This window comes from Mesorhizobium sp. B2-4-7, from assembly GCF_006442685.1.
In the GTDB taxonomy this organism is placed as follows: Bacteria; Pseudomonadota; Alphaproteobacteria; order Rhizobiales; family Rhizobiaceae; genus Mesorhizobium.
Genome location: NZ_VFVH01000003.1, coordinates 428,518 through 541,980, shown reverse-complemented (window position 1 = coordinate 541,980; position 113,463 = coordinate 428,518). Strand labels below are relative to the sequence as shown.

The following is a 113,463-nucleotide window of genomic DNA, read 5'->3' as shown; positions in this document are numbered from 1 at the left end:
AGGCCCTGCCCTATTTCGACAGGCTTGACTATGTGGCGCCGATGAATCAGGAGCACGCCTTCTGCCTGGCGGCGGAGAAGCTGCTCGGGATCTCGGTTCCACAGCGCGGCCAGCTCATTCGCGTGCTGTATTGCGAGATCGGCCGGCTGCTGTCCCATCTGCTCAATGTCACCACGCAGGCGATGGATATCGGCGCCCTCACGCCGCCGCTCTGGGGTTTCGCCGAACGCGAGAAACTGATGGTGTTTTATGAACGGGCATCGGGCGCCCGCATGCATGCCAACTATTTCAGGATCGGCGGCGTACATCAGGATCTTCCCCCGGACCTGTTGGACGATATCTGGGATTTCTGCGATCCGTTCCTCAAGGTCTGCGACAATCTCGAAGAACTGCTCACCGAAAACCGCATATTCAAGCAGCGCAATGTCGACGTCGGCGTCATCGGTCTCGACGATGCCTGGGCTTGGGGATTTTCGGGCGTAATGGTGCGTGGGTCGGGCGCGGCATGGGATTTGCGCAAGGCGCAGCCTTACGAATGCTACCCGCAGATGGATTTCGATATTCCCATCGGCAAGAACGGCGACTGCTATGACCGCTACCTCGTACGAATGGAGGAGATGCGCCAGTCGGTCCGGATCATGAGGCAATGTCTTGACAAGCTACGGTCGCCGCAAGGCCAAGGACCGGTCGCAATTCCCAACCGGAAGATCACGCCGCCACGCCGCGCGGAGATGAAACGCTCCATGGAAGCGACCATTCACCATTTCAAGCTTTACACGGAAGGCCATCACGTGCCCGAGGGCGAGGTCTATGCCGCCGTCGAGGCGCCGAAAGGCGAGTTCGGCGTCTATCTGGTTTCGGATGGGGGCAATGTTCCTTACCGGTGCAAGATTCGCGCGCCGTCCTTCGCACATCTGCAGGCGATGGACTATCTGTCCCGGGGGCACATGATCGCCGACGTCTCGGCGATCATCGGCTCCCTCGACATCGTCTTTGGAGAGATCGATCGCTGAACCGCCGTCGCCGCCCGCGGGACGCGGGCAGCGCTCTCGCAATGTCATCGATGGTCAGTGTGCCGTCTGCGAATGCGCGCCGCCTGCCTGTGAGATGCCGTTCAGCGCTTCGCCGGCTCGTGCTGCCTCGCCGTTTTTCGTGAGATCGCCAAGCGAGATGATGCCAACCAGCCGTTTTTCACGGCTGATCACCGGCAGCCGTCTAACCTGAAGGTCCCCCATCTGCTGGAGCACGTCCTCGATCTCCTCGTCGTCGTAACAGTACCTGATCTCGGCACTCATCACTTCGCGTATCCGCGTATCCGGGCCCCTACCCTGGGCGACGCCACGGACGGCGATGTCGCGATCAGTGATCATTCCGACCAGCCGGTCGTCCTCGCCTACGGGCAGAGCGCCGGCATCGAGGCTGGCCATGGCGGCGGCGGCCTCCCGCAGGGTCTGGTCCGGACTGGCGACCTGAACGCCTTGCGTCATGCAGTTGCCAACTTTCATGATGTTCTCCTTTGGTTGAATCGCCCCTTGCCGTTGCTGCGATGGAAACACGATGGGGGGACAATGGCGCCGGCCCAAGACGTTCCATTGCCACGGGATCGGGATCTCATGCGTCGCACGTTCAGACGACGCGGCTCCCGGCATGCATCGGCGATTCTTCGTTCTCGTCGGGATTGGGCAGAGGCGTCTCGTCCGGGAGTTGTTCCGGATCAGGCTCCTCGATCGGTTCGGGCTTCCAGGTCGGCGCCGGCATCGGCACGTCGCGATTGGGATCTGGTTTTCCTGGGTTTGGCATCGGGATCACCTCCCTTCATTCGGGACGCAACTCCTGGCCGGCGTCATTTGTTCCATCGCCAATTCGCGGTCGCCTCCGGCCTTGCCGCCACGGATCGAGACGGCGCGCTGCCGATCGGATCCGCCGGTCGACTTCAGCCCCGTCTTTCGGAACCGGACGGTTTTCCAATCCGTTGTCTCGGCATCGATCGAGGAGAAAGACGATGGCTGGTGACGAGAGAATTTCCGGCAGCAACTTGCCCCAAGTCGCGGTCGACAGTGAACAGGTCCGGCAACTGGTGGCGACAGCCGATCTGCCGTCCAATCAGGCACGCGAGCTCGTGCGCCGTCACGGCAACGATCCGCACAAGCTCGAAGAACTGGCAAAATCGATCAAAGCGGTAAGCTGACCGTCAGGACGGCGTCCCGACTCCGTCAGATTTCAAGCAAGGCATAGGGTCGGCCGGTCGGTTTGGAAACGTGCATGGCGACGTTGTAGACCCTCGCCCCGCCGGGCGTGCGGCCCTCATAGCTTCCCCGATGCGCATGGCCGTGCACGACAGCACTGACCTGGAACCGGTCGATCGTTTCCGCCAGCCGCGACGAGCCCAGAAACGGAAATATCTCCAGGGGTTCGCCGGCGATGGTCTCGACGATCGGAGCGTAGTGCAAAATGACAAGCGTGCGTTTTGCGCGAACCTGGCGCATCGCGTTCTCAAGCCGCATGGCCTCGCTGACGCTCTCGGCGACCATCGACTTGATGGCCGGCTCGCCGAAGGAGCCGAGCATGCGTGAACCGAACCCCCCGACGAACCCTTTCACGCCGACAAAACCGACCTCCTCTATTTCGGTCGTCTGCCCGTCGAGGAGATGGACGCCCGCTTGACGCAAGATTTCCGCGACGTCCTCGACCGCACCGGATTCATAATCGTGGTTGCCGAGCACGCCGACCACCGGGATAGAGCAGGCGCGCAGGTCTTCGGCGAGGATCTCGGCTTCGCGGGGCTTGCCCAGATTGGTCAGATCGCCTGGAAGAACGAGGATATCGGCCTCGCGCGACATTTCGCCGAAGAGATCGCGATACGATGTCTGGGCGTCCTCCTTCACATGCAGGTCGCCAACGGCCGCCACCTTGATCGTGGCGGTGCCCTCCATCGCCGGAGCGTCTTCGGTCCGTTCAGCCATCACGAAATTCTCCTGTACCGCCGACGCCGGCGAAGCCCCATTCCTTGACGTCGATTTCGTAATCGGTCTGCGAAAGCAGGCGCCCGCGGCAGATCTTCATTCTGGGGGAAGGCAATTGGCGCTGCTTGGCAAGGCGGTCGAGCAGTTCGTCAAGCAGCCATGTGGGGATGCGGTCGCGCTCGCTCGGATAGATCCATCTGAAACTGAGAATCTGCATCAGCAGCACTTCCCAGTGGACTTCCAGGTAGGAGAGCAGCCTGTGCCAGTCGATCTGGTCCTGCGCCTTGAGGATCGTATGGGCGATGTCCGCCCCGTCATGACGCCCTCGGTCCTGGATGAAGCATTTGGACCATATGAGCTCGGTCGGGCCGACGATCCTCACTCGGCTTCCCAGCAGTTCGGTTTGGCGGGCATGCTCCATCCACTGGTCGCTCACGGGCATCGTTCCATTCGCCGAGGCGAATATGATGTCGAAGAAATGCGTGCCCTTGAAGACCTTCCCAAGCCACCGGTCGTCCTCGATCTCGACCGCGTAGCCGAGCTGCTTGAAATGGGCCAGGATGCGCGAGAAGTCGCCTGCCTTGCAGAAGATATCGAGATCCTTGGTCTGACGGATGACGCCGGTGTAGGCGCTTACCGCATAGGTTCCGGCGACAAGGAAAGGAATGTCGGTGGCGGCGAGTTCGCGAATGGCTTCGGTATAGAACACCTCCGCCTCGGCGTTCTTGAGCGTCGGGGCGGCCTTTGCGTCGATCGCGGGAAGGGATGCCGGAACAGTTCCCGGCAACGGATCGTTGATCATGGCACGCATGGCTCCCACACTTCGGCCACCGATTGATCGCCCGCGTTGTTAACAGCGGGAACCCTGCCTGGTTCCGCCATGGTCGCGTCGCGGTCTGAAGGAAATCGGGCGCGACGGGCAAAATTGCCCGCGGAGTCCTGGGTTTCAATATGATTGCATGGGCCGTTTCCCTGCATGGAACCATCGCCATTGGGCATCGTTAGCCCGAACAGCCGAAGCTGCCTTCGGGCGATCGGGGTGTCTGGTTTCAAGCGCAGACGATATCCAGGATGTATGTTCTTGCCCTAGCGACAGACTATGACGGCACGCTCGCCGAAGACGGGGTCGTCTCCGATGCGACCTATGCTGCGCTCGAACGGCTGAAGCAGACGGGCCGCAAGCTGATCATGGTGACCGGCCGCGAGCTTGCCGATCTCGAGCGGGTCTTTCCGGCACTCGACATCTTCGATAGGGTGGTCGCCGAAAACGGCGCGTTGATCTATACGCCCGCTTCGAAGAAGGAGCGGCTTTTGGCGCCGGCGCCCCCGGCTGAATTCGTCGACCGGCTGAAGCGTCGCGGGGTCGCGCCCCTGTCGGTCGGACGCTGCGTCGTGGCCACCTGGGAACCACAGGAAGCCGCCGTGCTGTCGGAGATCAAGGAGCTTGGACTTGAGCTCGAGATCATCTTCAACAAGGGCGCGGTGATGGTGCTGCCAAGCGGGGTCAACAAGGCCACCGGCCTTGCCTGCGCACTCGAGGAATTGGGGTTTTCCGCCCACAACGTCGTCGGTGTCGGCGATGCCGAGAACGACCATGCATTCCTGCGCGCCGTCGGCTTCGGCGTCGCCGTAGCCAACGCATTGCCGACCGTTAAGGAGACGGCGGATTTCGTCACAGCCAGCCCTCGAGGTGCCGGCGTGGTGGAACTGATCGAACAGCTCATATCGCGCGATGCCGGCTTCGTGGAGACGGCTCGCCAACATGTGGAAGTGGGAACCGACATATCGGGCGCGCAGGTGCACCTTTCACCGCATGGCGGCGGCGTGCTGCTGGCCGGCACATCCGGAATCGGCAAATCCACGCTTGCCACCGCGTTGACCGAGCGCTTTGTCGAGAAGGGTTTTCAGTTTTGCGTTCTCGACCCCGAAGGCGACTATCAGGAACTCGAGAATGTGGTGGTGGTTGGCGACGCCAAGACCCCGCCGATCTCGCGTGAGGTCTTCGATCTTCTGTCCAAGCCAACCAACAATGTCGCTGTCAACATGCTGGGGCTGAAGACCGCCGAACGGCCCGGCAATTTTGCCAAGCTGCTGCCGGACATGGCCAGCATTCGCGCGCGCACCGGCCGACCGCATTGGCTGATCATCGATGAGGCGCATCATCTCTTGCCCCAGGCCCGTGACGGCGCGTCTTTCGCGCTGCCCAAGAGCCTCCCCGCGACCATCCTGATCACCGTGCACCCCGATCTGGTTTCGCGCGACGTCCTGGCTGGCGTCGAAACCGTCCTGGCGCTTGGACCGGAAGCCGACAAGATCGTCGCAAGCTTCTGTGCCGCCACCGGCATCGACGTCCCCGACGGCGCCGTGCCGCCGCCAAAGGACGAAGTCCTGTTTTGGAAACGATCATCGGGCGAGCCGATCAGGACGGTCAAGGTCGAACGGCCCCGCCAGGTTCGCAAGCGGCACATGCGCAAATATGCCGAGGGCGACCTTGGCGACAACAGCTTCTATTTCCGGGGGCCGGACGGAGCGCTTAACCTGAAAGCGCAGAACCTGATGATGTTCCTTCACATCGCAGAAGGCATCGACGATCGCACCTGGGAACATCACCTGCGCGCCGGCGACTATTCGAAATGGTTCCGCAGCAAGATCAAGGACAAGACCCTCGCCGACGAGGTGGCGGACATAGAAACGGATACCGGCACGGACATGCAGGAGAGCCGCGCGGCCATCGCCGAGGCCATTGGCCGCCGTTACACTGCTCCCGCGGACTGACCTTGAGCCGGGGTAGACACAAGCCCATCCCGATTCCTCGGGATGGGCCTCTCTCATGTCATGATACGGAGCGAGCGTCAGCGCGCCTGGCTGAAATGCCTAGCGGTTTTTGTGGCTCTGTTGGCCCGCTTTTACATGTTGTTCGTGCGAGCCGCCCCGCATGTTGGAGCCGTCGCCCTGTTGCCGCTCATTGTTGCCTGCGGCCTGTTGCTGCTGGCGGTTCTTGTTTTCCGTGTTCTTGTGGCTCTGCTGGCCCGCCTTCACATGTTGCTCGTGGCTACCACCTTGATTGGGCATGGTAATTCTCCTTTCAATCCAACTTCGAGACGACGGTCGTCTCCCCCGGAGAATGCAGATTTCGGCGCCGACGTTCCCTCACGTAATATTTCGTGACATCCTGCCAAAGGGACGAAGGCGGACCGAGCTTGATGCCGACCGGCGGGAGAGCGACATGCCTGAAGCAGCGATCATCACCCCGAGGGTGTGACGCGCCACACTGTGTTTCCGACATCGTCCGCGATCAGCAGCGCTCCGGTTTTGTCGATGGCAACGCCGACCGGCCGACCACGCGCCTCCTCCTGGTCGTTGAGGAAACCTGTGACGACGTCTTGAGCCATGCCACTCGGACGGCCACCGCTGAATGGCACGAAGACGACTTTGTAGCCATTCAGCCCGGGACGGTCCCAGCTGCCGTGCTCGCCGACAAAGGCGCCGCCTCGATATGTCTGCGGCAGGCTGGTTCCGGTGTAGAAGGCCATGCCCAACGGTGCCACATGCGAGCTCAGCGCATAGTCGGGAACGATCGCCTTGGCGACCAGATCGGGGCGCTGCGGCATTACCCGGGGATCGACATGCTGGCCGTAATAGCTGTACGGCCAGCCGTAGAAGCCGCCATCCTTCACCGATGTCATGTAGTCCGGCACCAGATTTGGCCCAAGTTCATCGCGCTCGTTGACGACGGTCCAGAGTGCTCCGGTCTGCGGCTCGAAGCTCAAGCCGTTCGGATTGCGCAATCCGCTGGCAAAAATGCGCGATCGTCCGGTGGCCCTGTCCACCTGCCAGATCGCGGCACGATCCTTTTCCGCGCCGATGCCATTTTCGGTGATGTTGCTGTTCGAACCGACGCCGACATAGAGCAACGAACCGTCCGGGCTGGCGACGAGGCTTTTGGTCCAATGATGATCGATCGGACCGCCCGGCAATTCCGTCAACCTGACACCCGGCGCGGTGATCTTGGTGTCGCCTGGTTTGTAGGGGTAGCGCATGATCGCGTCGGTGTTGGCAACATAGAGGTCGTTTCCCACCAGGGCGACGCCGAAGGGCGAATTCAGGTGATCGAGGAACACATCCCGGACGTCAGGCACGCCGTCGCCATTGCTGTCACGCAGCAAGGTGATGCGGTTGCTCGGTCCCGTATCGCCGCCCGAGGTGACAAGCGATTCGATCAGGCCCATCACAATGTCCTTCGGCCGTTTGGCTGGCGGTTCCGGCGGGGCCTTCGATTCGACGACCAGCACATCGCCGTTCGGCAGGATGTAGAGCGAGCGCGGATGCTGAAGCCCGGTCGCCAGCGCATGGATCTGCAGGCCCTGCGCTACCGTCGGCGTTTCGTCCTTCTTCCAACCGACGACGGATGCAAGATGCATCGGCGGGAACAGATATTGCTTTATCTCCGGCAAATTCGGGTTGGGGCCGATCTGAGTGCTTGGGTCGGCGGCGTCGTCGCTGCAGCCGGCAGTGCCGAGCGTGGCAAAGCAAAGGAACGCAAGCCCTGTACCATAAGCGCGTCGCTTGCCGGATCGATCAAACGGTTTCATCGGCCACTCCCACGTGGTGGCGGTAGACAAGGGCCCAGCCCAGCCAGCCGGTAAATATCAGGATGAGTACCACCAGTGCCGACAGGATCAGGCCTGTCGGCAGGACCGAGGTCCAGGCATCACGGGTATGTATGAGCATGTTGAAGAAGGAGAGTATGACCGCCAGCGCATTGCCCAGCATGTGCAGCCACGCCGTTTTATGTGCGCGCACCCGGCGATCGCCCAGGAAGTCGGTGAAGCCGGCAATGGCGGCCAGCACGCCGACGATCACCCCGACCGTCAGCAGCCAGGCGGAGAAATTCGCCCACATCATCTCCGCCGTCCGCCAGTAGTTCAGGTCCGTCAGCAATGCGCCGACGAAGCAGGCGATGGGAATGGGCACGAGCATCGGATGGATGGGATGGCCGGCGATGCTGGCCGTGGAAGCCGGATTCTCCCTTGCCATGAGGAAGTCCTTCCATATCAACTCTTGGTTGGCCCATAAACAATCCCCAAGGCCGGAGGTTCCTGCCTGATGGTCCCGGCGGGTCGCCGCGGACCGAGTTCAGCGGTCAGATCGGCACGGTCGCCAGCACCTGGCGGGCGATGATCAATTCTTCGTTAGTGGCGATTGCGTAAACATCGACCGCGCTGCCCTCGCCGGTGATCCGCCCTTTTCCCGACCGGTTTGCATTCGCGTCGAGCAACACGTCCAGCCATCGCAGGCGCTCGCAAACCGCTTCACGGATCTGCCAGGAATGCTCTCCGATCCCTCCCGTGAACACCAGCGCCTCGATACCCTGGAGCGTGGCTCCCATCGCCGCGATCTCGCGGGCGATCCGAAACGTGAAGAGATCGATCGCCTCCGCCGCACGAGGATCCTTGCTGCCAAGCAAGGTCCGCACATCTGCCGACACTCCCGAAACGCCGAGCAGGCCGGACTTGTGATAGAGCAAGGTCTCCAACTCTTTCACGGACATGCCGCGCGCCTGCTGAAGGTAGAGAAGCACGCCGGGGTCGATGGCGCCCGGCCGCGTGGCCATCATCAACCCGTCAAGCGCGGTGAACCCCATGGTGGTGTCGAGACTTCTGCCTTCGCGCATGGCGCACAGGCTGCATCCGCTGCCGAGATGCGCGACCACGCAACGCTTGCCCCGGAGTCCGGGCGAAAGCGCCTGCAGCTGGCCTGCGACGAATTCGTAGGAAAGGCCGTGGAAGCCGTAACGGCGGATCCCGCTTTCCTCGAACTCGCGCGGCAGCGCATAGCGGTTGACGGGCGGCTCCAGCGTGCGGTGAAAGGCGGTGTCGAAGCAACCGATCTGGGGTAGGCCGGGCAGCAGTTTGGAGATCGCACGAACCGGCGCCAGGCCGGCCGGCTGGTGGAGCGGTGCCATCGGCGTCAGCGCGTCGAGCGCCTCGACGATCTCGCCGGTCAGCAGGACCGGAGTCGAAAACCGCTTGCCACCATGGACGATGCGATGGCCGACCGCGCTCAGCGGAGCCTGCGCAAGATGCGGATCGAGGACATCGAACAAGTCCCGCAGGAGAACCTCTACGGGCGGGCTTGCGGGCTTGACGGCGCGTTTGAAGATGGATTTGCCCGACGCGTCCTTGGCGACGAGGCTTGGCTCGTCATCCAAGTCTTCGAACGCACCGCTCACCGTGAGCACCGGCCCCTCCTGTGATCCGGCTTCGAACAGGCCGAACTTCAGGCTGGACGAGCCCGCATTGAGGGCGAGTATTGCGCTGGTCACGAGCGGCACTCCCCGGCGGGCACAGCCTTAACCATCCGCCGCGCCCGCTTTGTCGCGCCAGGCCCAGTTCCGGATCTCGGGCATGTCCTCGCCATGTTCGCGAACATAGCGCGTGTGCTCGTTCAGGCCGTCGGCAAATCGGGCCCTCGCATCGGCTGCCCTGGCGCTCAGCCCCGGCACCCGGTCGATCGCCTCGATGGCTAGGTGAAAACGGTCCAGTTCGTTGAGCACCGCCATGTCGAAGGGCGTGGTCGTCGTGCCCTCTTCTTTGTAGCCGCGAACGTGGAAGTTGTCGTGATTGGCCCGTTTGTAGGTCAGCCGGTGAATGAGATAGGGATAGCCGTGGTAGGCGAAGACCACCGGTCTGCCGGTCGTGAACAGCCTGTCGAATTCCGCGTCCGCCAGGCCGTGGGGGTGCTGCTCCTTGGGTTGCAGCGCCATCAGGTCCATTACGTTGACGACGCGTATGGCGAGATCCGGTATCGCCCGGCGAAGAAGGTCGACAGCCGCGAGCGTCTCCAGCGTCGGCACGTCTCCCGCGCAGGCCATCACCACGTCGGGATCCTCCCCTCCACGCTCGGTTCCCGCCCAATCCCAGATCCCGATGCCGGCCTCGCAATGACGTATGGCGTCGTCCATCGGCAGCCACTGGGAAGCCGGCTGCTTGCCGGCAACGATCACGTTGACCCGATTGTAGGTTCGCAGGCAGTGATCCGTGACCCAGAGCAGCGTATTGGCATCCGGCGGGAAGTAGATGCGCACGATGTCCGCCTTCTTGTTGGCGACGAGATCGACGAAGCCGGGATCCTGATGGCTGAAGCCATTGTGGTCCTGCCTCCACACATGGGAGGTCAACAGATAGTTGAGCGACGCGATTGGCCGCCGCCAGGCAAGTTCGCGCGAGACCTTCAGCCATTTGGCGTGCTGGTTGAACATGGAATCGACTATGTGGATGAACGCCTCGTAGCATGAGAAGAGGCCGTGCCGGCCGGTCAGCAGGTATCCTTCCAGCCAGCCTTGGCAAAGATGTTCGCTCAGCACCTCCATGACGCGGCCGTCGCGCCCCAGATGCTCGTCATAAGGCTCGATCTTTTCCATCCAGACGCGCTCGGTCGCGTCGAACACGGCGTCCAGCCTGTTTGACGATGTCTCGTCCGGTCCCATGAGCCTGAAATTGCGGGCATCGGCATTCAGCCGTATGACCTCCTCGATGAACGCTCCCATGAGCTTCGTCGCCTCGGCCCTTGCGCCGCCGGGTTTCGGGACCGCGACCCGGAAGTGGCGGAAATCCGGCAATCGCAACTCCTGCTTGAGCATCCCTCCATTGGCATGTGGATTGCTGCCCATGCGCCGCTCGCCGTCCGGCGCCAGGGCCTGTAGCTCGTTTCGAAACCTGCCCGCTTCATCGAAAAGCGTCTCGGGCCGATAGCCGCGCATCCAATTTTCCAGAGCTGCGAGATGGCCTGCATCGTTTCGCGGGTCGGTGATCGGCACCTGGTGCGCGCGCCAGAAACCCTCGACCTTCTTGCCATCCAGCTCGTTCGGGCCGGTCCAGCCCTTCGGGCTTCTCAGCACGATCATCGGCCAGCGGGGCCGATGATCCACTCTGCCGGTCTCGCGCGCTTCCTTCTGGATTTCATCGATCCGATCGAAGACAGTATCGAGCGTTTCGGCCATCAGCCGGTGCATCGCCCGCGGTTCGTCGCCTTCGACGAAAAAAGGTTCATAGCCATATCCAGCCAGCAAGCTTCGCAACTCCTGCGCGTCGATCCGGGCGAGCACCGTCGGATTCGCGATCTTGTAGCCGTTGAGATGAAGGATCGGCAGGACAGCGCCGTCATGGACCGGATTGAGGAATTTGTTCGAATGCCAGGAGGCTGCCAGCGCCCCCGTTTCCGCCTCGCCGTCGCCGATCACGCAGGCCACGACGAGGTCCGGGTTGTCAAACGCGGCGCCATAGGCGTGAGCCAGCGCATAGCCGAGTTCGCCGCCCTCATGGATCGACCCCGGCGTTTCCGCGGCGGCATGGCTCGGGATGCCGCCCGGAAAGGAGAATTGGCGAAAGAGCTTGCGCAGCCCATCCTCGTCGCGACTGACCTCGGGATAGATTTCGCTGTAGGTCCCTTCGAGATAGGTATTGGCGACCATCCCCGGTCCACCATGGCCTGGGCCGCAAATGTAGATCACGTCGGCATCACGCTGCCTGATGATGCGATTGAGATGGACGTAGATGAAATTCAGCCCGGGCGTGGTCCCCCAGTGGCCAAGCAGGCGAGGTTTGATGTGCTCCGGCCGCAACGGCTCCTTCAGCAGCGGATTGTCGATCAGATAGATCTGTCCGACCGACAGAAAATTCGCCGCCCGCCAATAACGGTCGATGAGATCGAGCTCTCCTTGTTCAGGCCGGCTACGCATTGCCCGCACGAGTTTCTCCTTGGCAAAGCTGGTTGAAATACGATGCGTGCCGCCCGCATTGAATAATCCGACAGCGAAGTCGAGGTTCCCATCAAATGCGAGCCGCCCCACGCAGCCGGCCGGGGAAATCTTGCCTCAGCCGCGGATTTCACCATCTAAAGGCGATGCCATCGCCCCGATCCAGCAATCCCACGGACCCTCGCCAGGACGACCTCTTTGGTGCGCCCGACAGCTTACCGGAAGGATTTCGTTACCGGCCCGAACTGATCACGCCGGCGCAGGAAGCTGAACTGGTGCGGGAGCTCGAGAGCCTGTCCTTCCAGCCATTCGATTTCCACGGCTATCTCGCCAATAGGCGCGTGGCAGGCTTCGGCCTGCGCTACGACTATGAGCGGCGCCAGGTGATGGAGGCGCCGCCCATACCAGGTTTCTTGCTGCCCTTGAGGGACAAGGTAGCCGGCTTTGCCGGCCTGCCTGCCGCCGATTTCGTGCAGGTCCTGATCAACGAATATCGGCCGGGCGCCGGCATCGGATGGCATCGCGACAAGCCGCACTTCGGCATTGTCGCCGGAGTGTCGCTGTTGGCTGCTTGCAGTTTCCGCCTGCGCCGCAGGAACGGTGCGAAATGGGACCGCGAAACCGTCACGGTCGAGCCGAGATCCGCATATCTGATGGCGGGCGCCTCCCGGACCGAGTGGGAGCACAGCATACCGCCGATGAAAGAGCATCGCTATTCGATCACGTTGCGGACGCTCCGGCCGTTGTGATCGTCGGACAGCGACTGCGACAGCCGGTGCAGCATCTCGCGTGAACTGCCGAAGCGAAGAAATTTCGGCCCGGCATGAAACTTTCCCTGCCACCGATGGTTTTGCCGACGGGTTTTGCGGGTGAGCGATTCGATTGAGGAGGCGGCGATGAGCGCTACCGGACTCGAGATTTTCGACAAGACCACCCAAACCACCAACGTCTGGCTGGACGAGATCATGGCCGACCACGGACAGGATCGCCAGTTCGCTTGGCACCTGCTCGGCGTCGTCCTGCGCACCGTCAGGGACCGGCTGCCGGTCGACATGGCTTCGCATCTTGGAGCGCAGTTGCCGCTGCTCGTGCGCGGCACCTACTATGAGCAGTTCGAGCCGTCACGCATGCCGCAAAAGAGCCGTTCCCTGGAAGAGTTTCTCGGCCCCGTCGAGCAGGGCATGGACGATACGCGTCCCGTCGACCCGAAAGCTGCGGTTCAATCGGTCTTCAAAGTCCTCTTTCATCATATCGACCCCGGCCAGATCAGAAAGATCCGCGCCTCGCTGCCTGCGGACGTACGGCAGCTCTGTCCCGATCCCGATACGAAACACTGAACCTCCTCTCGGTTCGAGAGGCCGGCGTGCTCAATAAAGGAAATCCGCCATGCCCAATGCCGCCGAAATCCTCGTCGACACGCTGATCAACTGGAAAGTGGAGGTCGTCTTCGGCCTGCCGGGCGACGGCATAAACGGCATCATGGAGGCGTTGCGCACCCGTCAGGACCGCATCCGGTTCGTCCAGGTCAGGCACGAGGAATCTGCCGCCTTCATGGCGTGCGCCTATGCCAAATGGACCGGCAGGTTGGGCGTCTGCCTGGCCACCTCGGGACCGGGGGGCACACACCTCCTTACCGGCCTCTATGACGCCAAGCTCGACCAGGCTCCCGTGCTTGCCATCACCGGCATGCAGTTCCACGACCTTATCGAGACTTTTACGCAGCAGGACGTCGACCTGACCCGCGCCTTCAACGACGTCGCGATCTTCAACGCGCAGGTCTCCGATGCCGCCCACATGGAAAACCTGGCGGGTCTCGCCTGCCGCTCGGCTCTTGCCCGGCGCGGCGTCGCCCATCTGTCGATTGCCAGCGATGTACAGGAAAACGAGTTGCCCGAGGCGGACCGCTCGAAGCGAAACCGGCCCTCCCACACCCCCGATCGATGGTTCGAAGGCAGCCGGCTTCCGGCTGCCGACCAGCTCGACCAGGCGGTTGAGATTCTCAATGCGGCGAAAAAAGTCGCTATCCTGGCCGGGCGCGGCGCACTCGGCGCACGCGAAGAACTCGAACGCGCGTCGGACCTGCTGGCGGCGCCCGTCGCCAAGGCGCTGCTCGGCAAAGCCGTGCTCCCTGATGACCATCCGAATACGACTGGCGGCATCGGCATTCTCGGCACCCGCGCCTCGCAGGATGCGCTGAGCGAATGCGACGCCCTGCTGATTGTCGGATCGACGTTCCCCTACATCGAATACTATCCCGAACCCGGCAAGGCGCGCGGCGTCCAGATCGACCGTGACGCGCAGAGGATCGGCCTGCGCTACCCCGTCGAGGCAGGGCTCGTAGGCGATGCCGCCGACACCTTGCGTCTTCTCAACGAACGCCTCGAGCGCAAGAGCGACCGCTCCTTCCTGGAAAAGGCGCGGCAGGAAATGACCCGCTGGCGCGATGCAATGGCATTATCCGAAGCCAAGCCGGATGTGCCGCTGAAGCCGCAACTCGTGGTCAAGGCATTCGGCAGGCGTATGCCCGAGAACGCGATCCTGGCAGCCGATTCAGGACAGAATACCGAGATGGCTGCCAGGCACATCGACATGAAGGCCGGACAGGCATTCGGGGTTTCTGGAGCGCTCGCCTCTATGGCCTGCGGCCTTCCCTATGCGATTGCCGCCGGCATTGCCTTTCCGGGGCGGCCTATCTTCACAGTGGTTGGCGATGGTGGGCTTGCCATGCAACTCGGCGAATTCTCGACCGCGGTACGGCACGGCATTCCCCTCAAGGTCCTCGTGCTCAAGAACGGCATGCTGAACCAGATCGCCTGGGAGCAGATGATGTTCCTTGGCAATCCGCAATTCGGCTGCGAGCTGCAGCCCATCGATTTCGCCATGGCCGCCGAGGCCATGGGCGGCATCGGCTACAGCGTCTCGCGGCCGGAAGAGGTCGAGGGCGTGCTTGAGGCGGCCTTCGCCACGCAGGGACCGGTGATCATCGAGGCCGTCGTGGACGCCTATGAGCCAATGATGCCGCCCAGGATGCCGCCAGATTATGCGAGGAATTTCCGCAAGGCGCTGCCGGACACGCCTGGACACGACCAGATCGAGGACAATGTCGGCGAGGAACCGCTGAAGTCCATGATGAGCGAAGTTTCCGAGGAAGCGTAGGCACAGCCGATCTCGCCCCACGTCCGCGACGGATGGCGACGTGCGCGGCGACACTGCATAGGGATACTTCTGCCGAGTCCGTGCGATCGGTATCGGCGCCCCGACCATCGCGGAAGTCTCGGGCCATGTACCGCTTCGGGGCAGATCCTGCTGTTGCAAGAGTGAAAGGGTCGTGCGGCAGAACTACCGCAAGCCACTGTTCTTGCATGGCAACTTAGCATCAAAAAATTTTTGGGACCCCTCTTGAAGAGATTTCTGGCCGTTCCCAGATCGTTTCGCGTCGAGGCTTCGGCTCGATGAAAAAGGCGTCGCGACACCTGCGGCGTCCCATGTTGCTTTTCGGAGGATATGGATATGAGAAGCGTGGATTTTGCACCCCTTTACCGCACGACGGTCGGCTTCGACCGTCTTTTCGACATGCTCGACAGCAGCATTCGCTCGGACTGGCCTCCCTACAACATTGAAAAGAAGAATGAGAACAATTACCGCATCACCATGGCGGTAGCAGGCTACGACCTGGACGAGCTCGAACTCGTGCAGAACGGCGCCGAACTGTGCGTTACCGGACGCAAGAAGCCAGATCCAGAACAGCGGCAAGTTCTCCACCAAGGCCTTGCGATAGGTAATTTCAGACAGGCCTTCAGGCTGGCCGACCACGTAAGGGTGAAGGCTGCGACGCTGAACTGCGGTTTGCTCGCCATCGAGCTCGTGCGTGAGGTGCCCGAAGAACTCAAGCCGCGTCGCATCGAGATTGGCGTCCGCGACCCTGAAAATACAACGAAGTCGATAAGCCAGGATGTGTCGCGCAAGGCGGCATAGAATGTCGCAACAACCTGCGGTCCGCGTCCCGGCAACGCCGGGAAGCCAAGATTGCGGAGAACGGAGATGACAAGCGAAGCTGATATCTTTCTTCAAGCCGGCACAAGAAAACCGACCCGCATCGACGTCTCGCCGGTGCCGAAAAACCCCGGCGACGTTCTCAACTGCTCAACCATGAGCCTTGAGGCGAAGCGTGCCTTGCTTGCCTCATGGGCCTCGGACGCGCATGCGGTTGACGACGCTCCGTCGCTGCGCAGGCTGGATGACGGCTCGGTCATGAATATGGATGAGATCCTTCGCGCGCTGAAGGCACTGGATGAGCGCGAGCAAGGGCATCCGCCGCACAGGGCGGCGTCTCGGTCCCAGCGGCGTTCTTTCGGCCGCTTCCGTCGAGGGAGTTGGTCCCGCTGGATCGCGGGCACCCGAGGTGAAGACGATGATGACGATCCACCTCCGAGCCCGGTCTGCGCGGCGATCCCGCCGAGGGCAGGCGGTGGCGGGGCATTTTCCCTGCCGGAACCTGAAGCAGCCTAGAGCAATCCCGGGAAAAGCGCATACCGCTTTTTCCCTGGAGATTACGTAGAAACAAACAGTTAGAGCAGTTCGGCGTCTCGTGAAACGATGAACTGCCCCAATGAAGGGGTTGGGGCCAACCCCTCAAAAGCATCCAGCCAATGGAGGAAGTTCATGAATGACAAAATGTTCGAGCAGCCTGTTCTGGTGAAGAACGGGGATTTCATGATCGAGGAAGTAGCGTGCCTCGAAGATGCATTCGAGTTTCTGCAGAATTGGCCCCGGAACCGCAGAGGCCCGATTTTCGAAACCGCCCTGCGCGCGTGTCAACGCGCCTATGACGGCCATGTCCCAGCCTCGCTGGCACGCGATGCTTTTGCCGGCTTTGCGCGCTCGGCCAGGATCCTTGAAGACGTCTCGACCTCCATACCCTGGATGGCGGGGATCAAGACGGGCAGAGGCGGCATTTCCGCCTGAGGAGAACGTTCGCCGAACCTTCGGTTTCAAGTATGTCAGGTTCCGAGCAAAGTCATGGAGAGCGCCTAATTCCGTAGGTCGTGCCGCCGGCAGGGCGCGGTGACCGGTGCTAACGCCGGTCACCATGCTTGGCGGTGCCGGTCAGCGGAACATCGAGCCGCCATCAACGTCGAGCGCCGCGCCATAGACGAAGCTCGCGGCGTCCGAGCAAAGAAATAGGATCGCGGCGGCCATGTCGTCGGGCCGGCCCATGCGGCGCATCGGCAAATTGGCCGCGATGCGGTCCTTGAGAGCCTGGTCGATATGGGAATGCATCGGCGAATCGGTCGGCCCCGGATTGAGGGCGTTGATGCGCACCTTCTTTCCCGCCAATTCGCGCGCAACCGACTTCACCAGCGACAGCGTGCCGGCCTTGGACGCCGCATAGGCGGTGTCGGCGATGAGCCCGCCGCCGCCATGCACACCGGCGTCGGAGGCCACGCACACGATATTCCCCCCGCCGGCATTGCCTTGCATGCGCTGCACCGCCCCCTGGACGGTGAAGAAGGTGCCCAGTAGATTGACGCCGAGGACGCGCTGCCAGTGCGCCCAATCCTGCTCCGCGATTCTCTTGGCAGTAATGATCGCCGCGCAGGTCACGACGTTGTCGAGCCGCGCCAGCTTGGCGTCGCAATAGTCGAACATGCGCGCGATGCTGTCGGGGTCGCCCATGTCGGCCACCACCTTGTGCGGTGGTGTCCCGGCCGTTCCGCTCAATTCGTCATGGCGCTTCGCCAACCCCTCGGTATCGCGGTCGCACATCACGACCTCGGCGCCCTTGGAGAGAAAGGCACGGGCGGTCTCGAAACCCATGCCGCTCGCGGCACCGGTCACCAGCACGGTCTTGCCAGCAAAACTGTCCTGGGCAAACGTCGCATAGGGGCCCATCATGATGTCTCCGTGAACAGTAAGGGTTGGCCGGCGGTAAGGTTGGCGAGGCGTGTTCAGGCCTTCAGGTGCAGCGTCACGAGCACGCTGCACTCCGCGCCGCTGTCGAAACGCGCCGCGACGCGCAGCCAGTTGCCAAAATGGCTAAGCCGCGCCATTGCCATGCCGTCGCGCTCGGCCGGCATGACAAACTCGGTGCCTTCGCGCAGCCAGTGCATTCCATCCGGCGAGATCTCGATCCACGCCGTTGCCGCAGGGCCGACAGGTTGCTTCAACGCGCGCACGAAGAAGATCGCCTCGCGCGCCCATCCTGCCTCGTAAGGCTCGCTGGCGGCCTCGCCGCGCCAGCGCTCGTTGCGCGAGACGACCGCGGTGATGTTCTCGGGCAGCATCAGAAGTCTCCGGAAATGCAGATGGAATCGACATAGAGGAAGGCCCGTTTGGCAACGTCGGTTTCAGCGAAGAGGCCGAAATTGAGCATGCACCACAGGTTCTTCATCGCCGGAATGCGGATCGAATCGAATCCCGAGAGATCGAAGCTGCGATCGTTGCAGCGCAGCCCGAGCGCCGTCATCGATTCCAGATCGAAATCGAAGCACAGATAAGTCCAGTTCACCTTGGTGGGGATCTCGTTGTAGCACAGGCGCTGCGATCCGCCGGGAAGGTCGAGCCATCCCTCCGGCGACAGGTGATAGTGGCTGATCGTCTTGTCGTCGCTGCCGATCGGGATGATCTTCTCGGTCTCGCGCTTGTATTGCCATTTTTGCAAGTGCTGGCCGTCGAGCGCGTTCAAAAAGCGCAGATGCGGCATGACCCGATCGCTGTTGCCATCCTGGTCTCCGCCCTGCAGGTCGAACAGGAAGCCGACGGAGCGCACATCGGTTTCGGACAGCTTCAGCGCATTAGCTTCGGGCTTGAAGGTGAAATACATTTCGAAGCGGATCGGTCCGCGCTTCCTGAATGTGTGGCGTTTGATGGCGACGTTGCGGGCTCCCGGCGCGGGACGTGTCGCAACCTTCAACGCATAGGATGAATCCATCCCCCCGTGTGAGCCGGCGTCCCAGTGCGCGAGCGTCGACAGCATGGCGCTGGTATGTTGCGCGTAGCCCGGCAGCATGGTGTCCAGATCGTCCTCATAGTTGCCGACAAGCTGCGACCAGCCGCAATGGCCGCGCGCGAAATCGTCGAACGACAATATCCGCGGCAGCGGGTCGAAGCGGCTGAGCGCGGGGTCCGCGCGCAACAACGCCAGCCGCATCGCCTCGGCGAGGTCAGCGCCCTGGTTTGGAACCTGGTTCTTCATCTCGGCCTCATCCGGCTTTCAGTTTCTTGACGGCGTCCCAGTCGATCTCTATGCCGAGCCCCGGTTTCTGCGGGACGTCCAGCGTGCCGTTCTTCTGCCTGACGCAACCGGGCGCGAGATCGGCCAGACTGGTCTTGAACGGGCTGGCGTCGCACTCGCACTCCATGACGCCGAAATTCGGCATCGCGGCTGCCAGATGGACGCTTGCGGTCTCGCAGACGATGCCCGACATGCCGATATGCGGCGCGTAGCGGACATCATGCGCCGCGGCGTAGTCGGCCATGCGACGCGTCTCGGAGATGCCGCCCGCGCGCGCCACGTCGGGCTGCAGCACGGACAACGTCCGGTTGGCGATCAGGCGCTGCGCCTGGTCCAACGTGAAATTGCTCTCGCCCGCGGCCAGCGGCACGTCGCAGCGCCGGCGCAGTTCCTCATAACCCTGCTCGTTTTCCGGTTGCAGCGGCTCCTCGAACCAGAAATAGCCGTTTGCCGAAAGCGCACGACCTACCTCGACCGCCTCGTCCAGATTGTAGGCCCAGTTCGCATCGACGCAGAGCCCGATCGCATCGCCGGCGCGCTTGCGGATGCGCTCGATCCGTTTGCAGGCTTCGCGCACGGGCCGCGCCATCTTAACCTTGATGCGCGTAAAGCCCTCGCCGAGATAACGATCGAGTTCAGCGTCGGCGGCATCGTCGTCGACCCAGTTGACCGCGGCGGCATAGACGTCGATGCGGTCGCGTCCGACACCGCCGAGAAGCTTCGCGATCGGCTGTCCGGTCGCCTTGCCCAATATATCCCATAGCGCGATGTCCACGCCGGCGATGGCCTCGATCAGCACGCCGCCCGCCCTGCCCGAAAGCGCGCGGCGCATGGACTGCCATAGGGCGCCGATGTTGCGCGCGTCCTGGCCGAGCAGGCGCGGCTTGAGCGAGCTTTCGATCAGCTCGACATAAGCCTTGGGCGAGAACCGCGCCAGGGTTTCGCCTACGCCGACAATGCCCTCGCTCGTGCGCACTTCGACCAGGACCAGCGAGACCTTTTCATAGACGCCCCAGGACGTGACCGTGGGCCGGGGCAATGTCTGGCTGAGGGGATGGGCAATCACCTCGGCAATCTTCAGCGGCCCCGCCGCGATTGGATCGCTCACGTGCATCGGCTCCAGATTTCTCCCTTGGTCCTCTCGCACCGCCTTCATAGCTTTCACTTGTAAACTTAGCAACCAAAAAACTTAGTTGCTATGTTTGGGAAAACCGTGCTAGTGAGCTCGGAAAGGATTCCGAATGCCCCTGGACGAAGCACGCAAGCCGATTTTCTCCGCGAAACTCGCGAGCCCTTCCCGCCTCGCGGACGGCGTCTCGGATGCGATCGCCGCGGCGTTGTTCGACGGACGCATCGCGCCTGGCGAAGCGCTGCCGCCTGAAGGCGAGATCGCCCGGGAATTCGGCGTCTCCAAGCCCATCGCACGCGAGGCGCTGCGCCAGTTGACCAGCGCCGGCCTCGTTTCGACCCAGCAAGGAAAAGTTGCCCGCGCCAAGGCACTCAGCGGCGAGCCGATGGAGCGCATCTACGCCTATGCGGTCCGTTCGAGCCTGACGCGGCTTCAGGAAGCCAACGAGATGCGCCGCGTCATCGAGGTTGGCATAGCCAGGCTGGCCGCCGAGCGCCGCGATCCGCGCGGCCTGGAAATGATGCGCCAGGCCGTGCTCGACATGCACGCCGGCATCGGGAGGCCTGGCGATTTCACGCAAGCCGACATTCTGTTCCACCTCGGCCTCGCGACGGCCACGGGCAACTCCATGATCCGTATTCAGATGGAAGGGATGCGGTCTGTCCAACGCGAGGTTTCGGAACTGTTCTCCCAGCGCTCCAACCGCACGGAAACGGATTGGCGGGCCACCGTCGAACGGCACCAGGCGATCTACGACGCGATCATGGCGGGCGACACCGATCTCGCGGACCGGCGCATTCACGAGCATTTCGACGCGGCCGACATCGCCTCGTTCGAGGTGGCCGGCAAGCTCGGGGAGCCGTCGCCGTGAGCAAGGACCGTTTTTCCCTTGCCGGACGGCGGGCGCTGGTGACCGGCGCCAGCTCCGGCATCGGGCGCGCGGTTGCGATCGCCCTGGCGCAGCATGGCGCCAGCGTCGCGCTGCATCACTTCGGTGACGCCGCCGGCGCGCGCGAAACGGCTGCCGCTATCGGCCCGGGCACCGCGGTTCTCGAGGCCGATTTCACCGATAGCAAGTCAATGTCGGCCTTTACCGATGAAGCCGCCGGCGCCGGGCCCATCGACATCCTCGTCTCGAACGGCGCGATCGAGCGGCGCCGTGCATGGAGCGAGATCGACGAAGCGCATATCCAGGCCCATGTGGCGGCAAACTTCACGGCCCTGCTTACCCTGGCCACGCGGCTCGTTCCCGCCATGGCCAAGCGCGGATGGGGACGCGTGGTCGCGACCGGCAGCGTGATGGCGAGGCGTCCGCGCGCGGAAACGATCGTCTATGCCTCGCTGAAGGCGGCGCAACTTACGGCGGTGCGCGCCCTGGCGCGCGAGGTTGCGCCGCATGGCGTCACCATGAATGTGGTATCGCCCGGCGCGATCGAGACGGAGGCAACGGCCGAGCGCTACCGGGACGCCGCCTTCCGCCAAGCGGTCGCCGCGAAGATTCCCGCCGGCCGCCACGGCCAGGCCGACGACCTCGTCGGCGCCTTCGTTTTTCTGTGCAGCGACGCCGCCGGCTACATTACCGGGGCTGACCTGCCCGTTGACGGCGGTTGGACGATCGGCGACGCGCCCGGCGCGCTGCCGGGGACAACGGCATGACAAGTCGCCGCCGCCTGCCGGCCCGTTCGTTGCGCGCCCGCAGTTGTTGATTGGACCATCGGCGTTTCGGGAGGAAACCATGAAGACCGCAATCAAGCTTGCACTATCGACCTTGGCGCTGTGCGCCCTGTCGGCGCACTCGCTGGCCCAGGAACTCCGAGTGACCGTGTGGACGGGCAGCGAGGCCCACCTCAAGATGCTGAACGGCATCGCCCAGGGCTTCATCGCCAAGCATCCGGGCGTCACGGTGAAATTCGAGACCGTTCCGGTCGCCGACTACACGCAGAAGCTCACTTTCCAGGTCGCCGGGGGCAACGCCCCCGACATCGCCTGGATGATGGAGGATGCCGCACCCGCCTTCGAGAACGCCGGGCTGCTGATGGACATCGGCCCGACGCTCAAGGCGACCGAGGGATACAATTTCGACGATTTCTCCCAGCCCGCCATGGCGCTCTGGCAGAAGGACGGCAAGGTCTACGGCGTGCCCTTCTCCACCTCGCCTTTCCTGATCTACTACAACAAGGACATGTTCGACAAAGCAGGTGTCGAATATCCCAACCAGTTCGCCGCGAAGGGCGAGTGGAACATGCAGAAATTCCAGGAGGTCGCCAAGAAGATCACCGAGGCCAATCCCGGCAAATGGGGCTTCGAATTCAAGGATGGCGAAGGTTACGCATCGCGTATGACGCACGCCTTGCTGCCGCCCGTGCGCGCTTACGGCGGCGATCTGTGGGCCGACGGCCAGTGCGGCCTCGACAAGCCTGAAGCGGTGGCTGCCATCAAGCAGCTCCATGATATGGTGTTCAAGGACAGGTCGATCGTGCCGCCGGGAGAGCAGGGCGACTACTTCTCCGGCAATTCGGCGATGACCGTGAACCAGATCTCGCGAGCCTCGAAGATGCCCGAGGCAGGCTTCAAATGGGGCATCGCCCCCTTGCCTTCGGGACCCGCCGGCGAAGCTCCGGTCATCGGCCAGGCCGCGCTGACAGTCTTTGCGTCCGGCAAGAACAAGGAGCTTGCCGCGCAACTGGTGGCCGACATGACCAGCAAGGACAATGTGGCTGTCATGGCCCAGTTCTTTCCGCCGGCCCGCAAGAGCGTCCTGGAGAGCGACGCCTTCGTCAACTCCAACAAGCTGATCCCGCCCGAGCAGATGAAAAGCGTCGCCGCAGCGATCGTCAACGGCCGCGTTCACCCTTCGCATGAGCATGTGCCGCAGATATTCGCCGCGATGGCGCCGCGCGTCGACGCGCTGTGGCGGGCCGACGCCAATGTCGAAGAGGCGCTGAAGGGCGTCTGCGCCGCCATTCAGCCATTGCTCTGACAGGATTTCGGTTCATGGCCGGCATGGCATCCCGGGACAATGCGGCGCGCCCTGCCAGCGCGCCGTGGCTGAGCTTGAAGGCCAGGGAGATGCTGGAGGCATGGCTGTTCGTCAGCCCGACCTTGATCGGCTTCCTGGTCTTCTTCCTTGGGCCGCTGGTCGCCATCTTCTATTATTCGACGACCGAGTGGAACCTGCTCAGCCAGCAGGCGGCCTTCGTCGGGCTTCGCAATTTCCAGAATGCGCTGCTGGAGAACCCCGACTTCTGGCATGTCGTGCGCAATTCCGTAGTCTTCGCGCTGGGGCTCGTTCCCCTGAACATGGCGTTGGCGCTCTCCCTCGCGCTGGCGCTTTCGCGGCCGTTCTTCGGCGTCGTCTTCTTTCGCACGGTCTTTTTTGCGCCGGTGGTCACATCGGCGATCGCCTGGGCCATCGTCTGGAAATTCATGCTGCAGGGCGAAGGCGGCGCCGTGAACCAGATGCTCGCCTGGATCGGCATCGATGGCCCGAACTGGTTGCGCGAGCCCAACTGGGCGATGGCGGCCGTCATCGTCACCCGCGTCATCAAGATGGTCGGGCTCAACATGATCCTCTACATCGCGGCGCTCCAGTCGATACCGCGCGACTACGAGGAGGCAGCCGCGCTGGAAGGTGCCTCGCGCTGGCAGATCTTTCGCATGATCACCTGGCCGCTGCTCGCGCCGACGACGCTGGTCATCATGGTTCTGACGACGATCGGCTCGTTCAAGGTGTTCGACCACATCTACCAGATGACCGGCGGCGGCCCGGAAAACGGCACCCTGGTGCTGGCCTTCTACATCTATCAGCAAGGCTTCAAATTCTTCAACGTCGGCTACGCGGCCGCGCTGGCCCTGATCATGTTCGTCATCGTGATGGCGCTCACCCTCGTGCAGGTGATGTTGCGGCGGAAGGAGATGGAGTGACCCAGCGCCGGACCGAGATTCTCTATCGCATCTGCTGGACCATGGCGCTGCTACTTTTGGCCGTGCCCTTCGTGTTCCCGTTCCTGTGGATGATTTCCGGCGGCTTCAAGAGCACCACCGAAATCTTCGGCGCGCCGACCTTGATTCCCCGCGTCTGGCGCTTCGAGAACTTCGCGGAAGTGTTCACCTATCAGCCCTTCGCGCGGCAGTATTTCAACTCGCTCTATATCGCCGCGACGGCGACGGTGCTGACCCTGTTCATTGCCTCGCTCGCGGGCTACGCGCTGGCGCGCATCCGCTTTGCCGGCGCCGGGCTGTTGATGCTGTTCCTGGTGATGGCGCTGATGGTGCCGGAAGAGGTCACCATCATCCCTAACTTCTTCCTGATCCGCGCCATGGGCCTGATCGACACGCACTGGCCGCTCATCCTTCTGCCGGTCTTCGGCCCGCAGGGCGTGGTGGCGACCTTCCTGATGCGTCAGTTCTTCCTGGCGCTACCCAGGGAACTCGAAGAAGCCGGCAAGATGGATGGCCTGTCGCGGTTCGGCGTCTGGTTGAAGATCGCCCTGCCCATGGCGCGGCCGGCGCTCGCCGCGGTTGCGATCATCACCTTTCTGCATTCGTGGAACCTCTTCCTCGAGCCGCTGATCTTCCTCAGTTCGCTCGAAAAGTTCACGTTGCCGCTGGCGCTATCCAACTTCAACGACAGCTACGGCCTGCCCTTGTGGAATCTGCAATTGGCGGCGACCAGCCTGGCCGTGGTTCCCATTCTCATCATCTATCTGATCGCCCAGCGCCAGATCATCGAGAGCTTCGCCCTCTCCGGCGTCAAGGGATAAGGGGAGTCATGACAAAGCTTCTGCTCAAGGACATCCGCAAGCGGTTCGGAACGGTCGAGGTCATCCGTGGCGTCGATCTCGAGATCGAGGATGGCGAGTTCGTCGTCTTCGTCGGCCCGTCGGGATGCGGGAAGTCGACGCTCTTGCGGCTGATCTCCGGCCTCGAGCATCTCAGCGAGGGCGAACTCCACATTGGCGGCCGTCTGGTCAATGAGGTTCCGGCCGCCAGGCGCGGCGTGGCCATGGTGTTCCAGTCCTACGCGCTCTACCCTCACCTGACCGTCCGCGACAATATGGGCTTCGGCCTCAAGGTCCGCAAAGTGCCGGCCGGCGAGCGAGCCCGGCGCGTCTCGGAGGCCGCCGCGACGCTGAAGCTCGAGCCGTTGCTCGACCGTTTCCCGCGTCAGCTGTCGGGCGGGCAGCGCCAGCGCGTGGCCATCGGCCGCGCCATCGTCGCCAATCCCGACGTCTTCCTTTTCGACGAGCCGCTTTCGAACCTCGACGCCGAACTGCGTGTGCACATGCGCTCCGAGATCGCCGCGCTCCACCAGCGCCTGTCGACGACGATGATCTACGTGACGCACGATCAGATCGAGGCCATGACGCTTGCCGACAAGATCGTGGTGTTGCGCGACGGAAGGATCGAACAGGTCGGCTCACCGCGCGAGCTCTACGACAGCCCCCGAACCATTTTCGTCGCCCAGTTCATCGGCAGCCCGAAGATGAACATCCTGCCGCTCGCCGATGGGCGGCCAATCACCCACGGGGCGTCCGTGCCTGCGGCGGCCGTCTCGATCGGCGTTCGGCCCGAGCACCTGTCGCTGGCCCAGCCCTCGTCCGCCACGCTGCGCGGCAAGGTAAAGCTTGCCGAATACACTGGCGCCGTCACGCTCATCCACGTGGAATTGGACGCGGGCCAGACTTGTCTTGTCATCCACAATCAAGGAACGGCGCCCGAGATCGGCGCCGAGATCGGCCTGGACGCAGCCCCCGCGCACCTGCATTTCTTCGACGGCGAAGGGCGCGCGGTCTGACGCGATCATGAATGGCCGCCAGCGCGTAGCCGGCGTGCGGACGCGATAACCCGCGGAAGCATGGGAACGCGGCGAATGACCGGCCGCATTGCCTTCTGTATCCGCTCGCTGGATAGTTCCGGCCATGCTGCAGAGCCTGGCGACTCACTGGCCTCAAATCCTGGCGATCATCTCGGTGGTGATCGCGAGCGTTGGCATTGCCCATGCCGTCATGACCAAGGAGGACGTCCGGGCCGCCACCGGCTGGGTCGGCGTGATGGTGCTGTCGCCGATCCTGGGGGTGCTGATCTATGCCGTGGCCGGCATCAACCGCATCCGTCGCGCCTCGATCAGCGCACAGCGCTCGCTTGCCGGCGATCTGGCGTCCGCCAGGCACGATCGCGACATTGCCGCCGAGGAGGCCCTGATCATCGAACGATACGGGCCGCGCTTCATCGGCCTCAGGACGCTGGGCGACAGGGTCGCGCGGCGCGCGCTTCATCCGGGAAACGCCATCACGGTCCTGGAAACAGGCGACGAAGCCTATACCGCGATGTGCGCGGCCATCGACGGCGCCGAACGCAGCGTCCTGCTCGAAACCTATATTTTCGACAATGACCCCGTCGGCCTGCTCTTCGTGGAATCCCTTGCCCGGGCCGTCCGGCGGGGCGTCAGCGTGCGCGTGTTGATCGACGCCGTGGGCGCCCGCTATTCCGTACCCAGCATATTGGGCCACCTGCGCGGCGCCGACGTCACCGCCGGGCTCTTCAACGGCAACATCGTCATGGGCCTGCACCTGCCCTATGCCAATCTGAGGACCCACCGGAAGATCCTGGTGGTCGACGGCACGGTTGCCTTTACCGGCGGCATGAACATTCGCAAGGGTTTTTCCGCCGAGTTTGCCGGTTCCAACAGTTCCAGGGACACGCATTTTCGCGTGACCGGTCCAGTGGTAGCCGACCTCTTTTCGGTTGCCGCCGAAGATTGGCGTTTCGCCAGCAACGAGGCGCTGAAGGGCGATGCCTGGCGAATTGCCCCGCTGTCGCCGGCGCCCGCCACGCCCATGCTGGTGCGGGCCGTTGCCTCCGGCCCGGACGCCAGCGTCGAGACCAATCACAAGCTGCTGATCGGCGCCTTCTCCGTTGCGCGCAAATCGATCCGCCTCATGTCGCCCTATTTCCTGCCGGACCGCGAACTGATCAGCGCTCTGACGACCGCGGCAAGACGCGGTGTCGAAATCGATATCGTGGTGCCGGCGGTGAACAATCTTTTCCTTGTCGACCGTGCGATGACGGCGCAATTCGACCAGGTTCTGAAGCACTATTGCCGCGTCTGGCGCACGGAAGGACCTTTCGACCATTCGAAGCTGCTTTCGATCGATGGCGCATGGGCCTATGTCGGGTCTTCCAACCTGGACGCCAGGTCGCTACGGCTCAATTTCGAGATCGACCTGGAGGTACTCGACGCCGGCTTCGCCAGCGAGGTCGAAAAGCGGATCGCGGCGGCGATCGAGACGGCCGTCCCTGTCACGCTGGAAGCATTGCGGGCGCGGCCATTCGTCATCCGTCTGTTCGATCGCATCCTGTGGCTGGGCTCGCCCTATCTTTAACAAAAGGACGTGTTTGCCAGATAGCTTGAAATCGATGATGGAACAGATGCCGAAAGGTTCTATTTTTTGAGGTGCATGGTGCAAGCAGCAGGAATGGCGGGCAAACGATGCGGGTGAACGGGCGCAGCCTGCCGGCAAGCATGCTTTTGTCCATTCGCGACAAGCGGATGCGGAAGGCCAATGCCACGTCGACAAACAAGGCGGACGCCACCGGAACGCTGGTCGCCTCCTACAATGTCCACAAATGCATCGGCGTCGACCGCAAGTTCGATCCCGACCGCACCAGCCGCGTCATCCGCGAGATCGACCCGGATGTCATCGCCCTGCAGGAAGCGGACAATCGTTTCGGCGACCGGACCGGACTTCTCGACCTGTCCCGGCTCGAACTGGAAACCGGCCTGGTGCCGGTGCCGATTTCGGCAACCGGCAAGGGCCATGGCTGGCACGGCAACGTCTTGCTTTTCAAAAAGGGTGTCGTGCGCGACGTGCATCAGATCAGGCTTCCCGGGCTGGAACCGCGTGGCGCTCTGGTGGCGGAAATCGACCTCGACGGAAGCCAGTCCCTGCGCGTCATCGCGGCGCATTTGGGCCTGCTGCGCCGTTCGCGGTCGCAGCAGGCACAGGTCGTCCTGGATATCATGAACAGCCCCGACGAGAAGCCGACGCTGCTGCTCGGCGACCTCAACGAATGGCGCCTCGGAAACCGCTCCGCGCTGAACACGCTGCATCTGACGTTTGGACCGTTGCCGCCGGCTGTTCCCACCTTCCCCTCGAATCTGCCACTGCTGGCGCTCGACCGCATCATGGCCAACCGGCACGGAATGATCGCGGCCGTCGAAGCGCATGACACGCCGTTGTCGCGGGTCGCCTCCGACCATCTGCCGCTGACCGCCTTTGTCCGCCTGTAGCCACGCGCCGATAACGCCTTGATGTCGACCGCGTTGGAAAGCGTGTAGGGCGGTATCGGAACGGCGGCTCCTTTTGCGAGTTGATATGGCTTGGACAACAGGAGGACGAGACATGAGAAGCTTTTTCCTGGCCTCGATGATGGCGTTGGCCGCTTCGGCTTCCGTCATTGCGCCGACGCAGGCCGCGAGCGTCACCATCCAGTCCGGCGACGAGCCCCAGTATTCGCCCGACGACGACTATGACAATGGCGAGGTCGTCGTGCGCCGCCATCACGATCGCCAGCGTTATATCGACAATCGCTATAACGACGACGAGGACAGCGATGTTCGTTACAGCGACCGCGAATACCGCCGCTACCATCGTCACCACCGCTGCCACATCGAGTTGGTGAAACACTGGCGCCACCATCACAGGGTGATCGAAGAGGTTCGTGTCTGCACCTGACCCGAGGATCGCTGAAGTGCATCTGCGTGGCCTGATTGCAATGCGGTAAGCTGCGGCCACGCCCCTTCCGCTGCACTGGCTATGCCGCATTGCACAATTCCGCGACCTTGCCCACAATGCGGGGCATGGTCCTATCCTCCCTAGCCGTCCTGGTGATCGACGAAAACCGTATCCGCGCCTCGATCATCGAGGCGGGACTGCGCGAGGCCGGCCATCAGCGGGTGACCGTCGTCCATGACGTGGCGGGCATTGCGCGCCGCATCGCCGAGATCGAACCCGACGTCATTGTCATCGACCTCGAAAATCCCAACCGCGACATGCTGGAGAACATGTTCCAGCTGTCGCGCGCGGTGAAGCGCCCGATCGCCATGTTCGTCGACCGTTCCGACCAGGCCTCTATCGAGGCCGCGGTCGATGCCGGCGTGTCCGCCTATGTCGTCGATGGCCTCAGGCAGGAACGCGTGAAGCCGATCCTCGACATGGCCGTCAGCCGCTTCAACGCCTTTTCGCGCATGGCACGCGAACTGGAGGAAGCGCGCAGCGAACTCGAGAACCGCAAGGTCATCGACCGCGCCAAGGGGATATTGATGAAATCGCGGGGTCTGAGCGAAGACGCGGCCTACACGCTGCTGCGCAAGACGGCGATGAACCAGAACCGCAAGATCAGCGACATCGCCCATAGCCTGGTGACGACAGCCGGGCTGCTCGGGCCGCTGGAGGATGAATGAGCATGACAGCTGCGCATCAGATCACCGCCGGCTTCATGCCCCTGTTCGACAGCGCCGTGCTGGTCGCGGCCGGCGAAATGGGCTTTGCCGCGCGCGAAGGCGTCGATCTCGTCCTCCACCGCGAAACCTCCTGGGCCAACATCCGCGACCGCATCGCCATTGGCCATTTCGACCTTGCCCATATGCTTGGGCCGATGCCGCTCGCCTGCAACCTCGGGCTCACGCCGCTGGCATCCGAGACGATCGTGCCCTTTTCGCTCGGCCTCGGCGGCAATTGCGTCACCATCTCCAACGCCGTCTGGGAAGGCATGGCGGCGCACGGCGCCGTATCGGATCTCGATCCGGCCCGCGCCGGCGCGGCGCTCGGCGCGTTTATCCGCGAACGCGCGGCGGCCGGCCGCGACCCGCTGCGCTTCGCCGTCGTGCATCCGCATTCCGGGCACAATTACGAACTGCGCTACTGGCTCGCCGCCTGCGGCATCGACCCCGACGGCGAGATCGAGATTGTTATCGTGCCCCCGCCCTTCATGGCCGACGCGCTGGCCGCCGGCCGCATCGACGGCTATTGCGTCGGCGAGCCCTGGAACAGTGCGTCCGTCGCGGCCGGCACCGGCCATATCGTCACCGTCAAGGCGCTTTTGTGGCGCAACAGTCCCGAAAAGGTAATCGGCGCGCGCAAGGCTTGGGCCGAAGCGCAGCCGGAGGCGCTGGCGGCGCTGCTCAGGGCATTGCACCACTCCGCCCGCTGGTGCCAGGACCCGGCCAATCGAGGCGAACTGGCGGCATTGATGGCGCAGCCAGGCTTCCTTGGCCAGTCCGCTGAAATCCAGATGCCGGTCCTGACCGGACATCTCCGCCTCGGCAGCGGCGCCGAGCGGAACGTCGAGGACTTCTTCGTTCCCTTCGACAAGGCGGCGAACTTTCCCTGGAAGAGCCATGCGCTGTGGTTCTACACCCAGATGGTGCGCTGGGGCGATATCGCGCACACGCCTGAAAACCTCGCCATCGCCCGCGACTGCTACCGGCCCGACCTCTATCGGGCGGCGCTGAAGCCGCTCGGCGTGGCGCTGCCGGGCGCCAATGCCAAGGTCGAGGGGGCGTTGAAGATCGCAACGCCCGTCGGCTCGGCCGGGGCAAGCCTGGTGCTCGGCCCCGACGGTTTCTTCGACGGCCGCATCTTCGATCCGGACCAGATCGACGCTTATATCGGGGCGCAGCGGCCAGGGTGATCATTTCCGCGCCATTCTTGTGCATTGCACAAAATTTATGCGGACTGATCGCATAGCTGACCAATGTTTGGCCTTGTCACCTGGTGGCCGGATCTGCCCGTGAATCGGCTATTCAGCTGAATTCATTCGAAATTCCTTTCTAAGGCGAGACTGGCACGGTTCCTGCATTGAAATAACCGGACCCTTAGTGGGTCACGGAACAGGCGTCCAATGGCGGGCGCCCACAGGCAAAGCTGCCGCTCAGGTCAAGACGCGATCCGGATTCTCGGACGCGAAGACCTGGCCGGCGGCTTTTTTGTTTGGCCGAACACGCAATCGACGGTGCTGGTCCCAGGCAGCGCCCAACCGGAGACGACGATGACGAAACGGATCGGAACTGGAACAACCCTCAAGGATTTCACGCGCCGCGATTTTGTCGCCAGCAGCGCGCTGGCGGCGGCGCTGTTCGTCGCAGCGAAGATGCTGTTCCCGGTTGGCGCCGTGGCCGAGGGCAAAGGTGCCCAAGTGAACGCGCCAAGCTCGCCGCGCTGATGCCGCGCCGCTGACCATCGATCAAGAAAACACGCGCGGTGCTTCTCCATCGCAAACCGGAGCCTGACATGACCGCAATCCTCCCAGCCGCGCCCAGCCAGGACAATGCCCCCCGGCAGGCGCTCCTGATGTCCACCATCGCGTTCACAGTCTGCTTTGCGGTGTGGACGATCTTTTCCATCATCGGCGTGCGCATAAAGCAGGAACTTGGGCTGAACGAGACGGAGTTCGGCCTGCTCGTCGGCACGCCGATCCTCACCGGCTCCCTCGTGCGCATGGTGCTCGGCGTCTGGACCGACCGCTATGGCGGACGGCTGGTTTACACCGCCACCATGCTCGCTGCGGCGGTAGCGACCTTCCTGCTCGGTTTTGCGCACACTTACGGACAGATGCTGATCGCTGCACTCGGCGTCGGGCTTGCCGGCGGCTCCTTCGCCGTTGGCGTCGCCTATGTCTCGCGCTTCTTCCCGGCGGGCAGGCAGGGCACGGCGCTCGGCATCTTCGGTGTCGGCAATGTCGGCGCCGCTGTCACCAAATTCCTGGCGCCTTTCGTGCTTCTCGCCTGGGGCTGGCAATCGGTCGCGCTGATCTGGGCGGCAGCACTCGTCATCATGGCCGCCATCTTCTGGTTCACGACCGGCGACGATCCCGTGATTCGCGAGCGCCGCGCCGGCAAGACCACGCCTGCGAGGAGCTTCTGGCAGGAATTCGCGCCGCTGAAGAACCCGCAGGTCTGGCGCTTCGCCTTCTATTACTTCTTCTCCTTCGGTGCGTTCGTGGCGCTGTCGCTGTGGCTGCCGCGCTACCTGATCGGCGTTTACGGCTTCGGGCTGGCGACCGCCGGCATGATCGGCGCGGCTTATTCGATTCCCGCGAGCATCTTCCGCGCCTATGGCGGAGTGCTTTCCGACCGCGTCGGCGCTCGTACCGTACTCTACTGGACCTTCTCCGTTTGTGCCGTCGCGACCTTGGTGCTGTCTCTCCCCTCGGCAGACTATGTGGTGCGCGGCATCAGCGGGCCGATCGCCTTCCATTTCGAGATCGGCCCGCTCGCCTTCATCGCCGTCGCCTGCGTGCTCGGCTTCTTCATGAGCCTCGGCAAGGCCGCCGTCTACAAACATATCCCGGCTTACTATCCGCAGAGCGTCGGGGCCGTTGGCGGCGTCGTGGGCATGATCGGCGGCCTTGGCGGCTTCATCCTGCCGATCGCCTTTGGCGCGCTGAACGATCTCACCGGCGTCTGGTCGAGTTGCTTCATGCTGCTCTTCGTCCTCGTCGTCGCCTGCTTTGCCTGGATGCATGTCAGCGTCAGGCGGATGGGGCGGGCCGCATCAACCAAGGCGTCGACCCTTTCCTATGCTGCAGAGTGACACCGGAGCGGATTAGGAACATGACCCAAAAACTCGTCATCATCGGCAACGGCATGGCCCCTGGGCGCATGCTGGAGCACCTGCTGGAACAGGCGCCGGACCGCTACAGCGTCACCATCTTCAACGCCGAACCGCGCGTCAATTACGACCGCATCATGCTGTCGCCGGTCCTCTCGGGCGAGAAGGCCTACGAAGAAATCATCATCCATGGCGACGGCTGGTACATCGCCAACAACATCACCCTCTACAAGGGCCACAAGATCGTCGCCATCGACCGCGCAGCGAAGACCGTCACGTCGGACCACGGCGTCACCGAACCCTACGATAAGCTCGTCATCGCCACCGGCTCGGTGCCGTTCATCATCCCGGTGCCCGGCCACAACCTGCCCGGCGTTCTCACCTATCGCGACCTCGACGACGTCCAGGCGATGATGCTCGCGGCCCAGTCGCGCGCCAAGGCTGTGGTCATCGGCGGCGGACTGCTCGGACTGGAAGCAGCAGCGGGCCTCAACGCGCAAGGCATGGACGTCACCGTGCTGCATGTCATGCCGACGCTGATGGAGCGCCAGCTCGATCCGGCGGCAGGCTATCTGTTACAGCGCGCCGTCGAGCAGCGCGGGATCAAGGTTGTCACCAAGGCCAATACAAAGGCGATCACGGGCAACGGCAAGGTCGAGCAGGTCGAACTCGTCGACGGCACCGTCATCCCCGCGACGCTGGTGGTGATGGCCGTCGGTATCCGGCCGAACGCAGCGCTGGCGAAGGAGGCGGGCATCGCCGTCAACAGAGGCATCGTCGTCGATGCCGGCATGCGCAGCAACGACCCGGACATCTACGCGCTCGGCGAATGCGCCGAGGTCAACGGCCAGATCTATGGGCTGGTCACCCCCCTATACGAGATGGCCCGCGTCGCCGCCCGCCAGCTCGCCGCCGACGAGGCGGTCGGTTTTGTCCACATGGACACGCCGACCAAGCTCAAGGTCACCGGCATCGACCTGTTCTCGCTCGGCGACTTCGCAGAGGGCGAGGACCGCCAGGAGATCGTGCTGCGCGACGCGGCGGCCGGCGTCTACAAGCGCCTCGTGCTCAAGGACGACCGCATCATCGGCACCGTGCTCTACGGCGAGACCGCGGACGGCGCCTGGTTCAACGACCTCAAGAAGAAGCAAACAGACATATCGCAAATGCGCGATACGTTGATCTTCGGCCAGTCCTACCAGGGGGGTACCCCACTGGACCCTATGGCGGCCGTTGCAGCCTTGCCGGATGATGCGGAAATCTGCGGCTGCAACGGCGTCTGCAAGGGCAAGATCACGGGCGCGATCGCGGCCAAGGGGCTGACTTCGCTCGACGACGTGCGCGCGCACACCAAGGCGTCGGCCTCCTGCGGCTCCTGCACCGGGCTGGTCGAAAAACTGATGGTGCTGACCATCGGCGACAAGTACAACCCGGCCGCCGTACAGCCCATGTGCTCCTGCACGACGCTCGGCCATGACGAGGTGCGCCGGCTGATCAAGGCCAAGGCGCTGAAGACCATTCCCGCGATCATGCAGGAACTGGAATGGAAAACCTCCTGCGGCTGCGCCAAATGCCGGCCGGCACTCAACTATTATCTCGTCTGCGACTGGCCGGACGAATACGCGGACGACTACCAGTCACGCTTCATCAACGAGCGCGTCCACGCCAACATCCAGAAGGACGGCACCTATTCGGTGGTGCCGCGCATGTGGGGCGGCGTCACCAATGCCGCCGAACTGCGCGCCATCGCCGATGTCGTCGATAAGTTCGATATCCCGATGGTCAAGGTCACCGGCGGCCAGCGCATCGACATGCTGGGCATCCGCAGGGAAGACCTGCCGGCGGTGTGGGCCGATCTCGGCCAGGCCGGCTTCGTCTCCGGCCACGCCTATGCCAAAGGCCTGCGCACGGTGAAGACCTGCGTCGGTTCCGACTGGTGCCGCTTCGGCACGCAGGATTCCACCGGCCTCGGCATCCGCATCGAGAAATTCATGTGGGGCTCGTGGACGCCGGCCAAGGTCAAGATGGCGGTGTCGGGTTGTCCGAGGAACTGCGCCGAGGCGACCTGCAAAGACGTCGGCGTCATCTGCGTCGACAGTGGCTACGAGATCCACTTCGCGGGTGCGGCAGGCCTCGACATCAAGGGCACCGAAGTGCTTGGCCTGGTCAAGACCGAGGACGAAGCGCTGGAGCATATCGTGGCGCTGACGCAGATGTACCGCGAGCAGGCCCGCTATCTCGAACGCATCTACAAATGGGCCAAGCGCGTCGGCATCGCCGAGATCAAGCGCCAGATCATGAACGATGGCGACAAGCGCAAGGCCTTCTACGACCGCTTCGTCTTTTCCCAGAAATTCGCCCAGGTCGATCCGTGGTCGGAACGCGTGTCAGGCAAGGACAAGCACGAGTTCCGGCCGATGGCCTCGGTCGGGTTCGCGGAGGCGGCGGAGTGATGGAGATGTTCGCGCGAGCCACCCCCCTCTGTCCTGCCGGCCATCTCCCCCTCAAGGGGGGAGATTGGATGCCACAACGGCCTTTGCCAATCGCCAACTTCGCAGAACGGACGCCATCAGCAAAACTGCCGATCTCCCCCCTCGAGGGGGAGATGTCCGGCAGGACAGAGGGGGGCGCCTGGGCGCATTCGTATCAAGTAAAGGCGACCCAATGACCTGGACACCGATCGGCTCCCTGTCCGACATCCCCCGCCGGGGCGCGCGCTGTGTTGCCACGCCGCAGGGCAAGATCGCTATCTTCCGCACCGCCGAGGACCAGGTCTTCGCCATCGACGATCATTGCCCGCACAGAGGCGGGCCGCTGAGCCAGGGCATCGTGCATGGCGCGGCGGTCACCTGCCCCCTGCACAGTTGGGTCATCTCGCTGGAGACCGGCAAGGCGCTCGGCGCCGACGAGGGCGCGGTGCGCACCATTCCGGTGAAGATCGAGGGCGAGCGTTTGTTCATCGCGCTCGAAGCGCTGGCAAGCCGCGCGGCCTGACCCATGCAGATTGGCGAAGCACGCGAGGTGAGGACCACTTGCCCCTATTGCGGGGTAGGCTGCGGCGTGCTGGCGAAGGTCGCCGCGGACGGGCAGGTGTCGGTCCGCGGCGACCCCGATCATCCCGCGAATTTCGGCCGGCTCTGCTCCAAGGGCTCTGCTCTTGCCGAGACCATAGGTCTTGACGGCAGGCTGCTCCATCCTGAGATCCACGGCCGCCGCGCCTCCTGGGACGAGGCACTCGATCTTGTCGCGTCGACCTTCTCGCAAACCATTGCCGAACATGGGCCGAATGCGGTCGCCTTATATGTCTCCGGCCAGTTGCTGACCGAGGACTATTATCTCGCCAACAAATTGATGAAGGGGTTCATCGGCTCGGCCAATATCGACACCAATTCGCGCCTCTGCATGGCCTCCTCGGTCGCCGGCCATCGCCGCGCCTTCGGCTCCGACACGGTGCCCGGAACCTACGAGGATCTGGAGCTTGCCGATCTCATCGTGCTGGTCGGCTCGAATCTCGCCTGGTGCCATCCCGTGCTCTACCAGCGCATAGCTGCCGCGCGTGAGAAGCGCTCGGAGATGAAAATCGTGCTGGTGGACCCGCGCCGCACCATGACATCCGATATCGCCGACATGCACCTGGCGATCGCGCCCGATGGCGACGTCGCCCTGTTCACCGGCCTGCTCGCTTGGCTCGGCCAGCACAATGCGCTCGACCGCGCCTACATCACGGCGCACACGACCGGCTTCGGACAAGCCCTTTTCGCCGCCTCGGCACTCGACCTTGCCGGCATCGCTGCCGCCACGGGCCTGAGCGAGGACGAGCTCGCCCGCTTCTACGGCCTGTTCGCCGCGACCGCCAAGACCGTCACGGTCTATAGCCAAGGCGTCAACCAGTCGTCGTCCGGCACCGACAAGGTCAACGCCATCATCAACTGCCACCTCGCCACCGGTCGCATCGGCAGGCCCGGCGCCGGGCCGTTCTCGGTCACCGGCCAGCCCAACGCCATGGGCGGACGCGAGGTCGGCGGCATGGCCAACATGCTGGCCGCGCATATGGAGATTGAAAATTCGGGGCATCGCGAACGCGTGAAGCGCTTCTGGAATGCACCTGACATCGCGCAAAAGCCCGGCCTGAAAGCGGTCGACATGTTCCGGGCGGTCGCCGACGGGCGGATCAAGGCGCTGTGGATCCTCGCCACCAATCCTGTCGATTCGATGCCCGATGCCGACGCCGTCGAAGCAGCGATCAAGGCCTGCCCGTTTGTGGTGGTGTCGGACGTGCAGGCCGACACAGACACGGTGCGCCATGCCCATGTCCGGCTGCCGGCCACCGCCTGGGGCGAGAAGGACGGCACCGTCACCAATTCCGAGCGTCGCATCTCACGCCAGTGCCCGTTCCTGGCGGCACCTGGCGAGGCGCGGCCGGATTGGTGGATCATTGCGGAAGTGGCGCGGCGGATGGGTTTTGGCGAAGCGTTCGCGCATGCATCCCCGGCGGAGGTTTTTGGCGAACACGCGGCGCTGTCGGGATTTGAAAACGACGGTGGGCGCGATTTCGATATTGGGATTTATGCCGGCCTCAATGGGGAGGAATACGACGCGCTGGCGCCTTTTCAATGGCCAGCACCGAGCCCAGGCGCCCCCCTCTGGCCTGCCGGCCATCTCCCCCTCAAGCGGGGAGATTGGATGCCACGACGGCCTTCGCCAATCGCCGATATCTCAGGACGAGCGCCGTCGACAAAACTGCCGATCTCCCCCCTAGAGGGGGAGATGTCCGGCAGGACAGAGGGGGGCGCCTGGGCTCGACATCTCTCGGAGGGGAACGTTCAAGCTGAGCCCCAACCGGAGAACGATAAAGCAGGGCCACCGAACACCCGCTTCTTCGCCGACGGCAATTTCTACACGCCCGACCGCAAGGCGCGCTTCATCGCCGTCCGCCCTGTCACGGAAACCCGCACGGACGAGAAATTCCCCCTCATCCTCAACACCGGCCGTGTCCGCGACCATTGGCACACCATGACACGCACCGGCAAAAGCCCGCGTCTGTCGCAGCACATCGCCGAACCCTTCGTCGAGATTCATCCCGACGACGCCGCGCGATACGGCATCGGCGACGCCGACATCGCGCGCGTTTCCAGCCCGCGCGGCGCCGTGCTCGTGCGCGCGCTGGTCACGTCCCGCCAGCGCCGGGGCAGCATCTTCGCGCCGATGCACTGGACGGACCAGTTCACCGCCAAGGGCCGGCTCGACACGCTCACCGCACCACTCACCGACCCGGTTTCCGGCCAGCCGGCACTGAAGCACGTCGCGGTGCACATCGAGAAATTCGCCGCGATGGCGTTCGGCTTCGCCGTGACCCGACAAAGGCCCGAAGCGGTCGCCGGCGACTATTGGGCCGTGGCCCGCTGCAGGGATGGCTGGCGGGTCGAGCTCGCCTTTGCAGACGACAAAATCGACTGGACGACTTTTGCCCAATCCCTGTTCGGCGCCTCGACCGATGCCGAAATACTCGCCTATCACGACCGCGATGCCGGCCAGCATCGCATCGCCGCCTTCGATGGCGTACAGCTCGCGGGCGCCCTGTTCGTCGCTCCCGGCCCGGTCGCCGTGTCGCGCGGATGGGCAACGCAGCAGCTCGAAGAGGCCCATGCCAGCCAACGCGAGCGCTTCCGCATCGTCGCCGGCCGCGCCGGTGCCGAACGGCCCGATGCCGGCGCGACCGTCTGCTCCTGTTTCAACGTCGGGATCAACCAGATCACGGCGGCGGTGGCTTCCGGCTGCACGAACGTGGAAGCCATCGGCGCCGCGCTGAAGGCAGGCACCAATTGCGGCTCCTGCCGCTCTGAGATCCGCGCCATCATCCAGGCACATCGCGTTCAGGCGGCCGAGTAGGCGGCAGAACCCGCCATCGGCGGCCTCCCGATGCGTATGCGCCGGCGGACCCCGCGTCAGCCCATCATAGCCGGGCGGCAGGACGACACCTGGGGCGTAGCTGCGGTTGTCCAGATCGCTAAGCGCGCCGTACTTGCCGCCGTGTGGGTTGCCGCCGACGTCTCGCCGCCATCATTGGCTACAGAACTGGACTTTAGTCCGAGCTGTCTCATCTGGACACAAAAGCGCAAGGCTGAAAATGTCTTAATGCATGTCGCCCAAAAGTAACCTCGGTTTTGGGAGGACGACATGCACGAAAAAAGCCAAAAGCGCGTCGCATGAATCCGCTTCGACGCGACCCGCTCTTGGAGCGCAGTAAGCTTGGCCAACCAGAAGGAGGCGGATGCTGGACATCGAGGACATAGCCGCTCATCCGGATCTGCACCGCCACGTCCAGGAGCAGTCGCTGGCGCTGATCCACATCTACGAAGCCAGCCCGCGGCTTGCTTCCATATTCGCCACGCAGCAGCGCTGGCTGATGGGCCATGTCGGCCTTGCCATGCATTTCAGGCGCGACCCGGGCGACCGTCGCACCGCGTTGACGGTGTCGCGCTTCATCGAGTTCGTGCATCAGCACAAGGTCGCCAGCCGCAACACCGCCGACGCTTTCATCAAGGAGATGCTGAATTACCGCATCGCCGAATACGTCGCGGGCGGAGACGGGCGCACCCACCCGTTGCAGCCGACAGCGGACACGGTGCGGACATTCACCGGATGGGTGCACGCACATCTACGGACCCTTGACCGACTCGACGGCGCGGACCGGCTGGCGAGATACCTGGAGCGGCCCGATATGCTCGCCGCCCTGCAGCCCCTCGTGGCCGACGGCCTGCTTTCGTCCAAACCGGTGCGCGAACCCAACCAGACCTTTTCCCTGTTCATCTGGCTCAACAATGGCGGCATCGTCATGGATCGGCTCATGTCCGGCATCGACCCCGACCATGCCGGCCTAGATCGGATTCCGACCAGCGTGGTCTCGGTGGCGGAATTCGCCAGTTGGCTCAAACTGTCGCGCACCCACCTCGCCCGAAAACTACGCGATGCCGAGGCGCTCGGCAGCATCGGCTGGCTGGGCCAGCGCGGCAATTCCGTGATGTGGGTCTCGCACCGCTTCTTTCAGGAATACATGACCGTCCAGGCCGCCAAGCTGGCCATCGTGGATGCCGCCTTCGCAGCATGCTTTTCCACCGACCACTGAGAGACTCGCCGCTGCCCAGGCTATGAAGGCGGTCCGTGCCGCTGTGTATCCTTTGAAACAAAAAAACCGCCTCGGCGGCGGGACGTCAGCACCATACGAAGAATGACAGCATAACTGCCCTCAGCAGTGAACCTCAGGCCGCAGAACGGCCCGGGTGCGCAAGGTCACCCGAGCCGGAACCCGCAATGTCACTCGATGTCGAAGGAGACACCCTGGGCGAGCGGCAGCGCCTTGGAATAGTTCACCGTGTTGGTGGCGCGGCGCATATAGGCTTTCCACGCATCGGAGCCGCTCTCGCGGCCGCCGCCGGTTTCCTTTTCACCACCGAAGGCTCCGCCGATCTCGGCGCCCGACGTGCCGATATTGACATTGGCGATGCCGCAGTCCGAGCCGTCGACGCCGAGAAAGCGCTCGGACTCCTGCAGGTCGCGGGTGAAGATCGACGACGACAGCCCCGCTCCCACCGCATTGTGCTCGTCAAGCACGGCGTCGAAATCGGAATACTTCATCACATAGAGGATCGGCGCGAACGTCTCTTCGGTCACCGGCGACACTTGGCTGGGCATTTCGACTAGCGCCGGATGCACGTAGTAGGCGTCCGGATGGCCATTCTCGACCCGCGTGCCGCCGGTCACCTTGCCGCCGTGGGCGGACGCTTCCTGCAGCGCCTTCTGCATGGCTTCGTAGGCTGCCTTGTCGATCAGCGGCCCAACGAGGGCCGACGTCTCCAGCGGATTGCCGACAGAGACGCTCTGATAGGCCTTCTTCAGCCGCGGTACCAAGGCGTCGTAGATGCTGTCATGCACGAACAGGCGCCTCAGCGTCGTGCAGCGCTGGCCCGCCGTGCCCATCGCGCCAAAGGCAATCGCGCGCAACGCCATGTCGAGATCGGCGGTCGGGCAGACGATGCCGGCATTGTTGCCGCCGAGCTCCAGCACCGCGCGTGCAAAGCGCTTGGCCAGGCGCGGGCCGACGTCGCGGCCCATGCGGGTCGAGCCGGTGGCGGAGACCAGCGGCACCTTGGGATGATCGACCAGAATCTCGCCGACGGCGCGGTCGCCGATCAGCACCGACGCGAGCCCTTCCGGCGCATCAGTGCCGAAGCGCTTGACGGCGCGCTTGAAGATCGCCTCGCAGGCCAGCGCCGTCAGCGGCGTTTTTTCGGAAGGCTTCCATACCACCGCATCGCCGCAGACCAGCGCCAGCGCCGCATTCCACGACCACACCGCGACCGGGAAGTTGAAGGCGGAGATGACGCCGACCACGCCGAGCGGATGCCAGGTTTCCATCATCCGGTGTCCTGGGCGCTCGGTCGCGATGGTCAGTCCGTACAATTGCCTGGAAAGACCGACGGCGAAGTCGCAGATGTCGATCATCTCCTGCACTTCGCCGAGCCCTTCCGAGGGGATCTTGCCGACCTCGATCGACACCAGCCGGCCAAGTTCGGCCTTGTGCGCGCGCAATTCCTCGCCGAGCAGCCGCACCAGCTCGCCGCGCTTCGGGCCCGGTACCAGCCGCCAGGCCTGGAACGCCTTGTGCGCGGCATCGATGGTCCTGGCCGCATCGGCCTGTGAGATCGTGCTCAATGCCGCGATCTGCTCGCCCGTGACCGGGCTGCGCACGATCAGGTCGCCGCCGACAAGCGCCTCCTTGGCAACACCCAGTTTCGCCAGCAGCTCGGCGGTTTCCTTCGCTATCGTCATGTCTGTCCCTTTCAGATCCCGCCATTCATGTGGCGTGGTCAAGCATTGCGCCGTGCATTCCCTGTGCGGTCAGGCGCAGGGTGGCGCTGTCTTGGCGTGCCAATAGCGGTTTCAGGAAAAAATCGCCACCCCGGCATGGTCCAAGCTCGGGCCAGACCATTGAACCAGGGTCAGCTTGCGGTGCGCGCTGCGCTGTCCTTCATCAGCCGGTCGATGTGCATGCGTATATGGGCCGCTTCCGCCGCGGTGTTGGCAAGCGCGATGGCGCGATCGAAGGCGACCCGCGCCTCCTCGCCCCGGTCGAGTTGCATCAAAAGCCCGCCCTTGAGGCCGAAGAAGTGGAAATAGCCGGAAAGCCTCTGCTCCAGCGGCTCGATCATGGCGAGCGCGGCCTCCGGGCCACGCACCTTGGAGACCGCAACCGCACGGTTGAGGGTGACGACAGGCGACGGCTGCATTTGTTCGAGCAGGCCGTAGAGCAGGTCGATCTCCACCCAGTCCGTGTCCTCGGCCTTTTCAGCCCGCGCATGCAGCGCGGCAATCGCCGCCTGCACCTGGTAAGGGCCGGGCTTTCGGTGGCGCAGCGCCTTGTCGACCAGCGCCAGCCCCTCATCGATCATCTTGCGGCTCCACAGGCTGCGGTCCTGATCCTCGAGCAGAACGATCTCTCCGTCCGCATCGAAGCGGGCCGGTGCGCGCGCATGCTGGAGAAGCAGCAGCGCCGTCAGCCCCATGATCTCCGGCTCGGTCTGGAACAGCCTGAGCAGCAGCCGGGCCAGCCGGATCGCCTCCTCGCACAGCGGCGCGCGGGCTGGCGCCTCGCCGCTGTTGATCGAATAGCCCTCGTTGAAGATCAGGTAGACCATGGCTGCGACTGCGGCGAGCCGCTCCGAGCGCTCCACCGCGCCCGGCGTCTCGAACGGCACGCCGGCGTCGGCGATACGTGCCTTGGCGCGGGTGATGCGCTGCTCCATGGCGCTTTCGCCGACCAGGAAGGCGCGCGCGATCTGCTTGACCGTAAGGCCGGAGACAATGCGCAGCGCCACCGCGATCTGCTGCGTTGCCGGCAGGTCGGGATGGCAGCAGATGAACAGCAGTCGCAATATGTCGTCGCGGTAGTGCGCGCCATCGAGCCGCTCGGCGATGTCGCTCTCTGCGTCCTCGAGATCAGATATCTGGTCCTCTTCCGGCATCGGCGCCTGCTTGGCGCGCTTGCGCACCGCGTCGATGCCGCTGTTGCGTCCGACGAAGATCAGCCAGGCCGCCGGATCGCGCGGCGGACCGTTCTGCGGCCAGTTCTTCAGCGCCCTGAGGCAAGCGTCCTGGAAAGCTTCCTCCGCCGTATCGAGGTCGCGGAAATAGCGCAGCAGCGCACCCATCGCCTGCGGGCGGGCGGCGCTGATCGCTGAGCTGATCCAGGCAAGTTCGGTCATACGGCGACCCTAGTGGGATTGAAGATGGATACCGGCCGGATTTCGTAGGAGCCGCCGCTCGGATTGACCTCGGAAAGTTCGCGCGCGAACTCCACCGCCTCGTCGAGATCGGCGCATTCGAGCGTGTAGAAGCCGAGGAACTGTTCCTTGGTCTCGGCGAACGGCCCGTCGATGACGATCGATTCGCCCTTGACCTTCCTCAGCGTCGTCGCCGCCGTCGTCGGCAAAAGCCGCGCCACCGGGCCAAGCCGGCCGGCGTCCGCGTATTTCTGCTGGACATCGAGAATGTTGGCCATGACCTTGTCGTCCTGTTCCTTGCTCCAGGAGCAGACGACGTCTTCGGAAGCATAGCACAAGATCGCGTAGAGCATGGTTTGTCCTCTTCTGTGTCAAAGGACGAAACACTAGGACCGATCCCGACACGGCGTCGATAAAAAAATCGAGGCGCCGTGGATTCAGCGGCCGGTGGTTGCCGCGGGTCCGCTTTCGTGCGTCTTCAGCCATCGCAGCACGAGCGCTTCCTCGTCATCGAGACCGTCTATCGACCGTTTGCGCTTGTTGGCTTCCGCCATTTCGGCAAGCAGCCGTCCCTGCAGCCATGCTTCGAAGACTTGCGGATGGATATAGCATTGGCGGCAGACGGCGCGCGTGTTGCCCAGCCGCTCGGCGACCCTGTCGATGACGCTGTTCATCGCCCGTTTCTGCTGTGCCTGGCTGTCGGGCAGCACCGTTTGCGCGAACAGCGACGCGGCGTGAATGGTGCCGCCCCATGTACGGAAATGTTTCGAGCTGAATGCATCGCCGATGGCCTCGCGGATGTAGCGGTTGACGTCCTCGGAGCGCACCGGGTGTCTGTTGCCGTCCTCATCGAGATACTGGAACAGCTTTTGGCCCGGCAGGTCCTGCGCGCCCCGCACGATTCGCGCGATGCGGCGATCGACCAGCTTCAATTTCCATTCCTTGCCCGATTTGCCCTTGAAGGCGAACCGCAGGCTCGATCCCTTGATGTCGACATGGCGGTCCCGCAGCGTCGTCAGGCCGAAGCTCTTGTTGTCGCGGGCGTAAGCGGCGTTGCCGACTCGGATCATGGTGTTGTCGAGCAGCCAGACGATCGCGGCGACGACGCGTTCGAGCGGCAGGCCATGGCGGCGCAGGTCGCTGTCGATCCTGCGCCGAAGCTCCGGCAGGCTTTCGGCGAAAGCGACAAGGCTCGAATATTTGGCGCTGTCGCGTTCCTCGGCCCAACGCGGATGGTAGCGATATTGCTTGCGCCCGCGCTGATCCCTGCCGGTTGCCTGGATATGGCCGTCCGCCTCGGGCGAGATCCACACATCCGTCCAGGCCGGCGGGATAACGATCGCCTCGATGCGCGCTCGGGTGGCATCCGAGACCGGCCTTCCGTCAGCTCCCCTGTAGGAAAATCCCTTGCCCGCTTTCAGTCGGCGGATACCGGCCTCGGTATCGCTGACATAGATCAGTGCGGCATCCTCGGCAGAGATCTGAGCGCCGTTCTTTGGTGCGGCCTCGCCGTCGATAGTCAATCCGGATTTCTGCAGCATGCTGGCCCCACGGAAACACCCGTAGATAAGCCTCTGGGCCGAGCACTGGTTCCATTCCTGTCCGAAAAGTCGGCGGCCACCCACGTCGGGCGGAACCCTGCAAGGCGCTTTGCGCAAGCAGGCCTGACGTCAGGTCTTCTCCAGCACCACCGGAATAACGTCGACGGCTTGCTCTCCGACCTGTCCGCCGGTGGTCTTGAGAACGCCGACGATCGGCGCGACATCCGAATAGTCACGGCCATAGCCGACGGTGATGTGATCGTTGGAGGCCCGCATGCCGTTGGTCGGGTCGAACTCCTGCCAGCCGGCATCGCGCCCGCACCACACCTTGACCCATGCATGCATGGCGTCGGCGCCCTCCAGCCTGGCCTTGCCCTTGGGCGGAATGGTGCGCAGGAAGCCGCTGACATAGCCGGCCGGTATGCCAAGCCCGCGCAGGCCGGCGATCATGATATGCGAGAAATCCTGGCACACCCCGCGCTTCAGCCGGAATGCGTCGCCAGCCAGGGTCCGCACGGTTGTCGCCTCGCCATCATAGGTGAAATCGCGGTGGATGCGATTGCAGAGGTTCATCGCCGTACCGGCGGCCGAGCCGCCGACGCTATCGCGCGCATAGGCGGTGATCGCCGCATCGATGCCGGCGTGACCGCTGGCGGCCAGGAAATGGTGCGGTGTATCCGGCGCCAGGGAGCGCATGGCGGCGAGCTCCTGACGCAGCCGGCTAAGATCGGGCGACACGTCGAGCCCGAGTTCCGGTCGCGACACCGCCACGCGCGCGCTCATCCTGATGTCGAGCGCGTCATGCGCGTCGCGGAAGGCGATCGAGGTGACGTTGTTGCCGAAGAAATCGGAAAAATCCGAGCGTTCGTTTGGCGCCGGCGCGAAGGATAGCGACGCTGCGACGACGCGCTGCACGCCGTCGATGGTCGGCGGCAACACGCGGACCTGGTGACGGCCGCCGCCGGCGACGGCGGCGTAGTCGTAGTGAAGGTGAAGCCTGATGTCGTAGAGCATGCCGGAGCGCCGCCTTAACCGAAATAGGCCTTGGCGAGGCTGCTGTAGAGCCCGCCTATCTCGCCGGCGAGATCGTTCAGCGCCTTCACAGTCATGTCCGCTGGCTCCTTGATGGCGATGGCTGTGTTGAGCTGCAGGATTTCCTTGGCCGCAGGCGACATGTGCCCCTCGCCGCCGATCGCCGGCAGCAGCCCGATCTCGGCCTTCAGCCGTTCGAGCTGGAACAGGATGGAACGCGGATTGAGCGGATCGAGCGCCAGAAGGTCGATCACCGTGCGGCGGCCGGCTTGCACAGGGTACTGCCGCCGGTGCGTCATGACGCTGTCGCCGATCTCCAGCATCATGTCGAGCGCGCCGTCCGGCGCCTTGTCGCTGGTCAGCCGGGCGAGCGTGCTGGCGATCTGTATGCCGCGTTCCAGCCGCCGGCCGATCTCCAGGAACCGCCAGCCCGCGAAGCGGTACATGTTCTCGTGCAGCAGGCCGGAAAAACCGGCGAGCTTGCGCAGGATGACGGTCATCGCCCGCGTCGCGTCATCCCCCGGCGCCACCGTCGTCGCGAACTGATGGATGGTCTTCGACAAGTCCTTGAGCGCCAGCCAGCCGTCCGGCGAGAAACGGTCGCGGATCTGGCCGGCGCTGTAGACCGCGCTGTCCAGCGTACCGATCAGCCCCGATGGGATCGCTGTTTCGACATCGATGCCGAACGGTTCGAGATGATCCCTGATGTCGGCCAGCAGCGGCATATCCGGATCGGAAGTTTCGGCGAGCCGCACATGATAGGCGCGCAGGATGCGCACCGTGTCCTCGGAGCGTTCGATGTAGCGGCCGAGCCAGGTCAGGTTTTCCGCTGCGCGGCTGGGCAGGCTGCCCGGCCTGGTGCGGCTGAAGCTGTCACCCTCTTGCGGCAGCAGCGTCTCGCGCTCCACCGGCCGATCGCTGACCACCCATACGTCGGCCGCCTGGCCGCCGCGCTGCATGGCGATTGCCGTCGGATCGAGCGACAGGCCGACGCGGGCGAACCCGCCCGGCATCACCGTCCAGCCCTCGGGCGTGCGCGCCAGGTAGACACGCAGGCTCGCCGGCCGCGGCTCCAGCCATCCGCCGACATAGACGGGCGTCGTCGAAAGCGTCACCGCTTCCTGGCCGACGAAAGCGTCGCCGTCGCGTTCGATGCGCGCCACCAGGTCCGCCCGCTCCCCGGCCGACAGCGCGGAGCCAAGCCTAGTCTGGTCGTCGTCCTCGAAGGCCAGCCTCGTCGACAGCGCCGGCCCGATCACCATGCGGTCGATATTGGCGAGCACATGCGCTCGGTCGGATGCCTGACCGCACCACCATGTCGCGACGGTGGGCAGCTCGAGTTCCTCGCCCCGCAATTCACGCGCGATCTTGGGCAGGAAGGCAAGCAGCGCGCGCGTTTCCATCAGGCCCGAGCCGAGCGCATTGACGGTCGAGACGCTGCCTTGCCGGATCGCCTCGACCAGTCCCGGCGTGCCGATCTGCGACTCCGAGCGCAGTTCCAACGGATCGGCGAACGCCGCGTCTAGCCGCCGCCACAGCACGCTGATCGGCATCAGCCCGGAAACGGTGCGCACCATCAGCCGGCCCCCGGAAACGGTCAGGTCCTCGCCTTCGAGCAGCATGATGCCGAGATAGCGGGCGATATAGGCGTGTTCGTAATAGGTTTCGTTGAGCGGTCCAGGCGTCAGAATGGCGACGCGGCCGTCGGCTTCCCTGGCCATGCCGATCAGCGCGTCGCGGAAACGCCGGAAGAAGCCGGCAAGCCGGTGCACATGCATCTCGCCATAGATATCGGACAGCGCGCGCGTCGTGGCGACGCGGTTCTCCAGCGCGAAACCGGCGCCGGATGGTGCCTGAGTGCGGTCGCCCAGCACCCACCAGCGGCCGTCCGGCCCGCGGCCGAGTTCGAAGGCGCAGAAATGCAGGAAATGGCCGTCGGCCGGCCTGGTGCCGACCACCGGCCGCAAATATTCGGGGCTTGCCGCGATCAGACCGGCCGGCAGGATGCCCTTTTCGACCAGCCGGTTCGGCCCGTATATATCGGCGATGATCTCCTCGAACAGCTCGGCGCGCTGCACCAGGCCGGCGCTGATCGCTGCCCACTCGGCGTCCTCGATGAGCACCGGGACGTGCGCCAGCGGCCATTCGCGCTCGTTGGCGCCGGCCTTGTCGTAGACGCGATAGTAGACGCCGGCGTCGCGCAGATACTGGTCGGCACGGGCAAAACGCTGGGCGAGTTCTTCGGCGCCGAGATCATCGAGCGCCTCGATGAAATGCTTCCAGGCCGGACGGGGATTGCCCGAAGCGTCGACCATCTCGTCGACGACGCCGTCGATCGGCTGGTAGTGCTCCAGCAGGCGATGGATCTGCGCCTTGCCGCGTACCCGCTTGTGATTCCCCTTTGCCATGTCAGATCAGAGTCTTGGTGGACGCCGAAGGTCAAGCGTCATGGGGAAATCTTCCGTGGGTTGTTCCTCGCGCAACACATAGGCCGACGGCGTGTGGCCGCGCGCTTCGAAGCGGGCGAGCCGGCGCGCTTCCGCCTCGTTGCCGTTGACCGGAAAAGTGTCGTAGCTGCGCCCGCCCGGATGCGCGACATGATAGACGCAGCCGCCAACCGCCCGACCCGACCAACGGTCGTAGATATCGAACACCAGCGGCGTATTGATCGGCAGTGCCGGATGCAGGCCCGAAGCGGGTTGCCACGCCTTGAAGCGCACGCCCGCCACCGCGACTTCCCTGTTGTCGGTAACCTTCATCGGCACGATGCGGCCGTTGCAGACGACGGCATGGCGCTCCGGATTGAGCCCTTCGGTCTTGACCTGCAACCTTTCGACCGAGGAATCGACGAAGCGCACGGTGCCGCCGATGGCCCCCTGCTCGCCCATGACATGCCACGGCTCCAGGGCCTGCCGCAGTTCCAGCTTGACGCCCGCATATTGGACCTCACCGCAGAAGGGAAAGCGGAACTCGAGCTGCGCGTCGAACCAGTCGGGGCGGAACGTGAAACCGTTGAGCTTGAGGTCGTCGAGAACGTCGAGAAAATCCGCCCAGACATGATGCGGCAGCATGAAGCGGTCGTGCAGCGACGTGCCCCAGCGCACGAAACGGCCGTCGAGCGGGTTCTTCCAGGCACGGGCGATGATCGCCCTGACCAGCAGTTGCTGCGCCAGGCTCATGCGCGCATTGGGCGGCATCTCGAAGCCGCGGAATTCCACCAGGCCCAGCCGTCCGGTCGGTCCATCAGGCGAAAACAGCTTGTCGATGCAGATTTCCGAGCGATGCGTGTTCCCTGTGACGTCGGTCAAAAGGTTGCGGAACAGCCGGTCGACCAGCCATGGCGAAGGCACGCTGCCCTGGTCCGGACGCGGCACCTGCGCCATGGCGATTTCAAGCTCGTAGAGCGAATCGTGGCGCGCCTCGTCGAAGCGCGGCGCCTGGCTGGTCGGGCCGATGAACAGGCCGGAGAAGAGATAAGACAGCGAGGGATGCCGCTGCCATTGCAGCACCAGGCTCTTCAAAAGATCGGGGCGGCGCAGAAACGGGCTGTCATTGGGGGTCGCGCCGCCGACCACAACATGGTTGCCGCCGCCGGTGCCGGTGTGGCGGCCGTCGATCATGAATTTATCCGCGCCAAGCCGCGTTTGCCGCGCCTCCTCGTAGATCGCCGTGGTCGTCGCCACGCAGTCCTGCCAGTTGGCAGCCGGGTGGATGTTGACCTCGATGACGCCAGGGTCCGGCGCGACGCGGATGACGTTGAGGCGCGGATCATGCGGCGGGCCGTAGCCCTCGATGTGCACTGGCAACCTGATCGCCTTGGCCGCGTTCTCGGCTGCTGCCACCAGCTCAAGATAATCTTCCAGCGCCTCGACCGGCGGCATGAACACGCAGAGCCGTCCCTCGCGCGGCTCGACCGAAAGCGCGGTACGCACCGCGCCGCCGATCTCGGTGATCTCCTGCTCGACCCGGTCCTGCTGGGCGGTCGCGGCCGTGAACGATGCCGCCTGCTGGCGGCGTGCCATTTCATCGGCGCCCTGAGGATCGGCCGGAGCCGCCATGGGCAAGATCGCCTCCCGCACGGGCAGCGCACCGCGCGGCTGCGACGGATCGACCGGAACGATATAGGGAAACTGCTCCGGCGGCACGTGAGGCAGCGTGCCGAGCGGCAGGCGGTAGCCGACCGGTGAATCGCCCGGCACCAGGAACAGCCGCCCGCGCCGCGTCGTCCATTTTTCCGAGCGCCAGCGCTGGCCCGACGCCTGGCTGTTCCAGCGCTGCACCGGCAGCACATAGCCCGACGGCTTGGTTAGCCCGCGTTCGAACACCGTCGCCATGCGGCTGCGCTCTTCGGGATCCTCCAGCTTCGAATTGGACGGATCGACATTCTCCGGCAGCTTGCCTTCCTTGAGCAGCCACTCGGCCGGATCCTCATAGGCTTCGCTGACCATGGACGTTTCGATGCCGAGCTCGCCGGCGATCGCGGTCAGCAGGCTCTCGGCCTGCTTCGGACCGATATTGGCTTCGCTTTTCTCCCGCGCGATCAGCGACGGGTCGCTCCACACCGGCTGGCCGTCGGTGCGCCAGTAGAGCGAAAAGGTCCAGCGCGGTAAGCTTTCGCCGGGGTACCATTTGCCTTGGCCATAATGGAGGAAGCCGCCAGGCGCGAAGCGCTCGCGCAGCCTCCGGATCAGCGCATCGGCCTTTTCGCGTTTTGTCGGGCCGACGGCGGCGGTGTTCCACTCGGCGGACTCGAAATCGTCGATCGACACGAAGGTCGGCTCGCCGCCCATGGTCAGCCGTACATCCCCGTCCGCCAGCGCCGCATCGACCTTGTTGCCGAGCGCATCAAGCGCATGCCAGCTTTCATCCGAGAACGGCTTGGTGATGCGCGGATGCTCCGCGATGCGGTCGACCCGCATGTCGAAGCCGAACTCGACATTGGCAAAGCTCGCCATGCCGGAAATGGGCGCTGCATTGCGAAAATGCGGGGTGGCGGCAAGCGGTACATGGCTCTCGCCCGTAAGCAGGCCCGAAGTCGGGTCGAAACCGATCCAGCCAGCGCCGGGAAGATAGACCTCGCACCAGGCGTGCAGGTCAGTGAAATCCACTGATGTACCGGCCGGCCCATCGAGCGCGACGAGGTCGGGCTTGAGCTGGATCAGATAGCCCGAGACAAAGCGCGCGGCGATGCCTAGATTGCGCAGGATCTGCACCAGCAGCCAGCTCGAATCGCGGCACGACCCTTTGGCGGCCGCCAGCGTTTCCTCCGGCGAGAACACGCCGGTCTCCATACGCACGATATAGGCGATTTCGCGCTGCAGCCGGGCATTGAGGTCGACGAGAAAATTGACCGTGTTTTTCGGGCTGGTATCGATGGTTTTCAGGAACGCCGACAGCAGCGGGCCTGCCGGTTCCGGTGTGCGATAGATGGCGAGGTCGTTGCGTGTCTCTTCCGGATACTCGAACGGGAAATTTTCCGCCGTCTCCTCGACGAAGAAATCGAACGGGTTGTAGACCGTCATGTCGGCGACGAGGTCGACCTCGATCTTGAGTTCGCTCACCGGGTCGGGAAAGACGAAACGGGCGAGGAAATTGCCGTAGGGGTCCTGCTGGAGATTGACGAAGTGGTTCGCCGGCTCGACCTTCAACGAATGGCTGAGCACTTTGGTGCGCGAATGTGGCGCCGGCTGGAGCCTGATCACCTGGGGACCAAGAACCACCGGCCGGTCGTATTTGTAATGGGTCAGGTGATAGACGGCGGCCAGAATTGCCATGGAGCCCCGGAAGATCGGCGTTTAGCTGGCCGAACCCTGACACATCTGGCCGTCATTCTCCAAGCGGATGTTGCGCTGCACCTAACTTAAACGGCTACCGAACCTCAGAAAAACGCTTGGATCCCCGTCTGCGCCCGTCCCAGGATCAGCGCGTGCACGTCATGCGTGCCCTCATAGGTGTTGACCGTCTCCAGATTCTGCGCATGGCGCATCACGTGATAGCCGATCTGGATGCCGTTGCCGCCATGCATGTCGCGCGCCTGGCGGGCGATGTCGAGCGCCTTGCCGCAATTGTTGCGCTTGACGATCGAGATCATCTCCGGCGCCATCTTGCCTTCGTCGAGCAGCCGCCCGACGCGCAACGAGGCCTGCAGCCCGAGCGCGATCTCGGTCTGCATGTCGGCGAGCTTCTTCTGGTAGAGCTGCGTGCTGGCCAGCGGCTTGCCGAACTGCTTGCGGTCGAGGCCATACTGGCGCGCGCGATGCCAGCAATCTTCGGCCGCGCCCATCGAGCCCCAGGAAATGCCGTAGCGAGCCCGGTTGAGGCAGCCGAACGGCCCCTTCAGCCCCGACACGTTGGGCAGCAGAGCATCCTCGCCGACCTCGACGCCTTCCATAACCACCTCGCCGGTGATCGACGCCCGCAGCGACAGCTTGCCGCCGATCTTCGGCGCCGAAAGCCCCTTCATGCCCTTTTCCAGGACTAAGCCACGGATCTCATCCTTGCCGTTCTCGCCCTTCAGCTTCGCCCAGACGACGAACACGTCGGCGACGGGCGCATTGGAGATCCACATCTTGGAGCCGGTAAGCTTGTAACCATTGGCGGTCTTCTCGGCGCGCGTCTTCATGCCGCCGGGGTCGGAGCCGGCATCCGGTTCGGTCAGGCCGAAACAGCCTATCCACTCGCCGCTGGCCAGCTTGGATAGATACTTCCTGCGCTGTTCGTCCGAGCCATAGGCATAAATGGGATACATCACCAGCGACGACTGCACCGACATCATCGAACGATAGCCGGAATCGACGCGCTCCACTTCGCGGGCGACCAGGCCGTAGGTGACATAGTTGGCGCCGAGGCCGCCGAATTCTTCCGGAATGTTGATGCCGAGCAGGCCGGCCTCGCCCATCTCGCGAAAAATCGCCGTGTCGAAGGTTTCGTTGAGATAGGCCTCCTCGATGCGCGGCGCGAGCTTGTCGGCGGCGAAGGCCGCCGCCCCGTCCCGCACCATGCGCTCGTCTTCCGAAAGCTGGTCCTCGATCAGGAACGGGTCTTCCCAGACGAATGCATTCTTGTCGGCAGCCATGGCGTCTCGATCCTTAAAAACGGGTGAAGCCCGGCTTATCGGCCCACGGCCTGACAAAATCAAACGAAATTGCTTCACCGATCAATGAGCGTTAGGAATAGATCATGAGCGTCCAACGTCGTCTTTGGCCTAACATCAACGCGCTTGCCGCCTTCGAAGCGGTGGCCCGGCTTGGCAGTTTCACCGCTGCAGCCCAGGAGCTGGATTTAACCCAGGGCGCCGTCAGTCGGCAGATCAGGCTGATCGAGGGCCAGTTTGGCCGCCGGCTGTTCGAGCGCGACAGCCGCAATGTCCGGCTGTCGGCGGCGGGCGAAACCTACGCCGAAGTGGTCCGTTCGGCACTTGGCCAATTGCGCGACGCAGCCCTTGGATTGATGAGTAATCGGCATAGCGGCATCCTGAACCTCGCAATCCTGCCGACCTTCGGCACGCGCTGGCTGATGCCGATGATCCCAGACTTCGTCGACAACAATCCCGACATCACCATCAACTTCGTCACCCGCGTCGGCCGCTTCGACTTCGCCAGAGAGCGGCTGGATGCCGCCATCCATTATGGCCTGCCGGACTGGCCCGAGGCAGACTCGACGCTGCTGGTGCGGGAGGTGGTGGCCCCGGTGGTGTCGCCCGAATTTCTCGCCGAGCGCTCCATCGCCACGCCGGCCGACATCGGCCGTCTGCCGCTGCTGCACATGGCGACGCGGCCTGGCGCCTGGACAGAATGGTTTGAGCATCAGGGCCTGAGCGCGCCGACCGGACCGGGTATGCAGTTCGAACAGTTCGGCACCGCCGCCCAGGCCTGTATGGCGGGTCTGGGCGTGGCTCTGCTGCCGCAAATCCTCATCTCAGGCGAGTTGCAGCGCGGCCAGCTGGTGCCCGCGCCCGGCCAGCCTATGCACAGCCGCAGCGCCTATTATCTAGTCGTCCCGCACGACAAGCGCGGCCATCCGCCGGTCGCGAGTTTTCGAGATTGGCTGACGAGCCAGGTTGAAAAGGACCCGGCTGTTCTGGCGTGGTAGCTACTTCCGCTTCAACGCATCCGCCAACGCCGCGCCGAACGCACCTTGCTGTGGCGGCCGCTCCGGCTGGCGCTGCGGCGCGGGCGAGCGTGGCGCCGGCCTGCCGCCGCCATTGTCTCGCGGGCCGCGCGATGCGCTGCCCTCGCCACCATCCCTGCGCATGGAAAGCGCGATTCGCTTGCGCTTGATGTCGACGTCGACGACCCGCACCTTGACCACGTCGCCGGCCTTGACCACCTCATGCGCGTCCTTGATGAAACGGTCGGCCAGTTGCGAAACGTGCACCAGCCCGTCCTGGTGGACGCCGATGTCGACGAAGGCGCCGAAGGCGGCGACATTGGTGACGGTGCCTTCCAGCAGCATGCCGGGCTTCAGATCCTTGATGTCATCGATGCCATCGGCGAAGGTTGCCGTCTTGAAGCCGGGGCGCGGATCGCGGCCGGGCTTTTCCAGTTCGGTCAAAATGTCGCGCACCGTCGGCAGGCCGAACCGCTCGTCGACGAAAACGCGCGGATCGAGCGCCTTCAGCGCCGCACTGTCGCCCATCAGCGAACGCACATCGCGCCCGCAGGCGGCGACGATCTTTTTGGCCACGCCGTAGGCTTCCGGATGCACGGCCGAGGCGTCGAGCGGCTCGGAGCCGTTCGGGATGCGCAGGAAGCCGGCGCATTGCTCGAACGCACGCGGCCCGAGGCGGGAGACCTTGAGCAAATCCTTGCGGCTGGCGAACGGGCCGGTGGCATCGCGATGCGCGACGATGGCGTCTGCGAGCGACGCCCCGAGCCCTGAAACCCGCGCCAGAAGCGGCGCCGAAGCCGTGTTGAGATCGACGCCAACCGCGTTGACGGCGTCCTCGACCACCGCCTCCAGCGAGCGGCCAAGCCGGTACTGGTCGACATCGTGCTGATACTGGCCGACGCCGATCGATTTCGGCTCGATCTTGACCAGTTCGGCCAGCGGATCCTGCAAGCGGCGCGCGATCGACACCGCACCGCGCAATGATACGTCGAGACCGGGGAATTCCGCCGCCGCCGTCGCCGAAGCCGAATAGACCGAAGCGCCGGCCTCGCTGACGATCACCTTGAGCGGCTTCGGCCCGCCGTCGGAAGGCATGTCGGACAGCATGTCGGCCACCAGCTTCTCGGTTTCGCGGCTGCCGGTGCCATTGCCGATCGAGATCAGCTCGACCTTGTGCAGGCGAACGAGCTTGGCGAGCTCCGCCTGCGTGCCACGCACATCGTTCCTGGGCGGGAACGGATAGACCGTTGTCGTCGCCACCAGCTTGCCGGTGCCGTCGACCACCGCGACCTTGACGCCGGTGCGGATGCCAGGGTCGAGCCCCATCGTCGGCCGCGATCCGGCGGGGGCGGCGAGCAGCAGATCCTTCAAATTGCGGGCGAAGACGTGGATCGCCTCTTCCTCGGCCCGTTCGCGCAGGTCGCGCATCAGATCGAGCGTCAGGTGCAGGGATAGTTTTATGCGCCAGGTCCAGCCTGCGACCTCCATCAGCCAGCGATCGCCCGGCAGGCTGCCGCCGATGGCGTAGGCATTGGCGATCATCCGCTCTACCGGCTTCACCGGCGAAGAGTCGTCGGCATCGACCTCGATGTCGAGCGACAGCACCTCCTCGTTGCGGCCGCGCAGCATCGCCAGCGCGCGGTGGCTCGGCACGGTGGCCCAGCGCTCGACATGGTCGAAATAATCGGAGAATTTCGCACCCGCCTCCTGCTTGCCGTCGACCACCCTGGCGCGCATGAAGGCGCGTTCCTTCATGTAGCTTCGCAGCTTGCCGACCAGGTCGGCATTCTCGGCGAACTGCTCCGACACTATGTCGCGCGCACCCTCAAGTGCCGCCTTGGCGTCGGCCACGTCCTCGGTCAGATAGGCCAGTGCGAGTTCCGCCGGCACCAGCGAGCGGTCGGCCAGGATGGCTTCCGCCAGCGGCCCCAGCCCACGCTCCCGGGCGATCTCCGCCCTGGTGCGGCGCTTGGGCTTGTAGGGCAGGTAGATGTCTTCGAGCTCGGCCTTGGTGACGGCGGAGGCGAGCTTGGATTCAAGCTCGTCGGTCAGCTTGCCCTGCTCCCGGATCGAGCCAAGGATGGTGTCACGCCGCGCGTCGAGCTCACGCAGATAGGCAAGACGCTCCGACAGCAGGCGCAATTGCGTGTCGTCGAGCCCGCCCGTCACCTCCTTGCGGTAGCGCGCCACGAACGGCACGGTCGCGCCTTCGTCGAGCAGCCCGATGGCAGCGGCGGCCTGTTCGGGCCGCGCTGTGATCTCGGTCGCGATAATGGCTGCGATGCGCTTGATGTCGGATGCCATGCCGTTCCTGCTCTTCTCGAAAAGAGCGGCGACCATAGGCGCAGTTATCCTGCCCGCCAACCTTCGCGGTTTCACCGGCGACAGAGGTCCACAGGAAAGCGCGCCCTAATGTTGCGGCCGCTCAGACCATCCGGCTCAGCGCTTCGAAGAATGCGACGATCTCGAGATCGAGCGGATCGTCGACCGGCTCGGGCTGCGATGACATCTTGGCGATCACCACTTCCGTCCGGGGGTCGACATAGAGCCACTGGCCATGGATCCCGATGCCGCAATAGGCCCCGTTCTCATGTCCTGTCTGGTACCATTTGTTGCGGTAGCGGCCCTTGGGAAACAGCGGCAGCATGGCGCCACGCTGCCAGGCTTCAGAACTGCCGCCGGTTACCGTGGTGTCGCGCACCCAGGCCTCGGGCACGATGCGGCGGCCATTCGCAGTGCCCCCTTGCCGCATCATCTCGCCGACGCGCGCCAGATCGCGCGGCGTCACCGAGATGCCGCCGGCAGTGCGCGCCGTGCCCTCCATGTCGACCGCCACCGAAGCTTCGCCGGCAGCACCCAGCGGCAGCCACAGTTTCTCGCGCATCAGGTCGGCGAAGCGCTGGCCGGACGCCCGTTCGAGCAGCAGGCCAAGCAGGTCGGAATTGGGCGACCGGTAGCGGAAGGTCTGGCCATGCGGCTCGGCGAGCCGCTGCAGTGTCAGGAGGAATTCACGCAGGCTTTCCGTGCCGCCGCCCGGGTTCCACAAGGTGGCGCGCCGGTAGCGGGCAAAGGCGCTTTCGGGATCGAGGTAGGCCTCCTCGAAATCGAGGCTGACACTCATATCGAGCACATGCCGCACGGTAGCCTCGCCATAGGCCGAATCGCCGGCTTCCGGTATGTAGGCCGTCACCGGGGCTTCCGGATCGAACACGCCCTCGCCTTCCAATATGCCGGCCATGATCGCGGTCACCGACTTGCTGATCGAAAAGATGATGTGGCGGGCGCCGAAATCCATATGCGGCGCAAACCAGTCGCCGACGATCCTGCCGCCTCTCATGACGGTCAGCGCATCCGTGTGCGAGCGGCTGAGAAAAGCCGCGACGGTTTCCGGCGTGCTCGCCACCGCGATCTTTTCGTCGAGCAATCCGCCGAAATCCTCGGCCGGCGCCTCGTTGACCGGCAGGGCGGCGACACGCGCGCTCGGCACCAGCTCGCCGACGTTCTGGAATGACCATCGGTTGAACGGATTTTCCCGCCAGTTGGCGAGCAGCACCTGGTTGCGGCGGAAGCCGTAACGGGTCTCGAACGCGGTCTTGCCGGTCATGGCATTTCCTTCCAGGTCGTGTCTTGTGGGGGTTCAGCTCAGCGCGGCGGCGATGGCATGCACGGCCTTCAGCGTCGCCATGGAATAGGCGACGTTGCTGAAATCCGGCCAGCTCGAAAGCTTGACCACGACCATCCGCGTATTCCAGTCGATGTGGATCATCTGCCCGAACACGCCCCGGCACATCAGCGCCCGCGAATGTGGATTCTCGATCCAGAACTGGTTGCGGTAGCTGCCCTCTGGCAGGCTCGGACTGAAGCCCGGCCCGTGGCTGCCGCTGCGCGTCGCCTCGATCCAATCGGCAGGCACGATGCCACCGCCATTGTCGAGGATCAGCTGGCCGAAGCGGGCATAATCGCGCAGCGTCGCGTTGAAGCCGCCATCGGCCAGTGCGTAGCCCGCGCTGTCGACGGTGAAGCAGGCGCTTTCATCGGCGCCGAGCTTTTGCCAGAGTTCTTCCGAAACCAGCTGTGCCAGTCGCTTGCCGGTCACCCGCTCCATGATGAACGCGAGCACATCGGTTTCGACCGAGCGGTATTCGAATGCCGCCCCATGTGGCCGGACCGTCTCCGTCAAGCCCAGGATCAGCTCGAACATGTGCGCGGGCCAGCGAAAGTCCGGGTCGCTGCCCGGCGGCACCGGTTTCCAGCCGGTGGCGACATCGACCTGGCCGATATCGGAATAGCGATCGGTATATTCCTCGGAAAAGCGCACTCCGCTCGTCATGTCGAGCACGTGCTGGACGCTGGCGCCGGCCCACCCGGTTGCCTTCAGCTCGGGCAGGTAATCGGCGACCGGCCTCGCCGGATCGACCAGCCCGCGCCCGGCCAGTATGCCGAACACCGAGCCGGTGACCGACTTGGCCATCGACTGCGACAGATGCAGCGTGCGCTCGTCCATGCCGTTGAAGTAGCGCTCAAAGGCTATCTTGCCGTCCTTGAGCACCAGGAAGCCATCCGTATAGGTCTCGTCCAGCAGGCCCGCGAGCGTCGTCTTCCGTCCCGTGCTGTCCTCGACCGGCAGCCCGTCGAGATCGACCTCGGCGCGTTCGAGGCGGTGACGGTGGCCGTTGCCGCGCCAGACTTCGACGGTCGGCAGAATTTCCCTGATGTGCTGGAAAGCCCAGCGGTTCCAGGGCGGCCTGTCCCAGTCGAGCCTTGGTGGCACCATGGCGGGCGGCGAGCCCTGCATGATCGGCGGCCGCGGATCGCTGTTGCGATAGGAGTCCATGAAAGCTATTCCCGGAAACGGAAAAGACCCGGCGGCATGTGCCGCCGGGTCCGTCATGCGGCGATTACTTCTGCAGTTCGGTCCAGATCTTGGTGTAGAGTTCCTGCGTCTCTGGCGCGCACATCTGCTGCAGTTCGCCAAGCGGCTTGGCGTCGGCCGGAATGACGACTTCCGGCGCGTCCTTCATGTCGGCCGGCATGTATTTGTCCGAACCGGCGATGGCATTGGCGTAACGATGGAAGGCCGAGAGGCCGGCCGCGTTTTCCGGATCCATGATGAAGTTCTGGAACAGCTTGGCGTTCTCGACATTCTTGGCCTCTTTCAGGACGACGACGTTGTCGCTCCACAGGCCATAGCCTTCCTTCGGGTAGTTGAAGTGGATGGCCGGGTTGGCGAGGCGCTGACGCAAAGCCGAGCCATTCCAGTCGCTGGTTGCCTTGAAGTCGCCGGCGCCCATCTTCTCTATGGTGTTGTATTCCATGGCGATCCAGTTCGGCTTCGCCGCCACCAGCAGGTCACGTACTTTCTTCAGCACCGTCTTGTCGTTGGTGCATTGCTGGCCGCCGACATATTTGATCGCGGCGAACATCACGTCGCCCATCTCCGGTACGACGTTGACCTTACCCTTCAACTCGTCGGGCGTGTTGAAGATGATGCCCCACGTGTTGGCCGGGCCCTTGTAGGCGTCGGTGTTGACGACGACGCCGATCGTGCCCCAGGCCCACGGAACCGTGTATTTACGGCCCGGATCGAATTCAGGATTGGCCCATTCGGGCGCGATGTTCTTCGCGTTCTCCATCTTGCCCGGATCGGTCTCCTGGACGAGGCCTTCCTTTATCCAGATCGGCACGTAGGTCTGCGAGGGCACCGCTATGTCGAAGCCGGTGCCGCCCTGGCGAACCTTGGCGAGCGCCGTGTCGTTGGAATCGTAGTCGGTGATGGTCACCTTGACGTTGTATTTGGCTTCGAACTTCTTGATCACGTCGGGGCTGGTGTAATTGCCCCAATTGTAGATGTTGAGCACGCCGTCGGCGCGGGCAAGGCCCGTCGAAGCGAGCAACGCCAACCCCATGGCGGACGCTGTTGTCTTCCAGTTCATCGTTTTAACTCCCATTATCGGTTTCAGTCTCGTTTCCTGCTGACAAAGAAAAACAACGTGACGATCGCGACCGAAAGCAGCAGGAAGGCGGTCGATATCGCGTTGATCTCGGGTGTGATGCCGCGGCGGATCTGGCCGAGCATGTAGGTGGGCAGCGTGTCCTGGCCGCCCGACTTGACGAATTCGGTGATGACGACGTCATCGAGCGAGATGACGAAAGCCAGCATCAGGCCGGCGAGGATGCCGGGCCACAAAAGCGGCAGCGTGATGCGGCGGAAGGTCTTCCACGGCGTCGCATAGAGGTCGGCAGCGGCGCGTTCCAGCGTCAGGTCCATATTCTCCAGCCGCGCCCGGATCGGCAGGTAGGCAAACGGGATGCAGAACGCCGTATGCGCGGCGATCAGGTAGCCAAGGCCGGAATAGCCGGTGAAGATCTTGATGCGCGAGAAGAAGATCAGCAGGGCCACGCCGGTGACGATTTCGGGCACCATCAGCGGCTGGTTGATGGCCGCGTATTTGAAGGTCAGCCCGGGATAGGGCGGTGTGCGCGTGGTGGCGAGCGCGGCCATCGTGGCGAAGATGGTGGCAAGGGCCGCCGCTATGGCGCCGATCTGGAAGGAACGCATCGTCGCATCGATGACCTGCGTGTTCTGCCAGGCCGACTGGAACCATTTGAGCGAAAACCCGCCCCATTCCGAGGTCGAGCTCGCCGCGTTGAAGGCGTAGATGACCAGCACGATGATCGGCAGATAGAGCACCACGAAACAGGTCGCCGCGATCGCGGTGAAGCCCGGCTGGTGCTTGATGGAGAAGTTGCTAGCCATGACGCACCCCTGACTTGCCGGCGTTGCGCACATAGGCCAGCAGCGCCACCATGACGATGATCATGACCGTGATCGAAAGCGCCGAGCCAAGCGGCCAGTTGCGGCCCTGTCCGAACTGCAATTCGATCAGGTTGGACAGCATCATGTTCTTGCCGCCGCCAAGCACGCTCGGCGTCACATAGGCGCCGAGGGCCGGAATGAAGACAAGGATGGAGCCGGCGATGACGCCGGGTTTGACCAGCGGGAAAATGATCTTGCGCAGCACCTTGAAGCGTGTCGCGTAGAGATCGTAGCCGGCCTCGACCAGCCGGAAATCGAGTTTTTCCATGCTGGCATAGATCGGCAGCACCATCAGCGGCAGGTAGACATAGGCCATGCCGATCAGGATCGCCGTGTCGGTGTAGAGGATCTGCACCGGCGCCGAGACGATGCCGAGCTTCAGAAGGATGGTATTGACGATGCCTTCGTTGCGGATGATCTGCAGAACAGCGAAAGTGCGGATCAGAAGGTTAGTCCAGAACGGGATGGTGATCAGGAACAGCCAGAGATCTCTGGTCTTTTCACTGCGCGTCGCCATGAAATAGGCGGTCGGGAAGCCGAGCGCCAAAGTCGCCAGCGTCGTCACCACCGCGAGCTTGATCGAGCGCAGGAAGATGGTGACGTGGGCGGCCGCCAGCGACAGCGTGTCGTCGAAAATGTCGCGTTCCATGAACACCGACACCCAGGCTTCCGGCGAAAATTGCCACTTCACGTCGCCATAGGCGCCGGGCGTCAGGAACGAATAGACGAGCACGATTAGCAACGGGCCGGTCGCGGCGAGCAGAATGACCAGCAGCGCCGGCGCTGACAGCAACCAGCGGGCGCGGACGTCGCGCCGCTCCGCTGCCTTGGCGACTTCTTCGGCGGTGGCCATCAGTCCCTCAGCACTTGCGCGGCGTCGTTGCCGATCAGGATGCCGACCTTGTCGCCGCGCTCGAAACCGCAGCCGGCGCTGCGCGTGTTCTGCTGGCGCACGGTGAAGGCTTCGCCGCTGTCGAGCTGGACATGGATATGCGTGTCGGTGCCGAAATAGACGATGTTGTCGACCGTGCCCGCCAGGTCGCCCTTGCTCCTGGTCAGCTTGGCATGCTCCGGCCTCACCACCACGGTGGCGTTGTCCTTTGGCTGGAAGCCTTCGGCAACGGTCGCCTCGATGGTTGTGCCGGATTTGAGCGTCGCGCGCGCCTTGCCGTTGCCGGTGCCTGATATGGCCGCGGTGAGAAAATTGGTCTCGCCGATGAAGTCGGCGACGAAGCGTTCGGCAGGCTTGTCGTGGATATCCCACGGCGAGCCGACTTGCAGGATCTTGCCCGACGACATCACCGCGATGCGGTCCGACATCGTCAGCGCTTCTTCCTGGTCATGGGTGACGAAGATGAAGGTTATGCCGGTCTCGTGCTGCAGCCGCTTCAACTCGATTTGCATCTCCTTGCGCAGCTTGTAGTCGAGGGCGGAGAGCGGTTCGTCGAGCAGCAGCACCTTCGGTTGCGGCGCGAGCGCCCGGGCCAGCGCCACGCGCTGCTGCTGGCCGCCGGAAATCTGGCCGGTGCGCCGGCCCGCCAGCGCCTCCATCTTGACCAGCTTCAGCATCTCGGCAACGCGCGCCTTGATCTGCGCCTTGGGCTTGCCCAGCATCTCCAGGCCGAAGCCGATATTGTCTGCCACCGTCATGTGAGGGAACAGCGCATAGGACTGGAAGACGGTGTTGACCGGCCGCTTGAAGGGCGGCAATGGCGCGATGTCCTGGCCGTAAAGCAGGATTTCGCCGGCGGTTGGAAAGTCGAAGCCGGCGATCAGCCGCAGCAAGGTGGTCTTGCCGCAGCCGGATGGTCCCAGCAGTGTGAAGAATTCGTTCTCGCGGATGGATACCGAGACTGTGTCGAGGGCAGCGACCTGCCCCTCACCCGATCCGAAAATTTTGCTGACGTTTACTACTTCAATCGCATTCCGATCCGGTTTGTCCGGCACGATTACGCCTCACTGTTGACCCCGCTCTTGCTGGCGGAGCTTTTCCCCTATTGGATGTGACCACACGGCCGGTGGGTTGGCAAGTCCGGCATTGAATCACAGTTCAGTCGGTCATTTCAGTCCGCCATTTCAGCAGGCAGGCCGCATGCCATGTCAGGCCTGGTAGGTGACTTTGCCGCCGCAGATCGTCGTTACCGGGCGCACCTTGTGCAGGTCGGCCGGTGCCGTTTTTTCGATGTCGGCCGACAAAACCACCAGATCGGCCATATAGCCTGGCTTCAGCGTGCCCTTGCGGTGCTCGGCGAATTCGGCATAGGCGCCCTCGACCGTGTAGGCGGCAAGCGATTCACGCAGCGAGAAGCTCTGGTCCGGATCGCTTGATGCCCATGGTTTGCGCATTACTGCCGCCTGGACGCCCAGGATCGGATCGATCGGCGACACCGGCCAGTCCGACGCGAACACGACATGCGCGCCGGCATTCTTCAGGGTGCGCCAGGCATAGCTCAGCGGCCAGCGCGCCGGCCCGATGCGCGAGACGGTCGGCTCCAGCGGAAAATCCATGGCGCCGGGCGGATGCGGCGGCTGCATGGAGGCGATGACGCCGAGTTCGGCGAAACGCGGCACATCAGATGCAGCGATGACCTCTATATGTTCGACACGATGCCGGCTGTCGCGCTTGCCATTGGCCTTTTGCGCCGCCTCGTAGCCGTCGAGCACGGCGCGCACCGCGCCGTCGCCGATCGAATGCACGGCGATCTGCAGGCCGCGCCTGTCGACGGCGACGGCGAGATCGATGAATTGCTGGGGCGTGAACAGTGGTTCACCCACCCAGTCGGGACGGTCGGCATAGGGCTCGATCATGACGGCCGTCCAGGAATCGAGCACGCCGTCGTAGAACACCTTGACCATGCCTGACGACAGCCACTCGCCATTGTAGCGCTCGGCCATCGCCGAGGCCTTGTCGAGTATGTCGAGCGTCATGAAATTCTTGTAGTGGAAGGGTATCTGCACCCGGCAGGACAGACCCTCCTCGGCCTCGATCTCGGCCAGCAATTCGAGCTGGTAGAGATTGCCGTCCATGTTCTGGATCGAGGTGATGCCGTGGCGCGCGCACCAGGCGAGGCCTCGCCGCATGATGTCGCGGTCGGCGGCGCGTTCTTCCGCCGATGGCATCGGGTTTGGCTCGCCGCCCGTCGCCAGCCCGAGCCGCACCCGGCCCTCCCCGGCAAGATCGAGCACCGGGCCGAAAGCCTCGCCCTCGCGCAATTCGCCATTGGCCAGGCCATCGTCGCCCATGACGATTTCGTTGCCGGGGCCAAGCGTGCGCCCATTCAGGATGCCAGCCAAGTCCAGCGCGTTGGTGTTGGCCCACATCGTATGGTGATCGGGCGCGGCCATGACGAAGGGCCGGTCCGGCAGGATCGCGTCGAGATGGTGCCGCGTCACCCGCTCGTCGCCGAGCACGGTGTAGTCGACGCCCTGTCCGACCAGCATCTTGGCATCGGGGTGCGTCGACGCGTAGTCGCGGATCGCCTTTTGCAGCGCCTCGAAACCGTGGACGCCCGACAACTGGAGATGGGCAAGCTCGGCCGCGCCTGAAAACAGATGCATGTGGGCTTCGATGAAACCCGGGATCACCGAACCGCCCCTGGCGTCGATGACCCTGGTGGCCGGCCCCTTGAACTCTTCGATGGAGGCGTGGCTGCCGAGAGCGACGATGGCGCCATCCTTGACGGCAACGGCTTCGGCGGTCGGATTGTCATCGTCCATGGTCAACACACGACCATTGATGACGATCAGATCCGCCTTGTGACCCGCACCCGTGACCGACATCGCGACTCCGCGCTTTTGACTGAGACCGACAACCACTGCCCACGAGCTGCCGCTCCGCGGGAGGGGCGATGGGGAAAGATGATGCCGGCGCGCTGTCTTCGAAATTCCCCTTGTTATCCCCAAGGCAGCGTGGATAAAAGAATGCGACTAATCATTCGCGTTTGTCAACATGCGGAATTTGCAATGTATTGTGGACAACACTCTGCGCCGATGTTGGGACTGGGCGGGGAACGAGGACGTCAAGCCGTGAAGCGCAGTCTCGATCGCAAAACCAGGATAGCGCTCGAACCGCGCAAGCAGCCGCGCCAACAACGGTCGAGCAAGGTGGTGGACCGGATCCTCGACGCGGCGCTGATCCTGACCCGCGAGCAAGGCACAAGGACGCCGACCACGCTCGCCATAGCGCAGCGCGCGGGCCTGTCGGTTGGTTCGGTCTACCAGTACTTCCCCAACAAGGAAGCCATTCTCCTGGACCTCGCCCGGCGCTGGCTGTCATCCTTTCCCGAAGTGATCGCGAGGCGCATCAGGGTCGACCCGCCCACCAACCGGGAGGAGTTTCGGCGGGAGGTACGCAGGCTTTTCACGGACACCTCCAGGCTTTATCTCGACAATGCCAGCCTGATGCCGGTGATCGAGGCGATTTCAGGCAACGCCGACCTGAGGCCGATCCAGAACGAATATGACGACCAGATCATCGCCCTCTATGCGGCATGGCTGCGGCACGTGAACCCGGCTCTCGAAGACAAGGTCGCCAGCCGGCTCGGCCTGCTGATGATGGAGGTAGGGCACGCCTGCCGTCTTGTCGGCCTGAAAAGGGATCGCCGGACATACGACCTCATCGAGGACGATGTCGAAACCATGTGGCTCGCTCTGGTGACCCCCTATCTCAACCTTGACTGATTTCGCATTCGAGAGGAATTTCATGAAGACTGTCTATTCGCCGCTTCACGCCGGCCACGCCGGCCAGATGGAACTGGTCACATCGGCGATCGTGCCGGGTTTCGAAAAACCCTCGCGCGCCGAGTTCATCAAGGCGCGGATCGAGAGCGAGAAACTCGGAGCGATCATCGCGCCGGCCGAGCATGATCTTGCCGCCGCCAAGCGCATCCACAGGGCCGACTACGTCGATTTCCTGCCGACGGTCTGGCCGCAATGGATCGCCGAGGGCCACACAGGCACAGCCATGCCCTTCACCTGGCCGACACGCGGCCTGCGCGGCGACGTGCCGCCCAAGCGCGTCGACGCCCTGCTCGGCTATTATTCCTTCGACGGCGGCGCCACCTTCGTCGAAGGAACATGGGATGCGATCAAGTCCTCCTACGACGTCGCGCTGACCGCCGCGGGCCTGGTCAAGGCCGGCGAAGCCTCCGCCTTCGCGCTCTGCCGTCCGCCCGGCCACCATGCCGGAGCCGGCTTCATGGGCGGCTATTGCTACATCAACAACGCGGCCGTTGCCGCGCAGTGGTTCCGCGACCAGGGGGCCAGCCGCATCTCGATCCTCGATGTCGACTATCATCACGGCAACGGCACACAGGAGATCTTCTACGACCGCGCCGACGTGCAGGTCCTCAATTTGCACGGCGACCCGATGGTCGAATATCCGTTCTTCCTCGGCCATGCCGACGAGCGTGGCGCCGGCGCGGGCGAAGGTTTCAACATCAACTATCCCATGCCGTTCGGCACCGGCTGGGACGCCTGGAGCGCCTCGCTGGAAGACGCCTGCGCCAGGCTCGCCGCCTACGCGCCAGACGTCGTCATCGTCTCGCTCGGCGTCGACACGTTCGAGAAGGATCCTATCAGCCAGTTCAAGCTGAAGTCGTCGGACTATCCCATGATCGGCCGCCGCATCGCCAGGCTCGGCCTGCCGACGCTGTTCGTCATGGAAGGCGGCTACGCCGTCGAGGAAATCGGCATCAATGCCGTCGGCGTGCTGACCGGCTTCGAGGGCCGGTGACACCGGCTGCCCGAGGCGCGGCAGCTCTCAGGGAAACCACGAAAAAGGGCGGCGTCAGCCGCTCTTTGACATCCTCTAGCCCCTTGGTGGGCGCGACCGAAACAGCCCGGCCGAGATGACCGGCTTGCATGGCTCGGGTATTTCCACGCACCGAAACGCGCGAAAATCGGCTCCTGAGTCGCGGCTTGAGTCCACTCGATTCGATTTTGTCAAATCGCGTTTGATGTCAGATTCATCTACGGGTAGATTAGACCCGAATCAGCCGGTCCTCGGGGGGCACGGCGACCACCCAAAGTCTCACGTGCCGGAATATTCCGGCGCCAGACGCGGACGGCTTCGCGTTCCCTGAATGGATTCCGTCTGATCGGGCGCGACCCCGCGCTTGTGTGTGTCTCGTAAATGTAACGCGTTTTCAGGTTCGGCGGCTGGCTCTCCAGCATCCGGACATCAGCATCGATTCCGGCCAAAAACAGCAAATGAGCAGTCCCGCCGCGCTTCTTCAATCCGACACATTGGGCTCGCGCCTGACGTCGCGCGGCGATCTCACCAGCTTTTTCATGGAGTTGACCGCCGAGATCGGTGCCGACAGCTATATGCTGGTCGCCATCGTCCACGATCAGGACCGCAACGACGCGCGCATCGTCTCGTCCAACTGGATTTTCGACGCCATCGAACTGATCGGCAAGCGGCTGATCGCTGGCCTTGCCCAGGGCGCGCTCACCGTCGCGCCGGGCATGCGTCCAAGGCCGCTGGTGTCGGCGCAGGCACCACAGGCCGAGGGGCTGGTCTCCGGCGAAGAGGCACGTCTGCTCGACGTGCTCGGCCATGCCGAAATCTATTCGCTTAGGCTGAATGTCGGCCGCCAACGCCTGTTCGCGCTGTTCTCGGCGGCAGCCGCCGGTCGGATCGACCAACCGGCGCTGATGAAGGCGCAGCTGAAGTGCTGCTACGCGCTCTCGCATATTCCGCAACTGATCGCCGCCGCCGCCATGCAGGATCCGCTGTCGGACCGCGAGCGCGAATGCCTGTTCTGGGTCTCGGAAGGCAAGACCACGGACGAGGTTGCCGTCATCCTTGGCGTGTCCTCCAACACCGTCAACAGCTACATCACCCACGCCATCCAGAAATTCGCGGCCAGCAACCGCGCGATGGCCATCGCCACGGCGATCAGGAGCGGCATCATTTGAAACAGGCCGACGTCAAGCAGGCCGCCGAGGCCCTTTTTAACGACCAGCGCAATCCGTTCGGTGCCTTCTCGCTCGGCTCCGAAACGCATCACGCCGTGACCATTCCCGATGCTGTGCGGCGCTGCCGGTGGATCGCCGTCGACATCAATGCCTCGGCCTTCGGCCTGTTCTTCGTCAGCCCGTCGCTCGAGCGGGCGCGGCTGGTGCCGTGCTTCGATTCCGACTATCCCGGCATATCGGTGGCGACCAAGTTCATCTCGGGCGCCAATGGCGAGGAGATCGTGCGCCATAGCAGGATCTCGACCGAACCGCGCTGGTGGACGGATGACGGTGTGGCGGCCATGAGCGATATGTTCGGCGGCCTTGCCTGGACCGAGCAGATGGCGCCGCCGGCGCCCGGCAGCAGCGGCATCGCCTTTCCCGTCCACGCCGATCGCGGCCAGTGCGGCCTCGTCGTCTTCCTCGGCTCGGAGATCGCCCTGCCGCAGGACGCGCTCTATGAAATCCACGCCCGTTGCTTTTCGCTGTTCGCCGCTGTCGCCCGCATGCGGCCGGGCGATGTCGGCAAGACGCGCGCGATCTCCAAACGCGAGCTCGAATGCCTGAAGCTGACCGCCAACGGCAATACCAGCGAGGAGATAGCGCGGCTGCTGAAACTGTCGGTGCATACTGCCAACCAGTATCTCACCCAGTCGACCCAGAAGCTCAACGCCGTCAACCGCAACCAGGCGGTCGCCAAGGCGCTGCGGCTCGGCCTGATCGAATAGTTAGAACGCCAGCGGCTCGACCTTGCGGATACGCGCCTGTTCGACCACCGCCTCGAGCAGGGCGGTGTTGTGCTCGGGGTCCTCGCCGGGCTTTTCGAACGACACGTAGTTGACCGCGACCGAGGCGCCTTTTTCGCTCAGCGTCAGCTGGAAATAGACCGTGACGCCGGGCGGCCGAAGCTCGAGATCGAGCACGATGCGCGGGCTGCCGCTCCAGTCGACATGCGCCTCGCCGCCATGGCCGAGCCTCAGCGTGCCCGGCTTGAAGAACAGTTCCGCCGCGGAATCGACCAGGTCCGACAGGCAGGCGAAATGCTCCAGCCGGATGAAGGCGATATAATCGGCGACATCGATCAGCCTGAGCTCCGCCACGACTTGCTCGATGGCGCTGGCGACGATGATCTCGCGGGAATTGGCGTGCGGTTGGCGGTTCATGAAATCTGTCTGCGCTCAGCCTTTTTCGAGTAGACGATCCGCACCAGTTCGGCGACGGCCTGGTAGAATTGCGACGGGATCACACTATCGACCGAAACTTGCTTGTACATGGAGCGGGCGAGCGCCACGTCCTCGAAGATCGGGATGTTGTGCTCGCGCGCGATTTCGCGGATCTTGAGCGCCACCAGATCCTGCCCCTTGGCCAGCACCAGCGGTGCCGAATCCTCGTCGCGCACATATTTAAGCGCGATCGAGAAGTGCGTCGGGTTGGCGATGATCAACGTCGCGCGCGGCACCGCCGTCATCATCCGCTTGCGAGCGCGGTCGCGCGCCAGCGAGCGCAGCCGCGACTTAACGATCGGGTCACCCTCGGACTGCTTGAACTCGTCCTTGACCTCCTGCTTGCTCATGCGCAGGTCCTGCTTCCAGTGGAAGCGCGACCAGACGATGTCGATCGCCGCGATCAGGCCCATGACGAAGACGATCGCCACCAGTATGTCGACCGCGATGCCGCGGATGACGAGGCCGAAGGCGACGGGATTGGTGATCATGCCGGCGAGCAGCTTGCGGTGATCCTCGGACAGCGTGAAGGCGAGCACGACGATGGCGAAGCCCACCTTGCCGAGCGCCTTCAGGAACTCGACCCAGCCCTGCACCCCGAACAGCCTGTTCCAGCCCTTGACGATCGAGATGCGCGACAGCTGCGGCCTGATGCGGTCGCCGACGAATTGCGGCATGTTCTGGAACACCGAGGCACCGACGCCGGCGATGGTCAGGAGCACCAGCAGGCTGAGGATGGCACGGCCCACCTCCAGCATGACGATCTTGTAGAGCGCGATGACGTCGGTCTCGGTGTCCATCGGCCAGGCTTCCGGCTTCTCCAGGAACATCGACAGGAACATGCCGAGATCGACAATGGCATCCTTGGCGTAGAAGACGGTGAACACCAGTATGGCGACGAAGGAGGCCAGCAGCGCGGTCTCCCTCGAATGGGGCAGCTTGCCCTGTTCGATGGTGTCGCGGATCTTCTTTTCCGTCGCTTCTTCGGTTTTGGAATCCTTGTCGACCGCCTCTGCCATGATCCGGCCTTAGGCGGCGGCGTTCTGGGTCGCGGGAAGCTCGAACGCGCCTTCGCGCGCCAGCCGGATTGTCGTCGTCACGATCGTCTTGCGCGCCGCCATGATGTCGGCGAGGGGAACCCCTTCGGATCCTTGTCCGAGTTCGGCTTCGATCATGCGCCGCGAGCGTGCGCCGATCGCCGACAGCGCCGCTTCGGCAAGGATCGCCGAAGTGCCGCGCAGCGCCAGCGTGACCAGTTCGGTCGACAGCCCGTCGAATAGAAGCACGCGCGCTTTCTGGGTAAGCAGCGGCAAATCGTCGAAGGAGAACAGCCGAGCCCGGACGCCGTCGAGATCGGGCGTGCCGGCGGCCTCCAGGTCCTGCATGACCTCCTCGAGCAGCGGCTTGTCCAATTCGTTGAGAACGCTGGCGACGCGCGCCTGTCCGGCCGATGTATCCTTGGTCGCGGTTTCCGCCAGCACGCTGGTGCGCAGCCGATTTTCGACGATCCTGCTGGCGGCGTCGGGAACATTGGCCATCGTCACCATGCGCTTGATGATCTCGCCGCGCGTCGGCTTGCTCAACGTCAACAGCACGCTCGCCGCCGCCTGCGGCGCCAGCTTCGACAGCACCATGGCCGCAGTCTGCGGATGTTCACCGGCCAGGAAAGTACCAAGCCGCACCGGCTCGAGCTTCTCGAGCTCGGGCCAGATCGGCGGCGGACCTTCCGGCGCAACCTCGAATTTCTTGTCGCCCATGATCGCGCTCATCTCTTCGGGTGACAGCGATTCATTGAGGATGGTGTCCATCCTGTCGGCGGAATCGAGCAGTCCCGCCCCTTCGGTGAACTCCGCCTCGAACTCGGCGACGATGCGCTCGAGATCGCCTTGCGGAATGGTCCTGAGCAGCCGGGCGCCCTCGATGAGCGCCTTCAATTCTTCCTGTTTGAAGAATTTCAAGAGGCGGCTGGCCGACGGCTTGCCCATCGCCACCAGTATGGCGGCCGCCTTCTGCGGACGCGTCAGGGAAAGGGACGTTGTCATGCCTTTCGCTCCCGCTGCCGCCGGCAAGACCCGCGACGCATCTTCACGCGCCCTTCGTGCCGGCGATGATTTCGGTCAGCCTGATGCCGAAGCGCGACGGGTCGCTTTCGAGCACGGTGATCTCGCCGCGCGCTATTCTGCGGCCGTTGACCACCACGTCGACCGGTTCGCCGATGCGGCGGTTGAGCGCCACCGTGGAGCCCTTCTGCAGCGCCATCAGGTCGGACACCGGCATCTCGGTGCTGCCGAGGATGATCTGGACGTCGACTGGGATGTTCATGATGACGCTCGAATTGGCCGCGGACGCGGCCTTGAACGCGATATCGGGGCGCTGTTCCTCTTCATGCAGAACCCCGCGCAATTCCTCGATGGCGCGGTCGAGCTGCTCGTCCGGCTGGTCGATTTCGGCTTCTGCCTTGGTCTTGGCCATGCATCGTCTCCAAAAGCTCAGGCGTGCCCGGCACCAGCCGGCATGAGCCCGTCGATAAAATCCTGTCCGGCATCATAGGGATGCTTGATCCGGACGGTGTAATTCTGTCCCAGCTTGCCGAACTCGCATACGAACAGCGTCTTGCCGCGCGCGCCGAGACGCGCTTGCGATTGCGCCGTTGCCTCGAATTCGATGATCTGGCCAATTTCGAAATCGGCAAGATCGCCGAGCGTCAGTCGGGCCAGCGGCATGGTCGCCTCGAGCGCTACCGTGGAGCGCATCACTTCTTCCGAAAAGCGCGCGCGCCAGCTGGCGCCCTGATCGTTCTCGCCGCCGGCAGCAGCGCTGTCTCGGCTGGCCAGCACGACACGCTGCGGCATCGTCACCGTGACGGTGCCGCTGTCGGCCGGCGTCGAGATGCCGAAGACGATGCGGATTGCAGCGCCGTCGCGGAACACGTGTCGTTTGGCTTCGGTGCCCGACATCGCCCGCGGCACTGGCAGGCGCAGGTCGAGCGACCGTCGTCCCGATCCGTTCAGTGCCTGCGCGACCTGCTGGAACATCATGGTCGAAACATCGACCTCGATCTGCGACAGATCACGCTCTATCGGCGATGCCGGCATCTCCGGGTCGCCGCCGAACAGCGTGCAAAGCGTGACCGCGATCGCCGGCGCATCGATCACCAGGGTCATGGCATCGGAGGACGTGGCTGACGCAACGATGGTCATGGCAAACGTATCGCCGGCACGGGAGCGGGCCTCCGCGACGCGGCTGACCTCGACCCCCCTGAGATCGACGGTGACCGGAACTCCAAGCTCACTGGTCAGGCTCTTCTGCAGCAGCGGCGCAGCGCGCTCTGCCATGCCCCGGCCGGCGCCGATGACCTGGGCGGCCTCGCCGCTGTCGCCGACCAGGCGCTCGATGATCAGGGAGCGCGCTTGTGAGGGACTGCCGGGACTGGTCATGACAATGTCGGCACCGATCTGTCGCGCATCGCTCAGGCGGCCCTTTTCTCGGCGGAGCCGGTGTTCATCGTGCTCTGCTCGACGGCGTCGATGGTCGGCCGTTCATAGGACGATATGGTCTTGCGGCCGAACTCGATCGCCACCTGCGGCAGGGCGCCGTTCATGTAGGCGAGCAACGTCTGCTTGACGATGATGTAGAGCCGGTTCTTCTTCTCGCGCACCGTCTTGATCTTGGTGGCGACGGGCCCGACCACCGCGTAAGACAGGAAGATGCCGAGGAAGGTGCCGACGAGGGCGGCGCCGATCAGGCCGCCAAGGATTTCCGGCGACTGGTCGAGCGCGCCCATCGCCTTGACCACGCCGAGCACGGCGGCGACGATCCCGAGCGCCGGCAGGCCGTCGCCGACCGCCACCAGCGCGTGGTAGGCTTTCATCTTGTCGGACTTGATGGTCTGGATTTCCTCATCCATCAGCGCCTCGATCTCGTGCGAACGGGCGTTGCCGATGATGATGATCCGGCAATAGTCGCAGATGAAATGCGTCAGGTCGTGGTTCTTCAGCACGGTGGGGAATGCCTGGAAGATCGCCGATTCCTCGGGATTGTCGATATGCGCCTCGACCTCGCTGCGCGACTTCGAACGCAGTTCACGCATCAGGCTGTGCAGCACGCCGAGCGTTTCCAGATAATCCTGCTCCTTCGGCACGGCCTGCTTGAAGGCTTCGAGGATGCCCCTGCCGGTGTCCTTGACCGTTTTCATCGGATTGGCGACGAGGAAGGTGCCGAGTGCGGCGCCGCAGATGACCACCGCTTCCCAGGGCTGCATCAGCACATGCAGATGCCCGCCCATGGCCATGAAGCCGCCAAGGACGCAGCCGAGCGTCACCACCAGTCCAATCAGAATGCCCACGAGAGGTCCTTCCGCATTTCAAGTCAGGTGCAAGGGATAGTCCCCGTGCCTTGTGTGAGGCTTGAATCGGAGCGGCACCGAGCCGATCGGCGCGATTCAGTTTCGCGCAAGGAAGTGAGTCTACTGTGCTGGCATAGCTTCGGCCGGAGGCGCGTCCTTGCTCAGTACCTATACCAGCTACCAGTTGATCACCAGGGACATCGACAAGTCGATCGACCGCATCGAAAAGCAGCCGACGGTCGATCGCGACACCAAATATTATCTGGACAACATCACCAAGGTGAAATCGATCGACGATTTCGTCAACAATGACCGTTTGTTCAAATATGCCATGAAGGCCTACGGCCTGGAGGACATGGCTTACGCCAAGGCGTTCATGGTCAAGGCGCTCAAGGAAGGCGTTTCCGACCCCGACAGTTTCGCCAACAAGCTGACCGACAAGCGCTACGCCGAATTTGTCAGCGCCTTCAACTTCGCAGCCAACGGCGCCAATACCACGGTTTACAACAAGGCGCAGCAGCTGGTGACCGGCAACTATGCGCTGCAAGTCCAGATCGGCGCCTCGCAGGCGGGCTTCTCTTACTATCAGAGCGAAACCGCCTATTATGTCACCAACATCTCCAAGGTTAAGTCGATCGACGACCTGATGGGCGACAGCCGCCTGCTGACATACGCGATGGCCGCATTCGGGCTCGACGCCGAAACCGAACCGGCCGCAACGGTCAGGGCGATGCTCGAAGGTGGCGTCAGCGATACCAACAGTCCCGCCAACAAGCTGACCGACAAGAGTTACGCCAACTTCGTCTCGGCGTTCGACTTCGCCCAGTATGGCGATCAGACGACCACGCGCGACAACGTCCAGCAGGCGGTGCCTAAGGGCTACATGGCCGGAGCCGGGCTGACGTTGGTCAAGCCGAGCGCGCAGTACGTCAAGGGCGAGGCCGACTACTACGCGGCAAACATTTCCAAGGTGAAGTCGATTGACGACCTCATGGCGGACAAGCGCCTGCTTACATTCGCCATGGCGTCCTATGGACTGGATGCGTCAACCGAAACCCCGCGGCAGATCCGCGCCATGCTCGAGGGCGGCGTGAGCGATCCCAACAGCCCTGCAAACAAGCTGACCGATAAACGATACGCCAACTTCGTCACGGCCTTCGATTTTGCCCAATATGGCGATCAGACGACCACGCGCGACGCAGTGCTGAAAGATACGCCGAAAATCTACACGACAGGGTCGGCGCTTGGCCTGATCAAGCCAAATGCGGACTACATCAAGTCGGAGACCGCATATTATCTGGCCAACATCACGAACGTGAAATCCATCGACGATCTGATGGCCAACAGCCGCTTGTACAATTATGCCCTCTCGGCCTACGCGCTCGATCCGGCGACAGAGAGGAAGGATCTCATCCGCAGCGTTCTGGCCGGTGGCGTCCGCGACCCCGACAGCGTCGCCAACAAGATGACCAACAAAGCCTATGCCGGGCTCGCCTCCGCCTTCAACTTCGAACAATACGGCGAAGCGGCCACCACGACCAATCCGGCACAGCAGCCGACCGTCGACAAATACATGCGCCAGACGCTGGAGGAGGATGCCGGCCAAACCAACGAGGGCGTACGGCTGGCGCTCTATTTCCAGCGCAAGGCGCCTGATATCACCAGCTGGTACGATGTGCTCGCCGACACCGCTCTTGCCAGCGTGGTGCGCACAGTGCTCGGCTTGCCCGATTCCTTCGCCACCGCCGACGTCGACAAGCAGGCGCAGCTGTTCGAGCAGAAGCTCGACATTTCTGATTTCTCCGACCCCGAAAAGCTCGGCAAGTTCCTGACCCGCTTCACCTCCATGTACGAGATCAACCACCCGACCTCTTCAGCCGTGTCGTCGATCAGCGTGCTCTTCGCCAAGCCGGTCACGGCGGGGATCTCCACCGACCTGATGATGGCCATGCAGAAGTTGAAGTTCTGACCATGCGGGACAGTCTCTACGTCGCCCTTTCCTCGCAGATCGCGCTCGAGCGTCGGCTCGACACGATCGCCGACAATGTCGCCAACGCCTCGACTGTCGGCTTTCGCGCCACCGGCGTGAAGTTCGAGGACGTGGTGTCCGGCACCGGGCCGAAATCCGTGTCCTTCGCCTCCTCGGGCAAGACCTACCTTTCCGGCGCCCATGGCTCCCTGACCGAGACCGGCAATCCGTTCGATTTCGCAATACAGGGCGACGCCTGGTTCGCCATCGAGACGCCGGTCGGCACCGTCATGACCCGCGATGGCCGCTTCTCGATGAACGAGAATGGCGAGCTGATGTCGGTCGAGGGCCATCCCGTGCTCGACGCCGGCGGCGCACCGATCCAGCTCGACCCCCGCAACGGCCCGCCCAAGGCCGGAGCCGACGGATCGTTGCGCCAGAACGATCAGCTGGTAGGCTCCATCGGCCTGTACAATTTCGATCCGGGTGAGAATTTCGTGCGCTACGGCAATTCCGGCATCGTGCCGGCGCGCACGCCCGAGCCGGTGACCGATCGCGCCGATATCGGCGTCGCCCAGGGCTTCGTCGAGGAATCCAACGTCAATCCGGTGCTGGAGATGACGCGGCTGATCATGGTCCAGCGCGCTTTCGAGAACACCGCCGCCCTGATGCGGCAGACTGATTCCTCCACCGACGAGGCGATCAAGACGCTCGGCTCGAAGTAGCATGTCGCTCGACCAGCCAACCCTGCGCGCACCCGAAAGACTGCCCCAGCCAACGCCGGAAGACCGGCTTGCCGCGCTGGAGCGGATATGGCGGCGCTTCAGCGATGCCGAGGGACTGCTCAAACGCGGCGGCCTCGTCACCGAAGTCACATCGACGCATTACAAGGTGCGCGGCCTTTCGGATTTCGCCAGGCTGGGCGATCTTGTCGAACAGCGCGGCCATGCCGGCACGCGCCGCGGCGAGATCGTCAAGATCAGCCGCGACGAGATTGTCGTGGCCCCCTTCGAACGCAGTGCCGATGCCGGCATAGGCGACGCCGTTTTCCGTCGCGGTCCGCTCGCCGTGGCGCCGCATGCCTCGTGGCGCGGCCGCACGATCGACGCGCTCACCCGGGCGATCGACGGTGGCCCGCCATTGATCAGGGGCGACGGCATGTCCGGGGCCGCCACGCCCGGCGCCATGGCGCGCCAGCGCGTCGGCACCGCCTTCATGACCGGGGTCAAGATCATCGACATTTTCACGCCGCTCTGTTTCGGCCAGCGCATGGGCGTCTTTGCCGGTTCCGGTGTCGGCAAGTCGACGCTGCTGGCCATGCTCGCCGGCGCAGACGCCTTCGACACCGTGGTCGTGGCGCTGATCGGCGAACGCGGCCGCGAGGTCCGCGAATTCCTCGAGGACACGATCGGCGACAGCATGGCCAAGACCGTAGCCGTCGTCGCCACCAGCGACGAAAGCGCCATGATGCGCCGGCGGGCGCCGGACACCGCGATGCGTGTCGCCGAACATTTTCGCGACCAGGGCCACCGCGTGCTTCTGGTGCTGGATTCGATCACCCGCTTTGCCCACGCCCTGCGCGAAGTGGCGACGGGAACGGGTGAGCCGCCGGTCGCGCGCGGCTATCCGGCTTCGGTTTTCACCGAGCTGCCGAAGCTGCTCGAACGCGCCGGGCCGGGAGTGGAAGGGAAAGGATCGATCACCGCGATCATTTCCGTGCTGGTCGACGGCGACGACCACAACGATCCGGTGGCCGATTCCGTGCGCGGCATCCTTGACGGCCATGTCGTGCTCGACCGCGCGATCGCCGAACAGGGCCGCTATCCGCCGGTCAATCCGCTGTCGTCCATATCACGTCTGGCCGGCAAGGCCTGGAGCGTCGAGCAGCGCGCGCTGGTGACGCGGCTGAAGTCGATGATCTCCCGCTTCGAGGACACGCGCGACATCCGCCTGCTCGGCGCCTACCAGGGCGGCGCCGACGTGGAACTCGATATGGCGGTGCGCCAGGTACCCCTGATCTACGAGGCGCTGATGCAATCGCCGAAGGACCGCCCGTCCGCTGATCCGTTCTCCGATCTCGCCCGCCATCTCAAGGGAAAGCAGAATGCCGAACAAGGGGACTGAGCTCCAGCATACCGAGCGTATCCTGCGCGAAATGATCGCTGAGGCGAAAGCCGAAGAAGAGATCGAAGCCAGCCGCAACTCGGCCATCGACGGGCTCTTCGCGGCGCCGCAATGGCCGCAGCCGCCCAAGGCCGCGTTTCCCAGGCTGGGCAAGAAGGCCGGCCGGCGCAGCGATTTCGTCATCGCCGCGCTCGGCATCACGCTCGGCCTGATCTGCGCGCTGTTCCCCTGGTATATCTTCTTCAATCAGGAACAGTTCGGCGTCCAGGCAATCAAGTTCGGCGGCACCGGCACCAATTCTGGACGCGAGGGCGGCGGCATGGTTGCCGAGCGCAGCGCGCCGCTGACGGCCAAGGACGTTCCGAATGCCAATATCGACCTGCTTGCCACCGGAACCGTGCAGGACGATCCCAGCGCCGCCCCGGCACCAGATGACCAGCCCTTTCCGGCCGACGTCACCAAATTCCGCATGGTCCACGTCGCCAATGGCCGCGCCATGATCGAGGACGACACCGGGCTGTGGATGGTCCAGCGCGGCTCGATACTGCCGGATTCCAACAAGGTGTCGTCGATCGAGCAACGCAACGGCAAATGGGTGATGGTCACCAGCGCCAACCAGGTGATCGAGCTTTCCAGATAAGTTCGCCGCGCTTGCCGGTTGCGTCCGCCCGCAAGGTCCGCGCAAGACTGGCGGCTTAGTCTTTGGGCACACGCCCGGAGATTCCCATGGAGCCCGTTTCTCTTTTCGATCTCGCCGCCAAGCAGGCGCAATGGCTGGCCGTGCGTCAGTCGGCGGTCGCCGGCAACATCGCCAACGCCAACACGCCGGGCTATACGGCAAACGATGTCGAGCCGTTCGAAAAGGTGCTCGACCGCGCGGCGGTGTCGTTGCAGACGACACAGGCCGGACACCTCGGCAGCGCCGCGACCAATGCCGGTTTCGCGATCAAGCCACAGGAAGACGACGGCGTCGTCATGCCGTCAAAAAACACCGTCGTGCTCGAGGACCAGCTTCTCAAGGCCGGTGAGGTGCGCCGCTCCTTCGAGCTCAACACGGCAATCGTCAAGGCATTCCATTCGATGATGATGATGGCGGTGAAGAGCTGACCATGGACGCGCTCACAGCAGCCCTCAAAGTAGCAGCCTCCGGCCTCGGCGCCCAGTCGGAGCGGCTGCGCGTGGTTTCCGAAAACCTCGCCAATGCCCAGTCGACCGGCACCACCCCCGGCTCCGACCCCTATCGCCGCAAGACCATCAGCTTCGTCTCGGAGCTCGACCGGACCACTGGCAGCTCAACGGTCGAAGTGAACTCGATCGACCGCGATCCCAGCGATTTTCCCGTGGAATTCCAACCCGGCAACGAGGCCGCCGACGACAAGGGCTACGTCAAGATGCCCAACGTCAACGTGCTGATCGAAATGGCTGACATGACCGAGGCCAACCGCTCCTACGAGGCTAACCTGCAAGTCGTGAAGCAGGCGCGCGATCTCATTTCAATGACCATCGACCTGATGAGGAACCAATGATCGTGAACGGCATCGGCGCGCTCAACTTGAAGCCTGGACTTGGCGACACGGCGACTGAGCTGCTTCAGGGCGGCGTTGCGCCCGCGAGCGCAGGCAACCTCGGCACCTCCTTCGCCGAGGCGCTGAGCCAGGCGGCCACAAAGACCGTCAACACGCTGCAGTACGCCGAGCAGGTCTCGGTCCAGGCGCTCAAGGGCGACGCCGACACCCGTCAGGTCGTCGATGCCGTGATGAGCGCCCAGCAGGCGCTGCAGACCGCCGTCGCCATCCGCGACAAGGTCGTTTCGGCCTATCTCGAAGTCAGCCGCATGGGCATCTGAGGAGTTCGGCCATGAAAGCACTCGCCATCGCCGCCACCGGTATGAACGCCCAGCAGACCAATCTGGAAGTCATCGCCAACAATATCGCCAACATCAACACAACCGGCTACAAGCGGGCGCGGGCCGAATTCTCCGACCTGCTCTACCAGGTCGACCGCACGCAAGGCGTGCCCAACCGCTCCAACGCTTCGCTGGTGCCGGAAGGCGTCTCGATCGGCCTCGGCGTCAAGACCACCGCCGTGCGCAACGTCCACACCCAGGGCGAACTGACCAGCACCGGCAACAGTTTCGACATGGCGCTCACCGGCAGGGGCTGGTTCCAGATCGAAGGCGCCGATGGCGGCACGCTCTATACCCGCGCCGGCGCCTTCAACACCAACGCCACAGGCCAGCTGGTGACGGTGGACGGCGCCAGCGTCATTCCAGCGATCAACGTCCCGGTCGACGCCGTCGAGGTCATCGTCAACAAGACGGGCCAGGTCTTCGCCCGCATCGACGGCCAGACCGATCTGCAGAATCTCGGCCAGCTCCAGATCGTCAACTTCGCCAACGAAGCGGGACTGGCGCCGCTCGGCGACAATCTGTTCCAGGAAACGACCGCCTCTGGCCCGGCCAATGCCGGCGTGCCCGGCGATCCCGGCTTCGCCACCATCCAGCAAGGCTATCTCGAGGCCTCCAACGTCGACCCGGTCAAGGAAATTACCGAACTGATCTCGGCGCAGCGCGCTTATGAGATGAATTCCAAGGTCATCCAGGCCGCCGACGACATGGCCTCGGTCGTCTCCAAGAACATCAGGTAACGACAATGGCCGGTCCGGTCTCCTGCTCCGCGTTCCGCCGCACCGCGCTCGTCCTTGCGCTGGTGACCGGCGGCATGCCGGCTTTCGCGCAGGACGCGGCCAACCGGTCGGCAACGCAGATCGCCAGCAGCCAGCCTGCCGGCGAGGTCGTGCTGATCCCAAACCGGGTCATTTATCCCGGCGAGACCATCGAGCTCGCGGCCCTCAAGCAGGTGACCCTCATCCCCGGCAAGCACAAGCCCGACGCGGTGGCCACCCTTGCCGAGGAACTCCAGGGCAAGATCGCCAAGCGCACGCTGCTGCCCGGCCGCTACATCCCCGCCGCCGCCATTCGCGACGCCTGGCTGGTCGAGCAGGGCGCAGCCGTGCAGGTCTTCTTCATCGCCGGCGGATTGACGATATCGGCCACCGCCGTGACCTTGCAGCCAGGCTCGGCCGGCGATCTCATCAAGGTTCGCAACAGCGACAGCGGGAAAATTCTCTCCGGCACGGTGATGGCTGACGGAACCATCCAGGTCAGCGCTTCATGATGCGTCCGCTTGCTCTTCTGCTTGCGGCCGCGCTCGGCCTGCAGCCTGCCTTGGCCGACGGCCTCACGCCCAAGGCCAAGCGCGAACTCGCCGCCAGGAATGGCGGCGTCTATGACGATCCTGAATATGATCCGGCCACCACCACGCGCATGTTCCGCGTCTCGCCCGGGCCAAGCTCGCTGCCGCCGGGCCAGGTCGCCTCGCGCATCAAGGACATCGCGCAGCTGCAAAGTTCGCGCGACAACCAGCTCGTCGGCTACGGCCTGGTCATCGGCCTCGCCGGATCGGGCGACAGCCTGCGCAACTCGCCGTTCACCGAACAGTCGATTCGCGCCATGCTGGAGAATCTCGGCATCGCCACCGAAGGCGGCAGAGCGCGCGCCAAGAACGTGGCCGCCGTCATCGTCACCGCCAACATGCCGCCCTACGTGCAGTCGGGCGCGCGCATCGACATCGACGTTTCCTCGATGGGCGACGCTACCTCGCTCGCCGGCGGCACGCTGATCATGACGCCGCTGAAGGCGGCGGACGGCGAAATCTATGCCGTCGGCCAGGGCGCGGTCATCGTTTCGGGCTTCACCGCCCAGGGCCAGGCCGAGCAGTTGACGCAAGGCGTCCCGACCGCGGGCCGCGTGCCGAACGGCGCCATCATCGAGCGTGCCGTGAAGGCCGAGTTCGATGACCAGCCGATACTGACGCTGCAGCTGCGCAATCCCGATTTCTCGACCGCCATTCGCATCGCCGACGCGATCAATGACTACACCAGCCAGCGCTTCGGCATGCGCGTGGCGGCCGAGCGCGATTCCCGCACCGTGCAAATCAGACGGCCGAAAAGCGTATCGGCGGCCCGCTTCTACGCCGAGATCGAGAACCTCGTGGTCGAATCCGATACGCCGGCCCGCGTCGTCATCGATGAGCGCACCGGCACCATAGTCATCGGCAACGACGTCAAGATCTCACGCGTGGCCATCAGCCACGGCACGCTGACGGTGCGCATCACCGAAGCGCCGCGCGTCGTGCAGCCCGAACCATTCTCCAAGGGCGAAACCGCCGTCGAGCCGTTCACCGCCATCGACGCCAGCCGGCCCGACGCGCGCGTCGCCGTGCTCGACGGCCCGGACCTGCAAACCCTTGTTTCCGGCCTCAACCGCCTCGGCGTGAAGCCCGACGGCATCATTGCCATCCTGCAAGGCATCAAGTCGGCCGGCGCCCTGCAAGCCGATCTGGTTCTCCAATAGGCGATGCCGATGATCTTCTTCCCCTCATTCCATCAAGGATGCCGCCCCGCCGCGATCCTGTTCGCGGCCTGCGCTCTGGCGGCCTTTTCCAGCGGCGTGCATGCCGAGGAAGCCGTCCGCCAGGTCCTGCCGGGGGCGCCGCCCGCACCCGCGCCGCAGCTGTTGGCCCGGGAGAAGGCTCCCGACCAAAGCGAGATCGAGCGCTTCTGCTCCAACATAGCCGACGCCGCCCGCGACCGCCGCTACGTGTTGCAGGCGGAGGAGTTGAAACAGCTCCAGGCCGGCATCGACCAACGCATGAAGGCACTGGACGAAAAGCGGGCCGAATACGAGACCTGGCTGAAGCGGCGCGAGGTGTTCCTGGCCCGGGCCGAGGACAGCGTCGTCAAGATCTATGCCGGCATGAAGCCCGACGCGGCGGCCGAGCGCCTGGCCATCGTCAATGCCGATCTCGCCGCGGCCATCCTGATGAAGCTGGATTCGCGCAAGGCCGGCGTCATCCTCAACGAAATGGACCAGAAGGCGGCGGCGACGCTCACCGGCATCATGGCCAGCGCAGCCCGAAGGGTAGATCCGTCATGATCCGCAGAACGCTCATCCTGTGCGCGGTCGCAGCTTTGTCCGGCTGCGGCACCAATCTCAAGGAGATCGGCAGGGAGCCTTCACTGTCGCCGGTCGGTTCCGGCATCGGCAGTGAAGGAGCTTCGCCCTACAGCTATCCTGAGCCGCCTGCCGCGCCGGTCAAGAAATTCTCGCTGTGGGACGATCGCCAGAGCCGGCTGTTCACCGACCCCAGGGCGTTGCGCGAAGGCGACATTCTCACCGTCAGGATCAAGCTCAACGACAAGGCCAACTTCAAGAACCAGAACGACAGGAGCCGCACCGCCTCGCGCAAGCTGGGTTACGACGTCACGCTCGGATGGGAAGACAAGAGCACGAGCGGCAAGGGCGACGCCGGCCTGAGCTCCAGCACCGAAACCAATGCGGACGGCGAGATCAAGCGCTCGGAGAACCTGGAGCTCAACGTTGCTGCCGTCGTCACCGAAGTCCTGCCCAATGGCAATTTGATGATCAGGGGCTCGCAGGAAGTGCGTGTTAACTATGAGCTCAGGGTGCTCACCATCGCCGGCATGGTGCGCCCGTCGGATATCGGCGCGGAGAACACCATCTCCTATGAACGCATCGCCGAGGCGCGCATCTCCTATGGCGGCCGCGGCCGCGTCAGCGAGGTCCAGCAGCCGGCCTACGGCCAGCAGATCCTCGACCAGGTTCTTCCATTCTAGGGCATTGGAGACCGCAGCACCGTGGCCAGCGTCGAACAGGTTCCGTCTCGCAAGGGTCCTTCCCTTGCCGTCCAGGGCGCCATGCTGCTCCTGGTGACGGCTGCCGCCATCGGCATGGGCTGGCTGTCCGGCGGCTATCTCAAGGGTGTGGGGGCACCGGCATCGGTACCCGTCGCGCCGGAAAACGAGGGCAAGGTACCCAAGCCCGCCGACGCGCAAGAGCCCGGCACGGGACCGTCACTCGTCGCGCTGGCGCCGATCACCACCAACATCGCCTCGCCCGCCGAGACCTGGATCAGGATGGAAGTGTCGGTGGTCTACGACGCGCCGCAGCCGCCGGCAATGTCGGATGAGATCCATCAGGATCTTCTGGCCTTCGTGCGCACCCTGAAGATGCACCAGATAGAAGGCGCCAGCGGCTATCAGCACCTGAAGGCCGATATCGAGGAGCGCGCCTCGATCCGCAGCCAGGGGCATGCCAAGCAGGTACTCATCAGGACGTTGCTGCTCGAATGAAGAAATTTCTTCTTGCCGCCGCACTGCTCGGCGCCGCCACATCGATCGCAACGGCCCAGCAACTGGACCTCGGCGGCATCGGCAAGGCCGACGGCACCACCGTTGGCTACATCATCCAGATGTTCGGCCTGCTCACCGTGCTGTCGGTGGCGCCGGGCCTGCTGATCATGGTGACGAGCTTCACCCGTTTCGTCATCGCCTTCTCGATCCTGCGCGCCGGCATCGGCCTGCAGTCGACGCCGGCGAACCTTATCCTCATTTCGCTGTCGCTGTTCATGACCTTCTATGTCATGGCGCCAACCTTCGACCAGGCCTGGAATACCGGCGTCAAGCCGCTGATGGACAACCAGATCAGCCAAACCGAGGCCTTCGAGAAGATTTCCGATCCCTTCCGCACCTTCATGCTGCACAATGTGCGCGACAAGGACTTCGACCTGTTCGCCGACCTCGCGCGCGAACGCGGCCAGACCGTTGCGAAGGAAACCGTCGACCTGCGCATCCTGGTGCCCGCCTTCATGATCTCCGAGATCCGGCGCGGCTTCGAGATCGGCTTCCTGATCGTGCTGCCGTTCCTGGTCATCGACCTGATCGTCGCCACCATCACAATGGCGATGGGCATGATGATGCTGCCGCCGACGGTGGTGTCGCTGCCGTTCAAGATCCTGTTCTTCGTGCTGATCGACGGCTGGAACCTGCTTGTCGGCAGCCTGGTGCGCTCCTTCAACTGATCGCGCCCGGCGCCGAACCGCGCCCTCCCGTTTTTTTCGACAATATTTTTCGATTAACCGTCCGGTTTAGTCCTTTGGTAGGGACTTGCCGCCATATTCCCCGCAGATGGCGGGTGATCGGGTCTCAGACAGATCATTGGCATGATGCCGCTCCGTCATACCGGCCAATCCGGTATGTCAAAAAACACCTGTAAAAAGTAAGGTACGAGTAGACATGGCCAGTATCATGACCAATGCCTCGGCGCTGACCGCGCTGCAGAGCTTGAACGCCACCAACAAGAACCTCGAAACCACCCAGGCCCGCATCTCGACGGGCTATCGCGTTTCCCAGGCTTCGGACAACGCCGCTTACTGGTCGATCGCCACCACGATGCGTTCCGACAACCAGCAGATGTCGACCGTTTCGGACGCGCTCGGCCTCGGCGCCTCGAAGGTCGATACCGCTTACACCGGCATGAACAGCGCGATCGACACCATCAACCAGATCAAGACCAAGCTGACCGCCTCTTACGGCCAGACGGATGCCGACAAGGAAAAGACCCAGACCGAAATCGCCGCCCTTCAGAAGCAGCTGAAGGCCTATGCCGACGGCGCCAGCTTCTCCGGCACCAACATGCTGTCCGTGGACAGCGGCACGGGCACGTCCGTGGCGGACGTCAAGATCGTTTCGGCCTTCAACCGTGACGCTTCCGGCGCGGTATCGATCTCGACGATCGACGTCAACGTGGAAAGCACCAAGCTGTACGAGGCGGGTACCACGGCCGGCACCGCGAAGGGCATCCTCGACGCCGCGCGTCTGGGCACCGACGGCAGCGTCACCGCCACGGCGGCTACTCCGGCTGCTGGTGCTACCGTTGCGGCCGGCGACACCTATTCGGTCGCCAGCCTGAAGATCTTCGACTCCGCAACGGGCAAAGGCTTCAGCGACGACCAGATCTCGGGGATGATGAACGTCGTCGACGCCGCGCTCAAGGACATGACGAACGCCGCCACCACGCTCGGCGCCGCCAAGAGCAGCATCGACCTGCAGAAGACCTTCACGCAGAGCCTGATGGACTCCATCGACCGCGGCGTCGGCCAGCTCGTCGATGCCGACATGAACAAGGAATCGACCCGCCTCCAGGCCCTGCAGGTTCAGCAGCAGCTCGGCATCCAGGCGCTGTCGATCGCCAACGGTTCGTCGCAGTCGATCCTGTCGCTCTTCCGCGGCTGATCGCCTTCACCATCCACGAACAGCACCAAGATATCGGGCCGCGCCAAAAGCGCGGCCCGATTGCGTTTGCTCCAGCCCCGCGCAATCCTCGTTCCTTAACTGTCGAAAGCTGACTTTTAACAGGGCGTTAACCATATCGCGCTAGCTATGGTTAACCAATAGCTTACGACAGGTTGTCGAATCGGCCCGACCGGCACGATCGCAGCCGATGGGCAGGCCGACCAGGCCTGTGGGCATGCCGGCTTAGAGAAGGAGCGAGTTTCTTGGCGAGCATCATGACGAACGCTGCGGCGTTGACTGCACTTCAAAGCCTCAACGCCACCAACAAGTCGCTCGAGCAGACACAGGCCCGCGTCTCGACGGGCTATCGCGTCTCCGAGGCCTCCGACAACGCCGCCTACTGGTCGATCGCCACCACCATGCGCTCCGACAACCAGGCGCTCTCGACCGTGCAGGATGCGCTCGGCCTCGGCGCCTCGAAGGTCGACACCGCCTATACCGGCATGAACAATGTGCTGGACACGATCGGCAAGATCAAAACCAAGCTGCTTTCGACCGTCGGCCAGACGGATGCCGCCAAGGCAAAGACGCAGACCGAAATCACGGCGCTTCAGGCGCAGATGAAATCCTTTGCCGACGCCGCCACCTTCTCCGGTTCGAATTTCCTGTCGGTGATCTCCAAGCAGGTGTCGGCCGCCAATGACGGCGTCCAGCCCGACTCCAAGATCGTGTCCTCGTTCAACCGCACCTCGTCCGGCGCCGTCCAGCTCGGGACGATTGACATCGATGTCGAGAGCACCAAGCTTTTCGATTCCGGTCTTGCCGGCGAGGTCAAGAACCAGGGCATTCTCGACCGCAAGACATCGGTCTATTCGACCGCGGCCGCGCAGACCCTGTATGACACCGCCTATGCGGCATCGATCGCGGGTGGATCAACGGATATCGCAGCCAACACCGCCGGCCAGACAGCGGCGGGGGCGGTTACCAAGGTCGACAATATTTCCGCCTACAATCTCGACATCACTGCGGCAGGCGTGACCGACGACATCATCACCCAGATGATCACCAAGATCGACAACGTCATGAGCCAGCTGACCGATTCCGCCACCATCCTCGGTTCGGCCAAGAGCAGCATCGACCTGCAGAAGACCTTCACGCAGAGCCTGATGGACTCCATCGACCGCGGTGTCGGCCAGCTCGTCGACGCCGACATGAACAAGGAATCGACCCGCCTTCAGGCGCTCCAGGTGCAGCAGCAGCTTGGCATCCAGTCGCTGTCGATCGCCAACAGTTCCTCGCAGTCGATCCTGTCGCTGTTCAAGAGCTGACCGCCCACTCGACGTCTTCACCTCAAGGTTGACGGGCCGCGCGCCGAGCGCGGCCCGATTTCATTTTCGCACAAGCTTCGAGGGCTAGTGTTCCAGCGGACAGTCATGCTGGGAGTAGTCGACCGTGCCGGAACAGATCCAGAGCATCATCGCGAATCTCCGCGGGTTTGGCGTGAAGCGCCTGGCCATGCTGGCGGGCATCGCCGCATTGGTGATGAGCGTCATCGGTGTCGCTTCCGTCTATCTCAACCGTCCGGCCTACGACACGCTCTATGTCGGGCTCGACCGCGCCGACGTGAACCAGATCGGCCTCGTGCTGGGCGAGGCCGGCATCGGCTTCGACGTCGGCTCCGACGGAACCTCGGTCCTGGTCCCGGCCGGCACCACCGCGCAGGCCCGCATGCTGCTTGCCGAAAAGGGCCTGCCGACCAGCGCCAATGCCGGCTATGAACTGTTCGACAATGTCGGCTCGCTCGGCCTGACCTCCTTCATGCAGCAGATCACGCGTGTGCGCGCGCTGGAGGGCGAAATATCGCGCACCATCCAGTCGATCGCGGGCGTCAAGGCTGCGCGCGTCCATATCGTTATGTCCGAGCGTGCCAATTTCCGCCGCGACGAGCAGCAGCCCTCCGCGTCGGTCGTCATCCGCTACGCCGGCATCGACGCCGAGAAAAGCGCCATGTCGATCCGCCATCTCGTCGCCGCCGCCGTTCCCGGCCTGTCGGCCGACAAGGTGACGGTGCTCGATTCCAACGGCAATCTGCTTGCGGCGGGAGATGATCCCTCCAACACAAGTGCCGCCCGCACGCTGGGCGTCGAGCAGACCGTCGAGGCGCAGATCGGTGACAACATCCGGCGCGCCCTCACCCCGTATCTTGGCCCGGACAATTTCCGCGCCAGCGTCAAGGCCGACGTCAACACCGATACCCGCCAAACCGAGGAGACGATCTTCGATCCGGAGTCGCGCGTCGAGCGTTCGGTGCAGTCGGTGCGCGCCAACGAGAACAACAACCAGAAGCAGGCCTCCACCCCGGCCAGCGTCGAGCAGAACCTCCCCGAGACGCAGACGACCGCCACCGAGGGTCCGCAATCCTCCTCGCAGAACGACCGCAGGGAAGAGATCACCAACTACGAGATCAACTCCAAGAAGATCGCCACCGTCTCCAACGGCTACAGCGTCACCAAGATGTCTATCGCCGTGGTCGTCAACCAGGATCGGCTGAAGGCGATCCTGGGCAAGGACGCCACGCCCGAACAGATCGCCAAGCGCGTCGCCGACATCCAGAAGATGGTGACCTCTGCCACCGGCTTCGACGACAAGCGCGGCGATGTCATCGACGTCTCGGCGGTCGAGTTCATCGACGGGCTCGACGGCGAGGCGATCCCGCAGGCCGGAATGCTCGATTCCGTCGGCCAGCACGCCGGCACGCTGATCAATGCCGGCGCTTTCATCGTCGTCGTGTTCCTGGTGGCCTTCTTCGGCCTGCGCCCGATGGCGGCGGCCCTGACAGCAAAGGCGACGCCGTCCATAGCGGGTCCCAATTTCGACGAGGTCCAGCGCTCGCTGCCGACGCCGGAGGGCACGGCTTCCGCCGAAGCCGGCTCGGCCGTCGGCGCCTTGCCGGGCGTGCGGGCCGGCTCCACGCCGCTCGACGACCTGCGCCAGAAGATCAGGCCCGCGCCGCAGGAGCGGCTTGCCCGCATGGTCGACCTCAACGAGGAGCGCACAGCGCAGATCCTGCGCAAATGGGCGGCCCAGGAAATCGCGGTGTAGTCCATGCCTTCCCTAGCCCTTTTCGATCTCCTGCCGGATTTCGGCACGCGCCCGCAACGTGTCAGCCAGCCGAAGGCTCCCGCCGACCACGAGCCGGAAGCAGCCGCGCCTCAGGCCGATATCGGCATGCTGATTGCCGAAGCGGTCGCCCAGGCGGAGGCGGCGCTCGGCGAGCGGCTTTCGGCTGCCCACGAAGCAGCGATGGACGCTGAACGCCGGGCGAATGCCGAGGAAGCGAAGGCCTTTCTCGAGAGCTTCGGCGGCGATGTCGGCGAGGCGGTCTCGCTGCGCATTGATGCCATGGAGGCGCGCGTGACGGACCTCGTCGCCGCCACCGTCGCCCGCATCATCGGCGGCATCGTCAGTGACGACCTGCAAAAGCGCTCGCTTGAAGCGCTTGCCGGTGCGGTCCGCGAGGCGGTCGGCGATGGCGAAGCGGTGCGCATAGTCGTGCGCGGCCCGCTTTCCCTTTTCGAAGCGCTGAAGGCATCGCTCGGAGCGCGCGCCGCCAATCTCGACTTCATCGAAGCTCCCGGCTTCGATCTCACGGTCTCCATCGACGAAGCGGTGTTCGAGACGCGCATGGCCGAATGGTCGGCAACGCTCTCCCAGGTGTTGGCATGAGCGTCGCCGATGCCGATCAGGCCAGGCACGAGATCATTATCGTGCGTCGCGGCCATGACGACCACGAGGAGGGCCATCACGGTGGCGTCTGGAAGATCGCCTTCGCCGACTTCATGACGGCCATGATGTGCTTCTTCCTGGTCATGTGGCTGATCAACGCCGCCAACGAACAGACCAAGGCGGCGGTCGCCAGCTATTTCAATCCGGTCAAGCTGGTCGACCGCACCTCGAGCCGCAAGGGCCTGGAGGATCTCGGCGACGGTCCGCGCGCCATCGGGCTGACCGCCGACAATCCGGAAGAGGCGGCCACCAAGGCCGGACAGGATGGAGCCGGCGGCGCGGGTTCATCCGATCCCAAAAAGGAAAAGCAGGAGCCGCAGCAGTCGGAGCAGTCCGACGAACACCTGTTCGCCGATCCCTACGCGGTGCTTTCGGAAATCGCCACCAATACCGGCATCATGCAGAACGTCAGCCAGAAGGGCGATGGCGGCGCGCAGAGTGCCGGCCCGGCAACGGGCGCTTCCGGCGGCGCCTCCTATCGTGATCCGTTCGAGCCTGATTTCTGGTCTCAGCAGGTGGCCTCGCCGGGCGCCGAGGCCAGCGCGCAGCGCGCCAGGATCGAAGGTGATCCGGTGAAGCCCGGCGACAAGGCCGCCGAGGCGCAGGTCGCCAAGGTCAAGGCCGTGCCGCCTGCGCCGCCGGTCATCGCGGCGCCGCTTGAACCTCTGGCAAAGGACGGCAAGGCCACAACGGCAATCGCCGAGGCGGGTGATGCGAAAGCCGGCGCTGCCGGGCTCGCGGACGCCAAGGTTGCCGCCGTCGCCGAGGCGGCCAAGCCCGATGCCGGCGAAAAGAAGCCGGGCGCGGCCGCGCTTAAGGCTGCGGCCGATGTCAGGCAGCAGCTGGCCGAGGCCTTCAAACCTGGCGACAAGTTGCACGACGGCGTCTCGGTCGAAGCCACCGACAAGGGCGTCCTCATCTCGATCACCGACCAGCTTGACTTCGGCATGTTCGAGGTCGGCTCCGCGATGCCGCGCCGTGAGCTGGTGCTCGCGATGGAAAAGATCGGCCGCATCGTCAACAGCCAGAAGGGCACGATCAGCATCAACGGCCACACCGACGCGCGGCCGTTCCGCAGCGCCGGCTACGACAATTGGCGGCTGTCGACGGCGCGCGCGCATTCGGCGTACTACATGCTGGTGCGCGGCGGCGTCGACGAGCGCCGCATCACCGAAGTCGCCGGCTTCGCCGACCGCCAGCCGAAGGACCCCGCCGATCCGCTGTCGGCGGTGAACCGCCGCATCGAGATACTGATGGCGACCGGCGGATGAGGCGGGCGGTCTTCACCAGCCGCTTGATGGGCCTTTTGCTGTTGGCCGGCCAGCCTACGGCCGCCCTCGCGCAGGATTCGTTGCAACCCTATCAGCTGGTGCGCTCGCTGCAGCTTATTCAAGACCGTATCGCCGTCGGCGACCACGCCGCGCTGCCGATGCAGTCCAAGCTGCTGGAGATGATCGATACGCGCTTGCGCGAGGCGGACAAGGACGATTTCAGGGATCCGAAGAATTTTCGCGCGCTGCTGGTCTACGGCATGAGCGGCGGCAACCCGGTGACCGTCGAGGCGGCCGTGTCGCGCGCCACCGCCGATGCGCGGGACCTAGCCCTTGCCAGGGGCGTCATCGATTACCTGAACGGCCGCCCCGGCGAGGCCATCGAAGCCTTGAAGCCGGTCGATCCGATGGCGGAGCCCAGCGACCTCGCCGCCTTCCTTGCCCTGGTCAAGGGTTCGCTGCTCGCCAGCGACCAGCCGGCCGCGGCGCTGGTGCTGCTCGACGAGGCGAAATTGCTCGGCCCCGGGACACTGGTCGAGGAGGCGGCATTGCGCCGCTCGGTCGGCATTGCGGTCGCGCAGCGCGACGCGGCGCGCTTTGCGCTTGCCTCCACACAATATGTCGAGCGCTATCTCTATTCGCCCTATGCCAGCCAGTTCGCCGACTCCTTCGTCTCGGGCGTGATTGAGCTGCACATGTCGATCAGCCAGGACAAATTGGCCGATATCACCTCAATGATGGATCCCGAGCGCGAGAAGGTCATTTATCTGCGCATCGCCCGCCGCGCCGCGATCGACGGCCTGAACGAACTGTCCGCCTTCGCCTCGGCGCGGGCCGAGCAAGGCCGCGACGGCAACACCAATCAGGGCGATCCGCGCGCCCTGCTCTACTCAAGCCTGTCCACCGTGACATCGGGTACCATCGAGGACGTGCGCGCCAAGCTGGGCAAGATCGACCGCAGCCGGCTGTCGGACGGCGACCGCGCGCTGCTCGACGCCGCCGAGGCCATCGCCGGCGAAGTGGTGGCGCCGCCCGCTTCCCTTCCGACCGCCAGCCCGGCACCTGCCGAAGTCATGCCATCGCACGAGCCCGAGCCTGCCGCCGCGCAGTCCACCGACGCCGCCGGATTGCCGCCCGTCGAGGGTGCTGTCTCCGAACAGCCGGCCGTCGCGCCATCCGGCGACACAGTGGCAGCTGCGCCGAACCCGCCGGCTCCGGGCGATGCGGCAACTGTCCTGCCGGCATCGGCGCCGGTGGCCGCGGCCAGCACCGACACGTCAGACCCAACCGATGCCGCCATGGTCAAAACCCGTCGACAGCTCGACCTGATCGACCAGATGCTTGGAGCCGCTCCGAAATGACCCCCAGCCTCGGTCCGGCGCTGCCGGGAATCACCACCGCGCGCACGACGGCGGAACAGCCGGCGACCGGAAAAAATGACGACACGGGTTTCGGCAAGATGCTGGACGACAAGGCCGGGCCGGCCCACCCGGACAAGTATCCGGCAGCCGGGGCCGAATCGCGCGATGAGCGCTGGAGCAGGTTTGCCGCCGGTCCTGCCGGGCAGAAGGACGAGCCACTGCCGGCTGGCAAGGCAAGGATCCCATCCAGCGGAATGCCGGCCGCGAAAACAGCCAGGGACGACAAGACCGCCGAGCCGGACAAGGACGCCGATGGCGCAGCGGCCGAGACAGGTACGACGCCGCTCGAGGACCATCTGCCGTTGCTGATCGCGTTCCATGACCTGCGCCATTTCTCGACATCGGCCAGACCGGCCGATACGAGCGAAACCGGACAGGAACCGGCGCTCGACGGGCAGCTCCTGCCGAAGGCCTACCGGCCGAAATCCGCCGCCGGGCATGACGATCTCGAACCGATCTCGAAGCCCGAGCGGACATCGCTCGTGGATGGGTCGCTGACCAAGCTCGATGGCCAGACCGTCCACGACGCCGCCGGCAGGCCAAAACGCGACAATGCGATCGCGGCCGGGCCACTGCCCCAGACAGCGCCGGCCGAAGTGCCGGACCTGGATCCGAAGCAGGCGGCACCGCAGCTGAAATCCATGGCCGATGTTCAGTCCTCGTTGCGGCACGAGCCCGGAAAACAACTGTCGGCGGCAGGGCGCATCGACGTGGTTTCCGAGCGCAGCTTCCCTGCCCCGCCGCAGGCGCCGATGAGCCAGGCCGCCCTCAACGTGATCGGCGCCATAACAGCCGATGGCGGCCCGAAAACGACGCTTTCGACACACTCCGCAACTGCGCAACTGACAGGCCCTGTTGCCGCCGCGACACATGTGTTGAAGATCGAACTTCATCCGGCCGAGCTTGGCATGGTCACCGCCAATCTTCGCCTCTCCGGAGAACAACTTTCGATTGAGTTGAAGCCTCAAACACATGACGCCTACCACCGGCTGTCCTCTGATAGCGATGCCATCGTCAAGTCCCTGCGCGGACTCGGCTTCGAGGTTGACAAGGTCACGATACTACAACCTTCGGTAGCGGTCCCCGCAACGACCCGCACTGATGCGACCGCATCCTTGCAGACGGCGGCGGGCCGCGACCAGTCGTCCTTTCAACCCGGGAATTCCGGCGGCGGCAACAGCGGCGCCGGCGGCCAGCAACCGGGCCAGCAATCCGCCGGAAGACACAATGATGACGCGCAAGCACACGGCCGCCCCGCTTCGCCTTCTCGCGAGCGCGCTGGCGGCGATATCTTTATCTAGTCTTGCGAGCGCCGCCGCTGCCGCCGCCAATGCTTGCGAACCGGAGATCCTGCGCGCCGCCGACCGCTACGGCGTGCCGGCTGGCATCCTCTATGCCGTCGGCTTGACCGAGACCGGCAAGAAGGGCAGCTTGCAGCCCAACGCATTGAATATAGAAGGAAAAGCGGTCTTCCCGACAAGCCGCGCGGAAGCTCTTGCCACCTTCGCCAATGCCCGACGCGAAGGCAAGACGCTGATTGATCTCGGCTGCATGCAAATCAATCACCACTACCACGGCGCGCATTTTCGCAGCGTCGAGGACATGCTAGATCCGCGTCAGAATGTCGACTATGCGGCGCGTTTCCTGGCCAGCCTTCATGCCCGTCACGTGACCTGGTCGATGGCTGTCGCCCGCTATCACGCGGGGCCCGACAACGACCCGGCGCAGAAGGTCTATGTCTGCCGCGTGATATCAAACATGGTGGCCACAGGCTTCGGCAAATGGACCGGCAACGCTCGCACGTTCTGCAATCCATGAGTGTATTGTTGCATCTCATGCAATCGGTCGCAAAGTCTCGGCGTTGCGCTTCGACTTGGCCGGGACTTGGAGCACCAAGCATATCTCACCCCATGCTAATGCAACCGATGCGATTCCGGACTCCCAAGAAACTAGTTACAAGAAATGACGGTTGTTCAGGATTCCTGCCAGCGGATACGGCTTTCCCCACGGGGCAGATGAGCTGATTCGGAGGCGGGGCCGATGATCGTTATCGTTGACGAGCGAGAGCTCGTGACAGACGGATACAATTCACTTTTTGACCGCGAGGGCATCGCCTGCGCGGGCTTCGCTTCCGGCGAATTCGGCGAGTGGGTGAACTCGGCCGCCGATGCCGATCTGCGCTCGGTCCGGGCCTTCCTCATCGGCGACTGCCGCGAAGGCGCGATCTCTCCGCGCCAGATCCGCGACCGCACCGGAGCCCCGGTGATTGCTCTCAGCGAGCAGCATTCGCTGGAGAACACGTTGCGGCTGTTCGAGAGCGGTGTCGATGACGTCATCCGCAAGCCGGTCCATATCCGCGAGATCCTGGCTCGCATAACAGCCATCCGCCGCCGCGCCAACGAGGATGCCGCCTTTACCGAGATCGGCGCCATGCGCATTTTCATGGATGGCCGCGACCCCGAAATCAATGGCCAGCCGCTTCCCTTGCCGCGCCGTGAGCGCCGCATTCTCGAATATTTGGCAAGCAATCGCGGCCGCCGCGTCACCAAGACCCAAGTATTCAACGCCATCTACGGCATCTTCGACGAAGAGGTCGAGGAGAACGTGGTGGAAAGCCACATCAGCAAGCTGCGCAAGAAGCTGCGCGAGAAGCTGGGCACCGATCCGATCGATTCCAAGCGCTTCCTCGGTTACCGGCTGGTGTTCTGATGCACCGCCGCGCCAGCCTCGCGCAAGACAGGACGCGTAGCCTCGCTGCCAATGGCATGGACATTGCGGAGACATTTCGATGAGCCTCTACGGGATGATGCGGACCGGCGTTTCCGGCATGAACGCGCAGGCCAACCGTCTGTCGACGACAGCCGACAACATCGCCAATTCCGATACCACCGGCTACAAGCGGTCATCCGCCGAATTCTCAACACTGGTCATGCCATCGACGGGCGGCGCCTATAATTCCGGCGGCATCACCACCACGATCCGGCAGGCGGTCAGCGATCCCGGCGTGCTCCAATACACCACCTCTGTCTCCGATCTTGCCGTCAGCGGCGACGGCTTCTTTGTCGTCCAGGACCCGAGCGGTACGCCTTTCCTGACCCGCGCCGGTGCCTTCGTTCCCGATGGACAGGGCAGGCTGGTCAACTCGGCCGGCTTCCAGCTGATGGCCTACAGCTACGAAAATGGCGTGCCGGCGGCGACGGTGAACGGTTTTGAAGGACTGGTCCCGGTCGTCATCTCCGACCAGGGAATGACCGCGACCCCGAGCACCGAGGGTCTCTACAGCGGCAACTTGCCCGCAGGCGCGACGCCGGTCGCGGCCGGCAACCTGCCCACCACCAACGCCGCAGGCGCGCAGTACACCTCGAAATCCTCGATGGTCGCCTATGACAATCTCGGCAACAAGAAGCTGCTCGACGTCTATTTCACCAACACCGGCGCCGGCACCTGGCAGGTGTCGGTCTTCGACCAGTCGAAGGCGACCGCCGGAACGTCATTCCCCTACACCGGCGGCGCGCTTGGCTCGGCCAACCTGACCTTCGACACGACCACGGGCAAGCTCACCGGCGCCGTCGACAGCGTCTCGCTCACCGTGCCCAACGGCAGCACCTTTTCACTGGATCTGTCGGCATTGACCCAGCTCGGCACCGGCTTCACGGTTTCGGACGCTCAGGTCAACGGCAACGCGCCGAGCACCATCGACAAGGTGCAGATCAGCAAGGACGGCACCATCTACGCCCAGTACAAGGACGGCTCCACCAAGCCGCTCTACAAGATCCCGCTGGCCGATGTGCAGAGTCCCGACCAGCTCACCGCGCTGCCCGGCAATGTGTACTCGCAGGGCACCGAATCCGGCGCGGTCCGCGTCGGCTTTGCCAATGAAGGCAAGCTCGGCTCCATCATCTCCGGCGCGCTCGAGAATTCGAACGTCGATATCGCCGAGGAACTGACCAACATGATCGCGGCGCAACGCAGCTACACCGCCAATTCGAAAGTCTTCCAGACCGGTTCCGACCTGATGGACGTCCTTGTCAACCTGAAGAGATAAAACCGGGCAACGCCCGTGAAAGACCCGCATGTCGCTTTCCACCGCATTGAGCATCGCCCAATCGGCGCTTATGAACACCGCTCGGCAGACCAGCGTTGTCTCGCGCAACGTCGCCGACGCTTCCAATCCGGACTATACGCGCCGCATCGCCGTCGTCACCAGCACGGCGCCGGGCGCGCGCTCGGTTGATATCCAGCGCGTAGCCAACGACCTGCTCTTCCGCCAGAATCTCAGCGCCCTGTCGGCGTACAGCGGCCAAAACGCGCTCTATAGCGGCCTGGATCAGCTGGATGTTTCGGTCAATGGCGTTGACAATGCGTCCTCTCCCTCGACCGCGATCGGCAATTTGCAGCAGGCGCTGCAGCTCTATGCCACCTCGCCCTCGAACCAGAATCTCGGCTCCAGCGTCATCGACGCAGCCAAGCAGGTCGTGCGTTCCCTGAACGAAGGCTCCAGGGCCATTCAGGACTTTCGCACCCAGACCGACGGCCAGATCGCCACCGCGGTAGACGATCTTAACTCGCTGCTCAGCCAGTTCCAGGATGCCAACCAGGCTGTCATATCAGGCACGCGCTCCGGCACCGACGTGTCCGATGCGCTGGACCAGCGCGACGCGCTTTTGAAGAAGATCTCGGACTATGTTCCGGTCTCGACCTTCACGCGCGGCGACAATGACATGGTCATCACCACGGGTGACGGCACGACGCTGTTCGAAACCATCCCGCGAACGGTCAGCTTCGCCCCATCCTCCGGCTACAGCGCCGGTACCGTCGGCAACGCACTCTACATCGATAACGTGCCGATCTCGGCGGGAACCGGCGGCAACACCAGCGCCAGCGGCAAGCTTGCCGGTTTGCTGCAATTGCGCGATGGCGTGGCCTCGACCATGCAGAGCCAGCTCGACGAGACCGCGCGCGGCCTGATCACGGCCTTCGCCGAGACCGCGCCGTCAATGCCCAACGCCGCCGGGCTGTTCACCTGGTCTGGCGCGCCGGCGGTGCCGGCCGCTGGCACGCTGGTCAATGGCCTTGCCGGCACGATCAGCGTCAATGCCGCCATGGATCCAAGTGTCGGCGGCAATCCGGCACTGCTGCGCGACGGCGGCGCCAACGGCGCGGCCTATGTCGTCAACACCGGCGGCGCCTCCTATTCCAGCCTTCTGGTCGCCTATGGCGACCGGCTCGATCAGCCGATGACATTCGACCCCGCCGCCGGGATTTCGGCGACGTCGAGCGTTGCCGATTATGCCGCCAATTCGATCGGGTGGCTCCAGGGCGTGCGCCAGCAGGCGTCGACCGCAGCCGACGCCAAGCAAGCTTTGGCATCGCGCAGCGCCGAGGCGCTGTCCAACGCCACCGGCGTCAATGTCGACCAGGAAATGTCGCTGCTTCTCGATCTCGAACATACCTATCAGGCATCGGCCCGAATGATGAAAACCGTCGACGACATGTTGGCGGCTCTGCTCAGCGCGGTGGGATAATCCATGACCTCAGTCTCTTCGGCCGCTCTCTCGAACGCCATGCGCTATCAGCAGATGCGCATGCAGGCCGAGCTCGTCAAAGCCACGAAGGAGTCCTCGACCGGCAGGGTCGCCGATGTCGGCCTGGCGCTGGGCGGACGCACCGCCCAGTCCGTCACCTTCTCGCGCGATCTCGACCGGCTCAATGTCATTATCGATTCCAACGGCCTGGTGGCCGCCCGGCTCTCCTCGACGCAGACCTCGCTCGGCCAGCTCTCCAGCGTCGCGCAGACCTTGCTGTCGAGCCTGACCACCTCAACGTCGGGCGATTCTTCCGCCAACCTCACCCAGTCGGCCGGCAAGACGGCCGTCCAGCAGCTCGCCTCGATCCTCAACACCAGCGTCAACGGCGAGTATCTGTTTGCCGGCACCAACACCGACGTCAAGCCGATCAACGATTTCACAGCGGCCGGATCACCCGCCAAGGCTGCCTTCGACGCCTCCTTTGTCGCCAATTTCGGTTTCACGCCGGATGACCCCGCCGCGGCAAACATCACCGCGGCCCAGATGGACGATTTCATCACCAACGACGTCGAGCCGCAGTTCTTCGGTTCGGGCTGGCAGGCCAACTGGTCGAACGCCACCGACCAGCAGATCGTCAGCCGCATCGCGCTCAACGAAACCACCGCGACCTCGACCAGCGCCAACAGCGACGGCATCAAGAAGCTCGCCATGGCGGCGGCCATGGTCTCCAGCCTGATGTCGACCAACATCAGCCAGGCGGCGAAGGACACCATCGTCGGCCGCTCGCAGTCGCTGGTCGGCGAAGCGCTGAGCGGCATCGGCCAGGTTCAGTCCGAAACCGGCATCGTCCAGAAGCGCGTGTCCGACGCTGTCGACCGCATGAAGACGCAGGTCGACCTGTTCGAGCGCCACATTCTCGATCTTGAAGCGGTCGACCCGGCCGAAGCCGCGACCCGCGTCGCCGACCTGACGCAGCACATCGAGACCTCCTTCGCATTGACGGCGCGGCTCCAGCAGCTCAGCCTGTTGAATTACCTGACCTGACAACTCTGAACCGGAACGGTAGAGCCAACGATGTACCAATTCTCCTACGCCGACATCCAGAGCACCTCTGTCGCCGATGCGAAGGACCGTGAACGGGAGCTGTTGACCCGCTCGATCGACATGCTGGCGGCGGCCGCCGCCCTTGGCCCCGCTTCGATGGAGGCAGTGGAGGCGCTGCATTTCACCAACCGCGTCTGGACCGCCTTTGTCGAGGATCTCGGCTCCAACGACAACGCGCTTCCCAAGGAACTGCGCGCCAACCTGATTTCGATCGGCCTTTGGCTGCTGCGCGAGGCGGAAGACATCCGCCAGGGCCGCACCCAGAATTTCGAGGGACTGATCGAGGTATCCCAGATCATCCGCGACGGCATTCAATGACCAACACGCTGAAGATATCGCTGAAGCCGAACGAGAAGATCTACATCAACGGTGCCGTCATCCGCGTCGACCGCAAGGTCACCGTCGAACTGATGAACGACGTGCAGTTCCTGCTCGAAAGCCATGTGATCCAGGCCGATGACGCCTCGACGCCGCTCAAGCAGCTGTATTTCATCCTCCAGGTGATGCTCATGAATCCGGCCGGCGCCGGCGAGGCGCGCGAAATGTTCCGCCGCTCCCTACCGCTGCTGCTTGCAAGTTTCGAGGACGCCGAGATCGGCAGTGCGCTGAAACAGATCGACCGCATGGTCGGCGAGGATCACATCTACGAGGCGCTAAAGGCGATCCGGTCGCTCTATCCGCTCGAACGCCGCGCGCTTGGCGGCAATGACGACGTTCCGGGCGCCTCGCGTCCGCTGGCTGTGGGAGCACGCTGATGACCGTGGACATGACGACGACGATACCGGTTGGCGCCAATCAGGCCAGCCAGCAGACCTCCAAGACCGCTGTCGACTACCAGTCCTTCCTGAAGCTTCTGATCGCCGAGATGAAGAACCAGGATCCGACCAAGCCGATGGATTCGACACAGTACGTCGCCCAGCTCGCCACCTTCTCGCAGGTCGAGCAGTCTGTGCAGACCAATACCAAGCTGGACCAGATCATGCAGTCCTCGGCGCTGTCGCAGGCCGATGCGCTGATCGGGCGCTCGATAACGTCCGCCGACGGCAAGACGACGGGCACCGTCGCGTCCGTGCGCCTTGCCAGCAGCGGCCTCATCGCCGTGCTGGGCAACGGCACCGAGATCGCGGTCGGCCCCGGCGTCTCGGTCAAGGCGGCAAGCTGACGGCTCCGGCGGGCCGACCCCATGAACGAGGCCGACGCACTCGACATCGTCCAGTACGCGGTGTGGACGGTGCTGACCGCATCCGCGCCGGTGGTGCTGGTCGCCATGGCGGTGGGTATCGGCATCGCCTTGATCCAGGCCCTGACGCAGGTCCAGGAGATCACCTTGACATTCGTGCCGAAGATCGTCGCCATCATGCTCGTGGCGGCGCTGACCGGTCCCTTCATCGGCAGCCAGATATCGGCCTTCACCAACGTCGTCTTCGAGCGCATTGAAAACGGGTTCTAGCCGCTGCTTGCGGCGAGCCGGCCCGTTCTGTCCCGACGACTTACCGGCACCGGCCTGCTCTCGCCGATCGCGGACCGTGTACGGCATAGGGCTGCATCCGCGGCGCGGCGTCGAAGCAACGCCGCACGGCTGCGTGGTCCTCCTCTATCCCCTTGTTGGACCATGATCTTTTTTTCAAGACGTTCGCTCTTTGCGGCACGATGCCATAGTTTCGGCAAACCATCTGGGGAAACGGATCACCGCAACGATCGGCAAGCCATGGCAGGGCCTTTCCTATGATTGACGAAAAGCCGGAGAGCGAGAGCGTTTCGGCGCTGGCGCCGTTCCGGCACGGCATCTTCCGCGCCGTGTGGTCGGCCAGCCTCGTGTCGAATTTCGGCGGCCTCATCCAGGGCGTCGGCGCCGCCTGGATGATGACCACGATCGCCACCTCGCCCTATCAGGTCGCGCTGGTCCAGGCCTCGACCACCTTGCCGATCATGCTGTTCGCACTCGTCGCCGGCGCCATCGCCGACAGCTTCGACCGGCGCAAGGTTATGCTGGTCGCCCAGACCTTCATGCTGGTCGTCTCGGTGCTTCTGACCCTGTTCACCTATTCCGGCTTGATGACGCCGTGGACGCTGCTTGCCTTCACCTTCCTGATCGACAGCGGCACGGCCCTGAACAGCCCGTCCTGGCAAGCCTCCGTCGGCGACATCGTGCCCCGCAACAAGGTGCCGGCCGCCGTCGCGTTGAACTCGATGGGCTTCAACCTGACCCGCAGCGTCGGTCCGGCGATCGGCGGCATCATCGTCGCCGCAGCCGGGGCGGCGGCCGCCTTCGCGGCCAACGCGGTGAGCTATATCGGTCTCATCGTCGTGCTGGCGCGCTGGAAGCCGCAGGTTCAGCCATCGACGCTGCCGCGCGAATCGCTTGGCGCGGCCATGGGCGCAGGCCTGCGCTATGTCGCCATGTCGCCCAACATCGGCAAGGTGCTGGTCAGGGGCTCCGCCTTCGGCTTCAGTGCCGGCGCGGTGCTGGCGCTCCTGCCGCTGGTGGCGCGCGACGTCGTCAAGGGCGATGCCTTGACCTATGGCATCATGCTGGGCGCCTTCGGCATCGGCGCGGTCGGCGGCGCGCTGATCAGCGTGCGGCTGCGCCAGCTTTTGTCCAGCGAGACCATGGTGCGCTCGGCCTTCGCCGGCTTCGCCGTCTGCGCCTTCAATGCCGCCGTCAGCCACAACGCCTGGCAGACATCGCTCGGCCTGCTGGTCGGCGGCGCGTGCTGGGTGATCGCGCTTTCGCACTTCAACGTCACCGTGCAGATGGCAACGCCGCGCTGGGTCGTCGGCCGGGTGCTGTCGGTCTATCAGACCGCGACCTTCGGCGGCATCGCGCTCGGCAGCTGGATCTGGGGCATCGTCGCCGACGCGCATGGCGCCGGGACAGCGCTGATCGCGGCGGCCATCGCCATGCTGGCTGGCGGCGCGATCGGCCTCGTGCTGCCGCTGCCGCAGCAGCAGGTGCTGAACCTCGATCCGCTCAACCGTTTCAAGGAGCCGCACCTCGCGCTCGACCTGAAACCGCGCAGCGGCCCCATCGCCATCATGATCGAATACATCATCCGCGACGAGGACGTGCCGGAGTTCCTGGCCACCATGGCCGAGCGCGGCCGCATCCGCCGTCGCGACGGTGCCCGCAACTGGACGCTGGCGCGCGATCTCGAAAATCCGGCGATCTGGATCGAGCACTACCACACGCCGACCTGGCTCGAATATGTCAGGCACAATGGCCGCATCACCCAAGCCGACGCCATGGTCGGCGAGCGCCTGCGGGCACTGCACAGCGGCGACGAGCCGCCGCGGGTGCGCCGCGTGATCGAGCGCCCGACAACCGCGGGCACGGCGCTGGTCATGGCAAAGGGACCGATCGAGCATTAGGAGTGCAGGAAAGCGCGAAGACGTTTTCGTCCGGGCTTGCATCAACACAAAGCGTTAGAGCGGACCCAGCCAGCGGAACGCGCGCTTCAGTTCGGCGACGCCATCGTGTTCGTACCAACGGCCGTGCGCCATGATCACGCGTTCCGGATTCCATTCTATCATCTTTTCGACTGCCGCCTTGAGTTGCCCCCTGGGGAAGGTCAATCGCAAATCGCGCGGCGTCTTGCCATCCGGATCAACGACACCAGCCGCCCTGGCAAGCCAGCGCCACGGCCAGCCAAGCTTCCGCGGTTCGAAGTTCTCGATCAGGTCTGTCAGGATCAATGTTCGGCTGACGGAATGGAAGAACACCATCTCCGTCATGAAGCTGCCCTCCACCGGCAGCGACTTGAGGTCATCGTCCCACGGGTAGCCCCTCTCGGCACCAAGCTCGTTCGCCTCGAAATCGATCCTGTCTTCCGCCTGCTCGCGAATGCCCGGTGCCAGCCAGATACCCGCATCCGCAAAGGCCCTGCGCCACATCGGAATCCACCAATAGTGGATCCGGTTCGGCCCGATGATGTAGCGGACCTTGCCCAATCCCGCGATCTCGGCCTCGAGGCTCTCTGTCAGGAAGGTGGGTGAATGGACGAACAAATCGCCGTCATTGACGCGGATGATGGTCATCCGCGTCGGAAACGGCATTTTCGGCCAAGGCATGCCGAAGCGGATGACCGGGCCATCCACGATCCAGATGTCCTTCGAAACCAGCTTTAACGTGTTGAGCGGCGGATATGGTGCGCGGTCGGCCATGGTCTGCTGATGTAGGGTGGAGAACAAGCTTGGCCACGGCAGCTTCGCCTTGCACGAGCTCAGCCAGGCCGGCTCGGCAGCCTACCTTCGCCCGACCTACCCTTCGCCCGACAAGTCCCGGCGCGCTTTTTCCAGCTCCTCGGCATAGCGCCGCATCAGATGGCCCTCGGTCAGCAGTCCGAGCACGATGTGGTCGGTGAAATCCTCGACCACGGCCAGCTCCTCGGCGCCGGCCCGCTGGAAGGTCTCGGCGGCCGACTGCACGTTCATGCTCGGCACCAGGACGGCATCCTTGTATTGCGCCAGATCGCGCACCGCCGTCTCGCCGTCGGACAGGTCGCTGTGCAGTTCGGCAACGATCAGCACGCCGACATACTGGTCACCCGCGTCGACGGCAATGACGCGCTGGGCCGAACCCAGCGGCACCTGCTTGCGGAAGGCCGCAAGCGTCGTGTCGGCATTGATGGTCTTGATGTCCTTGCGCATCATCGAGCCGACGGTCAGGCTGCGCATCCAGCCGACGTCATGGGCGCTGCGGATCGTCTCGCCGCGCAGATGAAAACGCCACGTCGAGAAGGAGTAGCCGAAGGTCTCGCGCACCAGGATCGCCGCCATGATCGAGGCCGCCAGGACGACGCCGGTTAGCGTCAGGTCGCGGGTCGATTCCAGCGCCAGGAACGTCATCGTCAGCGGCCCGCCGACGACGCCGACCGCCAGCGATGTCATGCCGACGACGGCAGCGACGGCGGGATCGATGCCGGTCGACGGCGAGATGAAAGCCATCACATCGGCGAATGCCTTGCCGAGCAGGGCGCCAAGAAACAGAGAAGCGAAGAACAGTCCGCCGCGAAACCCCGAACCCAGCGAGATCGCGGAAGCCGCCAGCTTCAGCACGAAGACGCTGGCCACCACGCTCAGCCCATAGTTCATGGCGAATTCGCGATGCAGCGCGCCGTGGCCGCTCGACAGCACCTGTGGCGTGACCAGCCCAAGCAGGCCGACGATGACGCCGCCGATGACGGGACGCAGCGAGGCGTCGACCGACAGTTTGGCAAAGGCGCGTTCGACCAGCGTCACCAGATGCATGATGGCGATCGAGGCGGCCCCGCCAAGCAGCCCAAGCAGCAGGAAGGGCACGTACTGGCTGGCCGTGAGTGCCGGCAGGCCCGCAAGCTCCAGCGGGAACGGCACGCCGCCGAACATCTCGGCGGTGAGCGAGGCGGAGATCGCCGCGGTCATGACAGGCACCACATTGGCGACCGAATAGATGCCGATGACCAGTTCGAAACCATAGAAAGCGCCGGTCAGCGGCGCGTCGAAAGCCGCCGCGATGGCGCCGGCCGCGCCGCAGCCGACCAGGATGCGGACATCGTTGCGGCGCAGCTTGAAAAGCCGCGCCAGCCGCGAAGCCAGGCCGGAACCGACCTGCGTATAGCCGGCTTCCAGCCCGACAGAGGCGCCGAAACCGCTGGAGATCATGGTCTGGCCGGCGATGATGAACGTATCGGTCAGCGACATGCGACCGCCATAGAGCGCGTTGGCCTCGATCGGGTCGACAGGCGTGCGGAATCTCCGCTTTCTCAGCCAGATCACCGTCAGCCCGAGCAGGATGCCGCCGATCGCCGGGATCAGGGCCTGCATGGGGTGGGCGAGGGAGAACATGCCGGAAAGTCGGCCGCCGGGCTGCACGCCGAACAACAGCCCGTGCAGGTCCTGCACGATCTGGCTCATCGCGGTGACCAGTATGCCCGCCATCACGCCGACGATGCCGGCAAGGACGACAACCGCTATGCCTCGCGCTTCGAGCAGCGGGATCGAATTGATGAGCACCGCGCGCAGCCGGCGAGCGTAGACTTGCGGTTGATTCCTGGGCGATTGGTTTTTGGTAAGCACCGGAGCGGCTCGCCGACATCAGCAAGGCATTGAAAACACTGCCGTGCTGATACGCCGAGCGGCACCGCATGGCAACCACAATGACGGCGCCCGCGCGCCCTTTGGGAGGGAGCCCGTCCGGCCGCCGATGGTCAGGTCGGCTTCGGGTCGCCGGCCTCGTAGAGCACGAGATTGCGCTCGCCGATGCCGAGCGCTGGCCAGCTTGCGCGCCAGTCCACAAGGTGTGGCGCGGCGAAATGTGCGTCGAGCGCCGCCCTGTCACTCCAGACTTCCGTGACCCGGATCAACCCGGCATCGAGGACATCCTGCGCATAGGAGTATGCGAGGCAACCGGGCTCGGCACGGCTGGCAACAACCATGCGTTCCATCGCTGGCCTTGCCTGTTCGAGCTTGTCGGGTGGCAGACGAACCGTGCCGATGACCAGCAGCATGAGATTTCCTTTCGATGGTTGGGCAGGCCACTCTCCCACCCTCGCGCAAGCTTGGCCAGCTACCCTCGCCGGGCTGTCGCATGCTCGGCAGCCCACGGTTTTCGAGGACTAGAATGGCGATAAGCGAAAGCATCCAGCCCGGCGCCGTGGCCAAGAACGGTCGCGACGTCTTCTTCGCGCTGGGCATCGTCATCATCCTGGCCGTGCTGTTCCTGCCGATCCCGGCCTTTCTCATCGACGTCGGCCTTGCCTTCTCGATCGCCCTTTCGGTGCTGATCCTGATGGTGGCACTGTGGATCCAGCGGCCGCTCGACTTCTCCTCGTTTCCGACCGTACTGCTCATCGCTACCATGCTGCGGCTATCGCTTAACATCGCCACCACGCGCATGATCCTGTCGCACGGCAATGAAGGCACGCATGCAGCCGGCTACGTCATCGCCGGCTTCTCCAAACTGGTCATGGCCAGCGATTTCGTCATCGGCCTGATCGTCTTCATGATCCTGATCGTGGTGAACTTCATCGTCATCACCAAGGGCGCCACCCGTATCGCCGAGGTCGGCGCCCGTTTCACCCTCGATGCCATCCCCGGCAAGCAGATGTCGATCGACGCCGACCTCTCCGCCGGCATGATCGACGACAAGACAGCGCAGTTGCGCCGCCGCGAGCTGGAAGAGGAATCCTCCTTCTTCGGCTCGATGGACGGCGCCTCGAAATTCGTCCGCGGCGACGCCATCGCCGGCCTCATCATCACCGCCATCAACATCGTCGGCGGCATCGCCATCGGCTATATCAGGCACGGCATGGGCATGGGCGAGGCCGCCGACGTGTTCATCAAGCTGTCGGTCGGCGACGGTCTGGTCACCCAGATCCCGGCGCTCATCGTCTCGCTCGCCGCCGGCCTGCTGGTTTCCAAGGGCGGTACGCGCGGTTCGACGAACCAGGCCGTGTTCGGGCAGCTCGGCGCGCATCCGCGCGCGCTCTATGTGGCGGCGGCGCTGCTGGTGCTGCTCGGGCTGATGCCTGGCCTGCCCTTCTTCCCCTTCTTCGCGCTCGCCGGCGGCATGGCCGGCCTCGGCTATGTCATTCCGATGCGCCACAACCGGGCCATGGCCGAGGCCGAGGCGCTGAAGAACCAGGAGAAGGCGACCAAGGCCGAGGAAGAGAAGAACTCGGTCAAGGCCTCGCTCGCCACCGCCGAGATCGAGCTTCTGATCGGCAAGCAGCTTTCGACCCGGCTGCTGGTCTCGCATCAGGAGCTGGTCTTCCGCATGGCCAAGATGCGCAAGAAGTTCGCCCAGCAATATGGCTTCGTCGTGCCCGAAGTGCGCGTCGCCGACGATTTCGCCATCCCGCCGAAAAGCTATCAGATCAAAGTGCACGGAACGGTGGTCGCCGAATATTCGATGCGCGTCGGGGAGATCATGGTGCTGCTCGGCAACCGCGACGTTCCCGAAATTCCGGGCGAGGAGATCCGCGAGCCGGCCTTCGGCATGCGTGCCTATTCCGTCATGGAAACATTCGCCGAGGATCTGAAGCGCGAGAACTACACCTTTGCCGACAACATGTCGGTGCTGCTCACCCATCTCTCCGAGGTCATCCGCAACAACCTGCCGCAGCTTCTGTCCTACAAGGACATGAAGGCGCTGCTCGAGCGCCAGGATCAGGAATACCGCAAGCTCGCCGACGAGATCTGCACCACGCACATCTCCTATCCCGGCCTGCAGGCAGTGTTGAAGCTGCTGCTGGCCGAGCGTGTCTCGATCCGCAACCTGCACCTGATCATCGAGGCCATCGCCGAGATCGCGCCGCATGTGCGCCGCACCGAGCAGATCGTCGAGCATGTCCGCATCCGCATGGCGCAGCAGATCTGCGGCGATCTTTCGGAGGGCGGCGTGCTCAAGGTGTTGCGTCTCGGCAACCGCTGGGACCTCGCCTTCCACCAGAGCCTCAAGCGCGACGCCAAGGGCGAGGTGCGCGAGTTCGATATCGATCCGCGCCAGCTGGAAGAATTCGGCCAGGACGCCACCAAGGCGATCAAGAAATTCCTCGAAGCCGGCGAGCGTTTCGTCCTCGTCACCGCGCCCGACGCGCGCCCCTATGTGCGCATGATCATCGAGCGGCTGTTCACCACGCTGCCGGTGCTCTCGCATGTCGAAATCGCCAAGGGCGTCGAGATCAGGGTGCTCGGGACCATATCGTGAGCGTTCTCTCGCAAGCGGTCGTCATCGCGGCGTTCCTCGCCTTCTGCCGCATCGGCGCCTGCTTCATGCTGATGCCCGGCCTGTCCAGCGCCCGCATCCCGGTGCAGGTCAGGCTGTTCGTTGCGGTCGCCGCCACCGGCGGCCTGCTCGCCTTCCTGTGGGACAAGATCTTTCCCTTCGTCGATCCGCGTCCGCAGATCCTGGTGCCGATGATCGTTTCCGAACTCCTGGTCGGCGGCCTGATCGGCGCCATGACCAGGCTCTACATGGAAGCCCTGCGCTTCATGGGGTCGGCCATCGCCATGCTGATCGGCTATGGCGGCTCGGGCGGGCCAGCGATCGAGGAGCCCGAGCCGCAGGCGGCGCTCGCCGCCATGATCTCGTTCTCGGCACTGCTGCTGCTGTTCGTCTTCGACTTCGACCATGAGATCATACGCGCGCTGGTGACATCCTATACGGTCGCGCCGGTCAACGTCTTCTTCAACCCGCAGGCGGCACTGGTCGATGTCGCCGACACGGTTTCGGACACCTTCTTCCTGGTCATCCGCCTCGGCAGCCCTTTCGTCGCCTATGCCATTCTCGTCAACCTGACGATCGGCTTCGTCAACAAGCTGACGCCGCAGATCCCGATCTATTTCATCTCCCAGCCCTTCGTCATCGCCGGCGGCATGCTCATCTTCTATTTCGCCGTCGGCTCCATGCTGTCGCTGTTCGTCGACGGCTTTGTCGACCTGACGCTGGCGAGGTGACATGAGCACGCGCAAGGACCGCCTGAAGAAGCTGGTCAAGGTTCAGGAACAGTTGAAGGCGCTGCACGAGACGCGCCACGCCACCCTCCTCGCCGCCGCAAATGCCGCCGAAGCCGAGGCCAAGGAACTGGTCGAGCATTTCGACAAGGACAATTCCCTCTCCGGCCTTTTCCCCGATCTCTACCACCGCCGCATCGCCCAGGCCGTCGTGCGCCAGGAGGCGAACCTCGAAAGCGCCAGGAAGGAGGCCGGCCTCGTCGCGTCGGCAACCGCGCGCACCAACATGGTCGAGCGCGCCTACAAGGACGTGCGCAACCGCGACGAACGCGAACGCTCCGACCGCGAACGCCTCGATCTGATCGCGCAGAAGCGGGGACAGGAGTAGAGGAGGAGGTCTGGACGCAAAGCAAGCCTTCGCAGCGGAATCCTGACTGACCGCTTTGCGCCTCGTACGGGCTATGGATGCAATTTCGCGTCTACCCAGAAGCCGCCCGTACAGCCTGTCGAAGAATGTGCCGAGCCTCCGCATTGCGGAGGATCGTAAAAAGGCGACTTTTCAGCTAGCTTGTTATCTGTTCGGCGGCAGCTTCCTCGAGGCCAGCTGCCGCTTGGACGGCAAGACCGCGAGCCGCTGCCTGTGAATCGTAAAATTCCTCGAGCGCATGGACCCTGCCCCACCGCAGGGTAAACACGTGGAGACCTCGGTTGATGTACGACGTGTCGCCGTTGAGCAGGGTCGCGGTGCCATCCCACTGGGCAAACACAGTGGTATGCCACGGCCAGCCCTCCACCCAGATGTGATTGACCGTAAGACGGAGGGTGGGCAGAACACGGCCGAGGCGTTCAAACCAGCGGCGCAGGGCTTCCTTGTCGTGGCGCTCTCCACCAAGCGCGTGGGCGCCGCCAACCCGATGATGGACATGTGGCGCGAGTGCTTTCACCGCCGCATCCCAGCGATGATTGTTGACGTCATCGAAGCTCTTTCGGATCGATTTCTCGACAAAATAACTATATAGCATATCACTCTCCTCCAACTCATTCGGTAGCGCGATCGAAGGCACCTGTGGCAAGCTGTTCGGACGCAGCCGACACCATGCAGGGTCTGCGCGTCAGCGCATTGTCGCGTCGGCTCGCAGGTATGTGTCGGTCTCGGTCGAGATCGTGACCTCCTCGCCCGACCTTGAGAACGCATAAAGCGAATCCTGATGGCCCGGCATGGAAAAGGCCACGGAGTCGCCGTCAGCAAGGCCCATGACGAAGCGCAGCGGATCACCTCCGATCTTCGGCGCGAGGGTGGCGGTGACCTCCAGCAGGTCGCCGTTGACCGGGAAGTAGTAGACCACCATGTCGAGCTGTCCCTCGTGCAGGCTGGCAGCTTTGATCGGGCGTCCGATGGTCGCTTCCTCGGCAAAAGCCGGTTTCGCAAGAAACATCGCGGCCAGAACGGACGCACTCAGGGTTTTGCGGATCATCTCATATCTCCTTTTTTGGATTGCGTTCGACCTCTATATAATGTATAGATTACGAATGCAATCTAAAAAGGAGATGGCGATGCGCGTAAGTCGCACTCAGGCCGCGGAAAACCGCGAAACCGTGATCAATGTGGCAAGCCGCCTTTTTCGGGAGCGAGGCTTTGACGGCATTGGCCTCAAGGATCTGATGAAGGGCGCCGGGCTGACCCAGGGCGCCTTTTACAAGCAGTTTGAGTCAAAGGACGACCTGGCGGCGCAGGCATCCAGGCGCGCGATGGAAAGCGCCACCGACAAGTGGTCGGCCGCGACCGCGGCAAACCCTGGGAAACCGCTCGACGGGGTGATCTCATTCTACCTCAGTATGGATCATCGCGCGGAAAAGATGGACGGCTGCCCGGTCGTCGCGCTCGGCTCGGATGCGGCCAGGCAAGGCGCCGAGGTGAAGGCCTCATTCGAGGCCGGCATCAAGGAGTACCTCGAGATGCTCGGCAGTTGGGTTGGCGAGCACGACAGCGAAAAGGCCGGCGACAAGGCAATGGCCGTTCTCTCGACAATGGTCGGCGCGGTCATGCTCTCGCGGGTGGTCAACGACCCGGACCTCGCCCAGGCTTTTCTGGACGCGGCGGCCGATCAGGTTCGCGAAACAGTCGCCATCTGAACCATGCGGGCAGCGGCGCCTGATCCATTGCTCGCCGCTCGGACCGAACCGTCGCGCGACTGCGAGGAAGTAACGGATACCGTCCCAGTCGATCATGGAGAAGTTCGCGTCGTCAGGTGAAGCCTCCGGTGCAATTTCGCACCACCGTAATGCGTATCTTCCGACTGCATGGCGCGCTTGGGCACGCCTACCTCTTGGCGTGAGGCAGCGGCGATGCGTCCGCCCCCCGAAGGAGAATTGCGATGAGCTATTCGATCATAGATTTGGGGCTGTTGGCCAGGCGCTGGCCCGTATGTTCGCCCACCAGGAAATGGCGGTGTCCGTGGCAAGAGCCCGGGCTCGGCGTCCTTCGGCACTAGCATTCGGAACGCTGCGCGCGCCCGCGCGGCTTATCTAGCTGAGCGGCATCAGCTGACCTCCGGGCCATCCGTCCGGTCGTCCGGCCGCCTATAATCGGAGATCAAGGGCATGAACATCGAACTCAAGGGCCGCAAGGCCATCGTCACCGGATCGACCGCCGGCATCGGCCGCGCGATCGCCGAAGGGCTCGCGCGCGCAGGCTCCGCCGTCGTCGTCAATGGACGTACGGAAGAGCGGGTCGCCGCGACGCTCCGGGAACTGCGCGCGCTGCTGCCTGACGCCGACCTCACCGGCATTGCCGCCGATCTCGCGACGGCCGAGGGCTCGGCGGCGCTCGCGGCGCAGGCGCCGGATGCCGACATCCTCGTCAACAATGTTGGCACTGCGCGTCCCAATGGCTTCTTCGAGCAGGACGACGCCGCATGGCTCGACCTCTTCCAGCTCAACGTGATGAGCGGCGTGCGCGCCGCGCGCCACTATATGCCGGGTATGGTCGAGCGCGGGTGGGGACGGGTCGTCTTCATCAGCAGCGAGTCCGCGCTCGCCATCCCCAAGGAGATGATCGACTACGGCATGACCAAGACCGCGTTGCTGGCCGTGTCGCGCGGGCTGGCCGAACTTGTCGGTGGCACCGGCGTCACGGTCAACGCTGTCCTGCCGGGGCCGACCGACTCCGAGATTCTTGGCGACTGGATGAAGGCCACCGCGAAGGAGCAGGGCATCACGCAAACGGACGCCGAGCATAATTTCCTGAAATCGCTGCGTCCGACCACGCTCATCAACCGGTTCGCGACAACCGAGGAAGTCGCGAACATGGTCGTCTACACCTGCTCCGAGCAGGCCTCGGCGACCACCGGCGCCGCGTTGCGCGTCGACGGTGGTGTGCTCCGCTCGATCGGATGAGCCGCGTCCCACCGCCGCGGTGGCATGAGGGTCGCCGCGGCTGAGCCGGCCTCAAATCGGCGCCGGCTCGGGTGCCTCATATCGGCAGCGATTGTCGGATCGTCGGAGCCGCCCTGGGGTGCGCCGCCGATCGACCGGGCCGAGGTCAAGATCGACGAGGGGCCGTGGATCGCCAAGAAACATACCTGTCGGGAGAGCAACGGACAGGTGACCGCCGTATTCAGGTCAGTTGACGGCTCGGCGCGTCGAGCCGAGCAGCCTGGAAGCTGTGTTTGCTAATGCCAGGAGCCGCCGTCTGCTCTCGGCCCTTACGCGTCCGTGCAGCAATGCGCCACTGTCCGGAATTACGGTTGGGAAGAGCGCTCGTCCGCCGGTTGCGGGAATTGCCCTTCGTTGTTCATGCTTACTTCTGTGACCAGCTTGCGGCGAAGCGCCGTGCTGTAGTCGTTTGGCCCTTTTGGCGTCATGACGAAGGCCTGGGAACCGCCAATGACCGATTTGGCAAAATAAGATGCCAGCGGATTGCCGGGATCGTCGTCTTCGGCGGGAATGGCGATGGCGTTGATCGTATATCCCTTGGCAATGGCGTTCAGCCTGCTCGGCTGAACAGGAAGTCCGTCGTTGTTCTCACCATTGGAGGAGATATCGATGACCTTCTTGGCGGCATTTCCAGGAAACTGGTCCAACAGAAGACTGCCAATGTCGATAGCCGAGGAAACCGATGTTCCGGATCGCCCTCGACGGATGACGCCGGTATCCCCTTTCCTGCTGATCTCCGCCGCCGCCGCTCTTGCATCTTCCAGTCCGCAGATGCTTGTCCACGGCAGTATGGTGCGTGCGTGTCCGGGGCTCGACCATTCAAAGTAGGCCACGCCGATGCAGCCGACGTAATTCCGGCCGATGGCGGCGATGATCTCGGGCGAAGTGAGTGCCGCGGCATGTCCCTCGCGTTGCAGATCGGCGATCTTTGGATCAATCGATGACGAGAAGTCGACCGCGAACACGATGGCAACGTCGACATTCGCTGCATGCGCCGGGAGATTCCAGAACGCAGAAGCTGCAAGTATCCCCGCCAGTCTCAGGAGTGAATTGGCTCGCTTTGCCAGCCCCCTTCCCGATGGCTTTGTCGGCGAAAAAAGATTGGCCCCGCCTATCGGCTGCACCCGCCCGCGAAAGGAGACCGCTCCAGAAGAGGGACCGGCGTCCTGATACATATCTGTAAACATGCTCATTCTCCATCTCGACAACCGATCGTTGTCAAAGCCGCCCATTTTCAACATGTGGAAATTTGACGAGGGACCTTGGACCCAACGCCGAACAGCAGCAGATCGGCCTTGGTCCACAAAAGATAACAGCCGAGTAACGTCAGCGGCATGATGAGTGCCGCGAAGGACTCGCCCGACCAGACCACCGGCAAAGCCTGGCCGAGGGCGACGGTTGTCGCCACCACTGCCGGCAACCTGCTGGCGAGCACCGCACTGCGGAACGGATCGGGCCAGGCGGTCGGCCACACCGGAACCGGCCTGCCCGGCCTGTGAAAGGTGCTGCCGAACTTGCCGAGCGCATGCAGCAGGCCGGACGTCGCCGCAAGCAGCGGGTCGCCGAGCAGCAAGAGCGCGATGCCGAGCCCGATTGCGCCTAATCCCGAGAGGAAGTCGCCCAGACGATTGAGGGTGGGATCGGGAACATCCGGCTTTGCCCAAGCCCGGTGGTAGGCTTCGCCGCCGCAGAAAAAGACGAGGGTAGCCAAGGTGAGCGCAACAGTGCCATGGCTGCCTGCGAAATAGTCCGTCACCGCCGCGATGACAGCGCTTTCCTCATGCTGGCCGACTGGCGCGGCCGCAATTTGGGTTGCAAGACCTACGACGAGGCCAAGCGCGTTGCCACTGTTGTAATAGCCGCCGGGTCCCTTCATGCGGGCACCAAGGGCCGATCTCAAATGTGCGAGCGGAAGAAGGACTGTCCACGCGTTCATCGCAGCGCCCCCGCGGCCTGTCCGGCCGCGCTCGACACGGCGACGTTCGCATCAGCGGCAGTGGTCATCGCATTCCTCCACCGGACCTGAACTGTTGACGCGGCGTTCGCCTGCCCCGCTTGCCGGCGCTGTTGCAAAGGCAGGGGCAATGTCGAAGAGTTGGTTCGAAGTGGTCCGCAAGGACGCACGTGCCTGCGGCGTTCGGTTCGATCGTGCTACCGAAAGGATCGCACCGAGAATGATCGCCGCTCCCAAAGCGCCCGGCCACGAACTCCGCTCGCCCAGAAAGATCGCCGCG

110 protein-coding genes (2 of these 110 cut by a window edge) are annotated in these 113,463 nt (G+C 64.0%); 67 read left to right on the top strand and 43 right to left on the bottom strand.

Annotation, left to right across the window (positions count from 1 at the left end; all coding sequences use genetic code 11):
* A protein-coding gene (locus FJ946_RS12730) for an NADH-quinone oxidoreductase subunit D (RefSeq protein ID WP_140566340.1) crosses the window boundary here: on the top strand, positions 1-1,013 show its 3' portion. It extends 178 nt beyond the left edge of the window; the window shows 1,013 of its 1,191 coding nt (coding positions 179-1,191); its start codon lies off the left edge, out of view; its stop codon occupies positions 1,011-1,013.
* A 54-nt stretch (positions 1,014-1,067) separates the two neighbouring features.
* Here the strand turns inward: FJ946_RS12730 and FJ946_RS12725 are convergent, their stop codons facing one another.
* Complete coding sequence (locus tag FJ946_RS12725; protein ID WP_140496149.1) at positions 1,068-1,505, bottom strand: CBS domain-containing protein; 438 nt, start codon at positions 1,503-1,505, stop codon at positions 1,068-1,070.
* 121 nt (positions 1,506-1,626) lie between these two features.
* On the bottom strand, positions 1,627-1,800 hold the full coding sequence (locus FJ946_RS12720) for a hypothetical protein (protein ID WP_140496150.1): 174 nt from the start codon (positions 1,798-1,800) through the stop codon (positions 1,627-1,629).
* A gap of 202 nt (positions 1,801-2,002) precedes the next feature.
* Between FJ946_RS12720 and FJ946_RS12715 the strand changes: the two genes are divergently transcribed.
* Positions 2,003-2,188 (top strand): hypothetical protein, encoded by a 186-nt coding sequence (locus FJ946_RS12715; RefSeq protein WP_140496151.1) that lies wholly within the window; start codon positions 2,003-2,005, stop codon positions 2,186-2,188.
* 25 nt (positions 2,189-2,213) lie between these two features.
* Here the strand turns inward: FJ946_RS12715 and FJ946_RS12710 are convergent, their stop codons facing one another.
* Positions 2,214-2,963 (bottom strand): metallophosphoesterase, encoded by a 750-nt coding sequence (locus FJ946_RS12710; RefSeq protein ID WP_140496152.1) that lies wholly within the window; start codon positions 2,961-2,963, stop codon positions 2,214-2,216.
* Positions 2,956-3,765 carry a nucleotidyltransferase family protein gene (locus FJ946_RS12705; RefSeq protein ID WP_140496153.1) on the bottom strand — a complete coding sequence of 270 codons (810 nt, stop codon included), beginning with the start codon at positions 3,763-3,765 and terminating at the stop codon, positions 2,956-2,958. The genes FJ946_RS12710 and FJ946_RS12705 overlap by 8 nt, the downstream gene beginning before the upstream one ends.
* Before the next feature lie 269 nt (positions 3,766-4,034).
* On the opposite strand from FJ946_RS12705, the gene FJ946_RS12700 reads away from it, so the two are divergent.
* Entirely contained in the window at positions 4,035-5,738 is a 1,704-nt protein-coding gene (locus FJ946_RS12700; protein WP_140566337.1) for an HAD family hydrolase, read from the top strand.
* Positions 5,739-5,837: 99 nt separating this feature from the next.
* On the opposite strand, the gene FJ946_RS12695 is transcribed toward FJ946_RS12700, so the two are convergent.
* The 5 genes from FJ946_RS12695 to FJ946_RS12675 all read right to left on the bottom strand — a co-directional run bounded on the left by FJ946_RS12695 (position 5,838) and on the right by FJ946_RS12675 (position 11,703).
* A complete protein-coding gene (locus FJ946_RS12695; RefSeq protein WP_140566334.1) occupies positions 5,838-6,035 on the bottom strand; it encodes a hypothetical protein in 198 nt (65 codons plus the stop codon).
* A 173-nt stretch (positions 6,036-6,208) separates the two neighbouring features.
* Positions 6,209-7,555: a sorbosone dehydrogenase family protein gene (locus tag FJ946_RS12690; RefSeq protein WP_140566331.1), complete on the bottom strand. Its 1,347-nt coding sequence runs from the start codon at positions 7,553-7,555 to the stop codon at positions 6,209-6,211.
* A complete protein-coding gene (locus FJ946_RS12685) occupies positions 7,542-8,000 on the bottom strand; it encodes a DUF2231 domain-containing protein (protein ID WP_140496157.1) in 459 nt (152 codons plus the stop codon). The genes FJ946_RS12690 and FJ946_RS12685 overlap by 14 nt, the downstream gene beginning before the upstream one ends.
* A gap of 106 nt (positions 8,001-8,106) precedes the next feature.
* On the bottom strand, positions 8,107-9,288 hold the full coding sequence (locus tag FJ946_RS12680; RefSeq protein ID WP_140566328.1) for an acetate/propionate family kinase: 1,182 nt from the start codon (positions 9,286-9,288) through the stop codon (positions 8,107-8,109).
* A 27-nt stretch (positions 9,289-9,315) separates the two neighbouring features.
* On the bottom strand, positions 9,316-11,703 hold the full coding sequence (locus FJ946_RS12675) for a phosphoketolase family protein (RefSeq protein WP_140566371.1): 2,388 nt from the start codon (positions 11,701-11,703) through the stop codon (positions 9,316-9,318).
* A 164-nt stretch (positions 11,704-11,867) separates the two neighbouring features.
* On the opposite strand from FJ946_RS12675, the gene FJ946_RS12670 reads away from it, so the two are divergent.
* The 6 genes from FJ946_RS12670 to FJ946_RS12645 all read left to right on the top strand — a co-directional run bounded on the left by FJ946_RS12670 (position 11,868) and on the right by FJ946_RS12645 (position 16,686).
* Positions 11,868-12,470 carry an alpha-ketoglutarate-dependent dioxygenase AlkB gene (locus FJ946_RS12670; RefSeq protein ID WP_140566325.1) on the top strand — a complete coding sequence of 201 codons (603 nt, stop codon included), beginning with the start codon at positions 11,868-11,870 and terminating at the stop codon, positions 12,468-12,470.
* A gap of 147 nt (positions 12,471-12,617) precedes the next feature.
* Positions 12,618-13,058 (top strand): DUF2267 domain-containing protein, encoded by a 441-nt coding sequence (locus FJ946_RS12665; RefSeq protein ID WP_140566322.1) that lies wholly within the window; start codon positions 12,618-12,620, stop codon positions 13,056-13,058.
* Positions 13,059-13,107: 49 nt separating this feature from the next.
* Positions 13,108-14,877 carry a thiamine pyrophosphate-dependent enzyme gene (locus tag FJ946_RS12660; RefSeq protein WP_140566319.1) on the top strand — a complete coding sequence of 590 codons (1,770 nt, stop codon included), beginning with the start codon at positions 13,108-13,110 and terminating at the stop codon, positions 14,875-14,877.
* A gap of 354 nt (positions 14,878-15,231) precedes the next feature.
* Positions 15,232-15,696, top strand: coding sequence for an Hsp20 family protein (locus FJ946_RS12655; protein WP_140496161.1), 465 nt, complete (start codon positions 15,232-15,234; stop codon positions 15,694-15,696).
* Between the two features lie 66 nt (positions 15,697-15,762).
* Positions 15,763-16,230, top strand: coding sequence for a hypothetical protein (locus tag FJ946_RS12650; protein WP_140566317.1), 468 nt, complete (start codon positions 15,763-15,765; stop codon positions 16,228-16,230).
* A 153-nt stretch (positions 16,231-16,383) separates the two neighbouring features.
* Positions 16,384-16,686, top strand: coding sequence for a DUF982 domain-containing protein (locus FJ946_RS12645; protein WP_140496450.1), 303 nt, complete (start codon positions 16,384-16,386; stop codon positions 16,684-16,686).
* A gap of 141 nt (positions 16,687-16,827) precedes the next feature.
* Here the strand turns inward: FJ946_RS12645 and FJ946_RS12640 are convergent, their stop codons facing one another.
* From FJ946_RS12640 to FJ946_RS12625, 4 genes are read right to left on the bottom strand one after another with little or no spacing between them, the layout of a single operon-like run.
* The gene (locus FJ946_RS12640) at positions 16,828-17,616 is read right to left on the bottom strand and encodes an SDR family oxidoreductase (protein WP_140566314.1); all 789 of its coding nucleotides are present in this window, start codon (positions 17,614-17,616) and stop codon (positions 16,828-16,830) included.
* Positions 17,617-17,669: 53 nt separating this feature from the next.
* A complete protein-coding gene (locus FJ946_RS12635) occupies positions 17,670-18,005 on the bottom strand; it encodes a hypothetical protein (RefSeq protein WP_140496164.1) in 336 nt (111 codons plus the stop codon).
* Complete coding sequence (locus tag FJ946_RS12630) at positions 18,005-18,871, bottom strand: DUF6772 family protein (protein ID WP_140522704.1); 867 nt, start codon at positions 18,869-18,871, stop codon at positions 18,005-18,007. Before FJ946_RS12630 ends, FJ946_RS12635 begins: the two co-directional genes overlap by 1 nt.
* Before the next feature lie 52 nt (positions 18,872-18,923).
* Positions 18,924-20,063, bottom strand: coding sequence for a mandelate racemase/muconate lactonizing enzyme family protein (locus FJ946_RS12625; RefSeq protein ID WP_224684726.1), 1,140 nt, complete (start codon positions 20,061-20,063; stop codon positions 18,924-18,926).
* 133 nt (positions 20,064-20,196) lie between these two features.
* On the opposite strand from FJ946_RS12625, the gene FJ946_RS12620 reads away from it, so the two are divergent.
* From FJ946_RS12620 to FJ946_RS12540, 17 genes are all read left to right on the top strand, one after another.
* Positions 20,197-20,955 carry a FadR/GntR family transcriptional regulator gene (locus FJ946_RS12620; protein ID WP_140496166.1) on the top strand — a complete coding sequence of 253 codons (759 nt, stop codon included), beginning with the start codon at positions 20,197-20,199 and terminating at the stop codon, positions 20,953-20,955.
* A complete protein-coding gene (locus FJ946_RS12615) occupies positions 20,952-21,740 on the top strand; it encodes an SDR family oxidoreductase (RefSeq protein ID WP_140566312.1) in 789 nt (262 codons plus the stop codon). Before FJ946_RS12620 ends, FJ946_RS12615 begins: the two co-directional genes overlap by 4 nt.
* 79 nt (positions 21,741-21,819) lie before the next feature.
* Positions 21,820-23,064, top strand: a complete 1,245-nt coding sequence (locus FJ946_RS12610) for a sugar ABC transporter substrate-binding protein (RefSeq protein ID WP_140566309.1) — start codon at positions 21,820-21,822, stop codon at positions 23,062-23,064.
* Between the two features lie 23 nt (positions 23,065-23,087).
* Positions 23,088-24,008 carry a sugar ABC transporter permease gene (locus FJ946_RS12605; protein WP_140566368.1) on the top strand — a complete coding sequence of 307 codons (921 nt, stop codon included), beginning with the start codon at positions 23,088-23,090 and terminating at the stop codon, positions 24,006-24,008.
* A complete protein-coding gene (locus FJ946_RS12600; protein WP_140566307.1) occupies positions 24,005-24,847 on the top strand; it encodes a carbohydrate ABC transporter permease in 843 nt (280 codons plus the stop codon). The genes FJ946_RS12605 and FJ946_RS12600 overlap by 4 nt, the downstream gene beginning before the upstream one ends.
* A gap of 8 nt (positions 24,848-24,855) precedes the next feature.
* Entirely contained in the window at positions 24,856-25,881 is a 1,026-nt protein-coding gene (locus FJ946_RS12595) for an ABC transporter ATP-binding protein (RefSeq protein ID WP_140566304.1), read from the top strand.
* Positions 25,882-26,005: 124 nt separating this feature from the next.
* A complete protein-coding gene (locus tag FJ946_RS12590; RefSeq protein ID WP_140566301.1) occupies positions 26,006-27,469 on the top strand; it encodes a phosphatidylserine/phosphatidylglycerophosphate/cardiolipin synthase family protein in 1,464 nt (487 codons plus the stop codon).
* Positions 27,470-27,576: 107 nt separating this feature from the next.
* On the top strand, positions 27,577-28,377 hold the full coding sequence (locus tag FJ946_RS12585; protein WP_140513604.1) for an endonuclease/exonuclease/phosphatase family protein: 801 nt from the start codon (positions 27,577-27,579) through the stop codon (positions 28,375-28,377).
* A gap of 112 nt (positions 28,378-28,489) precedes the next feature.
* The gene (locus FJ946_RS12580; protein ID WP_140496173.1) at positions 28,490-28,822 is read left to right on the top strand and encodes a hypothetical protein; all 333 of its coding nucleotides are present in this window, start codon (positions 28,490-28,492) and stop codon (positions 28,820-28,822) included.
* Positions 28,823-28,947: 125 nt separating this feature from the next.
* A complete protein-coding gene (locus FJ946_RS12575) occupies positions 28,948-29,550 on the top strand; it encodes an ANTAR domain-containing response regulator (protein WP_140496174.1) in 603 nt (200 codons plus the stop codon).
* A 2-nt stretch (positions 29,551-29,552) separates the two neighbouring features.
* Positions 29,553-30,779, top strand: coding sequence for a CmpA/NrtA family ABC transporter substrate-binding protein (locus FJ946_RS12570; protein ID WP_181167719.1), 1,227 nt, complete (start codon positions 29,553-29,555; stop codon positions 30,777-30,779).
* Positions 30,780-30,989: 210 nt separating this feature from the next.
* On the top strand, positions 30,990-31,310 hold the full coding sequence (locus tag FJ946_RS12565) for a hypothetical protein (RefSeq protein WP_140566296.1): 321 nt from the start codon (positions 30,990-30,992) through the stop codon (positions 31,308-31,310).
* Between the two features lie 68 nt (positions 31,311-31,378).
* Entirely contained in the window at positions 31,379-32,680 is a 1,302-nt protein-coding gene (locus tag FJ946_RS12560; RefSeq protein WP_140566293.1) for a nitrate/nitrite transporter, read from the top strand.
* Positions 32,681-32,700: 20 nt separating this feature from the next.
* Positions 32,701-35,151 carry a nitrite reductase large subunit NirB gene (gene nirB / locus FJ946_RS12555; RefSeq protein ID WP_140566290.1) on the top strand — a complete coding sequence of 817 codons (2,451 nt, stop codon included), beginning with the start codon at positions 32,701-32,703 and terminating at the stop codon, positions 35,149-35,151.
* A gap of 211 nt (positions 35,152-35,362) precedes the next feature.
* Positions 35,363-35,692, top strand: a complete 330-nt coding sequence (gene nirD, locus FJ946_RS12550) for a nitrite reductase small subunit NirD (RefSeq protein WP_140496179.1) — start codon at positions 35,363-35,365, stop codon at positions 35,690-35,692.
* A gap of 3 nt (positions 35,693-35,695) precedes the next feature.
* Complete coding sequence (locus FJ946_RS12545) at positions 35,696-38,587, top strand: nitrate reductase (RefSeq protein WP_140566288.1); 2,892 nt, start codon at positions 35,696-35,698, stop codon at positions 38,585-38,587.
* A gap of 382 nt (positions 38,588-38,969) precedes the next feature.
* Positions 38,970-39,824 (top strand): hypothetical protein, encoded by an 855-nt coding sequence (locus FJ946_RS12540; protein WP_140496181.1) that lies wholly within the window; start codon positions 38,970-38,972, stop codon positions 39,822-39,824.
* Between the two features lie 188 nt (positions 39,825-40,012).
* Here the strand turns inward: FJ946_RS12540 and FJ946_RS12535 are convergent, their stop codons facing one another.
* The 8 genes from FJ946_RS12535 to FJ946_RS12500 form a co-directional block, all read right to left on the bottom strand.
* Complete coding sequence (locus tag FJ946_RS12535; protein ID WP_140566285.1) at positions 40,013-41,527, bottom strand: aldehyde dehydrogenase family protein; 1,515 nt, start codon at positions 41,525-41,527, stop codon at positions 40,013-40,015.
* A 170-nt stretch (positions 41,528-41,697) separates the two neighbouring features.
* Positions 41,698-42,960, bottom strand: coding sequence for an RNA polymerase sigma factor (locus FJ946_RS12530; protein WP_140522297.1), 1,263 nt, complete (start codon positions 42,958-42,960; stop codon positions 41,698-41,700).
* Positions 42,957-43,331, bottom strand: a complete 375-nt coding sequence (locus FJ946_RS12525; protein ID WP_140496184.1) for a YciI family protein — start codon at positions 43,329-43,331, stop codon at positions 42,957-42,959. The genes FJ946_RS12530 and FJ946_RS12525 overlap by 4 nt, the downstream gene beginning before the upstream one ends.
* Before the next feature lie 84 nt (positions 43,332-43,415).
* The gene (locus FJ946_RS12520; RefSeq protein WP_140566282.1) at positions 43,416-44,519 is read right to left on the bottom strand and encodes a DNA topoisomerase IB; all 1,104 of its coding nucleotides are present in this window, start codon (positions 44,517-44,519) and stop codon (positions 43,416-43,418) included.
* A 129-nt stretch (positions 44,520-44,648) separates the two neighbouring features.
* Positions 44,649-45,533: a transglutaminase family protein gene (locus FJ946_RS12515; RefSeq protein ID WP_140522300.1), complete on the bottom strand. Its 885-nt coding sequence runs from the start codon at positions 45,531-45,533 to the stop codon at positions 44,649-44,651.
* 14 nt (positions 45,534-45,547) lie between these two features.
* Positions 45,548-47,959, bottom strand: coding sequence for a circularly permuted type 2 ATP-grasp protein (locus FJ946_RS12510; protein ID WP_140522302.1), 2,412 nt, complete (start codon positions 47,957-47,959; stop codon positions 45,548-45,550).
* Positions 47,960-47,965: 6 nt separating this feature from the next.
* Complete coding sequence (locus tag FJ946_RS12505) at positions 47,966-51,325, bottom strand: transglutaminase family protein (protein WP_140566280.1); 3,360 nt, start codon at positions 51,323-51,325, stop codon at positions 47,966-47,968.
* A gap of 104 nt (positions 51,326-51,429) precedes the next feature.
* Positions 51,430-52,626, bottom strand: coding sequence for an acyl-CoA dehydrogenase (locus FJ946_RS12500; RefSeq protein ID WP_140566277.1), 1,197 nt, complete (start codon positions 52,624-52,626; stop codon positions 51,430-51,432).
* A gap of 104 nt (positions 52,627-52,730) precedes the next feature.
* Between FJ946_RS12500 and FJ946_RS12495 the strand changes: the two genes are divergently transcribed.
* Positions 52,731-53,642: a LysR family transcriptional regulator gene (locus FJ946_RS12495; RefSeq protein WP_140566274.1), complete on the top strand. Its 912-nt coding sequence runs from the start codon at positions 52,731-52,733 to the stop codon at positions 53,640-53,642.
* Here FJ946_RS12495 and FJ946_RS12490 read toward each other — a convergent pair whose 3' ends face one another.
* The 8 genes from FJ946_RS12490 to FJ946_RS12455 form a co-directional block, all read right to left on the bottom strand.
* Positions 53,643-55,964, bottom strand: coding sequence for a Tex family protein (locus tag FJ946_RS12490; RefSeq protein WP_140513926.1), 2,322 nt, complete (start codon positions 55,962-55,964; stop codon positions 53,643-53,645).
* A gap of 121 nt (positions 55,965-56,085) precedes the next feature.
* A complete protein-coding gene (locus FJ946_RS12485; RefSeq protein ID WP_140566272.1) occupies positions 56,086-57,264 on the bottom strand; it encodes a serine hydrolase in 1,179 nt (392 codons plus the stop codon).
* A gap of 33 nt (positions 57,265-57,297) precedes the next feature.
* Positions 57,298-58,494, bottom strand: coding sequence for a serine hydrolase (locus FJ946_RS12480; protein WP_140566269.1), 1,197 nt, complete (start codon positions 58,492-58,494; stop codon positions 57,298-57,300).
* Positions 58,495-58,558: 64 nt separating this feature from the next.
* Entirely contained in the window at positions 58,559-59,593 is a 1,035-nt protein-coding gene (locus FJ946_RS12475; RefSeq protein ID WP_140566266.1) for an extracellular solute-binding protein, read from the bottom strand.
* Positions 59,594-59,616: 23 nt separating this feature from the next.
* A complete protein-coding gene (locus FJ946_RS12470) occupies positions 59,617-60,417 on the bottom strand; it encodes an ABC transporter permease (RefSeq protein WP_140496194.1) in 801 nt (266 codons plus the stop codon).
* Positions 60,410-61,330 carry an ABC transporter permease gene (locus tag FJ946_RS12465; RefSeq protein WP_140522306.1) on the bottom strand — a complete coding sequence of 307 codons (921 nt, stop codon included), beginning with the start codon at positions 61,328-61,330 and terminating at the stop codon, positions 60,410-60,412. Before FJ946_RS12465 ends, FJ946_RS12470 begins: the two co-directional genes overlap by 8 nt.
* Positions 61,330-62,424 carry an ABC transporter ATP-binding protein gene (locus tag FJ946_RS12460; protein ID WP_140732228.1) on the bottom strand — a complete coding sequence of 365 codons (1,095 nt, stop codon included), beginning with the start codon at positions 62,422-62,424 and terminating at the stop codon, positions 61,330-61,332. The genes FJ946_RS12465 and FJ946_RS12460 overlap by 1 nt, the downstream gene beginning before the upstream one ends.
* Positions 62,425-62,577: 153 nt before the next feature.
* Entirely contained in the window at positions 62,578-64,257 is a 1,680-nt protein-coding gene (locus tag FJ946_RS12455; protein WP_140566264.1) for an amidohydrolase, read from the bottom strand.
* Positions 64,258-64,503: 246 nt separating this feature from the next.
* Here FJ946_RS12455 and FJ946_RS12450 point away from each other — a divergent pair, with 246 nt between their 5' ends.
* The 4 genes from FJ946_RS12450 to FJ946_RS12435 all read left to right on the top strand — a co-directional run bounded on the left by FJ946_RS12450 (position 64,504) and on the right by FJ946_RS12435 (position 68,165).
* Positions 64,504-65,157 (top strand): TetR/AcrR family transcriptional regulator, encoded by a 654-nt coding sequence (locus FJ946_RS12450; protein WP_140560339.1) that lies wholly within the window; start codon positions 64,504-64,506, stop codon positions 65,155-65,157.
* Positions 65,158-65,179: 22 nt separating this feature from the next.
* Positions 65,180-66,211: a histone deacetylase family protein gene (locus tag FJ946_RS12445; RefSeq protein WP_140566261.1), complete on the top strand. Its 1,032-nt coding sequence runs from the start codon at positions 65,180-65,182 to the stop codon at positions 66,209-66,211.
* Between the two features lie 476 nt (positions 66,212-66,687).
* Positions 66,688-67,398: a helix-turn-helix transcriptional regulator gene (locus tag FJ946_RS12440; protein WP_140496200.1), complete on the top strand. Its 711-nt coding sequence runs from the start codon at positions 66,688-66,690 to the stop codon at positions 67,396-67,398.
* Positions 67,395-68,165, top strand: coding sequence for a helix-turn-helix transcriptional regulator (locus FJ946_RS12435; RefSeq protein ID WP_140566258.1), 771 nt, complete (start codon positions 67,395-67,397; stop codon positions 68,163-68,165). Before FJ946_RS12440 ends, FJ946_RS12435 begins: the two co-directional genes overlap by 4 nt.
* Here the strand turns inward: FJ946_RS12435 and FJ946_RS12430 are convergent, their stop codons facing one another.
* The 6 genes from FJ946_RS12430 to motA are packed head-to-tail and all read right to left on the bottom strand — an operon-like array spanning position 68,166 to position 73,005.
* A complete protein-coding gene (locus FJ946_RS12430) occupies positions 68,166-68,600 on the bottom strand; it encodes a hypothetical protein (protein ID WP_140496202.1) in 435 nt (144 codons plus the stop codon).
* On the bottom strand, positions 68,597-69,679 hold the full coding sequence (gene flhB, locus FJ946_RS12425) for a flagellar biosynthesis protein FlhB (protein ID WP_140566256.1): 1,083 nt from the start codon (positions 69,677-69,679) through the stop codon (positions 68,597-68,599). The genes FJ946_RS12430 and flhB overlap by 4 nt, the downstream gene beginning before the upstream one ends.
* Before the next feature lie 9 nt (positions 69,680-69,688).
* On the bottom strand, positions 69,689-70,702 hold the full coding sequence (locus FJ946_RS12420; protein WP_140513630.1) for a flagellar motor switch protein FliG: 1,014 nt from the start codon (positions 70,700-70,702) through the stop codon (positions 69,689-69,691).
* 43 nt (positions 70,703-70,745) lie between these two features.
* Complete coding sequence (gene fliN / locus FJ946_RS12415) at positions 70,746-71,132, bottom strand: flagellar motor switch protein FliN (protein WP_140496205.1); 387 nt, start codon at positions 71,130-71,132, stop codon at positions 70,746-70,748.
* 17 nt (positions 71,133-71,149) lie between these two features.
* Positions 71,150-72,097 carry a FliM/FliN family flagellar motor switch protein gene (locus FJ946_RS12410; RefSeq protein ID WP_140566253.1) on the bottom strand — a complete coding sequence of 316 codons (948 nt, stop codon included), beginning with the start codon at positions 72,095-72,097 and terminating at the stop codon, positions 71,150-71,152.
* Between the two features lie 32 nt (positions 72,098-72,129).
* Positions 72,130-73,005 carry a flagellar motor stator protein MotA gene (gene motA, locus FJ946_RS12405; protein ID WP_140496207.1) on the bottom strand — a complete coding sequence of 292 codons (876 nt, stop codon included), beginning with the start codon at positions 73,003-73,005 and terminating at the stop codon, positions 72,130-72,132.
* A gap of 157 nt (positions 73,006-73,162) precedes the next feature.
* On the opposite strand from motA, the gene FJ946_RS12400 reads away from it, so the two are divergent.
* From FJ946_RS12400 to FJ946_RS12250, 31 genes are all read left to right on the top strand, one after another.
* A complete protein-coding gene (locus FJ946_RS12400; protein ID WP_140566250.1) occupies positions 73,163-74,974 on the top strand; it encodes a DUF1217 domain-containing protein in 1,812 nt (603 codons plus the stop codon).
* Between the two features lie 2 nt (positions 74,975-74,976).
* Positions 74,977-75,699 (top strand): flagellar basal-body rod protein FlgF, encoded by a 723-nt coding sequence (gene flgF, locus FJ946_RS12395; protein ID WP_140513633.1) that lies wholly within the window; start codon positions 74,977-74,979, stop codon positions 75,697-75,699.
* Between the two features lies 1 nt (position 75,700).
* Positions 75,701-77,098 carry a flagellar protein export ATPase FliI gene (fliI, locus tag FJ946_RS12390; protein WP_140513634.1) on the top strand — a complete coding sequence of 466 codons (1,398 nt, stop codon included), beginning with the start codon at positions 75,701-75,703 and terminating at the stop codon, positions 77,096-77,098.
* Positions 77,079-77,738 (top strand): hypothetical protein, encoded by a 660-nt coding sequence (locus FJ946_RS12385; RefSeq protein ID WP_140566247.1) that lies wholly within the window; start codon positions 77,079-77,081, stop codon positions 77,736-77,738. The genes fliI and FJ946_RS12385 overlap by 20 nt, the downstream gene beginning before the upstream one ends.
* An 86-nt stretch (positions 77,739-77,824) precedes the next feature.
* Positions 77,825-78,205, top strand: coding sequence for a flagellar basal body rod protein FlgB (gene flgB / locus FJ946_RS12380; protein WP_140496212.1), 381 nt, complete (start codon positions 77,825-77,827; stop codon positions 78,203-78,205).
* A 2-nt stretch (positions 78,206-78,207) separates the two neighbouring features.
* Positions 78,208-78,624 (top strand): flagellar basal body rod protein FlgC, encoded by a 417-nt coding sequence (gene flgC, locus FJ946_RS12375; RefSeq protein WP_140496213.1) that lies wholly within the window; start codon positions 78,208-78,210, stop codon positions 78,622-78,624.
* The gene (locus tag FJ946_RS12370) at positions 78,621-78,944 is read left to right on the top strand and encodes a flagellar hook-basal body complex protein FliE (RefSeq protein ID WP_181167715.1); all 324 of its coding nucleotides are present in this window, start codon (positions 78,621-78,623) and stop codon (positions 78,942-78,944) included. Before flgC ends, FJ946_RS12370 begins: the two co-directional genes overlap by 4 nt.
* Before the next feature lie 11 nt (positions 78,945-78,955).
* A complete protein-coding gene (gene flgG / locus FJ946_RS12365; protein ID WP_140513636.1) occupies positions 78,956-79,744 on the top strand; it encodes a flagellar basal-body rod protein FlgG in 789 nt (262 codons plus the stop codon).
* Between the two features lie 5 nt (positions 79,745-79,749).
* Entirely contained in the window at positions 79,750-80,274 is a 525-nt protein-coding gene (flgA, locus tag FJ946_RS12360) for a flagellar basal body P-ring formation chaperone FlgA (RefSeq protein WP_140496215.1), read from the top strand.
* Entirely contained in the window at positions 80,271-81,512 is a 1,242-nt protein-coding gene (locus tag FJ946_RS12355; protein ID WP_140522322.1) for a flagellar basal body P-ring protein FlgI, read from the top strand. Before flgA ends, FJ946_RS12355 begins: the two co-directional genes overlap by 4 nt.
* A 3-nt stretch (positions 81,513-81,515) precedes the next feature.
* A complete protein-coding gene (locus FJ946_RS12350; protein ID WP_181167714.1) occupies positions 81,516-82,094 on the top strand; it encodes a MotE family protein in 579 nt (192 codons plus the stop codon).
* Positions 82,091-82,795, top strand: coding sequence for a flagellar basal body L-ring protein FlgH (flgH, locus tag FJ946_RS12345; protein WP_140513639.1), 705 nt, complete (start codon positions 82,091-82,093; stop codon positions 82,793-82,795). Before FJ946_RS12350 ends, flgH begins: the two co-directional genes overlap by 4 nt.
* 21 nt (positions 82,796-82,816) lie before the next feature.
* Positions 82,817-83,311, top strand: coding sequence for a flagellar basal body-associated FliL family protein (locus tag FJ946_RS12340; protein WP_140496219.1), 495 nt, complete (start codon positions 82,817-82,819; stop codon positions 83,309-83,311).
* Positions 83,308-84,039, top strand: a complete 732-nt coding sequence (gene fliP, locus FJ946_RS12335; RefSeq protein WP_140513640.1) for a flagellar type III secretion system pore protein FliP — start codon at positions 83,308-83,310, stop codon at positions 84,037-84,039. Before FJ946_RS12340 ends, fliP begins: the two co-directional genes overlap by 4 nt.
* Before the next feature lie 214 nt (positions 84,040-84,253).
* Positions 84,254-85,252, top strand: a complete 999-nt coding sequence (locus FJ946_RS12330) for a flagellin (RefSeq protein WP_140566244.1) — start codon at positions 84,254-84,256, stop codon at positions 85,250-85,252.
* Between the two features lie 263 nt (positions 85,253-85,515).
* The gene (locus tag FJ946_RS12325) at positions 85,516-86,580 is read left to right on the top strand and encodes a flagellin (RefSeq protein ID WP_140513641.1); all 1,065 of its coding nucleotides are present in this window, start codon (positions 85,516-85,518) and stop codon (positions 86,578-86,580) included.
* 124 nt (positions 86,581-86,704) lie between these two features.
* The gene (gene fliF, locus FJ946_RS12320; RefSeq protein WP_140556612.1) at positions 86,705-88,354 is read left to right on the top strand and encodes a flagellar basal-body MS-ring/collar protein FliF; all 1,650 of its coding nucleotides are present in this window, start codon (positions 86,705-86,707) and stop codon (positions 88,352-88,354) included.
* 3 nt (positions 88,355-88,357) lie between these two features.
* Complete coding sequence (locus FJ946_RS12315) at positions 88,358-88,978, top strand: hypothetical protein (protein ID WP_140566241.1); 621 nt, start codon at positions 88,358-88,360, stop codon at positions 88,976-88,978.
* The gene (locus tag FJ946_RS12310) at positions 88,975-90,309 is read left to right on the top strand and encodes a MotB family protein (protein ID WP_140556609.1); all 1,335 of its coding nucleotides are present in this window, start codon (positions 88,975-88,977) and stop codon (positions 90,307-90,309) included. Before FJ946_RS12315 ends, FJ946_RS12310 begins: the two co-directional genes overlap by 4 nt.
* On the top strand, positions 90,306-91,670 hold the full coding sequence (locus tag FJ946_RS12305; protein ID WP_140566238.1) for a chemotaxis protein MotC: 1,365 nt from the start codon (positions 90,306-90,308) through the stop codon (positions 91,668-91,670). The genes FJ946_RS12310 and FJ946_RS12305 overlap by 4 nt, the downstream gene beginning before the upstream one ends.
* Positions 91,667-93,031, top strand: a complete 1,365-nt coding sequence (locus FJ946_RS12300) for a flagellar hook-length control protein FliK (protein WP_140496227.1) — start codon at positions 91,667-91,669, stop codon at positions 93,029-93,031. The genes FJ946_RS12305 and FJ946_RS12300 overlap by 4 nt, the downstream gene beginning before the upstream one ends.
* Positions 92,961-93,548, top strand: coding sequence for a transglycosylase SLT domain-containing protein (locus FJ946_RS12295; RefSeq protein ID WP_181167718.1), 588 nt, complete (start codon positions 92,961-92,963; stop codon positions 93,546-93,548). The genes FJ946_RS12300 and FJ946_RS12295 overlap by 71 nt, the downstream gene beginning before the upstream one ends.
* Positions 93,549-93,770: 222 nt before the next feature.
* Positions 93,771-94,439: a response regulator transcription factor gene (locus tag FJ946_RS12290; RefSeq protein ID WP_140496228.1), complete on the top strand. Its 669-nt coding sequence runs from the start codon at positions 93,771-93,773 to the stop codon at positions 94,437-94,439.
* A gap of 79 nt (positions 94,440-94,518) precedes the next feature.
* Positions 94,519-95,775 (top strand): flagellar hook protein FlgE, encoded by a 1,257-nt coding sequence (locus tag FJ946_RS12285; protein ID WP_140522332.1) that lies wholly within the window; start codon positions 94,519-94,521, stop codon positions 95,773-95,775.
* 28 nt (positions 95,776-95,803) lie between these two features.
* On the top strand, positions 95,804-97,255 hold the full coding sequence (gene flgK, locus FJ946_RS12280; RefSeq protein ID WP_140560324.1) for a flagellar hook-associated protein FlgK: 1,452 nt from the start codon (positions 95,804-95,806) through the stop codon (positions 97,253-97,255).
* A 3-nt stretch (positions 97,256-97,258) separates the two neighbouring features.
* Positions 97,259-98,302 (top strand): flagellar hook-associated family protein, encoded by a 1,044-nt coding sequence (locus FJ946_RS12275; RefSeq protein ID WP_140496231.1) that lies wholly within the window; start codon positions 97,259-97,261, stop codon positions 98,300-98,302.
* A gap of 30 nt (positions 98,303-98,332) precedes the next feature.
* Positions 98,333-98,680 carry a flagellar biosynthesis regulator FlaF gene (gene flaF, locus FJ946_RS12270; protein ID WP_140496232.1) on the top strand — a complete coding sequence of 116 codons (348 nt, stop codon included), beginning with the start codon at positions 98,333-98,335 and terminating at the stop codon, positions 98,678-98,680.
* A complete protein-coding gene (gene flbT / locus FJ946_RS12265; RefSeq protein WP_140496233.1) occupies positions 98,677-99,117 on the top strand; it encodes a flagellar biosynthesis repressor FlbT in 441 nt (146 codons plus the stop codon). The genes flaF and flbT overlap by 4 nt, the downstream gene beginning before the upstream one ends.
* Positions 99,117-99,524, top strand: coding sequence for a flagellar hook assembly protein FlgD (gene flgD / locus FJ946_RS12260; protein ID WP_140549654.1), 408 nt, complete (start codon positions 99,117-99,119; stop codon positions 99,522-99,524). The genes flbT and flgD overlap by 1 nt, the downstream gene beginning before the upstream one ends.
* Positions 99,525-99,545: 21 nt before the next feature.
* Positions 99,546-99,812, top strand: a complete 267-nt coding sequence (gene fliQ / locus FJ946_RS12255; protein WP_140496235.1) for a flagellar biosynthesis protein FliQ — start codon at positions 99,546-99,548, stop codon at positions 99,810-99,812.
* Between the two features lie 275 nt (positions 99,813-100,087).
* A complete protein-coding gene (locus FJ946_RS12250) occupies positions 100,088-101,731 on the top strand; it encodes an MFS transporter (protein ID WP_140522340.1) in 1,644 nt (547 codons plus the stop codon).
* A gap of 54 nt (positions 101,732-101,785) precedes the next feature.
* On the opposite strand, the gene FJ946_RS12245 is transcribed toward FJ946_RS12250, so the two are convergent.
* From FJ946_RS12245 to FJ946_RS12235, 3 genes are all read right to left on the bottom strand, one after another.
* On the bottom strand, positions 101,786-102,523 hold the full coding sequence (locus FJ946_RS12245) for a DUF4336 domain-containing protein (protein WP_140566235.1): 738 nt from the start codon (positions 102,521-102,523) through the stop codon (positions 101,786-101,788).
* Between the two features lie 96 nt (positions 102,524-102,619).
* A complete protein-coding gene (locus tag FJ946_RS12240) occupies positions 102,620-104,416 on the bottom strand; it encodes a chloride channel protein (protein ID WP_140496238.1) in 1,797 nt (598 codons plus the stop codon).
* Positions 104,417-104,547: 131 nt separating this feature from the next.
* On the bottom strand, positions 104,548-104,847 hold the full coding sequence (locus FJ946_RS12235) for a putative quinol monooxygenase (RefSeq protein ID WP_140556597.1): 300 nt from the start codon (positions 104,845-104,847) through the stop codon (positions 104,548-104,550).
* Between the two features lie 113 nt (positions 104,848-104,960).
* Between FJ946_RS12235 and flhA the strand changes: the two genes are divergently transcribed.
* The 3 genes from flhA to FJ946_RS12220 are packed head-to-tail and all read left to right on the top strand — an operon-like array spanning position 104,961 to position 108,182.
* The gene (gene flhA, locus FJ946_RS12230; protein WP_140496240.1) at positions 104,961-107,048 is read left to right on the top strand and encodes a flagellar biosynthesis protein FlhA; all 2,088 of its coding nucleotides are present in this window, start codon (positions 104,961-104,963) and stop codon (positions 107,046-107,048) included.
* On the top strand, positions 107,045-107,797 hold the full coding sequence (gene fliR, locus FJ946_RS12225; protein ID WP_140496241.1) for a flagellar biosynthetic protein FliR: 753 nt from the start codon (positions 107,045-107,047) through the stop codon (positions 107,795-107,797). The genes flhA and fliR overlap by 4 nt, the downstream gene beginning before the upstream one ends.
* A gap of 1 nt (position 107,798) precedes the next feature.
* Complete coding sequence (locus FJ946_RS12220; protein ID WP_140496242.1) at positions 107,799-108,182, top strand: hypothetical protein; 384 nt, start codon at positions 107,799-107,801, stop codon at positions 108,180-108,182.
* A gap of 175 nt (positions 108,183-108,357) precedes the next feature.
* Here FJ946_RS12220 and FJ946_RS12215 read toward each other — a convergent pair whose 3' ends face one another.
* Entirely contained in the window at positions 108,358-108,816 is a 459-nt protein-coding gene (locus FJ946_RS12215; RefSeq protein ID WP_140522346.1) for a nuclear transport factor 2 family protein, read from the bottom strand.
* Between the two features lie 90 nt (positions 108,817-108,906).
* Positions 108,907-109,269: a hypothetical protein gene (locus FJ946_RS12210; RefSeq protein ID WP_140522348.1), complete on the bottom strand. Its 363-nt coding sequence runs from the start codon at positions 109,267-109,269 to the stop codon at positions 108,907-108,909.
* A gap of 79 nt (positions 109,270-109,348) precedes the next feature.
* On the opposite strand from FJ946_RS12210, the gene FJ946_RS12205 reads away from it, so the two are divergent.
* Both FJ946_RS12205 and FJ946_RS12200 read left to right on the top strand, forming a co-directional pair.
* The gene (locus tag FJ946_RS12205; RefSeq protein ID WP_140522710.1) at positions 109,349-109,927 is read left to right on the top strand and encodes a TetR/AcrR family transcriptional regulator; all 579 of its coding nucleotides are present in this window, start codon (positions 109,349-109,351) and stop codon (positions 109,925-109,927) included.
* Between the two features lie 468 nt (positions 109,928-110,395).
* Positions 110,396-111,190 (top strand): SDR family oxidoreductase, encoded by a 795-nt coding sequence (locus tag FJ946_RS12200; RefSeq protein ID WP_140522350.1) that lies wholly within the window; start codon positions 110,396-110,398, stop codon positions 111,188-111,190.
* A 344-nt stretch (positions 111,191-111,534) separates the two neighbouring features.
* On the opposite strand, the gene FJ946_RS12195 is transcribed toward FJ946_RS12200, so the two are convergent.
* From FJ946_RS12195 to FJ946_RS12185, 3 genes are all read right to left on the bottom strand, one after another.
* Positions 111,535-112,416: a DUF1194 domain-containing protein gene (locus FJ946_RS12195; RefSeq protein ID WP_140522712.1), complete on the bottom strand. Its 882-nt coding sequence runs from the start codon at positions 112,414-112,416 to the stop codon at positions 111,535-111,537.
* A gap of 47 nt (positions 112,417-112,463) precedes the next feature.
* Positions 112,464-113,105, bottom strand: a complete 642-nt coding sequence (locus tag FJ946_RS12190) for a hypothetical protein (RefSeq protein ID WP_226880524.1) — start codon at positions 113,103-113,105, stop codon at positions 112,464-112,466.
* Positions 113,106-113,216: 111 nt separating this feature from the next.
* Positions 113,217-113,463: the final stretch of a DMT family transporter gene (locus FJ946_RS12185; RefSeq protein ID WP_140566232.1), read on the bottom strand. Its footprint extends 752 nt past the window's final position; the window shows 247 of its 999 coding nt (coding positions 753-999); the start codon falls outside the window, past its right edge; it ends in the stop codon at positions 113,217-113,219.

Coding starts and splice junctions, on each gene's coding strand:
- flgH (WP_140513639.1), top strand. CDS start 82,091: ATGATCCGCAGAACGCTCATCCTGTGCGCGGTCGCAGCTTTGTCCGGC.
- FJ946_RS12490 (WP_140513926.1), bottom strand. CDS start 55,964: ATGGCATCCGACATCAAGCGCATCGCAGCCATTATCGCGACCGAGATC.
- FJ946_RS12535 (WP_140566285.1), bottom strand. CDS start 41,527: ATGACGATAGCGAAGGAAACCGCCGAGCTGCTGGCGAAACTGGGTGTT.
- FJ946_RS12580 (WP_140496173.1), top strand. CDS start 28,490: ATGAGAAGCTTTTTCCTGGCCTCGATGATGGCGTTGGCCGCTTCGGCT.
- FJ946_RS12275 (WP_140496231.1), top strand. CDS start 97,259: ATGACCTCAGTCTCTTCGGCCGCTCTCTCGAACGCCATGCGCTATCAG.
- FJ946_RS12525 (WP_140496184.1), bottom strand. CDS start 43,331: ATGCTCTACGCGATCTTGTGCTATGCTTCCGAAGACGTCGTCTGCTCC.
- FJ946_RS12630 (WP_140522704.1), bottom strand. CDS start 18,871: ATGCGGCTGGCGTTGTTGCGCGCGGACCCCGCGCTCAGCCGCTTCGAC.
- FJ946_RS12530 (WP_140522297.1), bottom strand. CDS start 42,960: ATGACCGAACTTGCCTGGATCAGCTCAGCGATCAGCGCCGCCCGCCCG.
- flhB (WP_140566256.1), bottom strand. CDS start 69,679: ATGGCAGAGGCGGTCGACAAGGATTCCAAAACCGAAGAAGCGACGGAA.
- FJ946_RS12200 (WP_140522350.1), top strand. CDS start 110,396: ATGAACATCGAACTCAAGGGCCGCAAGGCCATCGTCACCGGATCGACC.
- FJ946_RS12310 (WP_140556609.1), top strand. CDS start 88,975: ATGAGCGTCGCCGATGCCGATCAGGCCAGGCACGAGATCATTATCGTG.
- FJ946_RS12710 (WP_140496152.1), bottom strand. CDS start 2,963: ATGGCTGAACGGACCGAAGACGCTCCGGCGATGGAGGGCACCGCCACG.
- FJ946_RS12370 (WP_181167715.1), top strand. CDS start 78,621: ATGATCGTGAACGGCATCGGCGCGCTCAACTTGAAGCCTGGACTTGGC.
- flgB (WP_140496212.1), top strand. CDS start 77,825: ATGGAGCCCGTTTCTCTTTTCGATCTCGCCGCCAAGCAGGCGCAATGG.
- FJ946_RS12670 (WP_140566325.1), top strand. CDS start 11,868: ATGCCATCGCCCCGATCCAGCAATCCCACGGACCCTCGCCAGGACGAC.
- fliQ (WP_140496235.1), top strand. CDS start 99,546: ATGAACGAGGCCGACGCACTCGACATCGTCCAGTACGCGGTGTGGACG.
- FJ946_RS12285 (WP_140522332.1), top strand. CDS start 94,519: ATGAGCCTCTACGGGATGATGCGGACCGGCGTTTCCGGCATGAACGCG.
- FJ946_RS12410 (WP_140566253.1), bottom strand. CDS start 72,097: ATGACCAGTCCCGGCAGTCCCTCACAAGCGCGCTCCCTGATCATCGAG.
- FJ946_RS12305 (WP_140566238.1), top strand. CDS start 90,306: ATGAGGCGGGCGGTCTTCACCAGCCGCTTGATGGGCCTTTTGCTGTTG.
- FJ946_RS12685 (WP_140496157.1), bottom strand. CDS start 8,000: ATGGCAAGGGAGAATCCGGCTTCCACGGCCAGCATCGCCGGCCATCCC.
- FJ946_RS12715 (WP_140496151.1), top strand. CDS start 2,003: ATGGCTGGTGACGAGAGAATTTCCGGCAGCAACTTGCCCCAAGTCGCG.
- FJ946_RS12610 (WP_140566309.1), top strand. CDS start 21,820: ATGAAGACCGCAATCAAGCTTGCACTATCGACCTTGGCGCTGTGCGCC.
- FJ946_RS12720 (WP_140496150.1), bottom strand. CDS start 1,800: ATGCCAAACCCAGGAAAACCAGATCCCAATCGCGACGTGCCGATGCCG.
- FJ946_RS12560 (WP_140566293.1), top strand. CDS start 31,379: ATGACCGCAATCCTCCCAGCCGCGCCCAGCCAGGACAATGCCCCCCGG.
- nirB (WP_140566290.1), top strand. CDS start 32,701: ATGACCCAAAAACTCGTCATCATCGGCAACGGCATGGCCCCTGGGCGC.
- flgD (WP_140549654.1), top strand. CDS start 99,117: ATGACCGTGGACATGACGACGACGATACCGGTTGGCGCCAATCAGGCC.
- flaF (WP_140496232.1), top strand. CDS start 98,333: ATGTACCAATTCTCCTACGCCGACATCCAGAGCACCTCTGTCGCCGAT.
- FJ946_RS12485 (WP_140566272.1), bottom strand. CDS start 57,264: ATGACCGGCAAGACCGCGTTCGAGACCCGTTACGGCTTCCGCCGCAAC.
- FJ946_RS12500 (WP_140566277.1), bottom strand. CDS start 52,626: ATGGCTGCCGACAAGAATGCATTCGTCTGGGAAGACCCGTTCCTGATC.
- flhA (WP_140496240.1), top strand. CDS start 104,961: ATGGCGATAAGCGAAAGCATCCAGCCCGGCGCCGTGGCCAAGAACGGT.
- FJ946_RS12520 (WP_140566282.1), bottom strand. CDS start 44,519: ATGCTGCAGAAATCCGGATTGACTATCGACGGCGAGGCCGCACCAAAG.
- FJ946_RS12385 (WP_140566247.1), top strand. CDS start 77,079: ATGCCGAACAAGGGGACTGAGCTCCAGCATACCGAGCGTATCCTGCGC.
- FJ946_RS12440 (WP_140496200.1), top strand. CDS start 66,688: ATGAGCAGTCCCGCCGCGCTTCTTCAATCCGACACATTGGGCTCGCGC.
- FJ946_RS12705 (WP_140496153.1), bottom strand. CDS start 3,765: ATGATCAACGATCCGTTGCCGGGAACTGTTCCGGCATCCCTTCCCGCG.
- FJ946_RS12545 (WP_140566288.1), top strand. CDS start 35,696: ATGCAGATTGGCGAAGCACGCGAGGTGAGGACCACTTGCCCCTATTGC.
- FJ946_RS12695 (WP_140566334.1), bottom strand. CDS start 6,035: ATGCCCAATCAAGGTGGTAGCCACGAGCAACATGTGAAGGCGGGCCAG.
- FJ946_RS12290 (WP_140496228.1), top strand. CDS start 93,771: ATGATCGTTATCGTTGACGAGCGAGAGCTCGTGACAGACGGATACAAT.
- FJ946_RS12510 (WP_140522302.1), bottom strand. CDS start 47,959: ATGGCAAAGGGGAATCACAAGCGGGTACGCGGCAAGGCGCAGATCCAT.
- FJ946_RS12570 (WP_181167719.1), top strand. CDS start 29,553: ATGACAGCTGCGCATCAGATCACCGCCGGCTTCATGCCCCTGTTCGAC.
- FJ946_RS12605 (WP_140566368.1), top strand. CDS start 23,088: ATGGCATCCCGGGACAATGCGGCGCGCCCTGCCAGCGCGCCGTGGCTG.
- FJ946_RS12590 (WP_140566301.1), top strand. CDS start 26,006: ATGCTGCAGAGCCTGGCGACTCACTGGCCTCAAATCCTGGCGATCATC.
- FJ946_RS12250 (WP_140522340.1), top strand. CDS start 100,088: ATGATTGACGAAAAGCCGGAGAGCGAGAGCGTTTCGGCGCTGGCGCCG.
- FJ946_RS12190 (WP_226880524.1), bottom strand. CDS start 113,105: ATGAAGGGACCCGGCGGCTATTACAACAGTGGCAACGCGCTTGGCCTC.
- fliI (WP_140513634.1), top strand. CDS start 75,701: ATGTCGCTCGACCAGCCAACCCTGCGCGCACCCGAAAGACTGCCCCAG.
- FJ946_RS12505 (WP_140566280.1), bottom strand. CDS start 51,325: ATGGCAATTCTGGCCGCCGTCTATCACCTGACCCATTACAAATACGAC.
- FJ946_RS12575 (WP_140496174.1), top strand. CDS start 28,948: ATGGTCCTATCCTCCCTAGCCGTCCTGGTGATCGACGAAAACCGTATC.
- FJ946_RS12470 (WP_140496194.1), bottom strand. CDS start 60,417: ATGGCTAGCAACTTCTCCATCAAGCACCAGCCGGGCTTCACCGCGATC.
- FJ946_RS12725 (WP_140496149.1), bottom strand. CDS start 1,505: ATGAAAGTTGGCAACTGCATGACGCAAGGCGTTCAGGTCGCCAGTCCG.
- FJ946_RS12565 (WP_140566296.1), top strand. CDS start 30,990: ATGGCGGGCGCCCACAGGCAAAGCTGCCGCTCAGGTCAAGACGCGATC.
- flgA (WP_140496215.1), top strand. CDS start 79,750: ATGGCCGGTCCGGTCTCCTGCTCCGCGTTCCGCCGCACCGCGCTCGTC.
- FJ946_RS12295 (WP_181167718.1), top strand. CDS start 92,961: ATGACGCGCAAGCACACGGCCGCCCCGCTTCGCCTTCTCGCGAGCGCG.
- flgK (WP_140560324.1), top strand. CDS start 95,804: ATGTCGCTTTCCACCGCATTGAGCATCGCCCAATCGGCGCTTATGAAC.
- FJ946_RS12585 (WP_140513604.1), top strand. CDS start 27,577: ATGCGGGTGAACGGGCGCAGCCTGCCGGCAAGCATGCTTTTGTCCATT.
- flgG (WP_140513636.1), top strand. CDS start 78,956: ATGAAAGCACTCGCCATCGCCGCCACCGGTATGAACGCCCAGCAGACC.
- flbT (WP_140496233.1), top strand. CDS start 98,677: ATGACCAACACGCTGAAGATATCGCTGAAGCCGAACGAGAAGATCTAC.
- FJ946_RS12495 (WP_140566274.1), top strand. CDS start 52,731: ATGAGCGTCCAACGTCGTCTTTGGCCTAACATCAACGCGCTTGCCGCC.
- FJ946_RS12655 (WP_140496161.1), top strand. CDS start 15,232: ATGAGAAGCGTGGATTTTGCACCCCTTTACCGCACGACGGTCGGCTTC.
- fliN (WP_140496205.1), bottom strand. CDS start 71,132: ATGGCCAAGACCAAGGCAGAAGCCGAAATCGACCAGCCGGACGAGCAG.
- FJ946_RS12665 (WP_140566322.1), top strand. CDS start 12,618: ATGAGCGCTACCGGACTCGAGATTTTCGACAAGACCACCCAAACCACC.
- FJ946_RS12640 (WP_140566314.1), bottom strand. CDS start 17,616: ATGATGGGCCCCTATGCGACGTTTGCCCAGGACAGTTTTGCTGGCAAG.
- FJ946_RS12635 (WP_140496164.1), bottom strand. CDS start 18,005: ATGCTGCCCGAGAACATCACCGCGGTCGTCTCGCGCAACGAGCGCTGG.
- FJ946_RS12235 (WP_140556597.1), bottom strand. CDS start 104,847: ATGCTGCTGGTCATCGGCACGGTTCGTCTGCCACCCGACAAGCTCGAA.
- FJ946_RS12660 (WP_140566319.1), top strand. CDS start 13,108: ATGCCCAATGCCGCCGAAATCCTCGTCGACACGCTGATCAACTGGAAA.
- FJ946_RS12700 (WP_140566337.1), top strand. CDS start 4,035: ATGTATGTTCTTGCCCTAGCGACAGACTATGACGGCACGCTCGCCGAA.
- FJ946_RS12465 (WP_140522306.1), bottom strand. CDS start 61,330: ATGGCCACCGCCGAAGAAGTCGCCAAGGCAGCGGAGCGGCGCGACGTC.
- nirD (WP_140496179.1), top strand. CDS start 35,363: ATGACCTGGACACCGATCGGCTCCCTGTCCGACATCCCCCGCCGGGGC.
- FJ946_RS12645 (WP_140496450.1), top strand. CDS start 16,384: ATGAATGACAAAATGTTCGAGCAGCCTGTTCTGGTGAAGAACGGGGAT.
- FJ946_RS12220 (WP_140496242.1), top strand. CDS start 107,799: ATGAGCACGCGCAAGGACCGCCTGAAGAAGCTGGTCAAGGTTCAGGAA.
- FJ946_RS12650 (WP_140566317.1), top strand. CDS start 15,763: ATGACAAGCGAAGCTGATATCTTTCTTCAAGCCGGCACAAGAAAACCG.
- FJ946_RS12595 (WP_140566304.1), top strand. CDS start 24,856: ATGACAAAGCTTCTGCTCAAGGACATCCGCAAGCGGTTCGGAACGGTC.
- FJ946_RS12455 (WP_140566264.1), bottom strand. CDS start 64,257: ATGTCGGTCACGGGTGCGGGTCACAAGGCGGATCTGATCGTCATCAAT.
- FJ946_RS12195 (WP_140522712.1), bottom strand. CDS start 112,416: ATGTTTACAGATATGTATCAGGACGCCGGTCCCTCTTCTGGAGCGGTC.
- FJ946_RS12245 (WP_140566235.1), bottom strand. CDS start 102,523: ATGGCCGACCGCGCACCATATCCGCCGCTCAACACGTTAAAGCTGGTT.
- FJ946_RS12205 (WP_140522710.1), top strand. CDS start 109,349: ATGCGCGTAAGTCGCACTCAGGCCGCGGAAAACCGCGAAACCGTGATC.
- FJ946_RS12350 (WP_181167714.1), top strand. CDS start 81,516: ATGCCGATGATCTTCTTCCCCTCATTCCATCAAGGATGCCGCCCCGCC.
- FJ946_RS12690 (WP_140566331.1), bottom strand. CDS start 7,555: ATGAAACCGTTTGATCGATCCGGCAAGCGACGCGCTTATGGTACAGGG.
- FJ946_RS12355 (WP_140522322.1), top strand. CDS start 80,271: ATGATGCGTCCGCTTGCTCTTCTGCTTGCGGCCGCGCTCGGCCTGCAG.
- fliP (WP_140513640.1), top strand. CDS start 83,308: ATGAAGAAATTTCTTCTTGCCGCCGCACTGCTCGGCGCCGCCACATCG.
- FJ946_RS12315 (WP_140566241.1), top strand. CDS start 88,358: ATGCCTTCCCTAGCCCTTTTCGATCTCCTGCCGGATTTCGGCACGCGC.
- FJ946_RS12210 (WP_140522348.1), bottom strand. CDS start 109,269: ATGATCCGCAAAACCCTGAGTGCGTCCGTTCTGGCCGCGATGTTTCTT.
- FJ946_RS12445 (WP_140566261.1), top strand. CDS start 65,180: ATGAAGACTGTCTATTCGCCGCTTCACGCCGGCCACGCCGGCCAGATG.
- FJ946_RS12330 (WP_140566244.1), top strand. CDS start 84,254: ATGGCCAGTATCATGACCAATGCCTCGGCGCTGACCGCGCTGCAGAGC.
- FJ946_RS12475 (WP_140566266.1), bottom strand. CDS start 59,593: ATGAACTGGAAGACAACAGCGTCCGCCATGGGGTTGGCGTTGCTCGCT.
- flgF (WP_140513633.1), top strand. CDS start 74,977: ATGCGGGACAGTCTCTACGTCGCCCTTTCCTCGCAGATCGCGCTCGAG.
- FJ946_RS12300 (WP_140496227.1), top strand. CDS start 91,667: ATGACCCCCAGCCTCGGTCCGGCGCTGCCGGGAATCACCACCGCGCGC.
- FJ946_RS12675 (WP_140566371.1), bottom strand. CDS start 11,703: ATGCGTAGCCGGCCTGAACAAGGAGAGCTCGATCTCATCGACCGTTAT.
- FJ946_RS12480 (WP_140566269.1), bottom strand. CDS start 58,494: ATGGACTCCTATCGCAACAGCGATCCGCGGCCGCCGATCATGCAGGGC.
- FJ946_RS12420 (WP_140513630.1), bottom strand. CDS start 70,702: ATGACAACGTCCCTTTCCCTGACGCGTCCGCAGAAGGCGGCCGCCATA.
- FJ946_RS12620 (WP_140496166.1), top strand. CDS start 20,197: ATGCCCCTGGACGAAGCACGCAAGCCGATTTTCTCCGCGAAACTCGCG.
- flgC (WP_140496213.1), top strand. CDS start 78,208: ATGGACGCGCTCACAGCAGCCCTCAAAGTAGCAGCCTCCGGCCTCGGC.
- FJ946_RS12215 (WP_140522346.1), bottom strand. CDS start 108,816: ATGCTATATAGTTATTTTGTCGAGAAATCGATCCGAAAGAGCTTCGAT.
- FJ946_RS12430 (WP_140496202.1), bottom strand. CDS start 68,600: ATGAACCGCCAACCGCACGCCAATTCCCGCGAGATCATCGTCGCCAGC.
- FJ946_RS12515 (WP_140522300.1), bottom strand. CDS start 45,533: ATGCTCTACGACATCAGGCTTCACCTTCACTACGACTACGCCGCCGTC.
- FJ946_RS12540 (WP_140496181.1), top strand. CDS start 38,970: ATGCTGGACATCGAGGACATAGCCGCTCATCCGGATCTGCACCGCCAC.